Genomic DNA, 115,343 nt, shown 5'->3' on the forward strand with positions numbered 1-115,343 from the left:
CACTGCGTACCGAGCTTGAGTTAGAAACGTCTAGGATTAGGATTTCAAATATATTCTTCCCAGTGAGTGCTTCGAGTTGTGCTTTTGCTTCTCTTGCTTTTGTTAGACTTCTGCAGCCTAGAATGATCTTGTTTATGCCGTCTTGTTGAGCGAGTTGTCGAGCTGACTCAAAACCAATTCCGGCATTCGCGCCGGTAATCAATACCGTTTTAATTGTTTTCATGTCTTTCTCCAATGGTGTGATTGTTGACATGGGATTAAGTTAGCATGATTGAAAAATGGCCTGTATACGGGTAAAAGTGGACATGGTGTTTCAAAAGTGAACCATAAAGATGCAAGCATGAGAACAGTCAGACTTGGCGTTAAGCATGTATAAACGCTACGTAGGGTTCGGTAATAGAAAGGTGGAGTGAAGACGTGATAAGTAATGAAAGTTATGCGTTTAACTGGGATGATCTGAAGTATTTTCTAGCGGTTGTTCGTGCTGGGACACTGCGTGGTGGAGCAGAGAGTATCGACGTGAACCACACCACTCTGACACGTCGAATCTCTGTCATGGAGGAGAAAGTCGGCAGCCGATTGTTCGACCGTTCAAAGCAGGGATTGGTTCTGACCCAAATAGGTGAAGAACTACTGCCTTATGCAGAGAGGGTTGAAGATGAAATGATATCGGCGTCGAGAATGATCATTGGCCGGGATGCCGATCCTGTTGGTATGGTGTATGTCTCGTTACCGCATGGGATGGCGATGACGTCTTTGATGGATGACTTTGCTCTGTTTGCTGAGCGTTACCCAGACATCACTTTGAACCTGCAGTTTGGTAATGAAATTGCTAACTTGAACCGTCGTGAAGCCGACGTATCGATTCGTGTGGCCAATGAAGTGTATGACGACGCGGTAGGGCGTCGACTAGTACAAATGTCGCAAGCGGCGTATTGCACTCGCGAATACGCAGAAAAAGTAAAAGATAACGCAGGAGAGGGGCTCAACTTTATTGGCTGGCATGAACCAGAAGGCGATGTATCAGCAAAATGGTTGAAAGAGAGCTTTTATCCTAAAGCGACGCTAAAGCATCGAGTGTCCGAATTAGTGCCACTGATTTCGCTGGCAGCCTCAGGTTTGGGTATGGCATATCTTGCTTGTAACTTAGGAGACAGACACCCGAATTTGGTTCGAGCGCCATTTCAAAAGCCGTTGCCTTATCGAAGCATTTGGTTGCTGCTGCATCGAGATCTACGTCGTACGGCTAGGATTCGTTGCTTTGTCGACTTTTTAGCAGAGCAAGTTCAGTCGAGAGAGAATGAGTTCTGGGTGGCCGGGACGGTTAAAGATACGTCACGTGTCTAGAGCACAACCTTTTGAGCCAAACACGATACTGCCACCACACATGTTAGTTTAGAGTGCCTGCAGTAAGGCTAACTGAAAACCGCAACGCTTTGTCGGCTAATCGCGACAAGCTCGCCTGTGTCGTTCCAAATATCAGCCTCTAAGTGGGCGTAGCCATTCCCGGCTTGGCGCGTAATCGCTTTATAGGCAAACCATTCTTTAGGGTCAACCGGCTTATGAGGGTGAATGAACTCTAGGTTCCACATCATAGTGCTCGCTGGTGCTGGCCCTTTCATCATTTGCAGCACCGCTGGTGGCCAAGCGTCAATTAGGCAGATCAAGTGAGCATCTGAGATATGAGTTGGTGGCTCTTTGAAGCGCATCCATCCATGCACATGAGAGTCTGGCTGCCCAGTATAAGGCATTGCACCTTCTTCAATCGCTAAATCGATATTGCCGATAAAACTTGGTGTCACGGATGGGACAAAAGGCACCAGTGGTAGTGAATTTGGCTGACTAAGGTTATGTGATTCTGAGTTAGCGACTTCAATTTCAGAGAAACGATCGATACCAAAACTAGCTTGCTGCATTACCGCTACGTCGCCATTCTGAACCAGACGCGAAGTGAGTTGGGAAGCATTTTTCCCTTCACGCAGAACTTCCACTTCAAATGAAAAAGGTGTGTCGGAAAGCAGTGGGCCAACAAAGTTGGTCGTCAGCGAGCGTAGAGGGCGATCTGATGCCACTTTGACTTTCATTGCGGTGTAAAGCAATGCAGCGGAAATGCCACCAAATGCTGTTCTTCCTTGAGCCCAGCTTTGAGGGAAAGTCATGGTTGTGCCGTTGTTAACGCAATCTTCGGCTTGTTGGAGGAGTTGATCAATGTGCATAGTGAGACTTTGTTATCGGAATGTAAAAATGACATTAACTGGTCTAACCAGGTAATTCAATCCATACCTTTATCTCTAAGTTGAAACTGTTAACTCGGTGGCAGTGACCGAGTTAACAGTACCTAGCTAACAGTATCTAGTTATTCAGTAACTAGGTTAGTTCCTTGCTGGTGAGAGGAACGTGAATCGAGCTTTCCACTCAAACGAGTTAGGCATAATGCAAGAAGAACAATCATCGCACCAATCCAAGGCGTATGCATTAGGCCAACATTGGCAACGATGAGGCCACCTCCCCATGCTCCCAGTGCAATACCAACGTTAAATGCAGCGATATTGAGGCCGGAAGCGACATCGACTGCGTCTGGTGTGTATTGCTCTGCCAGCTTAACGACATAGACTTGAAGGCCGGGGACATTTCCAAATGCAAACGCCCCCCAAATCAAGATAGTCATCACGGCGGTGATTGGGTTTACAGCCGTAAAATTAAACACCACCAAAATCGCGGCCAAGCCAGAGAAAATAACAGTTAGTGCTTTAATTGGCCCCATTTTATCGGCCATCTTTCCGCCCCAAATATTGCCAACGGCAACGGACACTCCGTAGACCAGCATGATCAAGCTGATGGCATTGGCATCAAAGCCTGAAATATTCTCTAGGATAGGTGCTAGGAAAGTGAATGCTGTAAATGTGCCGCCATACCCAAGTGCAGTGATGGCATAAACCAACAATAACCTTGGCTGAGTGAGTACTTTGATTTGTGCCGACAGCTTTGCAGCTGGTGGCTGTTTCAAGTTACTAGGGACCAGTAATGCGCTGCCAATTAATGCGATGAGCCCCAAAATAGCGACGATTAAAAAGGTCGATTGCCAGCCAAATGTCTGTCCAATATAAGTACCGAGCGGTACACCAGTGACAAGAGCGACGGTTAAACCAGTAAACATAATAGCGATGGCGCTGGCTGCTTTATCTTTAGCGACTAATCCCGTAGCAATGGTCGCTCCTATAGAAAAGAACACACCATGAGCAAGGCCTGTCAATATTCTTGCGGTTACTAGTGTCGTGTAGCCCGGTGCTTGCCACGCTAGAATGTTACCTGCAACGAAGAGCGACATTACGGCAAGTAAAACATGTTTACGATTCCATTTTCCAGTGAGTGCCGTGAGTACAGGCGCTCCGACTGCAACACCTAGTGCATATAGGCTGACAAGCAATCCTGCTGAAGGAATGGATACGTTCAAATCGGTTGCCATAGTAGGAATTAATCCAACTATGACGAACTCTGTGGTTCCAATGGCAAAGGCGCTGAGCGTCAATGCTAGAAGTGCTAAAGGCATAATTTCTCTCTTTTTATCTTCATCGCGAGCGACCCAAATTTGAGCTCACGTGCGTGAACGCGATATGTGCTGAACTTGGCGAGCATTATGCGCAGTTAGGTGGTTGCTAAAAATGGTGGTTTTAACAAATGACTTTTGTAGAAATTGCAATAAAATAAGTTAAGTACTTTATACGATACCGAGAGAGCTGATGAGAACACGTTCCGATGATCTGGAGATATTACTGACCGTGGTGGACAGTGGAGGGTTTTCTGCGGCGGCAGAGGTTCTAGATATCCAAGTTGCTCGTGTTTCGAGAGCGGTGAGTAAAGTAGAGAAGCAGCTTGGGGTTTCATTGCTCAACCGTACAACTCGACGTGTAGAAATGACAGATGAAGGTCGGCAGTTTGTTGAAGCCGTTAGAGAAGGCTTAGTTAAGATCCAGCAAGCCGAGGAAGAAGTGGTTTCGCGAGGCGAGTTACCTAAAGGGCGGTTAAGGGTCGATGCGGCTAGTCCATTTGTGTTCCATCAGTTGGTACCTTTGGTTCAGTCGTTTAATCAAGCGTACCCAGACATTCAGCTTGAACTGACGTCGAATGAAGGCTTTGTTGACTTGATAGAGAAAAAAACCGACCTCGCCATTCGCATTGGCAAGCTAGAGGATTCGACATTACATGCTCGTCCACTGGGAAAAAGCTTACTCTATTTAGTAGCATCGCCGGATTACTTAGCCCGCCGTGGTATTCCTAAATATGTGGCAGAGCTGAATGCTCACGATACGATAGGGTTTTCATCGCCCAAAACCCTAAATCACTGGCCGCTAAAAGGATTTGAAACCTTGAGTCCAAGGTTCACCTCCAGTAATGGAGAGACAGTGAGAATGCTCGCGCTGGCTGGAAATGGTATCGCTTGCTTATCGGGGTTTATGGTCAAAAAGGACATTGAGGAAGGGCGTTTAGTGCCGATATTAGAAACCGAAAAGCTTTCCAATACCGACAGAGAGCAGGTGAATGCGGTGTACTACAAGTCTTCTTCTGTCGCGAAACGAATTTCCGCATTTATCGACTTCATTCAGCCAAAGCTCATTCTTTGAGCAAATGTGCTCAATGATTAAGTTTGTGTTGTATGGCCAGTACTACTTCACTCCCCAATCTTGCTGTTTGAGCTGTTCGATAAACCATTGGCAGGCTTTGCCATCACTGTCTTTGTGCCAAGCAATATAGAGATCTTGTGCCGGACGTGGAATAGCACACTCCTTTACAATGAGTTGCCCGCTGTCCAAAAATGGTTCAGCGATGTGATGTGGTAAAAATCCGATTCCTAAGCCTTGTAACTGTGCTTCCAGCTTGGAAGAGATTGAATTAACACGAATCACTTGTTTGCTCTTAAATAATCCACTATCACGCACTGGCAACAATTGTGAGGTGTCGGAGACAACAATAGACGGATATTCTGCCAACTGCTCTGCGGTGATCACACTGTCTAGCGAGGCTAAAGGGTGGTGGCTGGCAACCGCAAAAGTGAAAGACACAGAGCCGATATGATGGGTTTCAAACAGTCCTTTGGGTAATTCGCCTGTTGCACCGATGACAATATCCGTTCTGCGGCTGTGAAGGGCATCCCAGCCACCCCCTAGTACTTCGACACTAAGGCTAATATCAACATTTTGTTCGAGCTTATTGAATTCATTAATGAGTGTGAAGATAGGAGAATGGGGAATGATGGAGTCACGCGCGATACGCAGCTCACTTTCCCAGCCAGACTCCAGCTGTTGAACGGATGCGGCTAAACGATGCGTAGCGAGCAGAATTTCTCGCCCGTGTTCTAGAACTAATTGGCCCGCGGGCGTAAGCGATGCGCGTTGTTTCGAACGATCAAATAAAGCGACACCCATATCATCTTCTAGTTTCTTTATTGTATAAGTTAGCGCCGATGGAACCTTATAAAGTGATTCTGCAGCGGCAGCAAAACTTCCTTTTTTGTCGATGGCATCGAGCGCTCTCAGTGCGTCGATAGTGATTGCATGATGCATGGAATTTCCCTATTCAAATATTTTGAACTAACTCTTCAAATCATTCCGATTTTTTCTTCAATCTAACACAACTAAACTTTGATTCAACGCTTGAGAAGACGGCTTCTCCTGGAAATTAAAAGATATTTAAAAAGATTGAGGAAATGATTATGAAAACACTTATAGCGAAAATTGCAGCATCGAACGCTGGTTACGCCGCGTTGGCATTACGTATTCCTGTCGGCATCATTTTCATGGCGCATGGTGCTCAGAAGTTATTTGGTTGGTTCGGTGGGTATGGCCTTGCAGGGACGGGGCAGTGGATGGATTCAATTGGTCTTGGCCCAGGTGTTGTAATGGCATTTCTAGCCGGTAGCGCAGAGTTTTTCGGTGGGTTAGCTCTACTACTGGGATTATTGACTCGACCAGCAGCCGTGCTTACCGCATTTACTATGGTTATTGCTATCTTTGCAGTGCATTTTGAAAACGGTTTGTTCATGTCAAATAATGGTTATGAATTTGGGTTAGCACTATTAGCAGCCAGTGTTTCGTTGGCTTTTTCAGGCGCGGGTAACTGGGGCGTTGATAAAACGATTGCTAACAAATTCGCGTCATAGCTGAACACTAAGAAACTGGAGGTACAATTATGATTACGGTAAGACACTCTCAAGATCGTGGTCGAGCTAACTTTGGCTGGTTGGATAGTAAGCACACCTTTTCGTTTGGTAGCTACTACGACGCTAAGCATATGGGGTTCTCTGAGTTGCGAGTGATTAACGATGATGTCGTGCAGCCTGGAGCAGGGTTTGATACTCATGGTCATCGCGATATGGAGATCATCAGCTATGTACTTAACGGCTCTATTGAGCACAAAGACAGCGAAGGTAATGTGCAAACGTTGCCTGCTGGAGAGTTCCAGCTTATGTCGGCAGGTAAGGGTATCTATCATAGCGAGTACAATGCGTCTAATTCTGAACCGCTGCGTTTCTTACAAATTTGGATACAGCCAAATAGCTTTGGTAACACGCCGGGCTACCAACAAAAAAACTTTGGTAAAGAAGCGGGTTTAACGTCCATAGCGACACCAACAGGTGACAATGGAACGCTGAAGATCATGCAAGATGCATCGTTACACCAGCTTATTTTGAAACCAAACACCGAACTGGCTTTTCCAATCGTAGATGGTCGCAATGTGTATGTTCATCAAGTAGAAGGATCACTCTGCGTTGATAATACAACGATTCATCCGGGGGATGGTGCAAAGGTAGAGCAACAGTCTAAAGTGGTCTTTTCCAACTCGACGGCGGAGTCTGTCACTGCGATTGTGTTCGACCTTCCATAACCTTGTCCTTAAAGGGCTGCGCAATGTGACGCAGCCCTTTGTGTTTTAGAATATTAACGTTTCACCATCTAGTGGGATCAGCACTTTTTCAGACAGGCCTTGTGCCTCTAATGAGCGTGTGAGTGTTTTTCGGTCAACCGGGCAATGATTAAGCGCTTCCATATGATTGGCGATGACTTTACCCGGTGACAAGCGAATGAACTCAAGCACTTCATTGGTTGGCATCAGCAAAGGTTGGCCAACATCCATTTGTGCTTGGCCTGCTGCAACTACGGTTATGTCTGGCTTTAGTTCAGTTAGCGCACGCTTGACGTTTTCGGTTAGTACCGTATCACCACTAATGTAAATGCTTGGTTCATTAGGAAGAGTTAAGAAGAAACCGCTACCGTTAGCCATGACTTTGTGAATCCAACCGTGCCCATGTTGAGCTGGTACTGCAGTAATCATCCCACCTAGGAACTCAGTAGCTTGCCAATCTTCTAATCCATGCGAAACAGTAATGCCATATTTCTCTAAATAGCGCTTGTCTTTGCTTGGCGTCGCTACCGGAATACTTCTTTCCGTAAGAAAGTTTTCGCCTGCTGCGTCGAGATGATCGCTGTGTTGCAAAGGCTTAAAGCCAAACGTTTGGCTGTGAGTTATTAAAGTATGTGTCACTTTCTCTAGTAACTCATTGGCGATATTGGGCAAACCGACAGTCGGGTTACGCTCGAGTTTGAATCGCACCATTGAAAAAGGAGGAAGCGACCCTTTCTCGCCGAGCATAGGATCGATCAAAATGAAATGTTCGTTGGTTTCGATGATAAAAGTTGCGCTGCGTAGATGGTGAATTTTCATGCTAGTGCCTTCGTGATTCGAGTGGGTAGGGGTAGTATGCAAGATGTAAAATGTGTGCAAAACTGTCCTAAAGGGCATCTAACGCTCAAATCGGGTCAAAATGGATACACCTAAAACTTATAAAGTTGCTCTGGTGGCATTTGAAGGCATCAGCGCTTTTCATTTGTCAGTACCTTGTTTAGTTTTTCAAGACGTTTTCATCGATCGTCGAGCGCTGTTCGAGCTGGAAATTTGTAGCTTGAGCCAATACGATATTTCAAGCGCTTCGGGGTTTGATATTGTTGTGAAACATGACATCCAGATTATAGACAACTCGGATATCATCATTATCCCAAGTTGGCCTAACGCCTTACCTGATGTGCCGGCCAACTTAATCGAAAAGTTGCTTGCCGCGCATCAACGAGGGGCGACAATCGTTGGGCTGTGTCTGGGCGCTTTTGTACTGGCACACACTGGTTTATTAAATGGTAAAACGGCCACAACCCATTGGGCGTTTTCAAAGCAGTTCGAACAACGTTTCCCAAATGTAATCTTTGATAATCAGCCTTTGTTTATCGACCATGGCCGACTGATTACTTCTGCAGGAACGGCTGCTGCGCTGGATTGCTGCTTACATATCGTGAGAAAGCTATGTGGTAGTGAGGTCGCGAGTGAGTTAGCTAGAGTGATGGTCACAGCGCCATTTAGAGCGGGCGGGCAGCAACAATATATCCCTACACCAATAAGTCCAAGGCCTGAAAATCCAACAAGCTTTACTCAAGTGATCGAACAAGTCGAAAGCAAAATAAATCAACAGCACAATATTGATACGCTAGCAGAGCGCTGTGCGATGAGCCGCAGAACATTTACTCGCCAGTTCAAAGCCAACTATGGCTGCACGTTTGGTCAGTGGCTAATGAATCAGAGGCTTCAATTGAGTCAACGACTGCTGGAAAGTAGCCAATACCCCATCTCCCAAGTCGCCGAGCTATCGGGTTTTGGCTCGGAAAGCGTTTATCGCAAGCACTTCAAAACAGCATTTCAACTTTCCCCCTCCCAATGGCGTGCCAATTTTAGTGGGTAGCGAACCACTTTAGGCTTCATTTTTCGTTCCATCGTTGTTGATTTATTAAGTTAATACAATTAAGTTATGAGAATTAACTTAATGGCGTTAACTAATCTAAGGCGACTAACAGTGAAATCGAACAAAGGGCGACCTGCACAAATTTCAAAAGAAGATGTAGTGAATGGGGCCCTGAGCATTGGTCTTTCAAGTGTCACAATGAACTCACTGGGTAAGCAGCTTGGTGTGAGTGCAACTGCTTTGTATCGGCATGTTAGTTCCAAACACGCGCTTATCTTGATGTGTAGCGACATGGTATTAGGCAAAGTCGCATTGCCAGAAGAGAGTGATTGGGAAGGCTACTTATACACATTCGCGGAACGATTTCGTCAAGCGCTACTATCGATGCCAGGTTCTGTCGAGTTTGTTCGTCATACGCAAGAATTTACACCTGCAACAAACGTGCTAGCTAACGACGTATTAAGAGTACTTGGTGATGCCGGCTTTGAACCTGAAATCGGGTTTATGGCCTTTGTGAGTGTATATACCCGAGTGACAGATCTTGTAGAGCACCAAGAAAGATCATCTATGGTGAAGGCTAATGAAACAAGTTCATCAAAAAACTCAGAAATGCTTTCTCAACTTGATGAACTCCCATATCTGGCGAAGCTGCTGAGTAACACTCAGTCATTGGATTACGACCAGTATTTTAAAGACGGAATTAAGATAACCATTGAGGGTTTAAAAGCAGTGTACTGCTGATCTCTCAAATTTCTCCGGAGGCAATGATGTCACTATTTATTGATAACGCGATTGGAGGATGGATTCGCAACGCGGAAAAAACAGGGGAGTTGAAGAACAATGCATATAACGGCAAAGAGCTGGATTTAGAAGATTACTTCAAAACACCGGCAGAGCATCGTATGGGGATGAAAATCCTTAAAGATGCTAACTGCTTACCGCCGGCTGTAGAACTAATGAAGCAGATTGAGAAGAAGAAAGCACAACTAAGTAACGAAAGCGACCTTCAGGCACAAGAGCAGCTGCGAAAAGAGATAACTGCACTAGAATTGAAAAAATCGCTATTGTTAGAGAACAACTAATTCATCCGACGACAGGTAGCTGAAATGAATCATGACGAGTTCAACCAATTTTGTAGTGCTTTCACTGCCACAACGCACGTGGTGCAGTGGGGCAATTCGGAGGTGTGGAAAGTTGGGGGTAAGGTATTTGCGATTGGTTTTCAGCTATCGGATGGAAAACCTGCCTACACATTTAAAGTCTCACCCATGAATTATGATTTCCTCAAAGAATACGATGGATACCGTCCAGCGCCATACTTCGCCAATCGAGGAATGAAGTGGATTCAACAGACAGATACCTCCGGTAAGCTGGACGATGACTTAAAATATTACCTTTCTGAGTCTTACCGAATCGTCGCCAGTGGATTAAGTAAGCGCAAGCGAGAAGAGCTAGGAGTGTCCATTTAAACTGAGCCAGATGACTTGGTGCGTTATTCGCGGTAATCGAGGTTCATTTAGTAACACCACTAAATGATAATAGTATTCAATTGCAGTTCACAATATCACAGTGTTCGAATATGATAGCGCCCTCCAAGCTCAGACGGCCCTGAAATCGATGCACCTCCTGACCCATAAAGACTATTTAAAAATTGCGTTTCCTTTCATTATTTCAACGGTGACCCAGCCACTACTGGGCGCGGTAGATACAGCGGTTATCGGCAAGCTAGGAGTGGCAGAGTTAATTGGTGGGGTTGCGATTGGCACAGTCGTTATGAATACCCTCTATTGGCTTTTCGGCTTTTTCCGAGTGAGTACTACTGGTCAAAGTGCGATCGCACTGGGTAAGAATAATCATGCCGATCAGGCCAGCAGCTTATTTAGACCATTTGTGCTTGCGCTGTGTGTCGGGTTAGCTTTTATCGCTTTGCAATCCGTGATTTGGAAAGCGGCAGCGTGGGTCATCTCACCTGATGCCGTTGTCGGACAAAACGCTAAGATTTACTTTGACATCATGATCTTCGGTGCGCCATTTGTTTTGCTGAACTACACCATTATTGGTTGGTTAATGGGGCAGGCTAAGGCTAAGGAGACCTTGTTCACTCAAGTATTTGGTAATGTACTGAATATTGTGTTGGATCTGGTGTTCGTTCTTTATTTGGATATGGGTATTGCTGGCGTAGCCATAGCGACTCTCATCGCCCAAATCACTACATTCGCAATAGGCGTGGCTTTTGTTCTGAAGACTTGCCAGTTCTCGCTTTTTGAACATATTCGAACCGCGAAAATGTCACGAAAAGACCTTACGGTCATAGTCTCTTCGAACATCGATTTGCTGCTACGGACGGTATGCATTTTAGTGTTTTTCAATATGATGGCACGCGTGGGCTCTCAACTTGGGCCTGACGTACTTGCCGCATATGCTATCCTAATGCAGGTAACGTTTCTTGTTAGCTATATGTTCGACGGTGTGGCGAATGCGTCGAGTGTATTTGCAGGTAAAGCCGTAGGGCAGAAGAATCCGACATTACTCGATAACGTGATTAAGTTGAACACGCAGTGGACAACGGGATTTGTTGTTGTTCTTACGCTACTGACTTTCCTATTCAATCAGTCAATTGTGACGCTGTTTACTACCTTACCTGAACTCGTAGATCTGTATTTGGACATGAGTGCTTGGTTGTTGGTGTTCCCGTTAGTCGCGGGTTATGGCTTAACCTTCTATGGAATATTTACAGGAACAGGTACCACTCGCCCAGTACGCAACTCGAGTTTTATCACGCTATTAGTGTTCTTAATCACGCAGTTTATAGCGGTTCAGCACTGGGGAAATCATGGTTTGTGGTTGGCGTTTACCTTGTTCTATGTTGGACGTTTTGCTTTCTTGTATCCATACATCGATCAAGTTAAGCAAAAGTGTGGTTAGTTTATACTCAAATTGTTTGTTCCATTACTCCGCCGCCTAGGGCGGAGTAACTCGCCTTCGAGGCTAAATTAAAGGGAACGGCGTTTAAATAACCCCTCCGAGTGGTTTTATTGCGCTAGCTCACATGCTACTATTTGTGATGTTATACCATTACATTTAGCTTGTTGTTGTGACTTCCTTGCCAATACTCTCTGTTAATCATCTCAGCCTTACAGACTCAGAACGTACACTTTTCAAAGACATTTCTTTTGAGCTGTTTCAAGGTGAAATTCTTGCAATTATGGGGCCTTCCGGCATTGGTAAATCCATGTTGTCGAAAGCCGTCGCAGGTTTTTTGCCGTCTGATGTTTGGGTGGGCGGAAGTATTCAGATCAACGGTAGTGAAGTGGCACAAACTGCCATGCTGCAGCGCAGTCAGTCGCAGCGACCTGCGGTCATTTTCCAAGATGCACTTAAAGCGCTGAACCCATTGGCGTCTGTCGAACAGCAACTGTGTTTGGCGTTGACAGGCAACAAAACACGTTTGTCTTCAGCAAACCTAGAAACGGTGACTGCCTTGTTGTCTCAGCTCGGATTTGCGGATCCAAGAGCTGCATTGGCACAGCACCCAAGTCAGCTATCTGGTGGTCAGCGTCAGCGTATTTGTATTGCGATTGCGTTGCTTGGTAGTGCCAACTTGATCATCGCTGATGAGCCCACTAGTGCGCTCGATCCAATCACCGAAGCGGAAATTCTTGAGTTGTTTCGCAGTAGTGTTCAGCAACGCAACATCAGTGGTTTGTTGATTACGCACGATCTATCTGCAGCTTTAGCGTGCGACAAAATCTTGGTAATTGCTGATAACACCATGGTGGCGTATGGATCACCATGGCAAGCCATTCATCAAAGTTCACATCCTTTTTGCCAACAACTTGCGCAGCTACTGCCTTAACCTCATCTCTGGAGCCTATTTTGACTAAGCACAATTTGAGTCAGCCTAAATCGGCGGAAGTTCGCTTTGAGCAAGCCTGTGTTCACTATTACACCAAACCCAGTTGGTTAGGGGGTAAACCATTTAAAGCGCTTGAGCAATTGGATCTGGCAATCGATACACAAAACATTGCGATTGTCGGGCCTTCTGGAGCGGGTAAGTCAACTTTGATTGAGCTGCTATTTGGCCTTCGCAAATCCACATCAGGAGAAGTCTATGTGTGTGGGTATCCGTTATCGCGTAGCTCGGCTAAACAACGTAAAGAGTTGTGTCAGCACATTCAATTGATTCCGCAAGAGCCTCAATCGAGCTTGAATCCGTATTACACCGTTCGCCAGATCTTACTGGAACCGCTAAGCAATATTGGTTTAACGGAAGGGCTAAACGATAAGGTGGAAAAAGTATTGGCGGATGTCGGTTTGGATCTCACCTTGTTGGACCGTAACCCACAGCAGTTGTCGGTGGGGCAAGCTCAACGTGTTGCTATCGCCAGAGCTTTGATTGTCGAACCTTGCGTGTTGGTTGCCGATGAGCCAACCAGCAGCCTAGACCCAGTCAGCCGTAAACAGATTCTCGACCTGTTGGCAGGCATTCAAAAGAGTCGTCAAATGCGCCTGATTTTGGTGACACACGACCTCGACGCTGCACAAACCCTATGCGATGAAATCCTAGTGTTAGACAAAGGGCGAGTCGTGGAGCACGGCACAGCACAAAGCGTGGTAAATAACCCATCGCACTTGATTACGAGAGCTTTGATGAGCGCTCAACATAAAAGTAATGAATTCACAAAAACCATTGGAGAGGTTTCTTATGCACCTTAGTACTCCCAAGTTAGCTTTGTCGCTGGCTTTAAGCGCACTGCTGACGGGTTGTTTTGACTCTGGCGAAAGTGAGCCAGAAGCGGAAAAAGCAGCAGCACCACAAGCCACGGATATTCGCGTTGCAATGATGCAACCACCACGCACAGGTTTGTCACCACTTTCAGATGACGCGTTCAAACTGTCACGTTGGAGCACAGCAGAAACGCTAGTGAACCTAAACGATCAGTCGGTAGCAGAGCCTATGCTGGCAACAGAGTGGGAACAAGTTGACCCGATGACGTGGCAATTTACGGTACGTAAGGGCGTGAAATTCCACGATGGTTCTGACCTTGATGCCAACGCGGTTGTGAACTCTCTACAAAAAGCATTAGATGCTGCACCAAAGCCACGCATTTTGGATGGTATCGAATGGCAAGTTCGCGCATTGGACGACTTCACTATTGAAATCAAAACGACCTTTAACGATCCATTGTTGCCAAGCCGTCTATCTAGCCCACAGCTAGCGATCCTTTCTGGTGCTGCATATCAAGAAAACGGTCGCGTTGTGCCAATCAATGCGGGTACCGGTCCATTTGTTCTGACAGAAATCAACGGTACAACCAGCGCGAAACTGAAGCGTTTTGACGGTTACTGGGGTGAAAAAGCGAAAGTAGATAGCATTTTTGCGGAATACGTACCAAACGGTTTTGCTCGTGCTGCAGCGCTGCGTACCGGTGAGGCGGATGTAGTTGAAGCGGTTCCTGTTTCGCAAATCGCGATGATGGAATCTTCACAGCTGCACGAAGTTGCAATGCCACGTACCAACACGCTTTACCTAAACAACAAATCAGATGTGTTTAGCCAGTTCGGTTTGCGTAAAGCAGCGGCTCAAGCGGTTAACCGTGAGCAAATCATCAAAACGGTTTACGAGAACCACGCCGATTCAGCGAAAGGTCTGTTAGGTCCAGCATTGGCATGGGCTCAACCAATTCGTGATGCAAACCCGCGTATGGAAACCATGGAGATGCGTTATGCAGATGGTGAGAAAATTACCATTGGTACTTTTACCGACCGCGCAGAATTACCAGAAGTAGCGGTTTTATTGAAACAACAACTTGAAGCGGCTGGTGTTGTGGTCGAGCTTGACGTTCGTGAATACGCACAAATTGAAAACGATGCGCTAGCGGGTAAGTTTGATGCCTTCTTGCTATCACGTGCAACAGTACTGGACTCTGGTGACCCAGTGGCGTACATGCAAAGTGACTTTAGCTGTAAAGGTTCTTACAACCTCGGTCAGTTCTGCTCTGAAGAAGTGGACGCAGCATTGAAACACGCTGATCGTCAGCCGTTGGGTGAGAAACGCCAACAAGCGATCATCGAAGCAGAAAGCAAAATCCTTGAGCAATACGCTGTGATTCCACTGCTTCACGAGCGTGTAATCCAAGGTGAGAGTGACCGCGTGAAGAACGCACAACGTGACCCACGTGAGCGTCGCCTGATCGACCAGTTTACTGAGGTGAACTAACTCGATGTCGTCTGTTGCCAACATGCGCTCTCGTTGGAGCGCTTGTATGCCTGAATGGTTTACGCGTTTTTTGTCGCGCTTTCTGTCACTCGGGGTAGTGGTTGTGCTGGTGGGTTTGATGCCGGATATTGCCGGTATCGACCCAAGCCAATCAATCCTCCGTGCCCGTGCGGGTGCTCAGCAATTACTGACGGCAGAAGCTCTGCAAGCGATTCGAGAAGATCTTCAACTCGACCGCAGCGCTGCTGAGCGGCTGTGGGATTGGCTGACGCTTGCCATGCAAGGTGACTTAGGTGTCTCTTGGGTAAGTGGTGCATCTGTGATGGAGAGCGTTCAGCAAACCGCAAAAACGTCGTTGTTACTTATGGTAACAGCGCTAGGCATGGCATCTGTAATGTGCATGATAGGTGTGCTTTATACAGTGCGTCGTTGGCAACAGAATCGTCTAGCTACTGAAGGTTTGGGGCATCATGACACGTTTAGCTCTGTGTTGGTCTCACTGCCTGAGTATGTAATTGCTTCATTGCTTATTATGGTGTTCTCCATCTGGCTAGGATGGCTCCCGCCATATGGTTGGCAAGGTACGCAGAACCTTTGGTTACCAAGTTTGGCAATGGCATTGCCTGCTGCTGGTTTATTTGGTCGTTTACTCAATGACAGTTTGAAGCGTGTACTGGACGAGCCGTGGGTCATCACTTGGCTATCGGCAAACGTGAGTAAGTTCCAGATATTACGTTTCGCATTATGGCGTGCTGTCAGTAACTTGATTCCACAAATTGCTATGACGGTAATTGGTCTGACTGGCGGTGCAGTTGCTGTGGAACAAGTGTTCTCCATTCCGGGTATCGGAAGATTGATCTTAGGGGCTGCAAAGTCACAAGATTTGCCAATGCTGCAAGGCGGTTTATTGGTGCTATTAGTGTTCTCAATGTTGATCAGTAGCGTGAGTATCCTATTGCAACGTTGGTTATTGGGGCACAGTGTCACGAGCGGCAAGCTTATCAGCAGTCATAGCACGTTTCGTTTCACGCAAAGCACTACCAAACGTATCATCAGCGCAACTATTTTTGCCTTGTTAATTGGTTGTGCCGGTTGGGCATTAATGCGAGATCCTTATACCATCCAATTTACTCGCCTTGAGTCGCCGAGTTTAGCTGCGCCCTTTGGTGCTGACGCGGTTGGGCGAGATCTACTAGCTCGAGTTGGCGGCGGTATGATGTCGACGATTAAGATGGGCGTTATTGCAACCTTCTTAAGTTTAGTGGTTGGTTTGCTTTTGGGTTTTGTAACTCGCTTTAGCCAAGGGCTAATCGAGATCACCAAAGGCGTACCATACATCGTCGCGGGCCTTCTAATCGCGGGTCTTACAGGGATGAATCCGAACAGTGCTCTTATTGCGATTGTTCTCGTTTCTTGGGCGCCGCTTGCAGCGCACTGCGCAAGTTTGTTAATGGAAGCCAAGGCGCAGCCGTACACGCATCTAGCGCCAATTTGGGGAACCAGTCAGTGGCGAGTACTGCGTTATTATTTGTTGCCTTATGTGCTGCCGCCGCTGTTGCGTCATGCATTCCTACGTCTTCCGTACATTACACTAAGCCTAACTTCTTTGAGCTTTATTGGGCTTGGTGTGAAGCCACCAGAACCGGAGTGGGGTTTATTGATTGCTGAGAACTTGCCTTATATCGAACGCTCACCGATAGGGGTGTTAATGCCTATTCTCGGTTTGGTCATGCTATCTATCGCAGTGAACCTGATGTTTGACGACTAGGAGCTCAGAACTCTTTAAAGCTTGCCTATATTATCAGTCGTCACTTTATGCTTACTCTCGTACTCGTGATTAAGTGAATCACACCGTATAGGTATACGATTGCTATTCCGACGCTGACAAGTCGCAGTTGAAAGCTGTCCAAAATACTAAAGCCAACATTGTCTGATTGAATGAGCAATATCGCATAGGGAGAAAGCATAAATTTGCCGAGAGGCTTCCAATTAGAGCAGTAGATAATGACGCCCAGTATCAAGGTAAACATGAATGTTAAACACAGCTCGATGGCTACGCTAGGACCGAACTTAAGGCTAATCAAGGCATATGAGTAATAACCTAGCACAGCAAGCCCACCACCAATCAGGTTGGCATATACATAACGTAAGCTGTCTTGCCTAATTATTGCTAAATTTGGTGTCAGCGTTAGAACACAAATTGCAATTAATACGACATAGTAATGCGATAGATCAAACAGAATAAAAGCGAAGGCTGCGGGCAAAAATATCGCAATTGCTTGCCATTCATTGGAGAAAAGTTGAGGAGTGGAACTCACTTGGGTGTTTGAAGTGTATTGCGCTTTATTGGATGTGAGCCGCAGCATTACGTAGGAAAGTGCTTTGTCTAACGCGAAGCATAATGACATCGCAAACAATAAGTTAGTGAATAGGTAATAGCTAAAGTCCGCAACTATCAAATGATTTGCAAAAGTCACTGCACAAACAAGAGCAAAGCTAAGCACTCCTAATGCAGTATGAAGTTGGTTATGGCTATATCGTTCCCACCAATACAGTAAAAACAATACTAACGCAGTGGCGAGCACAAATAGTAACGTGGAAGTGGAATAGAGCGTGCTGATTGCAAGGCCTAATGCAATACCGCCTACGGCAACCACGAATAACGATGCGTACTGCTTGACTGAAAGTTCAGTTAACTCGTTATATCGGATGTGCAGACACAACAGCGGAAAGAAAAACGCGTAGGGCCATGTGTAGAGATAAAGGACTCCAACTGCAATAGTAAAAGTCACGGCTAAGTGAATGGTGTTAACTAGGCTTTGCTGTTTTATCACATTCTATCCAATAATCTCGCCAATATGGCAACCTAGAGCCAGTACTGACTCTAGGTTAAACAGCGGCCGACTAACGCAGGTATCTGTTTTTTAGGTGTGTTTGGAAATACTCGACATTGAGGGTTTCACCAGTTGCGCCTTTCACCAGTTCATCCGTCGTGAATAAACTCCCTTTACTCCAAATATTATCAGACAACCAAGTGAAGATTGGGCTAAGGTCGCCGCTTTGGATTGCCCCATCAACATCAACGGTTTTCTGCATAGCTGCCATAAACTGAGCTGCGTACATTGCACCAAGCGTATAGCTTGGGAAGTAACCAAATGCGCCATCTGTCCAGTGAATATCCTGCATACAACCGTTTTTGAAGTTGCCTTCGGTGCTTAGCCCCAAGTACTGCTGCATTTTTTGGTTCCAAAGCTCTGGTACATCGGTATGTTTGATCGCTCCGTTCATCAGATCGCGTTCGATTTCGTATCGAAGGATGACGTGGGCAGGGTAGGTGAGTTCGTCAGCGTCCACTCGGATGAAATCTTTCTTCACTCGGGTATAGAGTTTTTGGAAGTTCTGCTGCGAGAATAGTTCGGTATTGTGACCATTAAAGTGCTGGCCCGCTAAACGAGCAAGATGTTCGATAAACGCGTCACTACGTCCCACTTGCATCTCAAAAAAGAGCGATTGTGATTCATGGATACCCATCGAACGTGCTTCACCCGACGGTAAGCCTGAAAGGCTCTTTGGTAGGCCTTGCTCGTAACGAGCATGACCCGTTTCATGTACAATACCCATTAACGACTGAACAAACTCGCTTTGATCATAGCGAGTAGTGATTCGTACATCACTTGGCACACCACCACAGAATGGGTGAACACTTTCGTCTAAGCGCCCGTGCTCAAAATCAAACTGAAGCAGTTTCATGACATCGAGGCCAAGCGCCTTTTGTTGCTCGGTCGCCAAAGTGCCTTGAGGTTGAATAAACTGCTCACTCGCCTGCTTATCAATCGCCTGGTCGATAAGGTCTGGCAGCCAGCTTTTTACATCGTTGAACAGGGTATCTAGAGACTGTGAGCTAGTCCCAGGTTCATAGATATCAAGCATGGCATCGTATGGCGACAACCCGGTTGCTTCCGCGCGAATCTGCGCTTCTTCTTGAGAAAGCTTAACGACTTCAGCCCAATTTTTTTCAAAACCTTTCCAATCGTTATCACCACGTTGTGTTCGCCAAGCATGTTCACACTTTGATCCCGCAAGTGATTTTGCTTGAACCAAAGATTCTGGTAGTACATTGGCTTGTAGCCATTGGCGCTTAAGTTCGCGAAGTGTGGCGCTATCTTGTGTTGAAAGCGCTTCGCTTTCTGCTTGTGCAAACCAATCGCTGAGCTGAGGTTGAGTCAATAGTCCATGGATATGAACAGAGAGCTCGGCCATTGCTTCAGAACGAGCTTGGTTACCACCTGCAGGCATAACCGCTGCTTGGTCCCAGCCACAAATAGCAGCTAAGTGATTAAAATGAGAGATTTTTTTAGAATGTTGTACTAGTTTGTCGAATGCACTCATAAGAAGCCTTCCGTGACGTATAAAGGTTCAATGAGTGTATCAATATCATTGGGCGGAAAGCTATAGCCAAATAGCGGCTAACGTGTTGTTAAGTCAGAACTTGGTAGAGCAGGGCAGACAGCCCTGAACAGCGTCTAAATTGATTACCTAGACCATCGATGATGGTTTGGCAGTCGTTAAATCCAAACAGCAGCGCCAGTGCAGTCACTATGATGAAAGCGATGAAGATCAATTTTAACACAGGGATTTCCTAAGGTTTCGTGCCGCTAAACGAGTTATGGGATTACTTGATGACTGAGCGGGTAAAAAGGAGCCACACCACGAGAATTCAAAGAAACCGGAAATAGGATGTCGTGAAGTGGAGTGTGGCTCAATAGAGGGCGGTAGTGCCGCGAAACTTAGTTTAGTGCTACGTACTTTTTATCGACCATACAGTTACGAAGTACGGTTTTGTATGATTCTAGGTTTTGCTGCTCGGCCGCTTGTGCGCCACGGTTACCTTTGACGCGTCCGCCAACAACACCAATTGCTGCACCTGTTTTCGCTGCATCAGAACCGGAACCGCCGCTGATAGCACCGATTGCTGCGCCAGCCGCGGCTGCTTTAGCTGCACCACGTACGCCGCTACCTTTACTGCTTTCTACAGGTTGCTGAGTGCTCTGTGCGAGAGTTTGACACTCTTGAAGCTCGGCTTGTGCTTGTTCTTGAGTAATGTTGTCGTAATCGAAGATCAAGTTAGTAGTCGGGTCAGTCACCGCGCCACCTTGGGCAAAAGCCAATTGACTTACTAGTGCGAGTGATAGGCAAGTTAGGGTTTTCTTCATCGGAAGTACCTTAGTGTGACGCTAAATTTAGTAGGCGGTATTCAAACAAATAGATGAGCTCAGTTTTGATAATGCTTATTATCAGCGTTGAGTTTTAGGCGCTAATCACCAAGACGCTGGTAATTTTATAATGATGGCGTTACCTTGAAGGTTACGCCTAGTGGGCGGTCTACTGCCTAGAGTTGGCAGTGAAATGATTTAGGGACGAACATGCTTATTCAAAACTTCGAAGCGTTTATTATCGCAATCACTATTCTTACGCTCACCCCAGGGTTAGATACCGCACTGGTTATTCGCAATACCTCGCGGGGCGGTTTTGTTGATGGTGCCGTCACCAGTGTTGGCATTTGTAGTGGCTTGTTTGTTCATGCTCTGTTCTCAGCCATTGGTATTTCTGCGATTTTGGCTCAATCAGCCGAGCTGTTTAATGTCATCAAGTGGATTGGTGCGGCGTATTTGATTTGGTTAGGGCTATCTAGTTTGCGTACAACACTCAAGTCTTCGAGTGGCCTTACCATCCAAGAAGGTTCACAACACACATTTAGTGGTAGAAGATCGATGCGTGAAGGGTTTCTATCTAATGTATTAAACCCTAAAACAGCGGTGTTTTATCTCGCGTTCTTGCCTCAGTTTATTGATCCAGCAGGTTCTGCGCTGATGCAGTCGATGTTTATGGCGGGGCTTCATTTTGTTATTGCGATGCTTTGGCAGTGTGGCCTTGCGGGCGCTCTAAACAAAGCGAAATCGCTGTTGAACAACGGCAGTTTTATGCGTTGGATGGAAGGGACTACGGGCGCCGTACTCGTGTTGCTGGGCGTTAAGTTGATGACGGAGGACAACCCAGTTTAGTTCGGCTGTTATCTCGCACTTATTATCTGAAATCGGGTCTTTACAAATAGAACATCAGCTAGTCAAAGCATGAAAGGGCAGTTGGCTAGCTGGTGGCATACTTCTCATTGATACCCAACGCCACATCAAGGTTATCCAATAAAGTGTCGACGATGTGGGCGTCTAAGTGATTGCCGCGCGATTCTTTCAATACTTTAATCACATCTTCAATTGGCCAAGCAGGTTTGTAGCATCGTTCGTGAGTGAGCGCATCAAACACATCGGCAACAGCGATAATCCGCGCTTCGATACTGATCTCGTCGCCTTTTAGCCCTAAAGGGTAGCCACTACCATCGACTTTTTCGTGGTGTTGATGAGCAATAGTAGCTGCGGTTTGTAAAATCTTACGCTTAGAGCCCGCCAGAATGTTATGCCCGATCTCGGAGTGGGTTTTCATCACTTCCCATTCTTCGGCATCGAGTTTTCCCGGCTTGAGTAGCACGGAATCAGGAATCGCAATTTTACCGATGTCGTGCATGGGTGCAGCTTGACGAAGCAAGTTTGCACGCTCTTCTGAATAGCCAAGCAGCAAGCACAACTCGTAACTGAGTTCCGACATTCGGCGCACATGATTACCCGCTTCCTCTGAGCGGGATTCAACCACATCACCAAGCCGATAGATAAGCTCACCTTGAGTATCGATGATTTCTTGGCTAAGAGAGATGTTTTCAAAGGCGAGGCTAACACTGTAAGAAAAAATAGTAAGGAGTTGGCTTTCTAACTCGGTGATCTTTCGCGCCCCTTTTAAATACAGCAGGCTAACCGCGCCAGAACTGGTGGCGAAGTAACCAACAAAAATATCACCATCGATAATACTTTGTTTCTTGGCGATCGCTTGATCGAGATAATCACGCACAGCAGGGTCAACAGTGCCTTCTTGGTCTTGACCTATATGAGCGAGTACTCGGTAGCCTTCATGGGGCTGTTGAATCGTAGTAAGCCCTTTTACACTGACCAGCATACTTTGATCATTCATCCTTAATAGAGAAAGAACCTGCTGCAATATCCCATTTGAGAAAGTGTTTAGAGTGTGTTGTTGGAATATGACGGAAGTAGACTGAATGACACGTTCTAGTCCAAGGCGATAATTCGTTTCTAAGTCTCTCGCGTGCTCAATCTGCATTATGTCTCGATAAGAACGAATTGCTGTTAATACAGTGGTGAAGAGCTTTTGGCTAGTGAGTTCGGTTTTCTCTTTATAGTCATTGATGTCGTAATCGGTCACAACAGATTGCTCAGGAGCTTGCCCGGGCTGCCCGGTGCGAAGAACGATTCGGGTTTTGTGGTTACCGAGATCTTGTCGTGTCCAACGCGCCACTTCCAAACCTGCATCATCGGTTTCCATTACGACATCGAGAAAAATCAGCGCGATATCATCGTGCGTAGAAAGCTTTTCTTTCGCTTCTATACCGGAATAGGCGTGTAAAAACTCGAGTGGTCTATCATCCAACTTGAAGCGTTTTAGTACCAGCACGGTAACCTGATGAATGTCGGCATCATCGTCAACAATCAGCACTTTCCATGGTGGTTGACTCGGTTCATCAAGCTCTCTAAGCAGCTTAAGTGGCATAGTCCTCTCCCGTTGTTCACTCCAAAGCAGGACAAAGATCCGAATTTTGTCCCTCAATAGTTAGTGTATAGGCAAGGTTTAGGCGATTTACAAGTTACTCAATAGTCAAGCTTCGTTAATGATTTTTGGGAAATTAATGGTGTACGACAACCCCTCCCCAGGGGCGGTTTTAATCTGGATATTGCCTCTCATTTTACGGGTTATCAGTGTATGGATAAGATGCGTCCCTAGGCCACTGCCACCTTGATTGCGTTTGGTGGTAAAGAAAGGATCGAACAGACGTTTTGCGTCTCCTTCCTCTAGGCCTTTTCCATCGTCTTGGAATTGAATTTCCACTTCGTCAGTGCGGTTTTCAATCCGTATATTGATATTGCCTTTTTGTTCGGGGTGAAAGGCGTGAATAATGCTATTCATAATCAAGTTGGTAAAAATCTGTGAGAGTGTCCCCGCGTAGGACGAGCAATGCACCTCTTGCGGGCAGTCTACCGTAATGGTATGCGGCACTTTTTTGAGCTGAGGGCGAAGCGAGAGCATGATTTCTTCAAGGTAATGTTTGAGTTCAAACTGACGCAGTTCATCGGAAGATTGGTCGACCGCAATGCGTTTGAAGCTGCTGATTAACTCAGACGCTCGTTCGTTGTTTTTATGAATGATCAGCGCCGATTCATCACACAGTTCGAGGAAATCTAATAGGTCTTGTTCACTCAGTTGTTCACTACTGTAGGCTTTTTTCAGCGCTTTCACTTCTTCTTGCAAATTGGATGACGCCGTAACACAAACCCCAATGGGTGTATTGATTTCGTGCGCAACCCCAGCGACTAGGCCACCCAATGACGCTTGCTTTTCTTTCTCTACCAGTTGACTTTGAGTTTGCTGCAATTTGCACATGGCGTCTTGCAGCTCATTGGTTCGTTGATCGACTAGGGTTTCCAGCTGCTCGTTGTATTCTTGTGCGAGCAGTTCTTTCTCTTTGGCGTAATTGAGCTGTTGCCTTAAATGGAGAGGGTTTATTTTGAGCTGGGTAAGCAGTTGGCTGTAAGTTTGTTCGAGTTCATTCACCTCTTCTTCAGTAAAGAGCAGAGAATCTCGAATCAATACGTGTGCCATCGCTGCGCCAGTTGCACCGCTTAAATGACGCTCGGCTGCTTTCTCCAAGTTGGCCAGCTCTAAGGTTGTAATTTGGCTAGCGTCGCCGAGTTTTGCATCGGTAAGGCTATATTCCAACTTCTGCGCGGCTTCGGTTTGAGGGAAGTAGCGTTCGAACAACTCGGTGAGAATTGCTGTTTTTGGTGCTAGCTCAATACTTTTTGGTAAGTCTAACGCGACCACATCTTCTTCTGACTGATTTTGCGTCATGGTGTCGATGAACTCGGCGTTGTAGCGTGTCTCTTGTTTGCTTTCTTTACAAAACAAACTGCCGAGCACGACACCGGAAATATTCGCCAGCATCGACCAAAACGCCCCGTGAGTCACACGACTCATACTGCTACCAAATAGGTGCTCTGGATGCAGCCACATGATTTCGAAAGGCCCAGCTTGGAGCAGACTATCGTCTATCCAGCCACTTTTCATCAGGGACGGAATGAACAAGCAGTATGCCCACACAAGGAAACCCGCAGACAGACCGATGACTGCTCCTTTCGAGTTGACGTCTTTCCAGTACAGACCTGTGAGCATCAAGGGTAAAAATTGAAGCGCAGCACAAAAGGAGATCATTCCCATATTGGCCAGCAGATACGACTCTCCAAGAAAAAGATAGAACGCTTGTCCTGCACCAAGCACTAAGAACACAGCAAACCAACGTATTTGTAGCAAGTATTGGCCAAAGTTACGTTGTGGCGAATAACGTCTCAAAAGGGGCAGGGCAAGGTGGTTACAAAACATGGTGGAGAGCGTCATACCCGATACCATTAGCATCGCCATTGAAGCGGAAAATCCACCGATGAATACCAGTAAAGTCAGTGCGAATTGTCGCTCGGACATTGGCAACGCCAACATATACGTATCAGGGCTATCCGGCCCGAGTAGCAAAATGCCCGCTGCGGATATCGGCATCACGAACATGGTCATCAAAATGAGATAGATGGGCAGCTTCCACTGAGCTTGGCGAATGTACTTAATTTTTGGGTTCTCGATGACCATCACGTGGAACTGGCGAGGTAACAAGAAGAAAGCTGAACCTGCCAGTAATAGGTAACTTATCCAGGTCATGAAATCGGGAGTTTGTGCCATGGCTTTGGCTGCTTCGGGCTGCTGCATTTCCAACATGCGAAAGATCTGGCTTGGGGAATCAAATAGTACAAAGCATACAAACAGCCCAACAGCGAGCATTGCTAACAATTTCACTATGCCTTCAACCGCAAGCGCAAGCATCATCCCAGGGTGGCGCTCAGTGGGGTCGATATGGCGAATACCAAATATGATCGTAAACAGCGCGACGCCAAACCATATCACCCAAGTGATCGCAGCACCCGTAGTTTCGGTGCCCATTACGACCATTATGGTGTTGTTGATCGACTTGAGCTGCAATGCGAGGTAAGGGACGATACCTATCATAGCAACGATTGACGTTACCCCGGCTAAGTACAAACTACGATTAAAGCGAGCAGATAAAAAGTCAGCGATACTATTTACGTGGTAGGTCTGTTTGATGAGCAGAATACGCCGCATTAACGGCCACAGCATTATCATGAGCAGCGTTGGGCCGAGATAGATGGTGTAGACAATAATCCCGCTTCGCGATGCTAAGCCCACACTGCCATAGAATGTCCAACTGGTGCAGTAAACAGCAATGGAAAGAATATAAACCGTGGCGCTTGAAGACCAACGTTTTGCCAATGGGCTAGAAGACTCAGCCCAGTTTGCAATGGCGTAGAGCACCCCAATGTAGCCCACAATGATAACGATCAGCGTTGTGGTGCTGAACATGGCTTAACTACCGTGACAACCCGATAAGCGTTGCCACCAAAACCAACCAAATGCCTAGAACCGTAGCGGTGATGGAAGCGACAGTAAATGACGAGCTGATCACCACCTGCCAAGATACCAGAACAAGAGCGAGCGTCAGCAGTAACAAGCGAAGAGATAATTGGTTCTGAATCGGTGCTTGCATATAGAATCCTTACGTCTTTGGATTAGTACTAGCATAGGACATACTACAAAAGTTTAGACATGGATTATTTTGTCATTGCTCATCGAGCGACGAGGAATAAAAAAGCAGCACCGTTATGGACTGCTCTTTCAAGTGTTTAGCTAGGCGTTAAATGACATCAACAACCTTGTTAGTATGGGGTTATGACGTCATCTAACAGCGATTAAGCTCGACTTAGTGTCATTTTGTCTGCGGCTACTTGGCTGAAGTAGCGCTTGGTTTCTTCAATCACAACTTGGCGTAAGGCGATTAAACCAATCAAATTTGGAATTGCCATAAGCCCGTTCACGATGTCGGCGATAATCCAAATTAAGTCCAAATGCAGGAATGCGCCAGATGCCACTAGAGCAACGAATACCACTTTATATGGCAGTACCGCTTTGGTACCAAACAAATACACCACGCAGCGTTCGCCGTAATAGTTCCAACCCAAAATGGTCGTGAATGCGAAAAACATCAAACCAATAGACACAGCCATAGGGCCAAGTGTGTCGGAGTTTAACCCTTGTGCGAACGCGTAGGTTGTCATAGCGGCGCCCGAGAAGTCGCTTTGCCATGCTCCGGTTAGAATCAGTGCTAGACCGGTCATGGTACAGATGATGATGGTATCGAAGAAGGTGCCTGTCATCGAGATAAGGCCTTGCTTCACGCAAGAATCAGTTTTTGCCGCAGCCGCAGCCATTGGGGCGCTACCTAGGCCTGACTCATTGGAGAACACACCGCGCGCAATACCAGATTGAATCGCTAACATGATGCTCGCACCTAAGAAGCCACCTGTTGCAGCCGTTGATGTGAACGCTGAAACAATAACGAGTTCAAAGGCGTCCATGAGTTTGTCGGCGTTTAAGATGATCACGCTGGCACATGCCACAACATAGAACACAGCCATTGCTGGCACGACTTTTCCTGCAACATTTGCAATCGACTTGATACCACCTAAGGTGACGAAAGCAACTAACAAAGTCAGAACGGGTGCAGAGAATTCACGAGAAATACCAAATGAAATTTCGCTAGCATCCAGAATAGCGTTAACTTGTGGAAAGGTGCCGATACCAAAACAGGCAACGCCTAAGGCAAATACAGCAAACATAACGGCAAGGGCTTTAGAGCCTACACCGTATTGAAGGTAGTACATTGGACCACCGATCATTTGGCCTTTGTCATCTACCTTACGGTATTTTACTGCCAGTAAACATTCGGCGTATTTGGTCGCCATGCCAAACAGGGCGGCCAACCACATCCAAAACAGCGCTCCTGGCCCGCCGAGTTTGATTGCAGTCGCAACACCAACAATATTACCGGTACCGATAGTGGCAGATAGCGCAGTACATAGCGCTGCAAAGCTAGAAACATCCCCGTGAGTGGATGATGATTTATTTTTACTAAACACCAACTTCAACGCAGTTGGCAGGTGTCTAAATTGAAGTAAGCCTAAGCGAAAAGTGAAGTAAACACCGGTTCCCACGAGCAAAATGAGTAGTGGTGGGCCCCAGACAAAGCTGTCGATGGTTTGTAGCAAAGATTGAAGGTTATTCATGGTTTCGGTTTCCCCTTAATAAAACCAATTCCATCAACTATTTGTCCCAGTTTATTTGATCAAAATGCTTTTGAGCAGACGGTTTACTTTGAGCAAACTGTCGGACTGAACAACCTGTCGATCTGAATTAACTTAGGAGCACATAATTAATAGCGTTGGTATAAACAACATATAAGGAGAAGAGGGAAAGGGTTCGCACTGCCTAAAAGCAGCACAATGGCCAATGGTACTCGCAGTAAGAATCTGCCAGAACACGATCATATTGATTTGTAGCCTTTCACTCCTCTGTCCTTTTGCCTGAGAGTTTCACTTTACATAGCGTAAAGCTTGCTCCTTCGGCGACCGATTTCTACAACGAGGTAGTACGGTTCTCTCCAGAGGTTCCTCCAACTACAGTCCTTACTTTTCCGTACGGAATAAAGCACCTGAAATAGTTAATTCTTCGGCGGGTAATGCTAACCAAAATGTTAAAATTTGGTTAAATACCACTCTCCTGTAGCCTTCATTGGAACAATTACCTATTTATATAGGTAATCTGTAACGCGGATATTAGCGGAAAAAAGAATGTGATGTCACCCTCAAAAAGACTGTTTGCGCAAATAAACGCCAAAGGGATTCAAAAAGACAGTTTTTCTGACTCATTAGAAATGAATTAATGATATAAAATGAAACAATATCTGCAGCATTAACCCGTTCATTTGGTTCATAATGTATGTAATACCAACGCGTATTGCATGGTGTACAACAAAGGAGTGGTTATGACGAGATTAGTCGCGATTGTGTTTTTAAGCGCACTGGCTTTTTTATTGATCCGCTATCGAGCGAATGAAAAAGTGCAAAAAGGTGTGGTATTGACCTTGGTCGGAGGCTTTCTAGTCTATGTTGCGACATTAATGATCGCTGAATTGACTCGCTAAAGTTGTCACTGGGAGCAAAAACGTTGAATAAGCAAACTGAAATCGAAGAGCACGACGACGATGTTGTTGTTATCGAGGAACGAGATAAACGCACGCATATTTACATTGCTCTTGCGGGAGTGTTGGGGCTAGCGTTGGGCGGCCTTGGCGGCTCTATGATGACAGCAAATAAGTGGGAGACCACGTACAACAAGCTTGAAGAAAAATACCAAACTGTTCAGCAGGATAAAAAGCAGTTAGTGGTTGAAGTCGAAGAGAAAGTTGCGAAAGTAGATCACCAACTTGAGCTTAAACTTCAAAAAGCGCTGGAAGAGAAAGACGAAGAATACCAAGAGAACTTGGCCAAAATGGAAGCTCAGGTCAAAGAGCTAGAAACAGCGAAAAGTAATCTAGAAGCGCAGATTACGGAGCAGAAAGATCAATTAGCGCAGGAGTCTGCGCAAAACAGTAGGCTTAATCGTCAAGCCGATATGCAAGCAACGATGCTAGAGCGCTCGCGTGAACTGTTTCAGCGAGAGTTGAAGATCAAACAAGAATTAGCGTCGCTAGAAAAAGAGCGAGAAGACTTGCTACCGAAAATAGAAGCACTAAAGAAGCAGTGTGATGTCTATCTAGAAGGGACATCTTGGGATGCCAAGTCTGATTCATGTGACAAGCAAGATGAAGCCAACTCGCGCATTAGCCAAATCGACCAAATGATTCAGGTGCATAGAATGGACTTGAAACAGATCGAATCATTATCTGAAGATATCGGCCTGTAACGTAAATCTTTCGAAAAGCCTCGCCAATGCGAGGCTTTTTTATTTCTGCATACCAGCCCGCAGGTGTTGGATAGTCAGTGTTAGGGTTTAGTTGAGATGGTCAATTTAACTTTTTGTAGTCAAAAGGACTTTATTTTTAATGTTGTCAAAAAGACTCTATTTTAGGTTTGATTTATTTAAAATTTAGTTAAAACAATAGGATGAGAACTTGGCACGTATCCTGATTATAAGTAAGAAAAACAATCATACTTATAAGAGGTGCATTATGCCTGCTCAACAAATTCGATTCTTCAAACGCCTTCTTTCAGTCTCTAATGGAGCATTATTGCTCACCACACTAGTGCTTGTTGCGAGCATCATTATTTCTTATCCACTGGCGGATCATTTTACGCTAAATCAGCAGATAGCGGCTCATATCTCGACCATTATTATCGCCGCGTTTCTCAAAATCAGTTATGTAACACGTTGTTTAGCCCAATATAATCTAGGATTAGAAGTACGTTAGTGAGCTAGTCAGTAGTGAGAGGAGGGCGTATGGAGCAAGTTCCTCGCGACTTGGTATTAGGCCAAGTCGTCGATAAGGTCGACTGGAAGCCAGGGTTGTTTAGCCTATTTGTTAAAGCGGATATTGGCAGTTACCAAGCTGGCCAGTTTACGAAGCTCGCTTTGCAGGAAGAAGATGGTCACTGGTTAAAACGTGCCTATTCGATGGTATCCAGCTTCAAATCGTCTGGGCATGAATTGGAATTTCTCATTGTAACCGATCCAACAGGTCGGTTATCTCCGATGCTTGAAGCACTTAATGTGGGCGACGATCTCTATGTAGGACAAACCGTATCGGGCTTCATGACCGCCGATGAATTACCCGACTATGCGAAAGAGCTATGGTTACTTTCGACCGGTACAGCAGTAGGCGCTTTTTTGTCGCTACTTCGAGAGCCTGAGAAATTGAACCATTTGGATAGAATCGTTTTGGTGCATGCCGTTCGCTACGAAGGAGATTTAGTCTATCAAGATTTGATCAAATCGATGGCGGAGCACTATGGAGAGAAGTTCGCTTATGTACCTATCGTGAGCAGAGAATCGATAAATGGGGCGCTCCAAGGCCGTATCCCAACGCTATTATTGGATGGGCAGTTGCAGCAAAGAGTGGGGCTTCAAGTAGATCCAAACCGAAGCTTCGTCTATTTGTGCGGTAACCCTAATATGATTCATGACGCATCCGACGCTTTAAAGGAGCTCGGTCTCACCAAACATTTGCGTAGAAAGCCGGGTCACTTTGCTAGCGAAAACTATTGGTAGTGCCTAGGGTCTGTTGATCTTTCGTGGTCAAATTTTGTTCGAGATAAAATCGTTTTAGGCGAGACGAAGACTGCGCAGCCTAGCATTCTAAGCAAATAGTCTTCAACGAAGCATAAAACGATTTTAACCGAACCCTTCGGGCAGCCTTCGTGGTTCATTTCTACTGCGTTATCGGCTTCTCATGTAGGCTAGCTACACATCAAAGCCTCTGCCTTGTATAAATTTCCCACAAAGTGCTGCAAAAATCATCTCGAAAGATCAACAGACCCTAGGGATTAGCCCAATATTTATAGCAAATAAAAAAGCCGCTTACTGAGCCTGAGTAAGCGGCTTTTCCTTTATCAGGAGTGGGGGGATTAGCGAACGATTAGGCCAAGTAGGATACCTACTGCACCGAAGTCTGCGTCACTAAAGGTTGTGTTAGCAAAGCCTAGGTCGCCAAGAACCGGCATTAGGAATACTGGTAGGAACGTAATCAGCAAGCCTTGAGCAAATGCACCTAAGATTGCACCGCGACGTCCACCTGTAGCGTTACCAAATACACCTGCTGCAGCGCCCACGAAGAAGTGAGGAACAACACCTGGGATGATGACAGTTAAGCCCATGATGTAAAGTAGGAACATACCGATAAGACCTGCGGCAAAGCTCGATAGAAAGCCGACTAGCACTGCATTTGGTGCGTATGGGAATACCACTGGACAGTCGAGAGCTGGCTTCGCGTTTGGTACGAGTTTGTCTGAGATGCCTTTAAATGCCGGTACGATTTCCGCGATAACCATGCGCACACCTTGCAGGATAATGTACACACCACCAGCGAACGTGATTGATTGCATTAGTGCGAACATAAACCAGTGCTTACCACCGCTCACTTCACGAACGAAATCACCGCCAGCGAAGATACAGGTCACCATGAAAATGATACCCATAGTGAACGAGATAGCGACAGGTGTATCACGCAAGAACAGTAAGCTCTTTGGTACATTCATCTCTTCAGTAGAATGCTCTTTGTTACCAAACTTGCTACCGATGAAGCCTGCTAGTACGTAAGAAAGCGTAGAGAAGTGACCAATTGCTACGTCGTCTGAGCCTGTTACTTGCTTCATGTATTTATGAGCAATCGCAGGGAAGAACACCATAACTGAACCAACAACTACAGAGCCTAGCGCAATCAGTGGTACACCGCTCATGCCGCTTGAAGACAAGATTGCTGCAACCATCATCGACATAAACAGGGTGTGGTGGCCGGTTAGGAAAATGAACTTCCAAGGTGTTAAGCGTGCAATTAGAATGTTCACCAGCATCGCGAAGAACATGATCATCGCCATCTCTTTACCAAACGCTTCTTGCGCGATAGAGACAATGGCTTCGTTGTTTGGAACTACGCCCGTGATGCCGAATGCTTCTTGGAAGATCGTTGCAAAGTCACCTAGTGAACTGACAACAAGACCAGCACCAGTACCAAGAATGATGAAACCAAGGATGGTTTTTACCGTGCCTTTAATGCACTCGGTGACCGGTTTCTTTTGGGCAATCAGGCCGATAAGAGCGATCAAACCTACCAGAACCGCCGGTTCGGATAGGACGTCGTTCATTAAGAAATTGAAAAATTCCATCACGCTCCCCTTATAGTGCGCCTAGCTCTTTTAGAGCGACAGACAAGCGTTCTTTCATTGCAGCTTTGTCTACCATGTTGTCTAGGCTAACGATCTTAGGTTCTACACCTAATGACTTTAGCTGATCCGTGATGTCGTTGGTGCCGATAAAGATATCGCAGTCTGTACCTTTAGCAGAGCCAAGGTCGATATGATCAACATTCGCATTGATTTCCAGTTCTTTGACAATGCTCTTGATGCTCATTTCCATCATTAGGCTAGTACCAAGACCGTGACCGCAAACAACCATAATTTTCATAATTCGTACCTTTTTGTTTCTAAATTGAGTTCTTGTTTTAGTAGTGTTTGATGACGTTCATGACATCATCGACATTTTGTGCGTTGCAGATCTGTTCAACGTGTTCGTCGTTCATAAACAGCTCTGCCAGTTTAGATATTGCACCAACATGGCTATCGCTATCTGTTGCGGCAAGCGTCACCAGCATTTTCACTGGGTCATTACCGTCAGAGTCGAAGTTCACCCCTTGCTGAATCACCGTGATGCCAATAGACAAACGGTTTACACCATCTTCTGGGCGAGCGTGTGGCATTGCCATACCCGGCCCAACGACATAGTAGGGGCCTAGCTCTTCATGAGATTTGAAAATCGCGTCGACATAGCGAGGTTCGATCGCTTTGGAATCGATAAGCGCTTGGCAAGATTTGCTGACCGCATCTTTCCAATCGTCCGCTGTAGCATGGACACGAATAACTTCTGGAGTAATCAGTTCACTTAACATTGTATTGATCTGCGTTATTGGTTGATGGCGCTACTTTACTGATCAAATTGTCAGAAAAACCGGACTATGATCACAAATGGTAGCGCTATCTGATAGCGCTATCATAAATTGTGATAGCGCTACCATTTTCGTATTTCAAACAGTTTCATACCGATGCCGTTAACAAGTTATGCGCTAATATGGAAAAACCTACTCAGTGCTGTGCTAAGATGGCGCCGCAAATAAATGGATAGTATTTAAGAACTAATGAGCGAACCGCGTAAACGCAGAAGTACCGGGAAAGTCACCATCGCTGATGTCGCAAAGAAAGCGGGCGTGGGGACAATGACCGTTTCGCGTGCATTAAGAACACCGGATTTGGTGTCAGAAAAGCTAAGAGAAAAGATCCAATTAGTGGTCGATGAACTCGGCTACATTCCCAATAAAGCAGCAGGAGCTTTAGCCTCTGCACAAAGCTACTCTATTGCCTTGATTCTTCCGTCGCTGGTGGAAAAATCGTGTGCTCATTTCTTACCAAGCTTTCAGCAAGCGCTTAACAAGGCAGGCTATCAATTGTTGCTTGGTTACAGCGATTACTCGCTCGATCAGGAAGAGAAGTTGCTGTCGACTTTCCTAGAAAGCCGACCTGCTGCGATGGTTCTGTTCGGTAGCGAACATAGCGAGCGCAGCCATCATTTGTTGCAAGCATCCAACCTGCCAATAATGGAAATCGCTGAGCTTACTGGAGAGAGCCACTATCTCAATATTGGTATCGATCATTTTGAAGTCGGCAAGTCTTGCACTAAGCATCTTGTCGATGCGGGTTACAGCAATATCGGCTTCATTGGGGCGCGCGGAAATCATTCGGTATTACAGCGGAAACTTCACGGCTGGCAAAGTGCGATGATCGAAAACTATTTAACGCCCGATCACTTCCTAACAACGCATGAAGCGCCGTCTTCGCAATTGGGCGCAGAGGGGTTAGCCAAGCTGTTACTGCGTGACTCGACATTGGATGCTTTGGTGTGCAGCCATGAAGAGGTGGCAATTGGTGCGTTGTTTGAGTGCCATCGACGCTTGATCAAAGTGCCGACCGATATGGCCATCATCTGTTTAGATGGAACCGCAATGTGTGAACACGCATTTCCAAGTTTGTCTTCTGCTCAAGTCGATTACGAAAACATGGGCGCTCAAGCGGCTGAAAAACTGCTTCGCAGTATTAAGCAGGAAGAGGTTGAACCTTCTACTGACATCGGTTTCTCTCTGTCTTCTCGCGCTAGTACGGTTAAACGTTAATTGATGAACAACGAGCCTTTGACCATTGCACTGCCTTCACTGATACACCGTATCGGTGGGGATGTGGTTAAGCGAGCTAAAATATCCGCTGCTGAGCACGGCTGCGAGCTTAAGCGAATTCGCCGCTCGCGAAACTGGCAAGCAATAGGCCAAGCAACCGATATAAAGTGTTGGTGTCAGTGGCTCGCCCGCGAAGAGCCAGAAATGACGCGCTTTTTGACAACTAAATTAGAAACCGCTTTGGCCGCCAATCCAACTATGCTCGAAACCATTGAAGAAAAGCTGATCAAGCTTGTTCTGGCCGATCCTAATATCACCTTAGCGAACCTTATGGAGCAAACCAACTGCACTCTGGCGCAAGCTAGAACCGCACGCTTTGATGTAGAAGTGCGTTAGCGGATGTAGGAAACATCCTACTCCAGTGCCGTGGTTTTTAGGTGAATATCACAACAGATTGTAAATCAAGGTAAAGCGACTCCTTCCACTAATCTAAATAGCTGATAATCCTGTTGAACGACATAAAAACAATAAACTGGAGTAGATTATGAAAAAGGTGGCGTTAGTCATATTGGCGGTGCTTGGCTTAACGGCTGGAACTGCCTATGCGTTTGGTGGTTGGAATGGCCATTTTGGTTGGCATAACCATGGAAGTACATCGGATTTTAATTTGTTCGATGATACTCATGGAAAACATGGCGAAAATTGCCTTAGTTGCTCACATCATTAGAGGGCGCTGTTAACGACTATAAATAAAAGCCGCTACTGAAAAGTAGCGGCTTTTATTTATAGATATGGTTATGTTCTTTAAGTGATTATAGTGTTTTAAGAACGGTGCTGAGTCGAGAGATTGCTTCGACTAACTCGTTTGGTTCGGCGTTGGTGAAGTTTAACCTTAGAGCCGGAGTAGCCAGAGATTCGTCTGGGTAGAAAACTGGGCTAGGGACAACGGCAACGCCGTTCGCCAGCAGTTGTTTCGCTAGTGCAAAGGTGTCGCATTCAGGCAACGTCACCCAAACGAACATCCCGCCATCAACATCTTTTACCTCACAGCTTTCTGGCAGCTGTTTCTTCAGCTCAGAGTTCAACACTTGGTAGCGCTCGTGGTAAAGCGCCTGAATTTTTGACATGTGCAGCTCAAAGTTGTCGTGTTTTAACAGGCCATGAAGCAATGCTTGCATTGGTACGCTGGAGTGCAGGTCGGCACCTTGTTTTACTTTCACCAATGGCTCTAGGTAGCTTACTTTACCCGTCACGGCACCAATGCGTAGGCCCGGTGAGGCAATTTTAGAGAAAGAGCGCAATACGATAGAGTGTTGCGGGCAGAAATCTGACACCATTGGTAGCGCTTCGCCACTGAATCTCAGCTCGCGGTAAGGTGCGTCTTCAATGAAGGCTACATTGTATTGCTCACAAAGTTTGGCAACCGCTTTACGTGTATCTAAAGACCAGCACACCCCTGTTGGGTTATGAAAATCGGGTACGGCGTAAAACATTTTTGGTGCTTCTGCTTTGAATGCCGACTCGAGCGCTTCTAAGTCTGGCCCGAACTCAGTTTGTGGCACTGTCACCATATTCGCCTGCACCAAGCCGAAGACTTGCATTGCACCCAGATAACTCGGCGCTTCCATAATGACGGTGTCACCTGGGTTAATGTAAGCACGAGCGATAAGGTCTAGGCCTTGCTGCGAGCCTGTCGTGGCAATAACCATGTGGCTGTCAGGTAGCTTGAACGTGTGTGTAAGGTGCTCTAACAGTGGGCCGTAGCCTGCAGTTGCACCGTATTGGAATACTTCAACCATATCTGGCATCGCCTCAAGCGTTGGGCGCATTAAGTCGATTGGAAACGTTTTTTCATCCGGCAATCCGCCTGCTAATGAAATGACATTTTTGTCTGTGGCAGCGGCTAAAATCTCTCGAATATAAGAAGACTGAATCTGTTGCAGTGAGTGTGCGATTTCCATGTGTATTCCTGTTGAGTTTTTTATTTTGTTTTTATATCCCCAGCAGCACTAAATGCGGACAAAGTAATTTAATGAGCAAAAGGGCAATACAAATACTAACGTTGGTTGAGTTTAGTTGTTTGTCCATTTATGCTTATAGATATGTCCATTTATGCTATTTAGAGCGATGAACCAGCATCACATATCAAGAATCAATGATGTGTTATTTCATATTCATCAAGACATTAGTAAAGAGTTACCAGCGAAAGAGTTGGCAAAGGTCGCTGCGTATTCGGAGCAGCATTTTCACCGTATCTTTAAACAGGTGGTGGGGGAGTCGATCCATCAGTATATTCGCCGAACCAGAATGGAATATGCTGCAAATCAGTTAATGTTTGATACCAAAGCTTCAGTGTTAGAGATAGCCAATAATTGTGGCTTCAATTCATTGTCATCTTTTAGCCGAGCGTTTAAATCAACTTTTGACATGTCGCCCGGCGAGTGGCGTAAGCATGATTTGCAGATTTCTCACAAACCTTATCTGTACGATGAAGAGATCGCTCGGGGTTATGAAAGAGCGGCGAAAAAGACATTACCTCAACCTAAGATTGTTGAAGTGCCAAAGCGGATGGCTGCGTATGTTCGACACACGGGTTACAACCGTTCGATACGTAATGCTTGGTTGATCTTAAAAGCTTGGGCAAACAGTGAGAATCGAGACTTTTCGACTCAGTTCGGCTTGCACCACTCTAATCCTGCTTGGGTCGCGCTGGATAAGTGCCGATACGTGGCATGTATCGAGATTGATCGCCCGCTTAAACTGCGTGGGGTGGTGAATCAAATGGTGATACCCGGAGGGTTGCACGCGGTTTTTCGCTTACAAGGAGTTTACGGAGAGCTGCTTCCTCAAATCAGCCAAGTGCTGGAAAAGTGGTTACCTGAGTCCGGTTTCAAATTGCGCTCAACGCCTGCCTATGTGCACTATCACGACAACCATTTCGTCAACGATACCGAAGTGTTTGATTTGGACTTCTACTTGCCGATTGGTTTCTTCTAAATTACCTATCAAATAAAATCGCCAGCATTAAGCTGACGATTTGAATCAAAGTTACTGAGCAAGCCCGCCTTTTGTTAGCTTGCTTGGATCGAGAAGTTGTTCAAGCTGCTCACGACTTAAGTCGGTTTCTTCTTCAGCAACATCGACAATAGCTCGACTTTGCTTATAGGCTTTCTTAGCGATGTCAGCCGCTTTCAAGTAGCCTATCACTGGGTTAAGTGCCGTGACCAAAATTGGGTTCTTAGCTAACGCGACATCGAGGTTATCTTCCCGCACGCTAAACGTTGCGATGGCTTTATCAGCAATAGCAGTGGCACTGTTAGTCAGTAGCTCGATACTCTCTAACACATTGTGTGCGATAACAGGCAGCATAACGTTCAACTGGAAGTTACCGGATTGCCCTGCAACGGTAATTGTGGCGTCATTACCAATAACTTGAGCGGATGCCATGGCAACGGCTTCCGGGATCACGGGGTTTACCTTGCCAGGCATTATAGAAGAACCCGGCTGTAAGCCTTGCAGTTCAATTTCCCCCAGTCCTGCAAGAGGGCCTGAATTCATCCAACGCAGGTCATTGGCGATTTTCATGAGTGCGACAGCTGTGGTTTTTAGCTGACCGGAGAGAGCAACAATGGCGTCTTGACTGCTGAGGTTAAAGAAGAAATCTTCACTCGGTGTGAATTCAGTTCGAGTGACTTGCGACAAGTTATCTGCAAAGGCTTTTGCAAACCTTGGATCGGCGTTTATCCCGGTACCAACCGCGGTTCCTCCTTGTGCCAGTGCTTTCACTGCCGACAAACTGGATTCAATTCCGCGAATCGCGTGCTCAATTTGAGACTGCCAACCGCCTAGCTCTTGGTTAAACGTAATTGGCATCGCGTCCATAAGATGGGTTCGGCCAGTTTTGACGAAGTGTCCCACTTCATCTCGTTTGTGGTTAAGTGCTTCGTTGAGGTGTGACAGGGCGGGCAGAAGTTTCTGTTCAACGCTCAATGCTGAGCTCACTTGAATTGCCGTTGGAATCACATCATTACTGCTTTGCCCCATGTTCACGTGATCGTTTGGGCTAACGTCATCCCCAAGTTTTTGGCTTGCTAGCGTTGCAATCACTTCGTTCGCATTCATGTTTGAACTGGTCCCAGAACCGGTTTGGAATACGTCGACCGGAAACTGGCCTAGGTGATGTCCCTCGATGATTTCATCAGCGGCTTGTTCAATTGCATTGGCAATATCCCCCTCAATGAGCCCGAGTTGAGCGTTGGTTTGCGCTGCGGTTTGCTTTATGTATGCCAATGCCTGAATGAAACTTACTGGCATGGTGTGTGAGCTGAAATGGAAGTTGTCGACCGCACGTTGGGTCTGAGCTTGGTAAAGGGCATCTTTTGGGACGTGCACCTCTCCCATGCTGTCTTTTTCGATTCTAAATTGTTGAGTCATGAGGTCATCCTCTTGGGCTTATGCTTATTTTAATAGGGCGCTTTGATGCGCTGTAATTGTAGTTGTAGGGGTAAAAATTTGGCGTCACCATCCTCTTGCTGGTAATAGTGGCGCTTTAAACACATCAATGGAGTATGCACGGAATCAAGGCAGACACGTCGAAAGGTGTGGCTTCGCTTAGGATCTTGAATCGCGTCGAGAAGGTGAAAATACACCTGCCTCAGGTACAGCTCACACAGTAAAGGACTTTCGTGTTCCGCACCTGTTTCATACAGCGACGACAACATCATTCCACTGTGTATGTAATCGTAGATCACATCAGGTTCAAAACCTCTTTCTAGGTACTGGTAGAGAAAGCGATCCTGAGCTTTGAAATACAAGTTGTAGAGTTGCTGTTGGCAGTCCATAAATGAAACCTAGATGCATTTAATATGTAATGATAATTATTATCATTTAATTGTCAGCAACACAATACGTTCGAGCGGTAAGAGCGAGAAAATTGGTAAATCTGTTCAATCTAAAGCGATTTCTGTAGCGGAATGGATAAATCTTGTCGAATTGTGGAATTTTGTGGCAGAGCGACCACACTTATTAACAAAACGCGCAATAGATAATTGCACGCCTTGTAATCAAAGCACTCAATTTATTGAGGCAACGTTCATAACAAGGATGACACGATGAGAAACTTAGGATTCAGGAAACTATTGCTGATCGCCATCATAGGTTTGGTGGTGGCATCAGTATCGGTGTCGGGTTACGTCGCTTACATCAAAGAAAAAGAAACTATGGTCGAGTTAATCACTAAGGCCAATCAAGATTATGTGAAAAACAAAGCCGAGCAAATCGCGAGCCAGCTCAATGAGAAAGTCCAAGGGTTAGATAAGCTCGGTGGGCAGTTCGACAATAAACCCATGACGGGTACTGAAGACGACTTCATTGAGTGGACGCATATCTTTTCTAAAGCGATGAACTTAAACAGTTCAGTCGTCGCCTTCACCAATGGGGACGCCTACTGGAACCAGACCGCGAAGACTTGGCCGAACCACAAATACAATGGTGATGTGACGACTCGGAGTTGGTACCAATTAGGTCGACAAAGCCCATCTGCTGCAATGACCGAACCGTATCTGTCTAGCGATGGGGATGTCTATTGGGTTTCTATTGTGCGTAAAACCATGAGCGGCATGATTTCTGTCGACATGCAGTTAGATTTCCTCAATGAAGTAGTGAAGAGCGCCAATGAGATCCCGGGTGCTGTCGCGATCATCTTGAATCACGACAAAACGGTATTGGCCTATTCCGATGAAGGTGTAAAAGCAGGGGAGAAAACGGATAGCTACCCTTGGTTAAATGACGTAGCAAACAACGCATTAGGTGATGTCGATGTTGTGTTTGACGGGTATCTTGGTGATAAAGAAAAACTGTATTTCTCCCACCAAATCAGTGTAGGTAGCAAGAAATGGTATGTGGTTATTGGTTTAGAGAAAGAAGTTGTGTTTGCTGCGTTAAGTTCTGCCAAACAAGCTGCTATTACGACCGCTCTTATCGCGACCATCATCAGTAGTATCCTTGCCGTTGCGATTCTTAATGTGCTGTATCGACCAATTCTAGTATTGAAAGACACTATTTCGGGTCTAAGCCAAGGCGATGGCGATTTAACGCAGCGTATAGAAGTAAAAACCAAGGATGATTTAGGTGATATTTCAGAAGGGGTGAATGCGTTTATTGCCAACCTTCAAGCAATGATGCTGGAAATTCGTGAAGTGACGGATCATCTCAATGAAAACGTCTATCGGATGAAAGACCAAAGCCAGAGAAACAGCGATATTTTACAAAACCATGTGCAAGAAACCGAGCAAGTCGTTACGGCGATAGAGGAAATGAACTCGACCGCAGAATCAATGGCAACGGATGCGGCAAATACTGCAGATTTAACCCATCAAGCGAATGAGGCAAGTGCTACCTCTAAGCACACTGTGACTCAAGCGCAAAACAATGTTCAAGAGCTGGTGAACGATGTGAGTACGGCTTCGGACAACGTGAATAATATGGCGTCTGAGACTGAGGGCATCAATACCATTTTGAGTGTGATTGGCGATATCGCAGAGCAAACTAATCTATTGGCACTTAATGCCGCGATAGAAGCTGCACGTGCTGGCGAGCAGGGGCGTGGTTTTGCGGTGGTGGCTGATGAGGTTCGTAACTTAGCAAGTCGCACCAAAACCAGCACCGAAGAGATTGAACAAGCACTGCAGAGCTTACTACGTGGAAGCCAATCTGTGGTGGATTCAATGGATTCGACCAAACAGAAATGTGCGCAAACTGCGGACGGCGCTGGTGAAGTAGCCACTAGCTTGGATGTTATGACGCAGTTCGTGACTGAAATTAACGATCTCAGCACTCAAATAGCGACAGCGGCAGAAGAGCAAAGCAGTGTCACACAAGAGCTCAGCCGGAACATGACGGCGATAAACGACATTGTCGGAGAGTTAGACAGTAACGGCCAACAGGCCTTGGAAGAAGCGAATAATATTTCAGAAATGAACCAGAAACTGACCAGTATAGTAGGGCGGTTTAAACTGTCTTAAACAGTAAAATACCAAAAAGCCCTCAAGCTACGTTAGCTTGAGGGCTTTTAAATTGGGTAAGGTTTATAGGGTATTTTTGAAAATCTTACCGTCTTTCATGATGAGATCCATTTCAGTTAGGTGAGAACCGTCTGGTTTGGCATCATTGGTTAGCCATGTCTCACGACCACCGACTAGTGTGATGTCTTCTAGCGGGTTACCGTCAATCAGAAGGATATCGGCGTACGCGCCAACCTCTATTACACCAATCTTGCCGTCTGAGTACGGGTTGATCCAATCTTCCATCAGCTCTGCGGAAATACGACCGCCAGTCGACGTCATGGCGCGAAGTGCTGAGAAGTTGCCGAAGAATTTCGCATTTAAATAGATTTCATGAGAAATCTGCTTGGCACACATATCGGCGTAACCCACACAATCGGTGTTAAATGCACGGTAGTCTGGGTCGAGCTTTTGAACATTTTCGACGTAACTTCCAAATGCGGCTTGTGCTGACTCTAGCTTCTTCTGAATATTAGGGTCTTGAACCACTGGGATTTTTGCGAGCTCAGGAGAAAACGCCGTTAAGTTTGTCACTAGGAAAGCGCCATTTTCTTTAAACTTCTTATGGTGGTTCTCGTTGAACATGAAACCATGCTCAATAGACTTCACTCCGGTATCTAGAGCTTGGTGAAGTGCTTTATCAGAATAGGCGTGCGTAGCAACATAAGAGCCGTACGTCTCAGCAATGTCGACCGCTGCTTTCAACTCTTCATCAAGTAAGGATTGGTACTGCCATGGGTCAAATTTAGACGACACACCACCAGACTGAAACACTTTGGTAAATTGCCCACCTTGGCGATAGTTGTAACGAGCTTGCTCATGAATTTCTGCAACGCCAGCAGGGGTCGACATAATGTTGAGTAGCTCTAGGTTTTGAGGGGAATCGCTCAAACGGCGAGACTGTAGACCCACATCTGAGTGTCCGCCTACAGGAGCGATAGGTGCGCCTGATACGTATGTGCGAGGGAAATCAATTTTGCCTTGTTTCTCTAATTCAGTCCAAACACCGTCTGCACCACCAACGTCGCGAATAGTACCGAAGCCAAGGTCCAGATACATTTCGCCAAAACCTTGGGCGTGAACCGCAATTTCAGACCAGCGCATATCGTTAGTGCCTAACAAGCCTTTAGGTAGAGTTAAGTGCATGTGTGCTTCCACCAAGGCAGGCATTAGGGTACGGCCTTCACCATCAATCACCTTTGCGTCTTTCGGTACGTCGGATACTCCTTTACTAATTGCGGTTATTTTGTTTCCTGTTACGACGACAGAATGATTTTGATACAGCTTATTCTCAGTTCCGTTGAAAATATTCACATTCTTAAACACGATAACTTGTGGCGCTTCAATAGCAGTAGGTGCTGCCTCTTGAACAGGTGCTGGTGCGGCAAACGCGCAAGCAGCAGTGAACGCTAAAGATGTGGCAATCAGTGTTTTCTTGAACATAAAGTACTCTCTTAGTTAGTAGTGGTGTTCTGAAATCTGGTGCCATAGTAGCCATTTAGATAATCAGTTAATTGCCATTTGGTGACATTTAGTTTGCAAAGTGTGCTTGCTACAGCTGCTGCTATGAGTAGCCACTAGAATGAAATGTTTTAATATGGTCACTATGCTTATCTATGTGTTCCAGTTGCTCGGATATCACATGAGAGTTCTTTTTTACTTGTTAGCATTGGCATTTCCCTTGACTAGTTTTTCGTCAGACCAGGTGATACCTGTGACCATTTATTCGGATGATGGCTATCCACCGTTCAGCTACAGTGTTCAGGGAAAAGCGGCAGGTATCTATCCAGATATCGTGCGTGAAGTGGCCTCCGCCATACCGGAGTTTGAGGTGACTATTAAGCCGATTCCTTGGCGTCGAGGTTTAATGTTGCTCGAGAACGGGCAGGGCTTTGCTTTGCTGCCACCTTATTCTTTCCCTAAGAAGAGGCCTTATATCGCTCCGTATTCTCAGCCGATTCTTGCCGAAGCTGTAGTGGTGTACTGTCACCAACAAGTTTCGGAAAAACTGAGTAAGCCACTTGATTGGCCAAGTAGTTTCGAAGGACTAAGAATAGGAATTAACAGTGGTTACGGTTTGGGGGGAAAGGCATTCTGGAAGATGGTACAAGACGGCAAAATAAAAATCAGAGAAGCAAAAGACACCAAAGCCAATTTATTAATGCTCGAAGCTAGGCGCAACGACTGCTACCTACATGTGGATCTATCCGTGAAATGGGTGATGAAGCAGATCATCGCTCAAGGTGAATTGAACAATGCGAGTTGGTTAGTCGCTGCCATGGAAGTGGATTCGCAGCAAGGGTATTTGGGTTACACCGCGATAGCGGAGAATTACCCGTACAAACAGGCATTCATTGAAAGGTTTAACCAAGTTCTTCTTGAGCAGCAACAAAATGGCGTGGTAGAAAAAATAGTTGGTACTTATTTGAATTAGTCATTAGAACTCATAAAGAAAGTTGCTGAGTTCTAATGACGGATATTAATTGACTATTGTACTTTATAGCGATTCAGTTTTAGTTGAAATCAAGTCAATAAATAACCCTGAGACTTATTTACTTAACCAATCCGATACTGGGCAACTAAGTACAGGGTATTTATCTAGGTAAAGGTGCGTTTGTTGCCACCCTTGTTTCTTAATCAGTTTTAATCCCCTAGATGTACTCGCAATACTAAATATGGTTTCAATATTCAGACCTTTTTCCTTAATTAGCGTGCTCAACTGTTGCTTTGCGGTGCGAATGACTTGATCGGCTCCATAAGGTATACAACTGTATATTGAAGCGAAGTAGGCTACATCAGATTCTGAAGGCCTCTCTATCGGTACTAAGTCCTCTTCTGTTATTTGCCCAGCCATTAACCGTTGATAAGAGTTATGGCTAATAATAATCACACTACCATACGCTGAGATTGAATCTTCTCTGCTTGGGCCTGCTTTTATAAAAATCAAAGAGTAGGGTGATTTAAACCATTCAATAATATTCTCAATTGCATAGTCGAAATCAACACCAAACAGCTTCTTCTCTAACTTCAAAAAGTCGCTGTAATAATTTTCTAAATGAGCTTTATCTGTAATCATATGTTTTCCGTTGAGTTAAAAATATCCATTTTGTTTTTTATTAACAATCAGTGTGGTAAATAATTACTGATTATTTATTTGGGTTGCAGAGAGCTAGGGTGAGTTATACCTTTTCTTAAGGTATATAATGTATTTATTGTTGTTTTTTAAAGCCTAAGAATTTCGACGTTATAAGCTGATCTCAGCAATTTTGTATCCGAAGTGTTCGAGTGAAATATCTTCAATCTAGTATCGGTTAGTGGCGGATGCTAAGGGCTAAGTGGTTGATAGTAAAGTTGAAAATATATTCCAAATATTAACGAGTTGATACCTGATTATTTAACTCTGTTCTTTGGACGTTTTTAATGCCTATATTTTGGGTGAGACATAATTTTATAAGACTGGCAAAGCGTAACTTTTACAGAGCAGGTACTACTACGATCATTTACCTAAATGAACTATTGAAGGGCTGCGTTAGCAACACAATGGACATGGGTGATCTAACGGCGAATACGCTACGTAATTAAGTGTGGTGCGGGTTTATGTTTCAGTGGGCTAGGGCGCGAAAATCCCAAGGCACTTATGCCTGCTAATTCGAGTCTATACTGTTAGACACTGATGACTCTGTTGGAGAAAGCATGAAATCAACAAGTTTACCGAGTTTCGCGCTGTTGCTGCTTGCCCTTATTTCTCCCCATAGCCACTCGAAGTCGATTACGATCGGGATAGAAAATATCAACTATTACCCTCTGTACGCATACGATGAAACTGCGGATGCGTTTACCGGCTATGTGCCAGAGCTATTCGATACTTTTGGCCAAGCTTACGGTTATCGCGTGACATACATAGCCTTGCCAATAAACCGGTTATACAAAATGTTTTACGGCGGAGAAATTGATGCAAAGTTTCCCGATAGTGACCTGTGGAACGTCGATTCACGAAAGGGCTACAGCATCAGTTATTCTTCCTCGATTATAGAGTTACAAGAAGTCATGTTTGTGCAACAAAAAGACAAGGAGCTCAGGCTGTCGGATTTTAATAGGCTAGGCATTGTGAGAGGAATGACCCCTTGGAAGTTGTTTCCGGTCATTGAGAGCGGGCAGGTGAGCGTTTTAGAAGCGAATAGTCCGGAATCCCTGTTGGAAATGGTTTTTAAAGGCAGAGTTCAGGGTGTTGTTATGGACAGAAACGTAGGTCAGTTTTTGTTATTGCAAATGGATAGAACCATCAGTTTAAACATCAATACCAAGCTATTAGAATCGGAAGGTGGGAGCTATCATCTTTCAAGTATCAACGATCCGGATTTGATTGCCGACTTCAACGAATATCTCATCACTCACGCACACCATGTACTTAAACTTCAAGCAAGGTATGGTATTAATGCCTCAAACTGACACTGCATGACTTTAAACCAGAGCCTCTGGCTTTTGTCGCTTCCCCTCTTTTGCAACAGATAAACTTTGAGAAAATGGTCAACACATCGAGTTTGGGTTCATCAGTAACGGCCCACTGTGCCTGTTTCGCATCACCTTTTAGCAGACTCTCCAAGAGCGCAATATCAATAATATGGTTGAGATCAGTAGTATCAATACCATCAAAAAATGTGTCGAGAGCAATATCGGCATATCTTACCTACCGAGGTTTACCGTAGAAAAAGAGCTCGCAGAAGTAACGTTGCAAGAGCTACCTTTTACCGATGCACCACAAATGGTCGAGCCGCTTTGTGGCAGGAATGGTGTGTATTGGCGTTTTTATATGTGACCGATATTCAAGTCGAACGGTGATACAACGAATGTATCACGATACTTTGTACTTAGTTTATTCATGAGTTTTATAGTGGCGGCGAAAGCGAAAGCTCGTATCCTAATAAAATATATAAAGGTCAAAAATGAAAAGCCAAGTTCTACTTTGTTCTACTCTGGTAGCCCTTTCTTCTATGCCTACTTTTGCCGGTGAAACCAAACTAGATGTACGTTTTGGTCACAACACGGCATCGGATATCCGTGATAGCCGAGTGAAGTTTATGCATACATTCGATTCTGGTTTTTACTTTAGCGCGGAAGCTGCGCAAATCCATAACGATGGTTATTTTGCAGGTAATGACTCAAACGATGAAGACACTAATGGCCTCAAAGCAGCGGCACAAGAATTTGAAGCAACATACAAGTTCCAAATTAATGAGCAGTGGTATTGGGCTCCAGGTCTTGTCACGGTAACAGCGCCAGATTGGACGGAATACCGACCTTACCTGAAGCTAGGAACAAGTTTTGAAAACGGCATCTCCTTAACGGGTCGTTATCGTTATAACTGGTCAAATGATGCCAACGGCAAAAACTACTTAGATGGTAGTGGGACTACGCGTGGTGCCTCCAACCAGTTTGATATTTGGGTATCGAAAAACTTTGGTGATGTGGGCTTAATGTATAACCCTCGATACCGTTACCAAGATGGCGTTGACCAAGGTACAGGTCGCGATGATTACTGGGAGCACACGGTTATGGTTAACTACAAGATCGACGAAACTTGGACACCATACATGGAGCTAGTGTCTGTCGATGAGACCTACGTAGATTCTAATGGCAACCGAGAAAACGATTATGCGGTACGCCTAGGGTTTGTTATGAACCTTTAATGACTTGAGTCCACTGCATATTACTTGTCCAAATATTGTAGAAAACAAAAGAGCAGCATTGTCGCTGCTCTTTTTTGCATTTGTTGAACTGGGATAGGGAAATTAGAAGGTCAGCAGTTCTTTTCCTATTTGGTCGACGATTTGCAAAGTGTGAATCTGAGACTCCCTACCATAAAGAGAGATGCCATCGACTTGTTCTTCTAACGCTACGTTTTGGTGGCATACCTGATCGAGTGTTGAGCCTTGGTGGCTTATTGCTACCACTTTAAGCCCCTTACGCTTCGCATTTTGCGCCATTTCAACGACTGCGGTGGTTTCACCAGACTTACTGATCAGAAGTAGAGTGCCGAGCTCGGCACGAGTGAGTTGGTGAATATCAGTAATAACTAAGTGAGGCACATTGGCTAAAGACAGAAAACGAGACAAATAATTCACGCTAACTATGGATGCGCCGCGTGAGTATAGGTATACAACAGGAGACAGCTTTAACGTACTAGCAACCCCAGCAATTTGTTGTTGGTTCATGTGACTTGCAGGTGTCGATACATTTTTTTTGAGCTCATTAGCTAGCTTGTATCTTAACTCCGTATAACTTGCATAGCCCATCTTTTTGCAGACGCGGTTTACCGATGTGGTTGTTGTTAAAGCCTTATTTGCAATGGTCTTAGCGGAAATATCATGTAGCTCACTCGCGTGTCCAATCAAGTATTCGTAAATTGCTCGCTCTATGCCTTGAAATGTGTTCATTGCTCTCAGCTATTATTGAAGAAACTATCAATATTACGCGCGAAAATGAGGCAAATTACCATGACCTCAATCACAGATGTACCGTGATACGTAAGTTGTACGATGAAACTGTGTCGGCACACATTCACGCTCCATATACTAGCCGTAGTTGATAATAACAAGGTACCAAACCATGAGTAAGAAAAAACTGGTTGCAGTGACCGCCTGCCCTACAGGCATTGCGCACACCTTCATGGCTGCTAAAAAAATTCAAAGTTGGGCTGAAAAGCAAGGCTATGAAGTTAAGGTTGAAACACAAGGTAGTGATGGTGTTAAGAACAAGCTTACGGCGCATGATATTGCCACCGCAGACGGCGTAGTATTGGCCGTTGATGTCCCAATCATGGACATGGAACGTTTTGATAACGCAAATCCACTGCAAGTTCGTACCCAAGAGCTAATTAAACGAGTGGATGATTTACTTCCGACGGTTTTCCTACGTGGTAAGGAGAAGTCTGACTCTGATGTTGAAGTGCATGATGAAAAACGCTCTGCTTACCAAGTTGCAATAGGCCATATCATGACGGGTATCAGCTATATGCTGCCTGTCGTCGTACTTGGTGGCTTGCTGATGGCGGTGGCGAAAATCACTGGTGAGTTCGTTGATATTTCGGGCACGCCGATTGAAACCCTCGATAAACTTGGTTTCATGACTATCAAGTTCATGTATCCAATTTTTGCCGGATACCTTGCTTATTCTATTGCTGGCAAACCAGCTCTTATTCCTGCCTTTATCGGCGGTTTGATGACAGACGAGCCGTATAAAAGGTTTTTTGATTTAGAAGGGTGGGCACCCTCTGGATTCTTTGGTGCTATCGCGATTGGTTTCCTCGTGGGTTACTTGGTTCGTTACCTAAACGACGTGATCCGAGTAAGAACCGATCTAACCACTCTCAAAACCATGTTGTTGGTACCAGCCGTAACGGGTGTAGTGATGGTGCTAACCATGGAATACGTGGTTAACCCGTTTTTTGGCGCAGTAAACCTTGCGATGATCACCTTATTTACAGAGGCAGGCGACGCAGGCAGAGGCATTTATTCGATGGTAATTGCTGCGGGTACTGCTTTTGACTTGGGTGGTCCAATTAATAAAGCAGCAGGTTCAGTTGCATTAGGCCTGAATGGTATGAGCGAAGGCTTTGATCTTATCGCTCGTGAATTAGGCATTGTTATTCCACCAATTGGTGTCGGCTTGGCTGCGATGCTAGATGGTAAGTTCCGCAAACGAGTCTTCACTCCAGAAGAGCAAGCGGTGGGTAAAACCTCTTTTATGCTTGGCATGATTGGTATCTCAGAAGGCGCAATACCGTTCATTCTAAAGAACCCTAAGATGATCCCAATTATGATCCTTGGCTCAATCATTGGTACTCAACTTGCGGTTGTCCTAAACGTTTTCCAAAGCTTACCACTACCTGCTGTGTGGGGGTGGTTCCTTTCATCAGACCCAATTAGCTACACCTTATCTGTGTTTGTTGGCTCAGGGTTTATCGCAGTTGCATTACTGCTGTGTACGAAACCTCAACCTACTAATGCCTAACTAGGTTAACTCTTTAATCAACAATTATAGGGGGAAGTGCTCGCTTCCCTTTAATCAAAAAAATAAGACAAGTCGAGATAGATCAATGGCTAAAATTCATGTAATTCCACATACGCATTGGGATCGTGAGTGGTATTTTACCCAACAAGACAGTGACGTCTTAGCGACGTATAACTTCACTAAAGTGATCGAAACGTTGGAAACTCAGCCAGCGTATAGCTGCTATCACCTTGATGGGCAATCATCTATTGTTGAGGATTATCTCAAAGTCCTACCGCATATGCGCGAACGTCTGGCGGCGTTGGTTTCTGATAAGAAGCTGTTTATTGGTCCTTGGTACACCCAAACGGATACTTACAATGTGGCGGGCGAGTCGATCATCCGAAACCTTAAATACGGAATGCACATCGCCGAAGGCTTAGGTCATAGCATGAAGGTGGGTTATTTGCCTGACACCTTTGGTCACAATGCACAAATGCCGACTTTGTTTAAAGGCATGGGGATCGACAACATCATCTTTTGGCGCGGGATTGATTACGACCAACAGGTAGAACGCTCTAACTTCAATTGGTGCTCTGCAGGCGGAGATGAAATTTGCGCTTATAACCTTGTCCATGGCTACGGCGCTGCAAAAAATATGGTGGCGACAGCGGAACATTTGGACAAAAAAATCTTCCCAATGGTAGAGAAGATTAAGGCGCTTTCTGGCTTAGATGAAGTGCTTATTCCATCAGGTGGCGATCAAGTCAATATTGATCCTGAGCTGCCAAACACACTTCAAACCGCGACGCAGCGTTCACCAGAACAAGACGTGTATGCCATTTCATCAATGGAAGCGTTTGTGGATGTGTTGCGAGATAACTGCGATAGTTTTGAAACTTATCATGGTGAGTTTAAGGCGCCGCGCTATGCCCGAATTCATAAGACGATTGGTTCAGTTCGATACGACATAAAAAAACTCAACTTCGATGTGGAGCAGTTCTTAATCAAGAAGCTTGAAGTCGTGATAGCGATTGCGAAAGCGCAAGGCATTACTGTACACACCGAACTTATCGATATCGCTTGGAAGAAGATCCTTGAATGCCATGCTCACGATAGCATTGGTGGTTGTAATAGTGATGCCACCAATGCCGACATCATGCACCGCCTAAAGCAGGCTCAAGAAATCTGTCACGGTTTGTATAACCTAGTGATCAAAGAAATCGCGAGTAGCTGTCATGACGACGAACTGATGCTGTTCAACGGTCAACTTCAACCATACACAGGCCTAGTAAAGGCTGTGGTGTTCAGTTCACATGAAAACATCGCAATCTCAGATGGCAATGGACACTGTGCTATCGAAGTACTTAAACGTGAGACGTTAGATGGCGGTAAAGTCATTGAAGTCACGAAAGACGGTGAGAAAGAAGTGGCGGTTCCACCATACTACCGTTTTGAATTGAACATTTCAGTGAATGATTTACCTGCAATGGGTTATCAGGTATTTGAAGTTCAGCCAAGCGATGTGAGCAACCGTCAAGTGGAGGTCCGTAAGCAAACTGCGATTGAAAACGAATCGCTTATGTTGACGTGCGAAGGCGGCCAGCTTCAGTTAATCGATAAAAAGACTAGCCGTATTATTCCTCAACTTCTTACGTTTGAAGAGCAGGCGGATGATGGCGACTCGTATGATTTCTCACCGTTACAAGGTGACACTCCATTATTTAACCAATCCATCGAGCTTGTTGAAACGCAGATTGGTGAAACAGAGCAGGTGATGACGGTATGCGCGACACTCGACATTCCTGTCGATCTCAACGCACGTACTGCAAACCAGAACGATCATCAAGCGGTATTTGAGGTAAGCCTAACGCTTAGCCAAGGTCGTGAGCAGCTAGTAGTGAACATCACAACACTCAACCAAGCGAAAGATCACCGAGTTCGTGTGTTGGTTAACTCTGACGTGCAGTCCAATACCTCTATTAGTACTCAGCCATTCGCATTGATGGAGCGCCCAATTGAACCGTCAATTGAAGGTTGGCAGCAGAAGTTCCGTGAATGTCCAATCGATATCGAAACTACAGAAGGGGCTGTAGCGTTAGCAGAACAAGATAAAGCACTAGTGATTAACGGCAGCGGGCTTAAAGAGTTCCAGATCGTCAAAGGAGAAAGCTCAGATAAGGTTGCACTAACTCTATTCAAGTCGACCGGAGTACTGGGTAAAGATGACTTAGAGTGGCGACCAGGCCGAGCTTCGGGCATCAACAATACCGTGGTCCACACTCCGGATGCGCAGCTGCAAAAGTCTATGCAATTTAGCTTTGCTTTGGCTTTAACTGAAGATGCTAACCACGACACGATTCGTCAGCTAGAGCGAGAATACCTCGACGTGCCATTCAGTTACCAAAAGCAAACACTAAATAGTTTTGAAAACCGATTAGAACGCTTCCAAGTTCGATTTGACTCACGCAAGCGTTTGGAGTCATTCAGCCTATTTTCATTAGAGCAACCTTTGGAGTTATCGAGCATTGGCCACTCGTTCTACAACAAAGACGCAGTGATCATTCGATTATTTAACCCGACGTCTTCAGCTATCGAACTGGATCTGACTGCGTTCAATCAATTTGCTCACGTCGAGTTGGTGGATTACCGAGAACAACCAAAATTATACGTAGACGCTACAAATGACGAGCGCACACTTAACGCTGTGGTTAAGTCAAACAACAGCATCGATTTACGTGTAACGTTTTCCGTTACCCAATAAGGACAGAGACATGATTGAACAAACAATCTTCAATAAAGTTGCTGACATTTATGGCGAAGAGGATGCTCATTCGATTACTCAAGAAATCTTAGTCTTGATTGAGAAATGGAAACCAAGTGCGCCAAAGTATTCACAGTGGGTTGATGAAACCACCTCATACCTGATTACTTACGGCGACAGCTTTTCTCGTGGCGGTGAAAAAACGTTAAGCAGTATGAAGTCGTTTGCTGATAAGTACTTGAAGGACTCAATCAGCAATATTCATATTTTGCCAATGTTCCCATATACCTCTGATGACGGTTTCAGCGTGGTTGATTACCGAAAAATCGATGAAAGGCTAGGTGATTGGGAGCACCTTAACGCTTTATCTGAAAATTTCGATTTGATGTACGACTGCGTTATCAATCACATCTCTAAAAGCAGTGATTGGTTTCAAGCGTATTTAGCTGGTGATGAGCAATATCAAGATTACTTTGTTGAGTCTGACCCAAGCCTAGACTACTCGAGTGTTACGCGCCCCCGCGCATTACCGCTCCTGACACCGTTTAGTAAGGCTTCGGGTGAGACCACTTATGTATGGACAACCTTCTCGGATGACCAAATTGATATCAATTTCCGCAGCCCTAAAGTGTTGTTAGAAAGTATTGATATTCTGCTGATGTATGCCGCCAACGGTGGCCGCTCAATTCGTTTGGATGCGATTGGCTTTATTTGGAAAGTGCTTAACAGTACTTGTATCCATCTTCCTGAAGCGCATCAAATCATCCAACTATGGAGAATCATCTTTGATGAAGCGATCCCTGGGGCACTGCTAATCACCGAAACGAACGTACCGCACAAAGAAAATATTTCGTACTTTGGGCAGGGAAACGAAGCGCACATGGTGTATCAGTTCCCGCTGCCACCTTTAACTCTGCATGCGTTTATGAGTCAAAACAGCTCAATACTAACTGAATGGGCGAAAGGCTTAACCGACGAAGCCATGGCGTCATTAAAGCAAGGTCGAAAGACGACTTATTTTAACTTCCTTGCTAGCCACGATGGAGTGGGGGTTCGTCCAACAGAAGGTATTCTGAGTAACGAAGATCGCCTTTTAATGTGTGAGCAGGTCGAGCGAAAAGGTGGACGTGTAAATTACAAGAATAATGGTGACGGCACGCAATCGCCTTACGAATTGAATATCAATTACTTAAGTGCTTTAACTGATGCAGAAGACAGCGATGATTTTAAAGCGAAGAAGTTCTTAGCCGCACAATCTATTTTGCTTTCGTTTATCGGTGTGCCAGCGATTTATTATCACAGCTTATTGGGCAGTGAAAACGATATTCAAGGTATGTTGGACTCAGGTATCAACCGCAGAATCAACCGCGAGAAGTTCGATCTAGATGAGTTGGAGGTTGAGCTCGCCGAGATGGGTTCGTTACGCCAGCAAGTCTATAGCCAGATGAATGAATTGGTGCAGCTTCGTAAGACTCAATCAGCGTTTTCGCCACTGTCTAGCCAGACGATCTTAGAGATTGGCGATAAGGTATTTGCACTCCAGCGCGGCGAAGGCACAGAGTCAATTCGATTTGCTGTGAACTTGAGTGAATCTTCGCAAATCGTGTGTCTCGAAGAGGGCGGACATGATCTGATCAGTGACGAGTCATTAGAGAACGTCTTTACATTAAAACCGTATCAATTTGTTTGGCTGAAACAACAAGCTTGTTCTGCTCAAGTGCAAAGTCATATCGCTAAAGCGCAATAAGGAATCACACATGAAATTATCTAACTTAACGTCTGAAAGCTTAATCCTGTTAGATGCAGTGTTCGACGACCGATTTGTAGCAATTAATGCACTGACAGATAAGATAGACCAAGCAGGAAAATTAACCAATAAGCAGCAGTTCTTAGATGCCGTATTGCTACGTGAGGAAGAGGGTCCGACTGCTTTAGGAGAATATTTAGCGGTACCACATGGTAAATCACCTGCGGTTATTGAGCCTGTGTTTGCTTGTGCTTTTGTGAAAAACGAACTGATGTGGCAAGGCATCGATGGTGATGAGCCAGTCAACATGATCTTCTTGATAGCGATCCCGCCTGCGGAAGCTGGCTCCACGCATATGGAAGTGTTGACGACACTAACCTCGTCACTTGTTGATGATGATTTCCGTGATGAGCTATTAGCAGCCAACTCGACTCAACAAATTATGAAATTGTTTGGTGCGGAGGACGACAGCTCTCAAGAGGAAAATACTCAGCAATTCGAGACTGATGAAAGTAGCCAATTGGAAAGTGAAGTGACTTCAGATGCGAAACAGCAGCAAGAAGAACCAGAAATGACAAAAGACATTAGCCAAATTGCTTATCCAATCGTTCTTGGAGTAGGCCTACTAATTTCAGCGTTCTTGTTCTTACTTCTATAGAGAGAGTGCGTTCAATGAAAATAGTGATTGCTCCCGATTCATTTAAAGAGTCACTGACAGCCAAGCAGGTTTGTGAGTGCATTGAGCAAGGTTTTTCCCAAGTTTTTCCGACTGCCGAATACGTACATCTTCCTCTCGCCGATGGAGGCGAGGGGACAGTTGACGTACTGATGCAAGGGTTAGTTGGTGAAATGCGAATCTCGTCCGTTACTGGCCCTTTAGAAACTCATGTTGATTCGAAGGTTAGTGCACAGTGGGCGCTGCTCGACAACGGGAACACCGCTCTGATTGAAGTGGCGGCGGCATCTGGCTTGGATTTGCTTGATGTTAGCGAACGTGATCCTGCAGTAACGACCACTTATGGCACCGGTGAGCTTATCCGAGAAGCGTTGGATCTGGGGGTAAGCAAAATTATGTTGGGCTTAGGCGGCAGTGCTACCAACGATGGCGGAGCAGGTATTGTACAAGCCTTAGGCGGACGTTTGTTGGACCGAGATGGTAATGAGTTACCAATAGGTGGAGCTGCGCTTGTTTCTCTAGAGCGTATCGATTTGTCCCATATTCACCCGCGTTGTACTCAAGTGGAGTTCATTGTGGCGTGCGATGTTGCTAACCCTTTGATTGGTGAAAACGGAGCAAGTGCAATTTTTGGCCCGCAAAAAGGCGCATCAATAAGCTTGGTTAACCAGCTAGACCGCTGTTTGACTCACTTTGCCAAGGTAGCGTCTTGTACCACTGGTATCGACCGCAGTGAAAATATTGGTTTTGGCGCGGCGGGCGGTACACCATTGGGGTTATCGCTGCTATTTGATGTTCAAATCAAGCCGGGCATTGAGATGATTTTAGATGCGTTAGACGCCGATAAGGTTATCGAGCGAGCGGATTTGGTGATCACAGGTGAAGGTCAAATGGACAATCAAACCTTGCAAGGCAAAACACCATTTGGCATTGCAAAACGTGCCAAGGCTAAGTCGATTCCAGTCATTGGTATAGCGGGCTCGTTAGGGACGGAAGTTGAAGAGATGTACAACACAATTGATAGCACTTTTGCCACTGTTCGCTCCCCACAAAGCATTGAACAAGTGCTGAACGAAGCCAATAGCAACGTGATTCGTACCGCTAGAAATATCGCCGCGACCCTTAAGTTGGGTGCCATCATTAATACCAAGTAGCTGACTTCTTCGGTGATCACCGCGTTTAGTTACTTGTCAGTAATGCAAAGAAATATTATGTCGTTATTTAAATTAGATAATGTTATCCAACATTACCCGTGGGGTAGTAAGCAGTCTATTTCTGAACTGTTTGGTATTCAAAACCCTAATGCGCAACCTCAAGCCGAAATTTGGATGGGGGCGCACCCTAGAGGCTGCTCAAGAGTAGCAGAAACAGGCCAGTTGCTTTCGGACGTATTGAGCCAAAATAGCAAAGGAATGTTTGGTGAGTACACACAAGCAAGGTTTGGTGAGCTGCCGTATTTATTTAAAGTGCTAGCAGCAGAAACACCACTATCGATACAGGTCCACCCTAGCAAGAAAAAGGCTCAACTTGGCTTCGAGCGAGAAAACCAATTAGGTATTAGCCTTGATGCGTCTAATCGTAACTACAAGGATCCAAACCATAAGCCAGAGCTTGTTTACGCTTTGACCTTTTACAAAGCAATGAATGGTTTCCGTCCTACCTCACAGATCGTGGCGCTGTTTAGAGAAGCTGAAATTAGCGTGCTCGATACTGAAATTCTGGCATTGGAAAATAACCCTAGTAGCGACGGCTTGAAAGCGTTTTTTACCGCAGTGATGACACTTAAAGGTGAACGTAAACTGTTCGCCCTTGGGCAGTTGTATTCTGCTTATGAGCGTCGACCGAAGACCGTTATGGGACGAGAAGCGTTGCAGTACAGCAAAGGCTTTAAACAGCACTATGCTGATGATATCGGCTTGTTTTCACCACTGATGTTAAACACAGTTGAGCTCGCTCCGGGAGAAGCGATGTTTTTGCATGCCGAAACGCCCCATGCCTACATCGAGGGAACGGGATTAGAAATTATGGCGAATTCGGATAACGTGTTACGCGCTGGCCTGACTCCCAAATTTATCGATGTTCCTGAATTGATTGATAATACTCGTTTTGAGACTACGGAAATTGAAGGCATTAAACTCAAGCCCATTGTGAAAGAAGACAAACTAAGCTTCCCGATCCCTGTGGACGACTTCGGCTTTGATATCTTGTCTGTGGATGAAGTGAGCAACCAGCAATACTTACGCAGTGCTGAAATCTTGTTCTGTGTTGATGGAGAGGTCACTATCTCTACCAATGAGAATCAACTAGTGCTGAGAACTGGTGAGTCGGTATTCATCAGCAATGATGCCGGCAAGTATCAGTATCAGGGTACAGGTGTGCTTGCTAGGGCTTACAATTAGTAGAGATTTTGACAGCGGAATTGAAGAGCTCTTTATTTGGAACAGTTCGCCGGGCTGGTACAGTTGGAACTAGAAGCACAATAGAGCCAGCTCGATGGCTGGCTCTATTGTTCACTCTGGATTATTTGTTCTGTTCGATGAACTTCATCATAATACCGTACTCTTTGGTGTATCCCTGTGCACTGAACTTGTTGCCATCGATGTAGACGGCAGGCTTCTGGATGAGGTCCTTGTGAAGGTCTTCTTCTGTGTATGGGCTTCCTTCTTGGAACACTAGACGTTGGTATCCTTCCTCACACACCGCTATCAGATCGGTAGGTACGTCGTTAATGGCGACGTTTGGTTTGTAGCCTTCCATTGCTGACGAACATGCTGAGTTATTGAATTCAAGATAAGCGCGCTTGCTCTCGCCCTCAACGACAATGTACATATGACCACCTTGAACTGTGGATACCTCGGATAGAATGCGGTCAGGGTTTGATTGATGCACCCAGCCAGCCGATGCCGTGAATGATGCTGAGAGCAGTACCGTAGCGATGAGCGTCTTTTTCATGGTAGAGGGGTCCTGTTGTCGATGTCTGTTAGGTGTTTCTTATGGTGTATTTCAGTTACCAAATGCCAACGTCTAATGGTTGGAACTTGTTCTGGAGCGCATTGTAAGAAAGAGGAGCGTGAATGTAGGACCACTTTGTGCCAATCGGTAATTAAATTTTACGGATACAAGTTTATAGTTTGAACCTCTTACTAGATTTGCGTGGCCTGTTGAACAGACGCCCACAAGTAGAGCACCAAGTATTTTGAAATACCATACATCGATATTCATAACAATATCAAAAGTCCATTTCTATAAACGTTACGCATAGGTGCTAAAAAAGGGTTATACCTAATCTTATGTTGTTCAACGCTTTGCAAACCCAATGACGCTGAGAGAAATCCTTCACGTTCCAAATGTGCGCTACTTTTTGATGTTTCGTAGCAGCTATTTTGCACGCTTTTACTATCCAGTTTTTACATTGTTGTATTTGGACTACGGGTTAACACTTTCCCAGTTCGCTATGCTCAATGTGGTTTGGGCGGCCACTATTGTGTTGGCCGAAGTGCCTTCTGGCGCCTTTGCCGACACTCTGGGGCGCAAGAAGTTAGTCGTCCTGTCTTCGATTGTGATGTTTATTGAAATTGCGATGATTGCATTTGTACCAATTGGAAATCCGACGCTGGTATTCGTGGTGTTTTTGGTTAATCGGGTATTAAGTGGCTTGGCAATGGCACTTGCAAGTGGTGCGGATGAAGCATTGGCATACGATACGCTCAAAGAGCAAGGGCAAGAGGAAGTCTGGCCGCGCGTGTTACAAATTCAGCTACGTATTTCATCGACGGTAGGCATCTTTGTAACGCTGATTGGTGCGGCGATGTACGACGTAAACTTCATGGCGCACGTGTATCAGTTTCTCGGGTTAGCGGCTCCAGAAAGTACTCAGGACATTATGCGTATTCCCGTTTATGCCACCTTGTTTGTCGCGCTGATTGCTATGTACGCGGCTTTCAATATGAGGGAGGAGAAAAAGATACTGCCTAGCGATAGCGGCAAGCTGGCGACGACGATTGCAAGCCTTAAGTTGACGCTAAACACGGGGAAGTGGGTGCTTTCTACGCCTTATGTTCTGTTTATATTGTTGTATTACAGCCTGTTCGAGCACACCTCACGAATGTTTCTTACGATGAACAGCCAGTACTATCGCGCCATCGATATTCCGATCATTTACTTTGGGTTTATTGGAGCGGGGATCAGCTTGTTGCAAATCGTTCTAGCGGGTCAAAGCCGCAGGCTAGCGGAAAGCATGGCACCAAAAAGTTTTATCTTAGTCATGGGGTTAGCCACCATGGCGACGTATTTTTGGATAAGTTTAGGTTGGTCGATTTACGGCGTGATACCCGCATTGATATTGATTTTTATCATCATGACGATGAACATTTTCATTAGCTATCACCTGAACAAGAATACTGAATCACACAACCGAGCAACAGTGCTGAGCTTTAAAGGGCTAATGTTCAACCTTGGCTATGGACTGATTGGTGTTTTGTACGCCTATTACTACAAGTTGGTGTCACAGCGCTATACAGAAGAGCAGATTGAGCAACATGTTGATTTTATTGACTCACTGTCATCATTTTTCTATTACTTTACGTTTCTGTTCGTTGCCATCAGTATCCTGTTTTATGTCAAAGATCGGAAAGCGCCGATCTTATAAAGGTGCAGAGTCTATTTGTTCATAGGTAAACGAAAAGAGGCATCAATGATGCCTCTTTTTTAATAGGGTTAACTGTTTGTAATCACAATTTGTTGGAGTTACAAAGTCATCGATTTCGTCATCCCAGCTTCAGCGTGACCAGGAATATTGCAAGCGAACTCAACGTTATTATCACCGTGGAAGTGCCAAAGGAGCTGTTTTGCTTTACCTGGCTTAACCGTCACTGTTGAACCGCTGTCGTGAGCGTGGGTGGGCATTTTCTTCATCATTTCACGATGTTCAAGCTGTTCTGTTGCTGAGCCAATCGAAAACTCGTGGTCGATTTTGCCTGTATTCATCACCACAAATTGCACTACATCGTTAGGTTTGATGCTGACATCATTTTTGAAGCTAATACTCATATCATCGGCAAGGATGACGTGAACGACTTTGTCTGGTTTCGCCCCCTTGGCTGGCATACCGACCTCAGACATGCCTTCCATATTCATCATATTGGAGTGGTCCATTTTGCTCATGTCCATCTCACTCATATCCATTTGACCATGGTCCATCTTGCTATGGTCCATCTTGCTATGGTCCATTGTACTGTGATCCATTTGTGCAAAAGCTAATGGAGTTGAAAGAGTAAGAGCCAGTGCGATAATTGTTTTTTTCATGGTATATCCTTGTATATGTAATCGGGTAAATTACCTCTTAACGCCGTGATAAACGGCACTAAGAGGCTGTAAAGTAAGGTTAAAGTTCTCGTTTTTTCCAAAGCTTAAACACGGCAGGAAGTACAAGCAGGGTGAGAAGCAGGGCAGACGCCATACCGCCAATCATTGGCGCTGCAATCCGCTGCATCACTTCCGATCCCGTTCCTTCGCCGTACATGATTGGTATTAAGCCGATGATGACCGTCAGTACCGTCATCATCACTGGTCTAACACGTAAGCCAGCGCCTTCTTGGATTGCTTGGGTCAGATCGTTTGCGTTGATGGACTGGTTGTTTTCCTCGGCATCGACTTTCTTGTAGTGCCATGCTTGGTTGAGATACACCAACATGATCACACCAATTTCGACGGCAACCCCTGCTAGTGCAATAAAGCCAACACCCACGGCGATAGAGAAGTTGTAGCCCAAGTAGTGCATTAGCCATAATCCACCAACCATCGCGAGTGGCAGGGTAGCCATAATGACCAGCACTTCACCAATGCGGCGAAAACTGAAGTAGAGCAGCAACATAATGATCATCAGGGTGATGGGTACAACTAAACTCAAACGCTCTTTGGCGCGTTCCATGTACTCGTACTGACCAGACCAACCCAGTGAGTAACCCGCAGGTAGCAGCAGTTGCTCGGCAACGACTTGCTGGGCTTCTTGTACATAAGAGCCTAAATCTCGGCCTTCGATATCGACAAAGACCCAGCCATTCGGGCGTGCGTTTTCTGTCTTAATCATTGGAGGGCCATCTTCGTAACGAATGTCGGCTACATCCGCTAGCGCGATACGCGCGCCATTAGGCGTCACCAGTGGTAGGTTTTGCAGTTTGACGACAGAGTCACGGTAGTCTTGAGGGTAACGAACGTTAATAGGGTAGCGCTCGAGACCTTCGACAGTTTCACCAACATTCATACCGCCCACGGCAGTGGATATCACCTGTTGAACATCTTTAATGCTTAAACCGTAACGGGCTGCTTGCCTGCGCTTAATATCGATGGTGACATACCGGCCACCGGCAACGCGTTCCGCGTAGACAGAAGCAGTACCATCAAGCCCGTTTAGAATTGGTTCAAGCTCAGCGCCAATTTCTTCGATGACCTTGAAATCGGCCCCCGCGATTTTGATACCAATTGGCGTTTTGATACCGGTTGCGAGCATATCGATACGGGTTTTGATTGGCATCACCCAAGCATTAGTTAATCCCGGGAACTGAATCAGTTCATCAAACTCTTTACGCAATGACTCACTAGTGACGCCGTCACGCCATGTGCTTTTCGGTTTCAACTGAATCACGGTTTCAATCATAGTCAATGGCGCAGGATCTGTGGCGGTTTCAGCACGGCCGATTTTGCCCCAAACAGTTTCGACTTCCGGTACGGTTTTGATCAGTTTGTTGGTTTGCTGCAGTAGTTCACGGGCTTTACCAATCGAGATACCCGGATAGGTCGTCGGCATATACATCAGATCGCCTTCATCCAGTGGCGGGATGAACTCGCTACCCAGTTTGTTGAGTGGGTAGTAGGCCGATGCCATTAATGCCAGTGCGATAACAATCATAGACTTTGGGTATTTCAAACTCAGGTTGAGTAGTGGGCGATAGAGCGCCACCAATCCCTTGTTCACTGGGTTTTTGTGCTCAGGTAGAATTTTACCGCGAATGAAGTAACCCATAAGCACTGGAACCAGTGTGATGGCTAATCCAGCCGACGCCGCCATTGCATAGGTTTTGGTAAAGGCGAGTGGTGAGAACATCTTGCCTTCTTGCCCTTGCAACGCAAACACAGGAACAAAACTTAACGTAATGATCAACAGGGAGAAGAACAGCGGTGCGCCGACTTCTTCCGCTGCTTTACCTATCACTTGCCAGCGGTTTTTGTCAGTAAGCGGAGTACGCTCTATGTGCTTATGCACGTTCTCTATCATCACAATTGCACCATCGACCATGGCACCAATGGCGATGGCGATACCGCCCAAAGACATAATGTTGGCGTTGATCCCTTGCCAATGCATCACGACAAAAGCCGACAAAATACCCACGGGCAAACTTAGTGCGATGACTAAAGACGAGCGGATATGGAACAGGAAGAGTGCACATACCAAGGCAACAACAATGAACTCCTCGGCCAGTTTCTTCCAAAGGTTGTCGACAGCCGAATCAATCAGGGTTGAGCGGTCGTAAGTCGGTACGATTTCCACACCATCGGGCAGGCCACGCTCTAGCTCCGCCAGCTTCGCTTTGATATTGGTAATGACCTCACTGGCATTTTCACCAAAGCGCATGACGACGACACCGCCAACCGCTTCGCCTTCACCGTTTAACTCAGAAATACCACGACGCATCTGTGGACCCAAGTTGATATCGGCTATGTCGCCCAACAACAAAGGTGTGCCTTTGTCGGTAACGCGTAGAGGCAGAGATTTGATGTCTTCGACATTGGTTAAGTAACCAGTCGTTCTCACCATGTGCTCGGCTTCAGCGACTTCAATTACGGACGCGCCCGTTTCTTGGTTACCGTTTTTAATCGCTTGATTCACTTGTTGCAGGGTTAAGTCGTAAGCGCGGAGCTTTGCTGGGTCAATTTGTACTTGGTACTGTTTAACCATGCCGCCCACGGTGGCGACTTCTGACACACCATCCACGGTTTGCAATTCGTACTTTAGGAACCAGTCTTGAAGGCTACGCAGCTCTGCTAAATCGTGCTGACCTGTTTTGTCCTGCAATACGTAACTGTATATCCAGCCTACACCAGTTGCATCTGGGCCCAGTGTTGGTTTCGCACTGGCTGGCAGATTGGGTGCAACTTGGCTGAGGTACTCTAATACTCGAGAGCGAGCCCAATACATGTCAGTATCATCGTTAAAAATGATGTAGACATACGAGTCACCAAAAAATGAATAACCACGTACGGTTTCTGCACCAGGGACGGCAAGCATAGCGGTGGTAAGCGGGTAGGTAACTTGATCTTCCACTACCTGCGGAGCCTGTCCTGGATAACTGGTTTTGATGATGACCTGAACATCGGATAAGTCAGGTAACGCATCCACTGGCGTGTTTTTAACGCTGTAGAGACCCGCTAGGGTGAGAAATACTGTTGCGACCAACACTAAAAAGCGATTGTTGATCGACCAGCGTATAATGGCGGCAATCATTGATGACCTCCATGCTGCTCTGCGTCAGCGGGCTCGATTTTTTTCAAGGTCTCGGTTTGCTTCAAGGTCTCAATTTTTTTCAAGGTATAGTCTGAACCGTCTTTCGCGACTAGAAACCGGACTTGTTGGCCTTCTTTCACTTCTGACAGTGATACATCGTCGCTGGTGGAGAAGTTCATCTCACCTGCATCCCAGCTCCACTGTGCAACGGGCAAATGTTTCACCGTGACCATGCCAAAGTCAGCCATCAGCATAGTGATTTCGCCTTCAACCCATACTTCGCTTGGAATGACGGTGTTATCGGCTTTGAAATCAACAATTTCATATTGGCCGGATGGGGATTTTTGCATTTCGAATTGTATTGATTTCCCCTTAGTCAGGGTTTCCCACTGCTTGTCGGAAATATCAACGGATTCCGCGAACGTAAAGTTCATCACCATCCCCGGCCAGTCCCATTCAGGAACAGGTTGGTGGTTAATCGTCAGCATGCGGTGGCCTTGCATAACGTCGGTAATTTCGCCCGTTGCCCAAGCGGTTTCCGCAGCGGTCATTTCACTGCCATTGATACGGCTTAAATCAGCGGTTTGGCTGGACTCTGAATCGAGCATGAAGTGCGCAGACGTAACGACGGTGTCTTCTTCCGTTAGCCCTTCAAGCACTTCCACCTTGTTGTTGGCTTCGCGACCAGTGAGTATTCGCGCAGAACGATATTTTCCATTGCCTTCAGACAATACCACTCGGCTGATACCTCCAGAGCGAATCACGGAAGAGGCTGGGACGGTGTAAACCATGTCTTCGGAGGTAGGCTGTAGCGTGATGTTAGCGAACATGTTGGGTTTCAGCTTGCCATCAGCGTTGGTGAATTTGAGCCTCATTCTTAGAGTTCGAGTACTTGGATCAAGGATCGGGTAAACGTAATCGACACTGCCTTGCCACTCTTTGCCGGGAACTGCATCAAGGCTCATCACGGCATCACTACCTGAAGTAATCCAGTGCGCTTGGCGCTCAAACACTTCAGCATCGACCCAAACTTCGTCGAGTGGGCCTGCACTAATCACCGCTTGAGCCGGTGAAAGGTAGCCACCTTCACGAATGTTTAAACTCGCGATAACGCCATTGGCGGGCGCTTTAACCTTGATTGTTTGCTGCGCCTTGCCTTTTTTACGTATTTGAGTGATTTGGTTTCTATCTACTCCCAGAGAAACAAGGCGCTCAGTTGCGGCTTTAACCAGTGAGTTACGGCCTGTGCGATACGCATTCAGTAGTTCTTCTTGGGCTTTCACCAATTCAGGTGAGTAAAGTGTGAATAGAACGTCGTCTTTCTTTACGACTTCGCCAACGGCATTGATGTAGAGTTTTTCAACCCAACCGCTGACGCGAATATTGGTTTGCCACAGTTTGCTCTCATCGAAGGCGATATAGCCCACTGTATCAATGTTCGGCGACAACTGCTCTTTGGTGACTGGCGCTGTTTTAACGCCGAGGTTGTTTTCTACCGCTGCGTTGATAGTCACAGTGCCCGCCGGATCTTTTTCTCCAGCTAAATCATCAGCATAGACAGGAATTAAGTCCATCCCCATCGGTGACTTGCCGGGTTTATCACGTTGGTAATTCGGGTCCATTGGTGCAACCCAGTACAGCGGCTCGTCACTACTTGAGCCGGCAGATTCACTTGCCATTGCTGACATGTCGTGACTAAACAAGTATTGATTGGCTGCAAAACCTAATGCGGCACCCACTAGCAAAGTAAGGCTCGCGACTTGGAATGTTTTCATGTGTTCTCCTATTACTCGCTAGTGTCTGAGTTTTGGTTGCTGGAAGGTTGGTGATTTACAGGCGTAGCAGCCTGATTCAGATTGAACTCGGGAGTATCCACCTGATAATCAAAGCCATTGAGCAGGTAAGCTAAATTGCTGTAGGCAATATTGAGATCGGTTTGAATACGGGCCTGTTCTAGCTGTAACGCCAGCTCGTCACTTGCCGCGGTGATAACGTCATTGAACTGGGCTGTATTGTTTTGGTATCCACGTTCAACTGCTTGAGTTCTTGCGCTGGCTTGAGTGAGTAGGGTGGTTTGGTAGCGCGCTAACCGCTGCGCCAAATTGGTTTTGTCGACCAGTAGTGTATTCACTTTGGCGTTCATTTGCGCTAGTAGCTGATCTTTTTGAAGCTTAGCCGCCCCGACTTGATATTCCGCAGCCGTGTAGCTTCTGTCTTGGCGATTGCCCGTAAACAGAGGAATGTCCATGGTGACGTACGCACTGACGAGATCCGATGCAGGTTCGCCCATCATGTTGTTGGCTTGTCGGTACGCGTACATGACTTCGACACCGAACTGAGGGTTATAGGCCTCTTGGGCGATGTCGACTTGGGTTTGGCTTGCCGCAATTGAAGCATCGGAAATACGAACCATAGGGTGAGTGGATAAGTATTCATAATGCTGAGTTAAGCTCTCTGAACCGCCCAACATAGCTTGTAAAGAGCTCCAATCGAGCTGATTGCTCGCTTGAGTGGTTTGAGCGTGAGTATTGAGCCACTGATCGCCTAGCCATTCTGAAAGTTGAGAGTAGACTCGGTTTTGCTGCTGTTGGTTAGCTTGTAGCTTTTCCTCTAGCTTGCTGACTTGTAGCTGAGCTTGCAGTAAGTCTTGAGCTTCGCTTTTACCGATTGCGTAATTAGTTTCGATAAAGCTGACCATTTCTTCCATCAGCTGCTTGTTCTGAACCAGTACGTCGCGTGCAATTTGCAAGTAGCCTAGTTCCAGCCAGAGCTGAGTCATGGCATTGGCGACTTCTAACTCGCGGTTTTCAACTTGCAGTGCAATCGCATCGGCCTGCTGGTTGGATTTTTGTTGTTGCAGCTTGAGCGTAGAGCCTCGTTCGAACTGCTGCATTAATCCAACTGAAATATTGGTCATTGGGTCTTCGTCGAACTTGAAGCTATCGACAGGCAGTCCACCAAAGCCTACTTTCAGCTTAGGATCCATCAGTGTTGCGCTTGCCACTCCTGTTTCACGCAGTGATTGAGATTGCGCATAGTACTGTTTGCGGCTTGCATCGTTTTGCAAAGCCAACTCAATGAGGTGAGTTAGCGAAGCACTTGTCGTCGAATTTTGTGAGTGGATGTTTTCCTCCAGTGGCGTGCTTGAATCAGCAATGGCTGGAATGGAAAACATGCTCACGGCACTTATAGAAAGTGCTAGCAAAGATTGTTTAATTTTCACGGGTGTTTCCAATCTAGATCGCATGGACAAAGCCATAAAGGCGAGATCCATAGCGTTAAAATCAGTCACGAAGCTGATGCACAAGCTTTGGCCAATTTAATTTGAAGCAATAGCCGAGCGAGTCGAAACGGCGCAACAAATAGCGGTGAAGATTGACAGCAACGTGGGTAATTTAGAGTTGGAAACTAGGCGATGGGAGGCCGAAATAGTGAGCGGGTAACGTTAACAGCGTTAACATGCGGCTCTAAGGGGATGAGTGCTAATTTGTAGGTGAGTGCAAATGACGAAAGGGTTTGTTTTGGGAATGCCAAAACATTGATACATGCAGCTAAGCAGCAGTGATGCATCGTTGAGTCCATCTCCGAACCACAAGAAGTAGGGCTGGATTCACTGACTTTCATGTCGTGATGCATCATCGGACTCTTCATTCCGCTGTGGCAACTCATTGTCGTCATGCTCGAACTGGATTCGGCCGAGAGCATTTGGAATGTCATCAACGGTTCACTGGATGCGACAGTCGATAACAGTAACGCGAGTCCTGATAGAGCTGAGATCCAAATTGTACGAAGTCGAGATAGACGCATCGTAATTCCGTTGATGGGGTGAACAGAGCAAATATAAACCTTACCCCTAGGGGAGGGTCAATGGATATCACGCGATTTTTCAATCTCAGCGTTGGTTTGAGGAGAAAATCACCAATCCCTGTCGCTATCTCAAAGCCTGTTTCTGCTTGTTCCTTTAACGTCTTTACATGGTTTCGGTTTCTTCGATCTTCTCATTGCCCAAGTCGGTGAGGTATTTGTTCAAGGTTTCAAACAAACGATGCGGTGTGACGGGCTTAGATAGGAAGTCATTCATTCCCACATCAAAGCAGAGTTGTTTGTCTTCACTGACTACGTTAGCGGTGAGGGCGACAATAGGTACATCTTTGGCCCAAGGGCATTGCTTACGAATTTGTATTGTGGCTTCGTAACCATCCATAACAGGCATATGGCAGTCCATCAAAATGGCGTCGTATTGGTTGTTTTTACACATATCCAATGCAATTTTCCCATGTTCGGCGATTTCGACTTTTAGCCCCAGCTTACCAAGCATGATTTTAACCACTTGCTGATTGATTCGAGTGTCTTCGACCACTAGAACCGTGTATTTGGAGGTGATAGAGAGGGTTTCTTCGATTCGCTCCATAGAGGTATGGCGAGGGAAGTCGCACACATTTGGCTTGTTTGATGATTCTGGCAACGTGTACTTAGTGCCATCTTCAGGCGGTTGCTTGGAAATCGGTAGTTGGATATTAAAGAAGAAGTTACTACCTAAGCCGATAGAGCTGACAACCTCTAGCTCACCACCCATAAGTTGGACTATCTGCTTGCTGATCGCGAGGCCAAGTCCTGTGCCGCCGTATTTACGTGTGGTGCTACCATCCGCTTGCTGGAACTTTTCAAAGACATCTTGCAGTTTGTCTTTATCGATACCAATACCTGTATCTCTTACCGAGAATAAGAGTGAGACATGCTCGGAATGCATGGCAGACATTCTCACATCAAACGTAATGGCACCTTGAGAAGTGAACTTAATGGCATTGCTGAGTAAGTTGATTAATACTTGGCGCAGCCTTACGGAATCCCCAATAAGCATTTTAGGGATGTGTTCGTCGACAGAGCATTCAAACAGCAGGTTTTTCTCTTTGGCGCGTACATTGAAAATGTCAGATTGTTGTTGAATAAGCTCATGCAAATCAAAAGCGGCATGTTCGAGTTCGAAATGTCCGGCTTCGATTTTCGAGAAATCGAGAATGTCGTTAATGATGTCTAGTAAGGTATTGGATGAAGTAGTAAGGAATTGTAAGTATTCTTTTTGAGTCTCGGTCGCATCTTCGTCATCGAGCAACGACGCAACGCCTACGATGCCATTCATCGGAGTACGGATCTCGTGACTCATGTTGGCAAGAAATTCACTCTTCTTCTGGTTAGCCACTTCGGCGCGAAGTTTTTCAGCCATTAAGGCGTTGTAGTTAGATTCTAAGTGATCTAAGCATTCGTTGTACTTTTGAGTCAGCATGGTGATTTCATCGTTAAACGTACGCTTGGGATCTGGCATGCGGCTAGGAATTGGACCGTCACCAAATTCGGCCATTGCAGTCGAGAGCGTGGTGATTGGCTTAACGACAAGTTTCATGGTGATGTACAGCAAGCACGCTACAATCATAAAGGTTTCAACGGCCTGCATGAGTAATATGATCAAAAAGCTATTCCATAGCTTCGCATAAACGGGCGCGAGATCACTTTGAATCGTGAGAGTCGCGAGGGAATAGATTTTTCCACCCATTAGATGCTCCAGTTCCCAGTTACGTTCGAAACTTTCCCCTTTGACTGGTACTCCTAATTCGACGATGGTGCCTAAATCGTCCTCAATTTTCAGATAGCTGATCTTGGGGGTTTTCATTACCCCTTCAGAAAGAGTCAGCAGCTGCTCACGATCTTCTACCCATAAACTGGCGCTAAAACTGGAGATATTACTTTCTTCCAGTTGAGTTAATTCAGTGTCGAGTTGAGCCCACTCTTCTTGGTAATCGAGATAGAAATTTAATGAGGCATTTATCAATGCAAAGACGATGCTGACAAGAACCGTCAATCCTACTAATTGCTTATCGATACCGAGTTGACGTTGTGTTCTATTTTTTTGATTCATATGCAATCGTGTTTTTATATTTGCTGCTACTTTTAAAGATAGCCGCTATTGAGAAATAGTAAACACGTTGTTGAAACATGGAGGTTTTATGAGATTTAAGCAGTTAAGTTTGGTGGCTTTGGGTGGATTGGCATTGAGTGCTGGGCTTAAAGCTGAAACCATTAACTACTATGTTATATCGCAGCAAGCGCAGCCATTTCAGATAGAAGAGCAAGGCTCCAACCATTCAGGAATCGTAACCGATATCGTCAAAGCTGTATTCGATGGCAGTGACTATGAACTGGCTTATCACACCTATCCATTTAATAGAATGATTACGGTATTGGAAGCCGGTGGGGAAGATAACTGGGTCACCTATGGCAGCCCTAACTGGGGCAGTGTTCAGGCTGAAAATCTGTCCGATAAACCGATTTACACCGTAAGGCATACTTTAGTTACGAGTACCAAGTCTCCATTTAAGTTCGCTGATATGAGCTCACTCAACGGTAAAGGTGTTGTGTTGTTACACGGTTTTGATTACCCAGAGCTGATCCCTTATATCGAGAAAGGGGATGTTGCGGAGATTCGTGTTAAGAACTATCAATCGGCTTTTCGTGTAATCCAAAGAACAGCAGGGGAAGCCGCGTTTGTCGAAATGTCTTCGCGAGTGAGTTACAACCTAGATAAATTACAGCTTGATAGAGACTTGTATCGATTGGAACCATTTAGTTTGGTTATCCCTGATTACTATATCCATTTGGCGTTTTCGAAACAGATGAAGCCAGAAATTCAAGATTTTATTAATGATCGTTTAGAGGAAATGCGCACTTCGGGTGAACTGGACGACATTATTGGCAACTACATATAAAACGCGACATAAGCTAGGGCCTTTGCCTTAGCTTTTGACCTATTCACAATTCAAAAGAAAGCGCCAGCAATGCTGGCGCTTTTGGTTGTACCGCTTTGGATGGACTTCAGCGTTACGATCATTATTTGATGAACGAAGCATCAAACATATGACCAAGTTTGGCGGCTTTAGTTTGTAAGTAGTGTTGATTATGTGGGTTGTTTCCCTCTTGTAATGCTACGCGCTCAACAATATTAATGTTGGCTTTTTGCAGGGCTTTCACTTTGCGCGGGTTGTTAGTCATTAGGCGAACCTGTTCTATTCCAAGGTAACCCAACATGCCTTGGCAGAAAGTGTAATCGCGCATGTCGGCTGCGAAACCAAGTTGCTCGTTGGCTTGAACGGTATCTGCGCCATGGTCTTGGAGGTTATAGGCACGTACTTTGTTGACTAAGCCAATACCGCGACCTTCTTGGCGCAAATACAACAGCACACCAGCTCCTTCGGAGACGATGTTTTGTAATGCGCGAGAAAGCTGGAACCCGCAATCACAACGTGCGCTGAATAGTGCATCACCGGTTAAGCATTCGGAGTGGAGACGAATAAGAGGCGCGGATTCTTGCGAGATGTCACCGTACACAAGAGCAAGGTGCTCCTTATTAGTTTTGTGCTCGATGAACGCGCACATTCTGAACTCGCCCCATTGTGTGGGTAGCTTGGCTGATTCGATAAAAGTGACCAAATTATAGGGAGACTGCTGTTGTAGTTCCTGACGCACTTGCATCAGGATCTTGCCAAGAATGTTCTGTCCTTTTCCATCACCGCCATCGCCCCAGAAAGCATCTTTGTGTGAATGCTCTTTTAAATCTCTATCACCGGTATTAACTAGATAGTGAGCAAGTTGAGGGTTTTGGTAAAACTTCTCCTTCACGATTTTTTCCATGACTTGCACTCGAATATCGTACCAATCGGCACGAGTATCTAGCTCGTATTTGCGGCTGAGTTCGAATGCAATATCTGGGGTCTCTGCTGAGAGGATTTCTTGTTGTAGTTCGGCAGAGATGAATTTTTGCGCTTGATAATAGTGTTCGCTAGTTGGCCAACTGACGTCGTCGATTTTTATTTTTGAAGGGTAGAAGTTGGAAAGAAATCCATTTGAATCAAACGGTTCGTAGAATAGGATTGAATTGTCCATGATGATCTCCTGACGTCCTGTAGAATATGCAGCACATTTATATGCGCCTACATCAATAATGCTAGTTTGCATGCATATTGCCGTCAAACTGAGACAAGGATCTCATCAGCGTTTTTCATCCCAACTAAAAAGCCCGTAAGAACGGCATTTAATTTAAGTGATTGTTTAATCAAATCCATCAGGTCATCACACCTTCTATCTGAAGGTGAAAATTAATTGATAAATTTGTTAGGGTCTGTTGATCTTTCGCGGTTAAATTTTGTTCGGATGGGGACGCCTAGTCAAAATCGTTTTAGGCGAGGCGAAGACTGTGTAGCCTAGTCATTCTAAGCCAATAGTCTTTAACGAAGCATAAAACGATTTTAACGGGGGCGCCTAGCTCGAACCCTTCGGGCAGCCTTTGTGGTTCATTTCTACTGCGTTATCAGCTTCTCATGTAGGCTAGCTACACATCAAAGCCTCTGCCTTGTAGAAATTTCCCACAAAGTGCTGCAAAAATCAGCTCGAAAGATCAACAGACCCTAGTCACATGGCCGTGAGGTGGCAAAACTTGAGCTTTGCGCACGGTATGTAGAGGTCGTGTATCAGTATTGTTTCCGCTCATTGATTGAAAGGTGCGGTTATGAACAAGGAACAGTTAAGACAGCAATCCCAATTGGAGTTCAGCGAAAGCGGGATAGACATCGTTGTTGGCAGCATAGATGGCCTGGGTATTGATGTGGAAGCGCTCAAGGCAATATCACGTGACTCTAGTTATGTAGAGCAGGTGTTTGATAGTGGACTCACCGCCGTTGTCTACAAACTCCGGCTAGCGGGCAAAGCGTGGACGCTCAAGTTAAAACGACCAACCAGTTTAGTTAAAAATATTGATGGCCAAACGTCGTTTCTTAATGAGGTGCAGCGCCGCAGAGACTTACAGCGTTTGAAATCAGGCAACCCAAGCGCATTTCGCCACATTGTCGATACACAATACGCCTCGTTTTTAGATGGAATTATCCTTTCTCCTTGGATAGAGGGGCAGCCTATTGAAAAACTCGATAACAATTTGTTTGAGCAAATCTTTTTTACGCTTTGTGAGTTAGAGAAAGCTGGCCTGTTTGAGTGGGATCTTTGCCCTGGTAATTTACTTTTGAACGATGAAGGGGAGCTGAAACTGTTCGACTTTGGCTATATGTATACCTTTGATCCTTTAACCGAGTTCAATAGTAATGGTATGGCCACGCCACTGTTTCATGGCGTCGAACGTTTTGAAACGCGCTTTCTATTTACCTCATTGCTCAGTCAGCAGGACCTCAGTGAAGATGAACAGTTTGAGTTGTACACGAAAATGAAAAAGGTTGCCGTGACGGCGTATCAACACAAACGGCAGGTTCTAGCTCAAAAGGGCGCTTCAAATGAAGTGCTACAGTGGTTAGATAATATAGTGGGAGAGTGGCGACAGGGCCTCTCGAGCGAAGGTGGGTTGCGCAAGCTGTATGGAAAAGAGCGTTTTCGCTCTACCTTGCTGGATCTGCTTGATGATGTGCACGGAAAATCCTGTAATTCCGTTACGCTTAGCAAAGCGGACTACGTAATTGACGCTATAGAACGGCAGTACGATACACTGTTGGCACAAGGTGGATTGTTCTTTGGTGATGAAAAGCTGAGCCAAGAAGGCTTAGTCGCCAAATACCAAAAAATTAGAGCTGATGCAGTTCGCTATCAGCTCTAATTGATTTTCAATGCATGGTTAAGCGCTGAACAGTTATACCGTTAGATAGTGCTTAACGAACTCTGTCACTTTCACCATATCATCAATGGCGATGTACTCTTCTGTGGTATGCACCTTCGCCATGCCAGTAGAGATGTTAACCGTTGTTAGGCCTTTCGCATTAAAGTTGTTAGCATCGCTACCACCGCCGGTTCCTTTCGTGAAAGGTTCCGCGCCGATGGCTTCAAAGGATGCTTTCACTTCTTGGATATGCGGATGATCGTCGGCAATCACGAATGCGTTGTATGCTCGAGTCGACTCTATTTCCACTTCTGCACCATGCTTCGTCGCCGCTGCTTGGAAAGTTTCAATCATGTGGTCAACTTGTTTGGTGAGCTTGTCGTCGTTTAGAGAACGAGCTTCAGCAACAATCTTCAGTTCTGGCATAACGATATTGGTTGCCTGACCACCTTCAACCACACCAATATTTGCCGTGGTTTCTTCGTCGATGCGAAGCAGGTTCATTTGCGTAATGGCATCTGCTGCAACGCTAATTGCGCTGATGCCTTCTTCTGGTGCTAAGCCAGCGTGCGCTGGGCGGCCTTTGATCGTTGCAACGATTTTTTGCTGGCCAGGTGCGGCATTTACGATAGTGCCAATTGGGCCACCGGTATCAAGAACAATGGCTTTGTTTGCTTGAATGTAAGACATATCGAAGTGCTCAGAGCCGAACAGGCCACCTTCTTCGTGCACGGTGAACGCAAGCTCGATGGTTTTATGATCGAGGTTTTCAGCTTGAATACAACGAACCGCTTCCATAATTGCAGCGATGCCCGATTTGTCGTCGCCACCTAAAATGGTGTTGCCTTTTGAACGAATGATACCGTCTTCGATAACCGGCTCAATGCCGTTGCCTGGAGTCACGGTATCCATATGGCAGCTTAGTACGATGCTGTCATCCAATTTACCGTCTAAGCGCGCGTAGACATTGAAGCCGTTAGAAACCTCTTCAGGTACAGGGAGTTTATGAACGGTAAAGCCCATCTCACCAAGTTGTTCAGCCAGCGTTTCTGCAATTTGTTTTTCGTAGCGAGATTCGCTGTCAATTTGAATTAATTGAAAGAAGTGGTCGACGAGTCGTTGTTGGTTTATTTGTGTCATTGTAATACCTCTTAGGGAACAGAGGCAGTTACCATAGCGCTTGTTACACGGGAGATTCCCTGAGTTAAATCAAGAAACCTCCCGATAGGTATCTATGCTAGTTGGGATATTTGGTTGAATATTCTCTACTCGATATTAATAGGGTTGGTGGTATCGAGCGAAAATTCATCGTCAGATTTGGGTTTAATTAGCGGCAGCACATGACGAAGTGTCATCGGTTTAAAATGATAGTAGCCTTGTTGGTAGGGCACACCTTTCGCGACGAGATAACTGTGTTGCTCAGAGGTCTCAACACCTTCAGCGATGGTTTTTACATCAAGGTTATTAGCGAGTTCAATGATCGAATTGAGTACCGGGGCATTAACTGACGTGACGCCAATCGTATCTATGAAGCATTTATCAATTTTAAGATAATCAAACCTGATGTTCTGCAGTACTGAAAGGCTTGTGGTACCTGTACCAAAGTCGTCGATGAGAATATCGATTCCAAGTGAATGCAGATCGGCGACGGCAAGTTGTCCTTGCTCATTGAGTAACTGCCTTTCGGTAATTTCCACACCCAGCTTGATGTTCAACGCAAGTAACTGGCTCTTAAAAACCTGCAGCCTTTTTAGGTTTTCTTCATCCGCAAGGTAACTTGGTGGAACGTTGATTCCAAGGTGCAGCAGCTTGTTCAAGTTAGTGTGTTTGAAGTCTGTCAACGCGCGCTCCAACACATAGTCAGTAACCGTGTTGATTAAGCTGCTTTCTTCGGCGATAGGAATAAAGATATCGGGCCGTACATACCCAAAAACAGGGTGCTTCCATCTCAGTAGGGCTTCGACACCACATACTTCATTCGTTTCGCTGGTAATGATGGGTTGGTAGACCAGAAACAGTTCTCTTTTTTTGAGCCCTTTTTCTAAGTGAGTTGCCATGGAACGATTGCGTTTTAACCATACTGCGATTAGACAGTAAGTTAGAGAAATAGTGACTGATATTGGCAGTGAGCCGAGAATAAATATTCCTAGAATTCGCCAAATGTAACTGGAGTTCGCTTCTACCGAAATTGAGTAATTGTATCGCTGAGAACTCGCTTTAAATATCGTTGGTGACCATTCTTGTCGCTCGGTAGGGAGTTGTGAGTATCGATGCAAATGGAAGCTGAACTTCTTAACGCGAAGATCACTTGAATACCCTAATAGCGCGCGGAAATAGTAGCGGTCGACTGTAGACATCGCGCTCCATTCCGGATTGGTAGGGTTTGTATCTAATACAATGTAGTTTTGAATATGGTATTCGTCAGGAATGTTGAATGTGTATATACCAGATTCTAAACCTGCACGAGGACGGTACGCGGAGACTCGCTGACTGATTTCTCCTTCAAATGAAGAGCAGGTGATTCGGTCTTTGTTTACCAGAATAAGCTCTTCAATGGTGCTGGAGTAGCGCAGCGATTTCTGTATTTGCTCACAATTTCCAATGTTGTTGAGCGCCATTTTATTTTCCCGATGCATGTTGGTGACAATGACATCGATATGCGCGACATACCGCTCTATTAGAGCTCGGTATTCAGATCCAATATACAAGACAGAAACGATGCCACTTAGAAGTATCATCAGCGGGATAGGGAATATTAACCAGAATAGGCTGAACTGATTCGGTAATGCTCTATGGTTTTTCTTCATTGAATATTGATAGTGAATCCACTTCTTAATAATTCTATCAATGTCTCTTTCCTGAGACTTACCACCTTACGCCAATTTTGAGAGGCAAACGCGAATTCAGGTTCGTTGGTTTGTTACTGATGAAAATTTGCACTAAATCTGTGAGCTGTAAACATAATGTTACTGTTTGAGGCGGATTTTACAGATGTAAAAGTTCTTTGAAATACAGTGCTGTAAACGCTTTTCTCTATTCTACGGCCTTGGTGATGGTTAAATGTAATGAAAATGTTACTAAAATATAGATTAAGAGTAACGTTCTGAAGTTCTTCGATTCTATTTCTTTTTTGAACGAGATATTTCAAGTTAATAAAACGACGTGACGCACAGTGTTTATCGAAAAAGTGTCGTTGCTGGAAACAACGTTAATGCGAAAAGAATATGAAGCACTCAAGGAGTAGAGCATGACTGTATCGTACAACCCACTAGGTACTGATGGATTTGAATTTGTTGAATACACAGCGGCAAATGAAAAGGGGATTCAGGATCTAAAATCGCTATTTAGTTCGTTAGGTTTTGCCGAAGTGGCCAAGCATCGTTCTAAGGAAGCATGGCTTTATCGCCAGGGAGACATCAGTTTCATTGTGAATGCTCAGCCGCACAGCCAAGCCGAGGAATTTGCTAAGGTGCATGGGCCTTCTGTTTGCGGTATGGCCTTTCGTGTTCATGATGCGGCTGTGGCAATGGAGCAAGCATTGGCAAATGGTGGCGAAGAGTACAAGACCGAAATTGGCCCTATGGAGTTGAGCATTCCTGCTATTTACGGAATTGGTGAGAGCCTGCTCTATTTCGTTGACCGCTACGGTAGCAATTCAATCTATGATGTGGATTTCAAATTTTACGAAGACGCCAAAGAGCGCCTTACTGCTAAAGATGTCGGCCTTTACGAGATTGACCATCTCACTCATAACGTAAAACAGGGCAATATGGATGTATGGTCGGGTTTTTATGAGCGCATTGGTAACTTTAGAGAAATCCGCTACTTCGATATCGAAGGCAAATTAACAGGCTTAGTCAGCCGAGCGATGACAGCTCCTTGTGGCAAAATCCGCATCCCAATCAATGAATCTTCGGATGATAAATCGCAGATCGAAGAATTCATTCGCGAATACAACGGTGAAGGTATTCAGCATATCGCATTAACCACAGACGACATCTACGAAACAGTGAAAACGCTGCGTGATCGTGGCATGGACTTTATGCCAACGCCAGACACCTACTACGAGAAAGTCAATTCACGAGTTGAGGGCCATTCTGAGGACGTAGATAAACTTAAAGACCTACGTATCCTTATTGATGGTGCACCAATGAAAGACGGCATTTTGCTGCAAATCTTCACCCAAACGGTGATTGGCCCAGTGTTCTTTGAAATCATTCAACGCAAAGGGAACGAGGGCTTTGGTGAAGGTAACTTTAAAGCGCTGTTTGAATCTATCGAGGAAGATCAAATTCGACGCGGGGTGTTAAACGATGCATAAGTGGATTGCATTTCCTCATAAGGAAGGGGTGTGCTCTAAGCAAGCACACGCCGATTTTCCTGAAGAGGCTATTTATGAGCGCGAAGCGGGCAGGGAGGGCTTTTTTGGTCCTGCTGCTCACTTTCATCATCAACATGCGCCAACTGGCTGGAGTGAATGGGAAGGTGAACTCCGCCCTCGAGCATTCAATTTTAACCTAGTTGAGAAAGCGGTTCAGGTTTCACCATGGATTGTGCCAAATCTATTGCACAATGCCGATTGCAAGATTCGTGTTTGGCGCATGGACCAAGCGATGGACTTTTTGGTACGAAATGCCGATGGCGATGAGCTACTGTTCATCCACCAAGGGCAGGCCGACCTTTACTGCGACTATGGCCACCTTGAAGTCAAAGAAGGGGATTATGTAATGATCCCTCGTTCGACTAACTGGCGTATCGAACCAAAAGAACCGATGTTCATTTTGATGGTTGAAAACACAGGTTCTGCTTATTCATTACCTGAAAAAGGGCTGGTGGGTAATCATGCGGTGTTTGATCCAGCAGTACTGGAAGTCCCGTCTATTAACGACAAATTTAAAGCGCAGTATTCTGAGCAAACGACACAAGTGCAAATGAAGCGCCATGAGCAGGTTAACGTAATCACTTATCCATTTAACCCTCTAGATGCGATTGGCTGGCATGGCGATTTGTCGGTCGTAAAACTGAACTGGCGTGATATCCGCCCATTGATGTCGCACCGCTACCACCTACCTCCATCCGCACATACTACTTTCGTTGGTAAAGGTTTCGTGGTGTGTACGTTTGTCCCTAGGCCAATAGAAAGCGATCCGGGGGCGTTGAAAGTGCCGTTCTACCACAACAATGACGATTACGATGAGGTGCTGTTCTACCACGCAGGGGATTTCTTCAGCCGAGACAACATCGAAGCGGGTATGGTGACATTCCACCCGGCGGGCTTTACCCATGGGCCACACCCGAAAGCATTTCAAGCTGGGCGTGAGTACAAGAAGAAGTTCACTGATGAAGTGGCAGTAATGATTGATACTCGCAATGCGCTTAACTTCGCTGACGAAGCTCAGCAAGTGGAAAATAAAGAATACGTTTACAGTTGGAAGCAGCCTTAGCCCTTAGCGCAGGTCCAGACAGTCGTTTAATACGGCAGATTAGAACAACAGATTGAGCAAGGAAGTAATATGAAGTTAGCCACATTGAAAAATGGTACCCGTGATGGTGTGCTCATTGTAGTCAGTAAGGATCTGTCTAAGTGCGTTGCTGTTGCCGAGATTGCAGGCACGATGCAGCAAGCTTTAGACAATTGGCAGCAGACTAAGCCGTTACTCGAAGAAGTGTACTTGGGTTTGAATGAAGGTATCTTGCTACAAGAGATGCCATTCGACCAAGCTAAATGTGAGTCCCCGTTACCGAGAGCCTATCAGTGGGCTGATGGCTCTGCGTACGTTAATCACGTTGAGTTAGTGAGGAAGGCGCGCGGTGCTGAAATGCCACCAAGTTTTTGGACTGATCCGCTGATGTATCAAGGCGGTTCAGATGCGTTCATTGGTCCACGAGATGATATTCCACTGGGCAGTGAAGACTGGGGCATCGATTTTGAAGGTGAAGTTGCTGTGGTAACGGGGGATGTGCCGATGGGGTGTGCCTACGACACGGCGGCAGATTCAATCAAACTTCTTATGTTGGTTAATGACGTTTCACTGCGAGGGTTGATTCCAGCCGAACTCGGTAAAGGGTTTGGCTTCTTCCAATCAAAACCCTCCTCAGTGTTTTCGCCTGTCGCAGTGACGCCTGATGAGCTTGGTGAGTCTTGGGCTGACAACAAAGTGCATTTACCGCTGCTTTCCACCTACAACAACAAACCATTTGGCTGTCCAAATGCGGGCGTAGACATGACGTTTGATTTTGCTCAATTGGTCGCACACGCCGCTAAAACGCGTCCACTTTCAGCGGGGGCTATCATCGGCTCAGGCACGGTGTCGAATAAACAAGGTACAGACTTCGGCACGGCGATATCAGAAGGTGGTGTTGGCTACTCTTGCATCGCGGAAGTACGCATGATTGAAACCATCCGAGACGGTAAGCCAAGCACTCAATTTATGCGCTTTGGCGATACGATTAAGATGGAAATGCAAGATCAACATGGCCACAGTATTTTTGGTAGCATCGACCAAACGGTCGTGAAATATTCATAGGGCTGTTTGTAACAGGGAGATTAGATGGCTAACTTGACTCTTTATGGGTACTGGCGGTCTTCGGCCGCCTATCGAGTGCGCATTGCGCTAAATTTAAAGCAGCTCGATTATACCTCGGTCCCCGTTCATCTGGTGAAAGACGGTGGACAGCAGCACGCCACAAGTTATAGCAGTATGAATGCCAGTGAACTGGTCCCTGTCTTGGTCGATGGGGATCTACAACTAAACCAGTCCTTGTCGATTATTGACTACCTCGATGAAAACTACGCAGGGCCACTTTTAACACCAGAGAGCGGTGACCGACGTTATTTGGTTAAGTCACTGGCGCAAGATATTGCTATAGATGTTCACCCCATTAATAACCTCAGAGTGATGCAGTACCTTTCAAAGGAAGTTAATGCAGACGATAACCAAAAGCTTAACTGGACAAGACACTGGATTGAACTGGGTTTTCACGCGTTAGAAAAGAAACTGGCTTCCGCGAGTGGCACCTATTGTGTTGGCGATGAGATTTCGTTGGTCGATGTATGTTTAGTGCCGCAAGTTTACAACGCAGAACGTTTCGGCGTAGACATGAGTGCTTTCCCTATTATTCAGCGTATAGTGGAAGTACTGCGAGTGCATCCTGCTTTTGTTAAAGCGGCGCCTGAGAATCAACCCGATGCGGACTACTAGGCAGTATTAAAGGAAATAAAAAGGCCCTTATCTCGCAAGAGGTGAGGGCCTTTTTTCATGTTGTATATATTGAGTAATCTAGCTGTGGGGCACAGCCTGAACGTTCAAGTCTGCTGGTAGTTGAGCTTTATTGGTGTAAATACGCTCAAAATCAGCCAAAGGAGCGACTTTGATGGCGGTGGTTCTTTCCCATTTGGTTGCATCGGCGACCAGCCAAGTTTGGCGGCTGTTTCGCATGATAGATTGAGACAAGTCAGATTCTAACTGTTCGTGTTCCATCGCATAGTGGCTGCTGGTGACAGACGCACAGCCACAGATGCCCACATCGGCTTCAAAGCCTGCAAAGAAGTTGACCGCGCTGCTGCCGACAAGATCTTGGTGCTCTCGGCGAAATAGTCCGCCTGCAAGATACACTTCGATGTTCTGATTAGCCTCAAGAATTTTCGCAACTTGCAGGTTATTGGTCACCACACGTAATGTCGATTTTCCCAGCAGAAACTGGGCAATTCTTGTTACCGTTGTGCCGATACCAATCATCACGGTTGCACCATCTGGTATCGCTTCGGCGACGGCGAGAGCAATGTCGTCTTTGGTTGTCGACTCCACTTCAGAACGGAAACGGTAACTGGTGTTAGTAAGGGTGGCAGGTAAACTGACCCCGCCATGAACTCTTCGCGCTAGCCCTTGTTCGCATAAGTTGTTCACATCGCGACGAATGGTTTGAGTGGTCACAGAAAACAGTTCGGCCAATTGGTCGATCTGAACATCTTGATCCACTTTTAGGGTGGCGAGGATTTGTTTTTGGCGTTGGTTCAGTTCCATAGTCACTACTAAAATTCGTTTGGTTTGTCCGTGATGATGTAGTCAACACCTAAGTCATAGAAAGCTTGTGCTTTCTCTGGCATATTAAGAGTCCAGATTTTAAGCACGAGTCCCGCTTCTTTGATGGACTTCGCTATGTCGGCATTCAGGATTTGGTGGTCGATATGAACACTGAATAAATCCAATTCATTCAGTGATTCTAAGCTGAAATCATTCCAAACTTCGCAAATGAATCCGCGTCTTACCTGAGGTAAATGAGCTTGGCAAATAGCTAAGGCGTCTTTGCTAAAACTGGAGAGTAGCAGCTTGTCTAGAGGGTAATTCTTCTGCTTTACCACACTGACAACCTGTTTAACCAACGTATCGATGGTTTTGTCGTCGTAGGTTTTCAGTTCTAGATTCAATGTCAGATCGAGTTCGACACATTTATCCAGCGCTTCTTCTAATGTCGGTACTTGAGTCCCTTCAAACTGATTGCCAAACCATTTGCCCGCATCGAGGGTCTTAAGCGTCTCAAGGTCGAGTTCGGACACTTTACCTTCGCCGTCGGTGCAACGGTTTACCGTTTTGTCGTGAATAATGACAGGAATGTTATCCGCACTCAGTTGAGTGTCGATCTCTACCCAAGTCGCGCCCGACTTAGCTGCTTGCTCAATGCTTACCAGTGTATTTTCTGGTGCTAGCGAAGCGGCACCGCGATGGCCTGTAATCATAGTGTACTCTCAATGTTCATTTGAAAACCAAAGTGACAATAGCTTGGTTTTATTACAGTTTTATTATTGGTGGTTTGTTGTGCATTAATCTAGCTGAATTTCTGGGCTAGTGGCAACGTTTAATTGTCAAAAAACAATAGTGAGATCTTATTCAAACTATGTTCATCTTAATGATACAAATGTTCATATGAATGTAATAATTCACTCGCATACTCTACAAAAATTAAATATCACTCTCTACTTAAGTAAAAACAGCCATTAATAAGGTACTGAAAATGAAAAAGCTATTAGGGACAGTAATTACATCCGCTGCACTGCTACTTGCAGGTTGTGGGGAATCCGATAAACCTGAAGCTGCGGCGACGGCCGATCCGATTAACATTAATATGAGCCTTGTGTTCTCGCAAAACGAACTGCTAACGCAAGAGCTGATTAAAGTGACCGATAAAATTCGTGAACGCAGTGAAGGTTCAGTAAACATCAAAGTATTCCCAGGTGGTCAGTTGCCTGTTTATAAAGACAACCTAGAGCAAGTTGTAAACGGCGCAAACTGGATTGCTGTTGAAGACCTAACTTACCTAGGCGACTACGTGCCAGATTTTGCAGCACTTGCTGGCCCTATGCTTTACAACACTTACGATGAATACCTAGCAATGATGGACACCGAGTTTGTTGCTGGGCTAAAAGAGAAAGCAGAAGAGAAGGGCATTAAAGTTCTAAACGCGGACTACATGTTCGGCTTCCGCCACATGATCACTAACAAAGAGATCGTGAACTCTGAAGACATGAAAGGCATGCGTATCCGCGTACCACAAAGTCAGCTGTTCATTAGCACGCTATCAGCGATGGGTGCTGCTCCAGCTTCACTTCCATTCCCAGAAACCTACGCGGGCGTTCAGCAAGGCGTAGTGGATGGTCTTGAAGGTTCTATCCTGACTATGTACTCAACTAAGATCTATGAAGTTGCGAAAAACATGTCTTTGACTAAGCACTTCCTAGGTACTGTGGGTATCTACATTTCACCTAAGCTTTGGGACAAGTTCACTCCAGAGCAACAGCAAATCATCAACGAAGAGCTAGAAACGGGTGCACTTTCAAACACATCTGAGCTAGTTAAACTGGACGTTGAGTACACGCAAAAGCTAGAAGAGCTAGGCGTAACGTTTAACGAAGTTAACTCAGAAGAATTCAACCAGTTAACAGCAGATGTTTACAACCAGTTCCCTGCATGGAGTGAAGGTATTCACGCAACCATCATGCAAGAGCTAGAAACGATTCGCGCTGCTCAGTAATTCCACAAACAGTGACTAACCCAAATACGGCCTGAATTATTTCAGGCCGTATTGTTCCTAAATTATCTATTGTTTATGTAGATAATTTATTGGAGAAGATTTTTGTTTTTATTAAGAAATATTGAAGAGATCCTCGCTTCCATCGCTATTTCAATCACGGTACTGGTCGTGATTGTGAATGTGGTTTTACGTTATGGTTTCGGCTTTGTCGTGCCTTGGAGTGAAGAACTCTCTGTGATCTGCTTTATCTGGGCAGTGTATTTAGGTATCAGCTCTTGCTATAAACATAAACTGCATATGGGCGTAGATGTGATAGTGGCTATGCTGCCAACTAAGGCAAAACCTGCGTTCAAGTTATGTGTTTCAGTGTTCTTACTGGCACTGAATATTTTGATGGCAGTGTTGAGTTATCAATATCTGATGCTTTCCAACAAAGTGACGCCTGTTATGGGCTTATCGTACTTCGCCATTAATGGCGTGCTACTGCTTTGTTTTGTTCTTATGGCTATTCACACAGTGAAGTTCATTGTGGATGACGTCGCGTGTCTTAAACGTTCACATAACAAGCGTTCACATAAATAGGTTCTGTCGATGGAAAGCTATCTGCCGATAATCATTCTTTTTGTTCTCTTTCTACTGAATATTCCCATCGCGTTTTCGTTGATCGCGTCGTCGATGGTGTACTTCTTATTCATCAACGATTCGATTCCTGTCAGTTTGGTCATGCAGCGTTTTATCAGTTCTGCTGAATCATTCCCGCTGTTGGCTATCCCGTTCTTTATTATGGTTGGTTCGGTAATGAACTATGCTGGGATCAGCCGCAGTTTACTGGCGTTTGCAGATTCAATAATTGGCCACAAAACGGGTGGCTTAGCGCAAGTGAACGTTGCACTCAGTACGTTAATGGGTGGTATCTCTGGTTCGGCCAATGCCGATGCGGCGATGCAATCAAAAATCCTCGCGCCAGAAATGACTAAACGAGGTTATGATCTTCCGTTTACTGCTGCTGTAACTGCAGCTTCTTCGAGCATTAGCCCGGTTATCCCGCCAGGGATCAACCTGATCATTTTCGCGTTACTTGCGAACGTTTCAGTACACCAGATGTTCATCGCGGGTTATGTCCCTGCATTTTTGATGGCTGCATCTCTGATGGTGACCATTGCATTTATCTCGCGTAAGCGTAAGTACAAGCCGTCTCGCTCCGAGCCAGCCACCGCCAAAGAGCGTTTTCATTACTTCCTAAAAGCAGTACCTGCGTTACTGATTCCATTTGGCATCATTTTGGGTATGCGTTTTGGCCTGTTTACGCCAACGGAAGCTGGGGCGATTGCGGTTCTGCTATGTATCATCATCGGTGCGTTTGTGTACCGAGAGTTAGGCTTTAAACACATTCCACTGATTTTGCGTGAAACGGTCCAAGGGACGAGTAGCGTAATGTTCATCATTATCGGGGCGATGGTGTTTGGCTATTACATGACGCTTGAGCAAATCCCACATAACGTTGCATCAGCATTGATTGAACTGACTGACAATAAGTTGATGCTGCTACTGCTCATCAACGTGCTTCTGTTGGTCGTGGGGATGTTTATCGAGGGTGGCGCTGCGATGATCATTTTGACGCCATTACTGCTTCCTGCTGTGTTGAATTTGGGGGTTAACCCAGTTCACTTCGGCATTATTGTCATTGTAAACATCATGATTGGTGGTGTTACGCCGCCATTCGGCTCAATGATGTTCACTGTATGCTCCATTTTGAAGGTGCGTATGGTTGATTTTGTAAAAGAAGTAGCTCCGCTGTTACTAGCGCTGCTTACGGTGTTGATGTTACTGACTTTCTCGGAAAGCTTAGTAATGTTTTTACCGAATTTGCTTTAACACTTTGTTTTTAAAGAATTAGCTTTAAAAAATTTGTTTTTAAGAGATTTTGAGGTGTAGGAATGAATTCGGTAACGAATGAATTAAACCAAGATTGGAAACACGTTGACTGGGTTCTGACGGATGTAGACGACACACTCACGTGGGAAGGCCGTTTGCCACCAGAAACATTGATCGCACTACAGAAACTACGAGATTCCGGTAAGAAAGTGGTTGCGGTAACGGGGGCATGTGCTGGTTGGTGTGATCACATCGCTCAGTTGTGGCCTGTAGATGCCGTGCTTGGTGAAAATGGTGCATTTATTATGGAGAAGAAAGGTGGCTACCTTACGTTACGCTCCGATGTGCCACTTGAAACGATTCGTCAGAATCAGCAACAGTTAAAGGGGCAAGTTGAAGAAATCCTACAGGATTACCCTGAGCTTGGGTTAACGCTAGATCAGTCTTATCGTTTGTGTGAAGTAGCGATTGATATTGGCCAAAACCGCCCACGAGTTGATGACGCTGTGATCGAAGAGATTGTTGCCAAAATCCATGCGTTGGGTGCTCACGCAACTGCAAGCTCAATCCACATTAATGCATGGTATGGAGAGCATTCCAAAAAGGCGACAGCGACGGCGTTTCTGGCAGAGAAAGGGTTGTCTCGCGAAGAGATGACCACCCGCGCATGCTATGTTGGTGACTCAATGAACGACCAATACATGTTTGAGATACTGCCAAACAGTGTTGGTGTGGCGAATATCAAGCATTATTGGGACCGCTTGGCATTTCATCCTTCGGTTGTAATGGATCAGCCAGGCGGTTACGGTTTTGCTGAGTTTACCGAAAAGCTGCTAGCAGCCGAGTAAGCGCTAAGTGACAAATTTTATATAGAAAAAGCCCCAGCAACACGTGTTGTTGGGGCTTTTTATCTTCAGTAGTCGCACGAATTCGTTGGATTATCGACCGCGACAGATAACCAGTTCGGTATCATGAACTTGGCACAGTTGGTTAATGGCACTGTTTGGTTCATCGACAAACAGTCGCTTAATTTCACTCAACTGGCCGCTCACCACCGGCGCATATCGGCCAAGTTTAGTGGTGTCTGCCACTAACCAACACTGTTGGCTTTGTTGGATGATCGCTCGGTTGAGGTTGGCTTCATCGGGGGTAAAATCCAACAACTGGCCATGTTCACCTAATCCGCCGACCCCAAAGATGCCAATTTTGATATTGAATTGGCGATAAAACTGCGTAGTCGATTCGCCAACAGTATCTTCATCGGACGAACGGACCGCACCTCCCGCTAAATGAACCGAAAGGTTAGGGTTTCGGCTTAATATAAGGGCTGCATTGATATTGTTCGTCACCACAGTCAGCCCTGGATGGTCGAGCAGAGCGTGGGCGACATTTTTGGGTGTGGTGCCAATTCCCAAAAATATACTGGTGCCTTCAGGTAGTGCTTTCGCAACTTGCTTAGCGATGCATTGCTTTGCCGAAAGGTTCAACATGTCGCGATTGCTGAATGATAGGTTGTCGTTTGCACTGGGCAGGCATATCCCGCCATGAACTCGGCGTACCATTCCTTTGTCGCTCAAATCATTCATATCCTTGCGAATGGTTTGAACGGAAACAGAGAATTGATGAGATAAAATGGCGCTTGAGAGCACGCCATTTGATCGCTCTAGATAGGTCAGTATCTCTTTTTGTCTGGAAGATAGACTCACATTTTGTCCTTTATCTCGATGTCTCGTTGCTCATCGTAATGTCTGCTATCTCGCTTAAGCGATGGCTTGCTGAGCATTCACAACAGGGCATAGTCGCTGACCATTCGAGTCGAATAGGTGCAAATTGTCCTGACTTACATACAGCGAAAGTGGCTGACTGATGTCGAACGAAACTTCTGCAGTGACTGCGATAAAAGGTTGTTTAGCAACAGAGCCGTGAACCAATTGATTTGGCCCGAGTGGTTCAATGACATTTATTGCCATTTCTAGAGCTAAGGCATTATCAATATGAGAGGTACTTGCATGCTCTGGACGAACGCCAACCATCACATCTTGGCTGACCACATTACGGTATTGGGCAAGGTAGAGCTGTTTGTCACCAAACTCTAAGTATCCCTCGTCGAGCGTCGCAGGGATGAAGTTCATGGCCGGGCTGCCCATAAAGCTTGCAACAAACTGGCTTGCTGGCTGGTGATAGACTTGGCTTGGTGTACCCACTTGTTCAATTTTGCCTTGATTCAGTACCACGATACGGTCTGCCAATGTCATTGCTTCGACTTGGTCGTGGGTGACATAGACGCTGGTTACTCCTAACTCTCTCTGCAGCTTTTTTATTTCTAGGCGCATGTGCGCGCGTAGCGCTGCATCTAAGTTCGATAAGGGTTCATCAAACAAAAACAGTTGTGGGTCGCGCACGATTGCTCGCCCCATTGCAACACGCTGTCTTTGGCCGCCTGAGAGCTTCGCCGGCTTTCGGTCTAGGTATTCTTCGATTTTAAGCGTCTTTGCTACTTTGGTGATTTTGGTCGCGATGGTTGCTTTATCAACCCCTCGGTTCTTTAAGCCGTAGGCTAGGTTGTCGTAGACACTCATGTGAGGGTAGAGGGCGTAGTTTTGGAATACCATCGCGATGTCGCGCAAGGCGGGTTTTACGGTATCGACACGTTTGCCCCCAAGGTGGATTTCTCCACCAGTAATCTCTTCTAAGCCTGCAATCGAACGTAAGATAGAAGATTTACCACAGCCGGATGGCCCCACAAGGACAATGAACTCACCACGCTTGATATCGAGTGATACTCCTTTAACTGCCTTGTGGCCATTTTCATAGGTCTTAACCAGTTGGTTGAGCTCCAACATGCTGAACTCCTGCTGTGCTTGATTCACTGAAATAGATTGGATGTTTTGGTTATTTTTCACTTTCGACTAATCCTTTTACAAACCAACGTTGAAATACCACGACCACAATGACTGGAGGAAGCATGGCAAGAATGACCATGGCAAATGCGTAGTCGTAACGAGGCGTACTGGTTTCGTTTATGCTGTTGAGTACTTGTTTTATGCCCATCACGATGGTGTTGTAACTTTCATCGGTGGTCATCATGATTGGCCACAAGTACTGGTTCCAACCCACCACGAACATGATGATGAAAATAGCCGCCATCATGGTTTTAGATAGGGGAAGTAAAATATCGATGAAGAATCGAATTGGCCCTGCGTTGTCTAACTGAGCCGCTTCCATGAGTTCGTCGGGTATGGTTTTAAAAAACTGACGGAAGAAAAAGGTCGCGGTGGCAGAAGCAATCAACGGCAGTATCAGTCCCGTATAGCTATTGAGCATGCCAAGCTTTGATACCACTTCGTAAGACGGAATAATGCGAACTTCCAGTGGAAGCAACAGGGTGATGAAGATTAGCCAGAACCACGCCGATGAGTAAGGTAGCCGGAAGTAGACTAGAGCATAAGCGGCGAGCAGAGCGATAAGGATCTTACCAATTGAAAACCCAAGGCCCATGATGAGTGAATTTATGATCATGGTTCGAGCGGTAACATCGCCTGCAAAGCCTAAGCTACGGTTCCAAGCCTCGTGATAAACCGCGGAAAAATTGTCGCCGATCCACCACTGTAAACCTTCGCTGATAATGGTGTTAGGTTGATGCGTTGAGCTGGCAAATATCAACCAAATGGGTACCACCATAAACAGCGCGCCAGCAATCAGAATTAGGTGGTCGGAAAGTTTGTTACTTTTCATGGTTTTTCCTTAGTAGTGAACGCGTTTTTCGACGAAACGGAATTGGATGAAGGTGAGGCTGAGAACAAGCAACAGCAGCACAACAGACTGAGCGGAGCTTCCACCTAAGTCGGCACCTACAAATCCATCGCGGTAAACTTTGTAAACCAGTGAAGTTGTGTTACCACCAGGTCCTCCTGAAGTCATGGTGTCGATCACACCAAACGTTTCGAAAAATGCGTAGGTCAGGTTGATAACCAACAGGAAAAAACCAGTCGGTGCCAGTAGTGGGAAAGTGATGGTCCAAAAGCGTTTTGAGTCGCTGACGCAATCGAGCATTGCTGCTTCTCTTACTGCGAGAGAAATCGATTGAAGCCCTGCCAAGAAGTACACAAAGTTGACGGAAACCTGCTTCCAAACAGAGACTAAAATCAGTGCCAAAGTGGCATCAACTGGGTCAGTTTGGAAGCTAAACTCCCAACCGATGTAGCTGAAGAAGTCGCTCAGCACACCAATATGAGGGTTAAACAAAAAGGCGCCAATAATGCCCGCTACTGCAGGAGCAACGGCGTATACCCAAGTTAACGTGACCTTGTAAGGTCCTTGGCCGAGGATGATGTTATTGGCTTTGACTGCCAGTAACAGAGCAATCGCGAGCGAGAAAAATGACACGACAACCGCGAAGAGTAACGTAAAGCCAATTGAAGCGATGTAGTCGCTAGATTCGAACAAAATTTGATAGTTTTCGAACCAGACGAATGTAGACGAAAGCCCCCACGGGTCTTCTAGCATAAAAGAGAGATAGACAGCTTGCGCTGCGGGGTAGATAAAAAACACCGCAATGATGACAATTTGAGGCGCTAGAAAGAGATAAGGCAGCGCAGAGTGATGAAATTGTTGACGACGTTCCACAACAGTATCCAAATGATGATGAAAGTAGAGCCCTTGAGTTTCCCCAAGGGCTGGGAGAGGGGATTATTGAACCGTGCGAGCAAAGCGTTTCAGAAGCTGGGTACTTTCTGCTTCAACTTTGTCTAGGCTATTTTCCACGCTAGAGCGTCCCGCGAAGATGTTGTCGAACTCGCGGTGCATCACTTCTCGGATCTGCGTGTAGTAACCTAAACGGTAGCCTTTCGTCCATTCACCAGATGTGAGGCTCAACTGCTTAATGCCAACTTCAGCATCTGGTTGTTCTTTGTAGTAACCCGATTGCTTGGTTAACTCATAAGCTGCGTTAGTGACTGGTACGTAGCCTGTTGTTTTATGCCAGTACATTTGTGTGTCTGGTTGAGTGAGGTACTCAAAGAAGGCCGCCACGGCTTTGTCTTCGTTAGATTTGTGGCCGTTCAGAGCGAACAGCGCTGCGCCACCAATGAAGGTATGGCCTGCATTCGGGTTAACCGATTCCCAGTAAGGCAGGTAAGTGGTACCCAACTCGAATTTTACTCGGTTTCTTAAACCACCAAATGAACCTGATGAACCCATCCACATTGCGACTTCTTGGCGTTCGAAAGGTGTTTGGTTTGCGTCCCAGTCACTGCCGTAATACTTGTAGTAACCTTTGTCTGACCACTCTTTTAGCTTCTTGACGTGCATCAGCATGTCTTCAGTATTGAACATGATTTTGGTTGGCAAACCATCGTAACCGTTTTGTTTGTCTGCCAGCGGAAGGTTATGACGCGATTTAAAGTTCTCGAACATGATCCATGGCGTCAGCGATTGTGAAAAGCTTGCATAACCTTTGTCTTTTAGCTTCTGCGCTACCTGCTCAAGTTGTTCGTAGGTTTTTGGCGCTTCAACGCCGACTTTAGCTAGGATGTCTTTGTTGTAGTAAAGAACAGGCGTAGAGCTGTTAAATGGCATACCGATCATTTTGCCATTGTTATCGGCGTAGAAGTTTCTCACGCCAGCAAGGTAATCCTTCGACTGAAATGGGTAGCCAGACTCTACCATGATGTCTTGTACAGGCTTAGCAACGCCCGGAGCTGTCATGATGGTTGCAGCGCCAGCATCGAAGACTTGTAGAATGTTAGGTGCTTGTCCTGCACGAAAAGCAGCAATGCCTGCAGTGAGTGTTTCGGTGTAAGAGCCTTTATAAACTGGTGTGATTTTGTAGTCGTCTTGTGAAGCATTAAAGTCAGTAGCGATTTGGTTTACGGTATCGCCTAACTGGCCTCCCATCGCATGCCACCAAGTAATTTCAGTTGCAGCAAATGTTGTCCCAGAAACAGTTGCTGTCAGTAAACCAGCCAACCATTTATTTCTAAAAGACAGTGACTTAAACCCGAATGTTTTAGCACCTGGTTTTTTAGAACATAGCTTTTTCATGTCAGTTTCCTTGTGAGTTTCGAACGAGACATTCTGTGTTTCGTTTGACGCTATGTTGGTGGAGTTTTATTGCAGATTCGTGAGTGTAAAATTTCATCTGTATGAAAGATTTATGGATCGCGTTACATAGGTCACGTTAATAGGTTTTATTAGTGACGGATTTCACAGTGATTATTTCGGATGATGGCAAATGGAAACAATGCGACATTATCAATGAATGAGTGCGAAGTTTGTCGCAACTATTGTGCAAATTTGGCATGATGCATCAGTGGTTTCTGACTGCAAAGATTGTGATATTCCCGCTCTCTATCCTATTGAGCGTACAACTTCCCGAGCGTAGACATTGAATACTGAACGTAAAGCTGCACTTATCTTAGTGGCCACGACTCTGTTGGCTGCATTTGGTTGGATTTTCTCGAAAGAGGCCATTCAAGGATTGCCTCCTTTTGGTTTTATCGGCTTACGTTTTCTGATCGCTTCTTTGTGTTTACTGCCATTATGTTTTAAGGATCTGTTGCGAGCTAAATGGAAGGATATTGGTGCAGCGGCGCTAGTTGGCTGTCTCTTAGCTGGTTCTCTGATGAACTGGATACACGCCATTTCGATCAGCGATACCTTGGGCGAGGGCGCTTTTATCATCAGTCTTTCCATGCTGATAGTACCTATTGTCGCTTGGGCACTGTTTCGTGAAAAACCAAAACGTATTTTTTGGTTTTCAATGCCTATCGCGATGGCTGGATTAGCGTTTTTGTCGCTCTCTGGTGGCTGGCAACAATCGAGCAGCCAATTTTGGTTTATGGGATGTGCGGCGATGCTGGCGCTTCATTTCAACGTTAATAGTAAGTTCTCTCAGAAGCTGCCGGTCCTTTTGCTTACATGTATTCAGTTGTTTGTGACAGGCTGCCTTACCTTAACGTTGTCGTATTTTACCGAGCAGTTCCCAGAAACAGTGTCTGCGTCGATATGGGGGTGGTTTGCGCTAAGCACTTTACTTGCAACCAGCCTTCGTTACGTGATGCAAACGATGGGGCAAAAAGGGCTTACTCCAGGCAATGCGGCCTTGATTATGTTACTAGAGCCTCTTTGGACGGTGATCTTGAGTATTCTGTGGTATGGCGAAGTGCTGTCGACCAGTAAAGTGGTGGGCTGCAGTTTGATCTTACTGTCTTTGATCCTATATCGAACTGATGGACGTTTACTACCAAGAAAACGTTTGACTTGATACTTGGAGCGCTAGGGCATCCTATTCCCAGTTAATTGAGTTGTACTTTCTTTATTTACTAGCTCTAAATGCCAGTAAAGCCCTCTAATGCAAAATTAAATTAGAGTAATTGGCAGATTTGTTAGTAAACTATTATCTTTGAAAGGTGATATTGCCTTCTTTAGCAGCGTGTTTGCTGCGTTTAAAGAGACTCAAGGATAGAAGATGAAAATTGGTGTAATCGGCGCGGGAGCCGTTGGTGTAGGGATCTGCAATTACTTACTGACTTTAGGTAGTGTGAGTGAGTTGGTTTTATTGGATCAGAACCTTGAAAGAGCAGAAGGAGAGGTATTTGATTTTCGTCATACTGCCGCCCTCACGTTTTCGAAGAACACCCATATAGTACCGACCGATGACTATTTAACCCTAATTGGTGCCGACATTGTCGTCATTACCGCTGGTGCGCAGATTAAACAGGGTCAAACTCGTATGGACCTTGCTGAAATCAATGCCAAGATTGGTGTTGATATTGCGAAGCAAGTAGAACGTGTTGCAGCCAATGCGACACTCATCGTTGTATCTAACCCATGTGACATTGTTACCCATTTTATTGCTAAGAATACCCAATTCCCAGCCTCTAAAGTGATCAGCAGTGGTTGTGTTATTGATACTGCTCGCCTTATGTCGATAGTGGCTAATCGAGTCAATCTGGACCCTAAAAATGTGTTTGGCTATGTACTAGGCGAGCACGGAGCCAACTGTTTTACTCCTAAGAGTTTAATCAGCATTGCTGGGCAGCCTGCTGATTACTACTGCGATACCAATCATATCGAGCGTATCTGCGCGGATGAATTGCTTGAATCCGTTAAACAAGCAGGTTATGAGATTTTTAAGCGTAAACAGAACACTACCCATGGGATTGCTGCAAGCGTGTTTCGCATCATTCAAGCGATTAAAATTGATGAGCGCTCAGTATTGCCAGTCGCTACACTATTGAATGGTGATTACGGCTTGAAAGATGTTGTATTGAGCTTACCAACAGGGTGGGGGCTCATGGAGCGGAATCGATTCTGCATCACCCGTTTAGTGAAGACGAGTTAGTGACACTCAATGCTATCGCCGCCAACGTGGCTAAAGATGTGGAAGCGGTGGCGACAGCGACGGGTTTAGCCAAGTAGCCAAATGATGTCTGCGCACAACGAAGTGCAGGCTAATGTTAGAGTACAGGCTAATAGTAGAAAGGGGCGTGTTATCGCCCCTTGTTGATTTGAAAACAGAACACTACTTCTTGTAGTAGTCAATCTCCCAGACGTTTTGGTGTAAAACCATACGCCGATAGTTGATGTTGCCTGAAGGGGACACATCAAATTTCAACAGTACGCCATAATCTTTGTTTTCAAGCTCGAAGTCGCTCAGTGGTGACAGTGCTATAGCAGGTTGCCCCGTCCATTGTGCTTTTAGTTGTTCTCCATCGATAAACAACTGAGTCTCGACACGCCACGTGTGCGAGTAAAATTGCCCAACAAACTTCTCTAGCTCATCTTTAGTCAGTTCAATAGTCGGCCTATCGTAGTTAGGGATCTCAACCTCTTTACCAACATACAGGCCAATGATGGTTTTCATGATTTCGCTGACTTTGGTGTTGAGCCCGTTGGCATTGAATGCGATCGCTATATCTAGGTGATCGATGTAAATCAATTGCGAATGAAACCCTTCTATTAGCCCGCTATGACCCCATGCATGGTGGTGAAAGTAGGGAATGCTCCAAATGCCTTTTGTCGATCCATATGGGCTGGTTAGTCCTTTCATAGCTTTCAGTGATTGCTGAGAAATCAGCTCTTCGTTAAACAGCGCGCGCATAAAGACAGTTAACTCACTGGGTGTAGAAATCATTGCACCAGCCGCGATGGATACGGTTGGAGACCAACGTGGTAATGCTTCCCACTGGCCAGCTAAGTAGCTATAAGAAACGGTTTGGTAGCCGCATTCAGAGTAATCAAGACACAGCATAGTGGATGTTAGCCCCAGCTTGTCAGTGATGTTGCGGCGTAAGTTTTCTTGATAACTTTTGCCCGTGACCTGCTCGATAATGAAGCCAAGCAAAATGTAATTAGTGTTGGAATATTCTTGATGAGTATTGGGTGGAAAGTGACTCGGGTTCTTCAGCAAGTGTTTAATGAGCTCTTGTTGCGACAGAGTTTGAGTGTAGTAAGAGTTGAAACTGGGGGAATCGGTGTAGTTAAACAAACCACTTCGATGCGATAGCATCATTTCGATGGTAATGTCATTCGCGTTTTCAAACTCAGGAAAATACTGACTAAGCGGCGTATCTAATGACAGCTTACCTTGTTCAATTAACTGAAAAACTAAGGTAGCAGTAAACATTTTGGTAATCGAACCAATTTGGTATTGGCTACTTTCGTTTGCTGCTATGGGTTCATCGCTAGAAAACCAATGCTTTTCTTCATAGATAAACCCAGATTGCGCCTGATATGTCACACGCCCTTTGTCGTTAATCACAAGGCTAAACATGGCTTTGTCATGTGACTTGATGCTTTCAACATACTGTTGGATGCTGTTGAGGTCTGGCACTTGTTTGCTGGCTGGGGCGTGTTGAGCAAAAGATGTTGCCGAGGCGATCCAGCTAGCCACTATCAAGAGAAACGGAGCGATGCGTGGGTGGTAATAACAAAATAACGTATTGTTTTTCATCGGTTTACCTATGCTATGTATCTAATCTCTATACTAGTCGTTCTTTATTAAACGTATAGATGGTATTTATAGTTCTTTTTGGCCATTTGTTGCTATTTTTGACCTGTGTCGAGATTAATATGGTGTCGTTGACGTGTCACAGAGTTGTGATAGAGATTTTGTTGAACGAGGAAAACAGTGCTAACTTGAACTGGTCTGATGAGAGGTTCGCAAGGAAGCGCAGTGCAAGTTCATACGATCAAAGGTTACATTCAAACGATTTATTTGGTGGAGTATCCCGATAAGCTCATGTTGCTCGACGGGGCAAGCCGAGCCGATATCCCCTATCTAAAGCAGTTCATTGAAGAGACTTTACAGCGTCCATTTACAGACTTAAAAGTGGTGGTGGTGACGCATATGCACCCAGACCATGCTGGTGGGGCTCACCTATTGCGTAAGAAAACGGGATGCAAATTAGTTTCAGCAGATAAAGACAAAGATTGGTACTCAGGTTTTGATGGCTTTCTGATGCACCTTACCGATCTTGCTCTCGCGAAATGGATGGCTAATCGAATGGGCGCCAGACGTACCTCATTGTGGTACCCACGTAAGCTGAATCCGGATTATAAAGTGACCGATGGTGATGCGATTCCTGGGTTCGAAGATTGGCGTATTATAGAAACGCCCGGCCACACAGACCGGGATCTATCACTCCATTGTCCATCACAGGGGATGGTTTATATTGGCGACCTAATGGTGATGGTGAAACGAAAGTTAATTGCGCCTTTTCCTATCTTTCATCCCAAAAAGTATCGTCAGTCTTTACAGCGGATCTACGACCTGAATTCGCCTAAAGTTCTTGCGGCACACGGAGGAGAAGTTTCGTTCGATCATGAAGCTTTGACTCATCTTCTCGATACTGCACCCCGAAGGCCAATCACTCATTGGCGAGTTACCAAAATCAAAGCGAAGCGTTTAGTTCGTTCGGTATGGCTGCTCGGTTTCCTCAAACGGAAACACTAGTTGCTCCGACTTAAAACCAGCTTGCTCGGCTATTCTCAGGTATTTATTCATTTTGTAGTCGGGCAGGTGGCTGGTACGGGACAATAGCCAGAATTGATCATTGTCTCCTGTCACTAAGGCGGTAGAGTAATCGGGCTCTAAATAAAACACGACATATCGGCCGTAAAATGGGCCAGAGAACGATACGTGCAGCTGTCCGACGGTTTGATCTTCCCCCAATCTTACCTTGCCAATGGCTTCTTTCCATTGCTGACTTTCATCACTCCAACCGCTGTTTATTACTCTAATATCGCCATCTTGATCGACGACGAATTGGGTTCGGGTGTGAGTTAAACCTTGAGCGTAGCGGCTATCTGATCTGGCAACTTCATACCAAGTGCCCATATAAGCGGCAATGTCGAACTTTTCTACCGGCATCAGGTATTGAGAAATACTGCTACAACCCAGGGCTAATGCACTTAAAAAACAAGCGACTAGAAACTGATTTAGTTGTCTCATCACAATCTCCTTAATGTATTGGGCAGGGAGGCAAAGTAAACGTAAGGATTTGAGATGCATTTTTAGCGCCAGATTGAGTAATAAACAAACAGTGTTGCGACATGCTTCACCGTAAGCGGTTTATCAGCATTAATGAAAGATTGTGAAGATTAAATTTAAAAACTTTCTTTCCGATATGTAATAAAAGCACATAAAACGTATGTGTATTTCTAGTTGGAAAAAGCGCATTGATAACCATTACCATCAATATTTGTTGAATTCGTGTTATTTAGTACACCTTTTGAGCTATCCATCTACCCCTTTGGGGTAGTTCAGGTTCGTAATTGATTTACATCATGTATTCATTTTCTTTCACATTTGAAAATGGCGTCAGTTAAGCAACGTTTCCTTACGGAAACGGTTGCTAAGAAAAATAACCGTCAGGAATTCCTATGAGCAATTTGAAGCTAGTCGTTATTGGTAATGGTATGGTAGGCCATCGCTATATCGAAGATTTAGTCGAAAAAGCCGATGTATCTAATATGGATATCACGGTCTTTTGTGAAGAACCTCGAGTCGCGTACGATCGTGTCCATCTTTCTTCTTACTTCTCTCATCATACTGCTGATGAACTGTCTCTAGTTAAAGAAGGTTTCTACGAGAAACACGGTATTAATATTCTAATCGGTGAACGTGCGATTAATATTAACCGTGAGAAACAGACTGTTTACTCGAGCACAGGTCGTGAAATCCAATACGACAAGCTAATCCTTGCCACTGGTTCTTACCCATTTGTCCCACCAATTAAAGGTAACGAAAGCAAAGACTGCTTTGTTTACCGTACCATCGAAGACCTAAAATCGATTGAAGCGACGGCGAAGAAAAGTAAAAGCGGTGTTGTTATCGGGGGTGGCTTGCTTGGTTTAGAAGCGGCGGGTGCGCTTAAAGCTCTAGGTGTGGAAACTCACGTTGTTGAGTTTGCGCCAAAGCTAATGGCAGAGCAGTTAGACCAAGCGGGTGGTGATCAACTTCGTCAGAAGATTGAGCGCATGGGTGTTAAGGTTCACACCAGCAAAAACACGCTAGAAATTGTTCCAGAAGGTGAAAGCGCTCGTAACGTAATGCGATTTGCTGACGGTACGGAACTAGAAACTGACTTTATCGTTTTCTCGGCGGGTATTCGCCCTCAAGATAAGCTAGCGCGCCAGATGGGCCTAGGTATTGCACCTCGTGGTGGCATCGAGATTAACGACTTCTGTCAAACTACCGATGAAAACATTTATGCAGTCGGTGAGTGTGCTTCTTGGAATCGTACGTTCTACGGCTTAGTCGCGCCAGGTTACAAAATGGCAACGGTTGCAGTTGATCATCTTGTTGGTAACGAGAGTAAGTTTGAAGGCGCTGATATGTCAGCGAAGCTAAAACTGCTGGGCGTTAAAGTTGGCTCAATTGGTGACGCAAACGGTCGTACACCTGGTTGTAAGAGCTACGTTTATCAAAACGAAGAGCAAGAAGTCTACAAGCGCTTGATTGTTTCTGAAGACAACAAGAAGCTTCTGGGCGCAGTAATGGTTGGCGATACGTCAGATTATGGCGATTTACTTCAGCTGATGCTCAATGAAATCGAATTGCCAGAACACCCAGACACATTGATCCTTCCTGCTCACGCTGGTGCAGAAAAGCCAACATTGGGCGCGGATTCACTGCCAGAATCAGCGGTTATCTGTTCATGCTTTGATGTAACGAAAGGCAAAATTGCTGAAGCGGTAGCTCAAGGTCACCACACTATTGGCGACATTAAAGCCGTAACAGGTGCGGGTACCGGTTGTGGTGGTTGTATCCCATTGGTGACATCAGTACTTAATGCCGAGCTTGCAAAAGCGGGTGTTGAAGTGAAAAACGATGTGTGTGAGCACTTTGCATACTCTCGCCAAGAACTGTTCCACTTGATTCGTATTGAAGAAATCAAAACATTCGAAGAGTTACTAGAGAAGCACGGTAAAGGTTATGGCTGTGAAGTCTGTAAACCACTTGCAGGTTCAATCTTAGCGTCTTGCTGGGGTGAGCACATTCTAAAACCTGAGTTGGTTAAGCTGCACGATACCAACGACAACTTCCTAGGTAACATGCAAAAAGACGGGACTTACTCTGTAATCCCTCGTATGGCGGGTGGTGAAGTGACTCCTCAAGCACTGAGCGTATTGGCTGATGTTGCGGCAGAATACAACCTTTACACGAAAGTGACGGGTGCTCAGCGTATTGGTTTATTCGGTGCTCAAAAAGACGACCTTCCAGAGATTTGGAAGAAGCTGATTGCTGCGGGTTATGAAACAGGCCAAGCGTACGCAAAAGCACTTCGTATGGCGAAGACATGTGTTGGCTCAACTTGGTGTCGCTACGGCGTTCAAGACTCAGTGGGTCTTGGTGTGATGATCGAAAACCGTTACAAAGGTATTCGTACTCCTCATAAGATGAAGTTTGGTGTATCTGGTTGTACTCGTGAATGTGCGGAAGCACAGGGTAAAGACTTGGGTATCATCGCTACCGACGCAGGCTGGAACATGTATGTGTGTGGTAATGGTGGTATGAAGCCGCGCCACGCTGACTTACTTGCGACTGACTTAGACCAAGAAACGCTGATCAAATACATTGACCGCTTTATGATGTTCTACATTCGTACGGCTGCGCCACTACAACGCACGTCAGTTTGGATGGAAAACCTAGAAGGTGATGTTGATTACCTACGCGAAGTCATTGTCGACAACAAGCTAGGTATCAACGAGCAGCTAGAAGCCGATGTAGCGAAGCTGGTTAAAGAGTACCGTTGTGAGTGGACTGACACTATCAACGACGAAGCACAGCTAAAACGTTTTGCTCACTTCGTTAACTCTGAAGAGCGTGATGACAATGTCGTGTTTGTTCAGGAGCGTGCTCAGCACCGTCCGGCAACATACATGGAAAAACATTCAGACGATATTGCTTTGAAAAACCAAGGCGCCATCATCCACGTAGAAACGGTTTAATAGGGAGTCGACATCATGGCATTTACCAAAGTATGCAAAATTGAAGACATCATCCCGGGTACTGGCGTGTGTGCGCTGGTGGACGGAGAGCAAGTTGCAGTGTTTCGTCCATCTCAAGCTGAAGAAGTGTTAGCGATCAGCAATACTGACCCATTCTTCCAATCAAACGTACTATCTCGTGGTTTGATTGTGGAACATCAAGGTGAGCAGTGGGTGGCAAGCCCGCTTAAAAAGCAACGTTTCAACTTGAGCACGGGTGTTTGTATGGAAGACGAACAATTTAGCGTTAAAGCCTACAAAGCACGCGTAAGCAAAGGCTCGGTAGAAATCGCTGCGTAATAAGATTTGATAGTTCAAGGGTTCTAGCTTCCTTAAAGCTAGAGCCTTTTCCTATCCGATTTTAACTTTTAATTTTTAAACTTTTAGTAAGGACGCATTTATGTCTGCTTTAAAACCTGTTGAATTTGTTCAAACCATGATTGATGTTGGTGAGGCCAAAACTAAAACCAGCACTCGTGATCTTATATTACGCGGCACAATGGCAGGTATCATCCTATCTCTAGCGGTTGTTGTAGCGATTACTACCATTGTTCAAACGGGTATCGGCATTGTTGGTGCTTTGGTATTCCCTGTTGGTTTCGTTATTCTGAGTTTGATGGGTTATGACCTAGTAACTGGTGTATTTGGTCTAGCGCCGCTGGCTAAATTTGAAAACCGCCCAGGTATCACGTGGGGCCGTATCTTCCGTTGTTGGGGACTTGTGGGCTTAGGTAACCTAATTGGTTCACTGATTGTGGCTTTCTTAGTCGCCGTTTCACTAACGGGTAACTTTTCTCTAGAACCAAGCGCAGTGGTGAACAAGTTCATCGCGGTTTCAACAGCACGTACAGTTGGTTTTGAAAACATGGGCATGGACGGTTGGATTACGTGTTTCGTTCGTGGCATTTTCTGTAACCTAATGGTGTGTCTAGGCGTTATCGGTAATATGACGGCTCGCACTGTATCAGGCAAAGTAGCGGCGATGTGGTTACCTATCTTTATCTTCTTCGCACTTGTGTTTGAGCACACTGTAGTAAACATGTTCCTATTCCCACTAGGCATGATTTTGGGTGCTGACTTCGGTATTGCAACTTGGTTGAACTTCAACCTAATCCCAACCATCCTAGGTAACATTGTTGGTGGTCTACTATTTACTTGTATCCCGCTTTACCTAACACACGCAAAAACAGCGCCTTCTATTGATAGTGAAGCGCTAAGCAACCAAGCTGAAGAAGCAAACGCAGAACCAGCTCTTGCAACCAAGTAAGGTTCATCTTACTTACCCAAGATAGATTAAGCCTCAAGTGACCACTTGGGGCTTTTTAGTTTGGATTCCACGCAGATAGATCGTTTTGTTATAAATATTTCTTTCTTAATCAGAATTAAGTGTGAAATCCTGATAATCTAAACCAGCAGTCAGGGCAGGGTTTCTTTGAAAGCCTTGCGCTAGAAATAATTAAAGATTCGGAAGGTATCGAATCGTATTCGGAGCATAGCATGTCAGAAGTGTCGCAATCGGACGTTCAAAGAGCGGAAAAAGGATTTGTATCTTTGGTTGGAGCGGGGCCGGGTGATCCGGATTTATTGACCGTAAAAGGTGCTCGCATTATTCAACAAGCTGATGTTGTTGTTTATGACCGCTTGGTCTCGAAAGATATCTTAGCGTTGGCAAATGAAAACGCTGAAATGATATACGTTGGTAAAAAGCTCGACTTTCACTTTGTCCCACAAGATAAGATCAACCAACTGCTAGTCGACAAAGCGAAAGAGGGCAAACATGTTGCACGCTTAAAAGGCGGTGACCCGTTTATATTTGGTCGTGGTGGAGAAGAGTTAGAAGAGCTCGCTGAAAATGGTGTTCGTTTTGAAGTCGTACCGGGCATTACAGCAGCAGCGGGTGCTACCGCATATGCAGGCATTCCACTGACTCATCGTTCCCATGCTCAGAGTGTCCAATTTATCACTGGGCATTTACAAAAAGATGGTCAGCAAATCGAGTGGCCGTCATTAGCTCAATCGAACAACACTCTGGTGTTTTATATGGGACTGAAGCAGTGCCCAGTGATCACTGAAAACTTGATGAAGCATGGCCTATCGCCAGATATCTCGTGTGCCATCATCGAGAAGGGCACTCGAGCTGAACAGCGCGTTTTTACCGGCACACTGAGTGAATTGCCGTCTCTAGCTGAGCAAGCAATCAGCCCAGCCTTGATTGTTGTGGGCAGTGTGACGTCTCTGCATGAGAAATTAGATTGGTTCAAACCAAAATAGGCGCTAGCTCGCTAGTGACTTGAACAGAAAAGAGGAGCTTAGTGCTCCTCTTTTTGATCCCGCTGGTGGTTAGCCTGGAATCGGCATCGGAATCAAGTTTGAAGATACGATAAGGTTCGCTTCGGTATGTGACTGAACGTCTTCAACAGAAAACTCAGGGGCAAGCTCTATAAGCTCCATCCCTAGTTCAGTGATTCTGAAGACCCCCATTTCAGTAACAATCAAGTTGACTTGCCCAGTTGCCGTGAGTGGCAGAGTGCAATGCTTTAGCAATTTCGCTTTCCCTTTCGCAGTGTGCTCCATTGCTACAATGACTTTCTTTGCCCCAACGACCAAATCCATGGCACCACCCATACCAGGCACCATTTTCCCGGGTATGATCCAGTTGGCAAGATTCCCCTGTTGGTCCACCTGCAGCGCTCCAAGTACAGTAGTGTCTACATGCCCACCGCGAATAATGACAAACGAGTCTGCACTATCAAAATAACAAGAGCCCTGTATTGCAGTAATACTTTGGCCGCCAGCGTTGACTAGATCAGTGTCTGAGTCTTCTTCACTAGCGAGCTTATCAATACCGAGCAAGCCGTTTTCAGCTTGCAGTAGTAGCTCAATATTTGAACCCACTTCATTTGCTACTAACGTCGGTAATCCAATGCCGAGATTAACAATGTCGCCATCTTTCATTTCTTTCGCAACACGCCAAGCGATCCTGCGACGAATCACGTCTTTATCGAGTTGTGCTGTCATTATTGGTTCTCCATAAAGATGTAATCTACATATAGGCTAGGGGTGTGTACAGCTTCAGGCGTGATGTCGCCAATCTCGACGATTTGTTCCGGTTCTACGATGACAGTGTCGGCTGCTGTGGCCATCAACGGGTTAAAATTTCGGGTGGTTTTGCTGTAGAAAACATTGCCTCGTTGGTCGACTTTAGAACCTCGAATTAACGCTAAATCGGCTTTTAGCGGTTCTTCAAGTAGGTAAGGTTTACCGCCTACTTCAACGACTCGCTTGTTCTCTGCGACTACCGTGCCCAATCCTGTTGGGGTTAACACGCCTCCTAATCCTGCACCAGCGCTACGAATACGTTCTGCGAGCGTACCTTGAGGAACCAGCTCGACGCTCAGTGTTCCTTCGTTCATCTGTTTACCGGTTTCAGGGTTAGTCCCAATATGCGAAGCATACAGCTTGGTTACTCGCTTTTCGGCAATAAGTCGGCTTGAACCACGCTCCGGAGAGCCGGTATCGGTTGTTATTAGGGTGATGTCTTTAATATCGTTTTTGATCAATAAATCGATCAGACGTTCGGGCGCTCCGTTAGCCATAAAGCCACCAATCATAATGGTCATTCCATCGTATAGTCGTGCTGCAATTTGTTCCGATGTCGCTGCTTTGTTCATGATTTAAACTCCCTGACAGCGTTTTAAAATTAAAGCGGTGCCCATACCGCCACCGATACACAGCGAAGCTAAGCCGTAATTTTTAGCTGTACGTCGCAGTTGATAAACTAAGGTTGCAACGACTCGGTTGCCCGAGGCGCCAATAGGGTGGCCAAGTGCAATTGCGCCGCCACTCAGGTTAGTTCGATTCAGTAACCAATCGGGGGCGACTTGGTGCTGTTCAGAGAGAGAATGAACGACACCCAACGCTTGCGCTGCAAAGGCTTCGTTCAGTTCGAACACTTCGATGTCTTTTAGAGATAGGTTTGCTTTAGTCAGTGTATTCTCGATAGCGGGGACTGGACCTAACCCCATGAGCTCTGGGGAAATAGCACCTTGACCGTATTCTACCACCTCAGCAAGAGGGGCTAGGTTGTAGCGCTTTACGGCGCTTTCTGATGCGAGCAATACCGCTGATGCACCATCGTTGATTCCGGATGAGTTACCTGCTGTCACACTACCTTGCTGATCAAATGCAGGCCGAAGTGCTTGCAGGCCTTCAAGGGAACAATCGGCTTTTGGGTACCCGTCTACCTTCACATCATACTGATGCTTTCTATCTACGACTGTTATAGGGGCAATTTCAGCATCAAAGTGACCATTTTCAATTGCAGCAATTGCCTTTTGCTGACTATTCAGTGCGAAGGTATCCTGGCTTTGGCGAGAGATTTGAAACTGTTTTGCGATGTTTTCGGCCGTAACCCCCATAGGGTAACCGTGGAAGGCGTCGGTTAAGCCGTCTTTGAGGATGCTATCTTCTTGAGTCTGATGACCTAGGCGGTAGCCACGACGAATGTCGCCACTCGAGACAAAAGCGGCATTCGACATACTTTCCATACCGCAGGTCATGATCACTTCTGCATCACCTGCACGGATATGGCTTGCTGCGTCCAAGATAGCTTTCATACCACTGCCACAAATCATGTTGAGGGTATACGCTGGCACAGACTCGGGGATACCTGCTTTCAGTGACGCTTGGCGACCGGGGCCCATTCCAGTGCCAGCGGTGAGCACACTGCCGACGATCACTTCGTTAATAATCTCAGGGTTTATATTGGCTTGATGCAATGTTGCCTTCATCGCGTGAGCGCCTAATTCAATGCTGGAGAGTGGGGCTAAAGAGCCATTGAATTTTCCAATCGGTGTGCGCTTAGCTGCGACAATGTAGATGCGTTCCATAACCTTGTTTACTCCGTAATCGTGGTACAAGGTTCAGTGTAAAAAGTGCAATGAAATTGTTATATAGCGAAGATTTCAAACCCGCTTTGCAAAAATGCAAAGCGGTGGTGAGAGAGCGTTCAGGGTAAAGTCTGTAAAGTAAGGTTCATGTAGATAAGAGGGTTTATCAGAGGAAGCTAGCCATGCAATAAAAACTCTTTGAACTTAATTGCGACTGGAGACGCTTTTTGAGGTGCGTGGTAATAAAGGTTCAAGCTCCAAAGGCTAGTTTCGTACTCGTTAAGCAGGGTGATGAGCTCACCTTTGGCAACGGCTTCTTCGACCACAAACTGGGGTAGGTAGGCAATTCCTGCGCCTTTTAGTGCGCCGCTTAAGAGAAGATCGCTGTCATTCACTTCGATGGTTTTAGGCACTTTCAAAATCAGGTTTTCTTCCGTTTGCCTGAATATCCAATCGTTGCTGCCCGTTAACGTTGTGGCCACGAGACAAGCATGGTTTTGTAGCTCTTCTGGCTTAGTTGGTGTGCCATGCTGGCTGAGATATTGAGGGCAAGCGACGACGGTAAATGGGCAATTCATCAGCTCACGTTTTACCAACATGAGATCTTTTTCGCGGTAACCTTGAAAATGCGCATTGGCACTGATCATTATGTCGCTGCTACTAGCATGGTCGAGAGCCCAAGGTGTGACATTAATATTGAAGGTGACTTTGGGATTGCGCTTGGAATACTCTGCCAACTTATCCATTAAGTAATGATTGGCGTACACAGGCGTGCAAGCAATGTTTATCTGACCCTTTTCGCTGTCTTGAAAGTCTTCCAACTGACGGCTGATACGCTCTGCGCTGTCGACTAATGGGGAGAACTCCTCATACAAGGTTTGTCCTGCCTGCGTCGCTTCGAGTAAGCGGTTGGAGCGATGACATAATGTTGTGCCGAAGTGCTGTTCCAGTTCTTGTAACCAGCGGCTACCTGCAGACACCGATACGTTGAACTTGCGTGCCGCGGAGGAGATAGAGCCATAACGGATTACATATACAAAGAAGGCCATCTTATCGAGCATGGGTTATCTCCGGAGTTAAAGGTCGTTTTCACTGCTGTAGAGAGCAATAAGTGCAAGGTCATTTTATACACTTCGCTTGAACTCAGTGCCAGCGAAGGCCTAGCAATATGAGAGGCTAGAACAAGTCGCAAAAAATTAGGGGAGCCCTTGTGGCTCCCCAAAACGTATCTCGCTTATCAGTAGTATGGGTTATGAAGCTTTATTGAGAATCTCAAGGCTTGAATCAAAATCAAACTCCTCCAGTGCATTGGTGAGCTGAACAAATTCGCCATTGTTTAACCCTATCACCGAACCTGACTTTAATTCGCCCAATATGGATAGTGCTTGAGTGTCATTTTGTTCAATGGCTTCTCTAAGCGCGGTAACAATCGAAAGGTCTATGCCTTGATCTGAGTTATCTTCCGTTTGCTCTGTAAGCGGGGTAATTGCATCGGCTATCCGCTTAGTGAGTGCTTCTAGTTGTTGAGTTACTGCAGCGATAAGTTTTTCGTCTGATGGGCTAGCCTCCAAGCTTACACACAACTCATGTAGCTCAGTTGCCCCAATGTTACCTGTCACGCCCTTGAGCGTATGCACGTAGCGTTTGGATTCCTCTAGGCTTACGTCGTCACTTGATTTTATATTCCGCACCACATTTTCACCGTCAGAGTAGGCGGCTACAAAACGATTAAGCAGTTTGAGATACAGCTGCGAGTTTTGGTTGGCTCGAGTTAATCCGAGTTTGATATCCAGACCTTCTACTTTAAGAGCGGCCTCGATGTTCGGGATATCATTGTGTCGGGTTTGTTGCTGGCTAACGGTTGAAACCGGGGCGGATGGTGTAATCCATTTTGCCAAGGTACTGAACATAGACCCCACATCGATTGGCTTGGCGATTATGTCGTTCATACCAGCTTCTTTGGCTTTGGTCTTATCTCGCTCCATTACATTAGCGGTCATCGCGATAATAGGGATTTTCTTATCATCAAGCTTGGTACGAATGAACTCGGTTGCTTCATAGCCATCCATAATCGGCATTTGGCAATCCATTAAAATGCCGTCAAAGTCTTGTGCTTTATACATATCAATGGCTTGTTGGCCGTTCTCAGCAATCGTTACTTTAATCTGTTGACCTTCGAGTAGCTCCGTTGCCAGCTCTTGGTTAATTTCATTGTCTTCAACTAATAGCAAATGAGAGCCAGCAAGTTGCTGAACGTTAGCTAGTTGCGTTTGTTCTTCGATATCACTTCGGCTAACACGGCCACTTTCGATGCCATAGAGGCTAACGATGGCATCAAATAAGTGTGACGATGTCACAGGCTTATCGAGAATACTCGTGGTCGGCAAGTTGCGCAGTGCCAGTGCTTCAGCCAATTCTTCGCGACCATACGCGGTAAGCATAAGGATGTTTGGCTGCTTGTCTGTGAACTCTGTCTGGATGGTTTCGACCAGATCGATACCGTCTTTACCCGGCATTTGCCAATCAGAAATGACCAGATCATAAGGTTCTGAATCCAATGCTTGCGTCAGTTCTTGCATTGCTTCATCAACACTTGGAACCGCATGGCATTGGAAGTTTAGTGATTCAAGAATGTCGTTGACGATGATACGGGCACTAGCGTTGTCATCCACCACAAGGATTTTAAGGTTCCCGAGTGAAGTCGGGACTTTAATGGTTTCTTGCGTCAGAGCTTGGCTCACTTGGAGTTGGGTAGTAAACGTAAACGTAGAGCCTTTTCCTTGCTCTGTTTCCACCGAAATGGTTCCACCCATCAGTTGACACAGCTCTTTACTGATAGCTAAGCCTAAGCCAGTCCCACCGTATTTGCGGGTGGTGGAGGTATCCGCCTGAGTGAACTTGCTAAACAGCTTAGCGGCTTGTTCTTGAGTCATCCCGATACCGCTGTCTGAAACTGCGAACTTCAGGGTGATGTTATCTCCGTCCCGTTGTTCTACAGCGATAGAGATTTTTACTTCGCCTTTCTCTGTGAATTTCACCGCGTTATTGGCGAGGTTAATTAAAATTTGACCTAAGCGAAGAGGGTCGCCGACGAGGGTAGTGGGCACATCGCGTTCAATGTGAATGAGTAATTCTAATCCGCGCTCCGAAGCACGCAGGCCGACTAAGTTAGAGATGTTGTCGAGAACGTTCTCTAAATGGAAATCTACCGCTTCTATATCAAGCTTACCGGCTTCAATCTTAGAAAAATCTAGGATGTCATTGATGAGGCCAAGCAGCGAATCAGCCGAGAGCTTAACTTTGTGAATATAGTTTCGTTGTGCGCGAGACAGATCCGTTTTCAACGCTAAGTAACTCATACCAATGATCGCGTTCATTGGTGTGCGAATTTCGTGGCTCATATTAGCCAAGAAGTCCGATTTAGCTCGGTTGGCAGAATCAGCTTCATCTCTAGCAATTTCGAGCTTATCGGCAAAACGTTCTAGCGCCGAATGGGATTTATTTGCCAGCAAGCCGAGTAATAGTAAGGTGGCTAAAAACGTAACACCGCCAATGGCTAGGTACGTGGTGATGCTGCCAGAAGATTCGACCACACTTAATTGTGTTTGGTAGGTAGGTAAAATGAGTGAATCTAACTGCTGATAAACACTGTCTAGCTTCGCCAATTGAGTATTGGTATCTTCGCGTTGGCTGATTAGGCTTTCAAATAGTGCTAGGTACTGTGATGTATTGTTTTCAATGTCTTGTAAAGTGGTCGCACCCACATCGTCGTGAGTTTGATTTCCCAAACTAGCGGTAAGTTTTAACACATAGTTTAGATAGCCGATCACTTCTTGAGAGTATTGGCGTTGGCTAGTCGCGGTTAGTGATAAGGAGTAATCTCGGTCGGCCTGTTGAGCGTCGCTGATGAGGGATTGAATCGACAATAGGTTGGCGCTAAATGCAAGCTGGTTACTGATCTCTACTTGTTTATCGGATACGTTGCGTTGGTATTGATCCAGTAGTTCATGTTGATATTCACGCAGTGCACTTGCTGAGCGGTTAAATTCTGCACCAGCTCTGTCGACATGGCCGAACATGGTCGCTTTCATTTTATCATCCATACTGCGAGTACCACGCAGCGACACTAACGATGTCAAATAGCGGTTTTTGGCGTTGGTTACTAGCGCCATTTTTTGTTGGCTAACAGGATCAGTGAGTAGTGGCTGTAGTTCTTCGACAAGTTGTTCTGCTTTGTGCAATTCGAACTGAATCTGACCGTAATCGTTCAAGTCGTTACTGAGCAAGAAAGCTTTCTCGTGATACTGTACGTTGGCGATTTGGCTAACCAGCTTTTGAGAGAGTAGGGTGTGCTCCGAGCTTTGAGTGACTTTACCGCGCAAGGTACTGACCTCAGCCATTTGTTGCTCAGTATGTGTTTCGTAATGCTGACGCATTTTTTCGATTGCGTCAGAAGCAAGTTCACCGTTAGCCGTTATCTCTAGGCGACTGTCTGCCTGCGCACGGTCTAACTCAATGTATTGAGAAAACTGCTGCTGGTATTGTTCGATTAGGTTAAGGATTTCTTCATCCATCCCTTGCTCTACTACTACACTAGCAGCTTGACGCGTTTTTTCTAATGTATCGAATGTCTGTTTCGCAATAGTTGGGTCTGGGAGTCGAACGTAACTTTGTTCATGGATCTTAACTTCATCGAGAGACGAAATTAGCTGCGCATTATTGGCATAATAATCTACAGCATCGAAGCGTTGGTTTAGGTTATACCAGCCTATGCTTCCAGCAATGACCAGCAGTACCGAGGCTAATATAAAGCCCGTTAAAATACGTTTCGAGTCCCACGCGTAATCTTGAGTCTGGTTCATTAAAAACCTCGATAGTTAAAACTTATCCTGGAAAGAGTCTCTTATTACCAATAGCTCATCGAGCTTATCGATGAAAATCGGCACTAAATTCGGATCAAAATGTTTTCCGGCTTCTTCTTGAATCAGCCCGATGGCTTTTTCAATAGGCCATGCTTTTTTGTAAGGACGTTCACTAGTCAGTGCATCGAAAACATCGGCAATGGCGACAATTCGAGCACTAAGTGGAATGGCTTCGCCTGAAAGGCCATGAGGGTAACCGCTACCGTCCCATTTTTCATGGTGATAGAGCGCGATTTCTTGTGCCATCTGAAGTAACAGAGAGTCGCTGTCACCGATGATGTCACCACCGATTTTTACGTGCTGTTGCATGACTTCCCACTCGTCGCCATCGAGTTTGCCGGGTTTACCGAGAATATTGTCGGGTATACCAATTTTCCCAATGTCATGCATCGGAGCAGCCTGATAGACCAGCTCTACCCAGCGTTTGCTGACATCGAGTTGTTGGGCAAGGATTTTGGCATAGTGACTCATGCGAATGACGTGCATGCCGGTTTCGTTATCTTTGTACTCGGCGGCGCGACCTAGGCGCTGGATGATTTCCAAACGGCTTTGTTCGAGCTGCTCAGTACGCTGTTGAACTTTGATAGACAGATCTAGGTTTTGGTCGTACAGCGCGATGTGTGTACGAACGCGCGCTTTCACAATCGGCGGACTAATGGGTTTAGTAATGTAATCCACTGCACCCATTTCAAAGCCTTTTTGCTCATCAACGACTTCTGCTTTAGCGGTGACGAAAATAATCGGTATATCCGCGGTGAAAGGGCTAGATTTCAATTGTTCACAGACTTCATAACCATCCATTTCAGGCATCATGATATCTAATAGAATGAGGTGAGGTTTTGGAGTGCTATTTGCAATTTTAAGTGCACGAGCACCACTGGTCGCGGCTTTAATGGTGAAATCATCAGACAATATGCCTGAAAGGGTGTGTATGTTGTCTGGAATATCATCCACGACTAGTACTATCGGCTTAGCTTGATTTTCGTTGTTCATCGACTGCTCAATCCTTTGAAGCAATAGCTTTGTTTTATAGAATAGTTAGCAATTATAGTAATTTGTGTTGAATGTTAACAAATATTTAATTGATGAGAGGTCTGTTTACTTAGTAGTGCGTGGATCTTGACAATAGAGCGTTCTAGGAAAGGATAAAACGAAGGCATTAAAAAACCAGCCTAGGGCTGGTTTTTCGTTATTTCTGCAGCGATTGGCAACTAAACTCCGCACGCCACAACAATGTTTGGCCATCCTGCATGGTACTGAGTAACTCTCGACCGGACATTTGTGGATAGGCTTGCATGACTTTCACATCTTCACTTTGCTCGATAGTCTCGTAAGCTCTGACGTGAGTAAAAGTCGTTGTAAGATTGCGCGACAGCATGGATTTAGAAAGGCAAATCCCAAAAGTATCCCTTTGCATGGTGTATCCCTCTAGCATTGTCGTTCCTCGATATGAGTGAACGTACTGGCGTTACCGACAACGTATTAGGTTTTGTTTTAGGTCGTTGTTCGTAGGTTGCTCCCTTTGGCTGATTAAATATTATACGCCGATATATAGAGGTTGTATAAAAAACAAACTAAATTTGATGTGATGAAGATCATATATGCAACTGTATTCTTTGCTGATGTTTCTTGATGATTTTGGTTGTGGATTAACCGCCTGCTTACGCTTTATCAATGCTATTCAGCAATATAGTGATTTCTTTAAATATTCTTCACAGATATCAGGTGCTGCTTTCGCATGAATACTGATTAAGTGTTAATTTTGTCAGAAGTAGTGTCCGCCACAACATTCACTGGAAGAATCACGGCGATGAAAGGAATCGATTAAAAGCAAATCAATGAAAGAACGTATGCAATGGAAAAACATCAGCTTTCGTAAACGGATGCTGATCATAATGACGCTTTCAGGCTTGATAGAACTGTTGCTTTTGGTCGCAGCAGGCTTTGTTTACATCAAGCATGCTCAAGAAGAAGAGATGGGGCTAAAAGCCTTAGGCGTCGCTACTTTCCTTGCCGATTCTCCTTATGTTCAGGAGTTGATAGAAGAGCGCAATATTGCACGCCAACAACGCTTTCGCAATGTGACGGAAATGATTGGCGCCGCTTTCATTGTTATTGGTGACAAGAATGGTATCCGTTTGGTTCACCCGCTAGATGAGCGGATTGGTAAGCCGATGAAAGGTGGAGACAACCAACGCGCCTTGGTGAAGGGTGAGTCTTATGTGTCTTTCGCCCAAGGCTCTTTAGGTTATTCCGTTCGTGGTAAGACTGCTGTTTTCAATGACAAAGGTGAGATCATTGGTGTTGTGTCGGTTGGCTATTTAGTTGAGCGCCTTCAAGACAAAGTCGAACCTTTCTTAGCCTTCTTATTATTTATGGCGCTACTGGTTGTAGCAGCCAATGCCATTATCTCTAGTTATGCTTCTCGTCGTTTTCAGAAAGCTATTCTTGGCTTTGAACCTGAAGAAATAGGCCGTTTGTACGTTGAGCTCGACGTAACCATGAGCACGTTAAAAGAAGGGATCTTGAGTATTGATGGCGAAGGACGACTGCGTTCTATAAACAAAAGTGCTTGCGACATACTTAATATTGACAAGAATTCAGCGCTAAACCAACCGCTGAGTAAAGTGATCCCAGAGAGCGATTTAGCGACAGTCTTAGTGACTGGCTCAACCGACCAAGACATCGACCTTTACCTAAACAAGCAGCGACTTATTGCCAACCGGAGCCCGATTATTGTAGAGGGTAAAATTGTCGGCGCCGTATCGAGTTTCCGCTTGAGAGATGAAATCAATGAGCTCACCGAGCAGCTTTCCCAAACCAAAGCCTATGCTGAAATGCTACGTTCGCAAACGCATGAGCACAGAAACAAGCTGAACACCATTAGCGGTATGGTTCAGATGGGCGAGCTGGAATCTGTCCAGCGACTCATTGGCCAAGAAACGGCACATTATCAATCACTGATTGAATTCTTACGTGAAACCGTAAAAGAGCCACTAATAGCGGGCATGTTGTTAGGGAAAACTGAACGTGCGCGAGAGCTGGGTTTAGAACTCATTGTTGAGGAAGGCTCGCGCTTGGAGGAACTTCCACAGCGAATTAACGCAGACGATGTAGTGACGATTCTAGGCAACTTAATCGATAACGCATTTGATGCCACGATGTCGGCAATTAAAGCAGAGCAACATTTTGCTTCGGAACGGCGCATGGTCGAAGTGTCGATTAGTGATTACGGCAACGAAGTGATTTTAGAAGTAAGCGATCAAGGGGTGGGGCTACCAGAGCAAATTGCCCCTGAACGATTAATTGAAAAAGGGATTTCGAGTAAAGCCGCCAACAATCGTGGCGTAGGGTTATATTTAATTAATCAGCTTGCAACTCGTTATCACGGCCAGTTAGAGATGACGGAAAATAAGGAATTTGGTACCAGAATGACGGTATACCTACCCAAGGAAGAACAAATATGAGTGCGATGACTCGAGTAATGATTATTGAAGATGATTTGGCTATCGCAGAGCTGCATCATCGCTATCTTACTCAGATGGGTGGTTTTGAAGTCATTGGCATTGCCACATCAAGAGCTGAAGCAGAGATGCAATTGGAGGTGTTAAAACCTCAATTGGTGTTACTAGACGTGTATTTGCCCGACGGGACAGGCCTAGACATTTTGCAAAAAGTACGTGGTAGTAATCAAGGCTGCGATGTGATTCTAATCACCGCTGCGCGTGATGTCGAAACCTTACAACAGGCTATGCGCGGAGGTGTTGTCGATTACCTGCTTAAGCCTGTGATGTTCCCTCGTCTAGAAGCTGCACTGAAGAAATATCAAGCACAGCAGCAGGAGCTTGATAACGTAGCGGATTTAGATCAAGGCCTAGTGGATAAAATGCTGCAAGCCTCTAATTCGCAAGACAACAGCGCCAAACGGTTACCAAAGGGCATCGATAGCGTAACACTGGATAAAATCCGAGCTCTATTTTGCGAGCCCGTGAGCCTGACAGCCGATGAAGCTGGAGAGAGTATCGGTGCGAGTAGAACAACAGCGCGCCGGTATTTGGAATATCTGATCAGCTCTGGTGAGCTGGAAGCAGACTTAAATTATGGAACTGTAGGTCGGCCTGAAAGAAGCTATAAAAAAATCAGTCGATAAACACGTATAGTAGGCGTATTCAAGCCCTTCAAACCGAACTAGGGCAAAGTTGAAAATCCCGCTGTGACTGGCTAGACGCCAGCCGTATCGCTACCTACCTTTAATGATAGATGTATAAATAGTCATTAGGGGGGTTCTATGCGTACGTCGTCTGTATTGATCATGCTTTTTGCGCTGCTTTTAAGTGGGCAAAGCATAGCTAAACAACTGAATGAACTTACATATTTAACAGAGGAGTACCCTCCGTATAATTTTACCGAGGGAGCTAAAGTAAAAGGGATTGCGGTCGACTTATTACTAGCGGCGTCAAAAGAAAGCGGTAACGCAATCAACATCGACGATATTCATGTGCAGCCATGGGCGCGAGCTTATCGTTCGACCTTAATCAAGCTAGACACAGTGCTGTTTTCAACCACTCGTACTCAACTGCGAGAGCATTTGTTTCAATGGGTTGGCCCGCTTAGTACCACCCGGATAGTGGTGATGGCGAAAAACAGTACGGGTATCACCATTGATGAACCACGTGATTTGATTAAGTACCGTATAGGTGTCATTCGTGACGATGTGGGTGAGCAACTGTTACTGGAGCTTGGTGTCCCGAGAGATTCCATGCAGGAAAGCTCCTATGCCAAGACGTTAGCAGAACAACTTCAAAAAGAGCGCATTGATTTGTGGGCTTATGAAGAGAACGTTGCAAAGTGGTGGATATCGCAAACAGGCTATAATCCAGACGAGTTTTCGCCTGTATTCGTTTTGCAGGAAGGTGAATTGTATTACGCTTTCAATAAAGATATCGACAGAGCACTCATAGATGAGTTGCAACAAGCTATAGATAAAGTAAAAATCACGGAAGATGATAACGGTGTAAGCCAATATCAAGCTATCGTAAACAAATATAAATAATACGAAGATGTATCAGCATGAGTCATTCTAGCAGCACAATTTTGACAGAGAGCGGCACTAACGAGCTCGAAATCATAGAGTTTCACCTGGTAAAACACTTACCAGACGGTAGTACCAAAACCTGTTACTACGGGATCAACGTTGCCAAAGTACGTGAAGTGATTCAAGTACCTGAAACGACGGATTACCCGAATGCACAACCTCACATGATTGGGGTTTTCTCGTCTCGAGATATTCTAACGCCATTGGTAGACCTAGGCGGTTGGTTGGGTGTACCAACAAGCAAAGAGTTAGACAGGAAGTTTGTCATCGTGACCGACTTCAACCGTATGACGAATGGCTTCTTGATCGATAGCATTAGCCGTATCCACCGTATTTCTTGGAATGACGTGGAATCACCAAGTCAATTTTTAGAGGCTGGCGAGCAAGATTGTGTCGTGGCTGTGGTACGTAAAGACGGCAACCTGATTATGATCCTCGACTTTGAGAAGATCATCGCCGACATCAACCCAGAACTGAGTATGGAAAAATACGATGTGAAAGGGGACAGAACCGTTGACTTGAACCAGCAAATGGTCACTAAGCGTAATGCGAAAACCATTATCGTTGTCGATGACTCTGCCTTTATCCGTAGTTTGATTCAAGACACTCTGACTTCAGCGGGTTACAACGTTATTGCCTGTAAAGATGGTGGAGAAGGGTATGACAAGCTGATGGAAATTGCAGAATATGCGAAAGCCGAAAGTTTGCCGGTGCACGAATTGGTGAATGCCGTAGTCACTGACGTTGAAATGCCGCGTATGGATGGCATGCACTTATTGAAGCGTTTACGTGAAAGCGATGCATATCAGACAACACCAATTGTTATGTTTTCGTCTCTGATGAGTGATGACAACAGGTCGAAAGCGTTAGCACTCGGTGCGAATGACACCATTACCAAACCAGAAATTGGTAAACTGGTTTCGATGATGGATAAATACGTATTCAACTAATACAAAGCCCCATAGCGAACAACGCCACCCACTTGGGTGGCGTTTTCGTTTCTAGCGCAAACCGAAACAACAACTATATTTTAAAATGGGATGGCTAAAACGGGAGCTACTATGAGGTGGCTGGTATTGTTCTTATGTTTGCTTGTAAGTGTCGCTTGGGCGAAGCCTGCGTCAATCACACTGACCTTAGCGTCACAACAAGACAATGGTCATATGTATTACCACGAATTGCTTAAAGAAGCGCTGGCTGCGAATGGGATTGAACTGATTATCGAAACACCAGCGGAGCACATCCCGCAGAAGCGCGTGGTAAAAATGGTTCAAAACAATCAATTGTCTCTGACTTGGTTGATTGAAACCAAGCAGCGTAATCGCCAGTTTATTCCAATTAATGTCACGTTAACCAATGGCCTGATTGGACAACGCGTTTTATTAATACCAGACGGTGCTCAAGAGCTATTTGATGAAATAGAAACATTAGAGCAACTAAAGGCCTCGGGTTTAGTCGCAGGGCTAGGCAAAGAGTGGTTCGATGTGGATGTGTGGCGTCATAACGGGTTAGGTGCTTACCTTCAAGATGGTGAGTGGCGTGAGCTGTACGCCAAATTGAGTGAGGATGGGGAAGTGAATTACTTCCCAAGAGGGTTTACAGAAATCTATTCAGAGGCACGTATTTACAGCCATTTAGAAATAGAA

The 115,343-nt window shown here is 45.5% G+C and carries 103 protein-coding genes, 1 pseudogene and 1 riboswitch (2 of these 105 running past the window's edge); of the genes and pseudogenes, 56 read left to right on the top strand and 48 right to left on the bottom strand.

The features are described from left to right. Positions 1–223, bottom strand: partial view of an SDR family NAD(P)-dependent oxidoreductase gene (locus ACXABW_RS06485; protein WP_457524633.1) — the beginning only. It extends 701 nt beyond the left edge of the window; the window shows 223 of its 924 coding nt (coding positions 1–223); it begins with the start codon at positions 221–223; its stop codon lies beyond the left edge, outside the window. A gap of 194 nt (positions 224–417) precedes the next feature. Between ACXABW_RS06485 and ACXABW_RS06490 the strand changes: the two genes are divergently transcribed. Then, a complete protein-coding gene (locus ACXABW_RS06490; protein WP_457524635.1) occupies positions 418–1,347 on the top strand; it encodes a LysR family transcriptional regulator in 930 nt (309 codons plus the stop codon). A 68-nt stretch (positions 1,348–1,415) separates the two neighbouring features. On the opposite strand, the gene ACXABW_RS06495 is transcribed toward ACXABW_RS06490, so the two are convergent. Next, positions 1,416–2,216 (bottom strand): acyl-CoA thioesterase, encoded by an 801-nt coding sequence (locus ACXABW_RS06495; RefSeq protein WP_457524636.1) that lies wholly within the window; start codon positions 2,214–2,216, stop codon positions 1,416–1,418. 140 nt (positions 2,217–2,356) lie between these two features. Then, on the bottom strand, positions 2,357–3,550 hold the full coding sequence (locus ACXABW_RS06500; RefSeq protein WP_457524638.1) for an MFS transporter: 1,194 nt from the start codon (positions 3,548–3,550) through the stop codon (positions 2,357–2,359). A gap of 190 nt (positions 3,551–3,740) precedes the next feature. Between ACXABW_RS06500 and ACXABW_RS06505 the strand changes: the two genes are divergently transcribed. Beyond that, on the top strand, positions 3,741–4,622 hold the full coding sequence (locus ACXABW_RS06505) for a LysR substrate-binding domain-containing protein (protein WP_457524640.1): 882 nt from the start codon (positions 3,741–3,743) through the stop codon (positions 4,620–4,622). Between the two features lie 42 nt (positions 4,623–4,664). Here ACXABW_RS06505 and ACXABW_RS06510 read toward each other — a convergent pair whose 3' ends face one another. Further along, positions 4,665–5,561 carry a LysR substrate-binding domain-containing protein gene (locus ACXABW_RS06510; RefSeq protein ID WP_457524641.1) on the bottom strand — a complete coding sequence of 299 codons (897 nt, stop codon included), beginning with the start codon at positions 5,559–5,561 and terminating at the stop codon, positions 4,665–4,667. Positions 5,562–5,710: 149 nt separating this feature from the next. Between ACXABW_RS06510 and ACXABW_RS06515 the strand changes: the two genes are divergently transcribed. Continuing rightward, positions 5,711–6,157: a DoxX family protein gene (locus ACXABW_RS06515; protein WP_457524643.1), complete on the top strand. Its 447-nt coding sequence runs from the start codon at positions 5,711–5,713 to the stop codon at positions 6,155–6,157. A 29-nt stretch (positions 6,158–6,186) separates the two neighbouring features. Then, positions 6,187–6,882 (top strand): pirin family protein, encoded by a 696-nt coding sequence (locus ACXABW_RS06520; RefSeq protein WP_457524645.1) that lies wholly within the window; start codon positions 6,187–6,189, stop codon positions 6,880–6,882. A gap of 45 nt (positions 6,883–6,927) precedes the next feature. Here the strand turns inward: ACXABW_RS06520 and ACXABW_RS06525 are convergent, their stop codons facing one another. After that, positions 6,928–7,719, bottom strand: coding sequence for an MBL fold metallo-hydrolase (locus ACXABW_RS06525; RefSeq protein ID WP_457524647.1), 792 nt, complete (start codon positions 7,717–7,719; stop codon positions 6,928–6,930). Between the two features lie 100 nt (positions 7,720–7,819). Here ACXABW_RS06525 and ACXABW_RS06530 point away from each other — a divergent pair, with 100 nt between their 5' ends. The 9 genes from ACXABW_RS06530 to ACXABW_RS06570 all read left to right on the top strand — a co-directional run bounded on the left by ACXABW_RS06530 (position 7,820) and on the right by ACXABW_RS06570 (position 16,770). Further along, on the top strand, positions 7,820–8,782 hold the full coding sequence (locus ACXABW_RS06530; protein ID WP_457524649.1) for a GlxA family transcriptional regulator: 963 nt from the start codon (positions 7,820–7,822) through the stop codon (positions 8,780–8,782). A 111-nt stretch (positions 8,783–8,893) separates the two neighbouring features. After that, on the top strand, positions 8,894–9,523 hold the full coding sequence (locus ACXABW_RS06535) for a TetR/AcrR family transcriptional regulator C-terminal domain-containing protein (protein ID WP_457524651.1): 630 nt from the start codon (positions 8,894–8,896) through the stop codon (positions 9,521–9,523). A 23-nt stretch (positions 9,524–9,546) separates the two neighbouring features. After that, positions 9,547–9,864 (top strand): DnaJ family domain-containing protein, encoded by a 318-nt coding sequence (locus tag ACXABW_RS06540; protein ID WP_457524653.1) that lies wholly within the window; start codon positions 9,547–9,549, stop codon positions 9,862–9,864. Positions 9,865–9,888: 24 nt separating this feature from the next. Continuing rightward, positions 9,889–10,251 carry an MmcQ/YjbR family DNA-binding protein gene (locus ACXABW_RS06545; protein WP_457524654.1) on the top strand — a complete coding sequence of 121 codons (363 nt, stop codon included), beginning with the start codon at positions 9,889–9,891 and terminating at the stop codon, positions 10,249–10,251. A gap of 148 nt (positions 10,252–10,399) precedes the next feature. Next, on the top strand, positions 10,400–11,707 hold the full coding sequence (locus ACXABW_RS06550; protein ID WP_457524656.1) for an MATE family efflux transporter: 1,308 nt from the start codon (positions 10,400–10,402) through the stop codon (positions 11,705–11,707). Between the two features lie 169 nt (positions 11,708–11,876). Further along, positions 11,877–12,638, top strand: coding sequence for an ATP-binding cassette domain-containing protein (locus tag ACXABW_RS06555; protein WP_252030570.1), 762 nt, complete (start codon positions 11,877–11,879; stop codon positions 12,636–12,638). A 20-nt stretch (positions 12,639–12,658) separates the two neighbouring features. Continuing rightward, a complete protein-coding gene (locus tag ACXABW_RS06560; RefSeq protein ID WP_457524658.1) occupies positions 12,659–13,498 on the top strand; it encodes an ABC transporter ATP-binding protein in 840 nt (279 codons plus the stop codon). Then, positions 13,488–15,002, top strand: a complete 1,515-nt coding sequence (locus tag ACXABW_RS06565; protein ID WP_457524659.1) for an ABC transporter substrate-binding protein — start codon at positions 13,488–13,490, stop codon at positions 15,000–15,002. Before ACXABW_RS06560 ends, ACXABW_RS06565 begins: the two co-directional genes overlap by 11 nt. A gap of 4 nt (positions 15,003–15,006) precedes the next feature. Next, positions 15,007–16,770, top strand: coding sequence for an ABC transporter permease subunit (locus ACXABW_RS06570; RefSeq protein ID WP_457524661.1), 1,764 nt, complete (start codon positions 15,007–15,009; stop codon positions 16,768–16,770). A 40-nt stretch (positions 16,771–16,810) separates the two neighbouring features. Here the strand turns inward: ACXABW_RS06570 and ACXABW_RS06575 are convergent, their stop codons facing one another. The 4 genes from ACXABW_RS06575 to ACXABW_RS06590 form a co-directional block, all read right to left on the bottom strand. Then, positions 16,811–17,836 (bottom strand): hypothetical protein, encoded by a 1,026-nt coding sequence (locus ACXABW_RS06575; RefSeq protein WP_457524663.1) that lies wholly within the window; start codon positions 17,834–17,836, stop codon positions 16,811–16,813. A 70-nt stretch (positions 17,837–17,906) separates the two neighbouring features. Continuing rightward, positions 17,907–19,391, bottom strand: coding sequence for a carboxypeptidase M32 (locus ACXABW_RS06580; RefSeq protein WP_457524664.1), 1,485 nt, complete (start codon positions 19,389–19,391; stop codon positions 17,907–17,909). Positions 19,392–19,479: 88 nt separating this feature from the next. Continuing rightward, the gene (locus ACXABW_RS06585; protein ID WP_265687473.1) at positions 19,480–19,632 is read right to left on the bottom strand and encodes a hypothetical protein; all 153 of its coding nucleotides are present in this window, start codon (positions 19,630–19,632) and stop codon (positions 19,480–19,482) included. Positions 19,633–19,789: 157 nt separating this feature from the next. After that, the gene (locus ACXABW_RS06590) at positions 19,790–20,215 is read right to left on the bottom strand and encodes a glycine zipper family protein (protein WP_457524665.1); all 426 of its coding nucleotides are present in this window, start codon (positions 20,213–20,215) and stop codon (positions 19,790–19,792) included. A 210-nt stretch (positions 20,216–20,425) separates the two neighbouring features. On the opposite strand from ACXABW_RS06590, the gene ACXABW_RS06595 reads away from it, so the two are divergent. Next, positions 20,426–21,064, top strand: coding sequence for a LysE family translocator (locus tag ACXABW_RS06595; RefSeq protein ID WP_252030579.1), 639 nt, complete (start codon positions 20,426–20,428; stop codon positions 21,062–21,064). A gap of 85 nt (positions 21,065–21,149) precedes the next feature. On the opposite strand, the gene ACXABW_RS06600 is transcribed toward ACXABW_RS06595, so the two are convergent. The 4 genes from ACXABW_RS06600 to ACXABW_RS06615 all read right to left on the bottom strand — a co-directional run bounded on the left by ACXABW_RS06600 (position 21,150) and on the right by ACXABW_RS06615 (position 27,361). Then, positions 21,150–22,673 (bottom strand): HD domain-containing phosphohydrolase, encoded by a 1,524-nt coding sequence (locus ACXABW_RS06600; protein WP_457524668.1) that lies wholly within the window; start codon positions 22,671–22,673, stop codon positions 21,150–21,152. A gap of 105 nt (positions 22,674–22,778) precedes the next feature. Beyond that, a complete protein-coding gene (locus ACXABW_RS06605; RefSeq protein WP_457524670.1) occupies positions 22,779–25,601 on the bottom strand; it encodes an ATP-binding protein in 2,823 nt (940 codons plus the stop codon). Between the two features lie 7 nt (positions 25,602–25,608). After that, positions 25,609–25,785, bottom strand: coding sequence for a hypothetical protein (locus ACXABW_RS06610; RefSeq protein WP_457524672.1), 177 nt, complete (start codon positions 25,783–25,785; stop codon positions 25,609–25,611). 202 nt (positions 25,786–25,987) lie between these two features. Then, the gene (locus tag ACXABW_RS06615) at positions 25,988–27,361 is read right to left on the bottom strand and encodes an alanine/glycine:cation symporter family protein (protein WP_457524673.1); all 1,374 of its coding nucleotides are present in this window, start codon (positions 27,359–27,361) and stop codon (positions 25,988–25,990) included. Positions 27,362–27,636: 275 nt separating this feature from the next. Beyond that, positions 27,637–27,749: riboswitch (glycine riboswitch) on the bottom strand. A 370-nt stretch (positions 27,750–28,119) separates the two neighbouring features. On the opposite strand from ACXABW_RS06615, the gene ACXABW_RS06620 reads away from it, so the two are divergent. The 4 genes from ACXABW_RS06620 to ACXABW_RS06635 all read left to right on the top strand — a co-directional run bounded on the left by ACXABW_RS06620 (position 28,120) and on the right by ACXABW_RS06635 (position 30,341). After that, a complete protein-coding gene (locus tag ACXABW_RS06620; protein WP_252030585.1) occupies positions 28,120–28,278 on the top strand; it encodes a hypothetical protein in 159 nt (52 codons plus the stop codon). A gap of 23 nt (positions 28,279–28,301) precedes the next feature. Then, complete coding sequence (locus ACXABW_RS06625) at positions 28,302–29,039, top strand: chromosome partitioning protein ParA (RefSeq protein ID WP_457524675.1); 738 nt, start codon at positions 28,302–28,304, stop codon at positions 29,037–29,039. Between the two features lie 265 nt (positions 29,040–29,304). After that, positions 29,305–29,544, top strand: a complete 240-nt coding sequence (locus ACXABW_RS06630) for a hypothetical protein (protein WP_265687466.1) — start codon at positions 29,305–29,307, stop codon at positions 29,542–29,544. Between the two features lie 29 nt (positions 29,545–29,573). Continuing rightward, positions 29,574–30,341: a ferredoxin--NADP reductase gene (locus ACXABW_RS06635; RefSeq protein ID WP_457524677.1), complete on the top strand. Its 768-nt coding sequence runs from the start codon at positions 29,574–29,576 to the stop codon at positions 30,339–30,341. 356 nt (positions 30,342–30,697) lie between these two features. On the opposite strand, the gene ACXABW_RS06640 is transcribed toward ACXABW_RS06635, so the two are convergent. The 3 genes from ACXABW_RS06640 to ACXABW_RS06650 are packed head-to-tail and all read right to left on the bottom strand — an operon-like array spanning position 30,698 to position 32,733. Continuing rightward, positions 30,698–31,954, bottom strand: coding sequence for a PTS ascorbate transporter subunit IIC (locus ACXABW_RS06640; RefSeq protein ID WP_457524679.1), 1,257 nt, complete (start codon positions 31,952–31,954; stop codon positions 30,698–30,700). Between the two features lie 10 nt (positions 31,955–31,964). Further along, positions 31,965–32,252 (bottom strand): PTS sugar transporter subunit IIB, encoded by a 288-nt coding sequence (locus tag ACXABW_RS06645; RefSeq protein ID WP_252030592.1) that lies wholly within the window; start codon positions 32,250–32,252, stop codon positions 31,965–31,967. A gap of 37 nt (positions 32,253–32,289) precedes the next feature. Further along, positions 32,290–32,733, bottom strand: a complete 444-nt coding sequence (locus ACXABW_RS06650) for a PTS sugar transporter subunit IIA (protein ID WP_457524681.1) — start codon at positions 32,731–32,733, stop codon at positions 32,290–32,292. Positions 32,734–32,979: 246 nt separating this feature from the next. On the opposite strand from ACXABW_RS06650, the gene ACXABW_RS06655 reads away from it, so the two are divergent. The 3 genes from ACXABW_RS06655 (at position 32,980) to ACXABW_RS06665 (ending at position 34,735) form a co-directional block, all read left to right on the top strand. After that, positions 32,980–34,008, top strand: a complete 1,029-nt coding sequence (locus tag ACXABW_RS06655; RefSeq protein ID WP_457524683.1) for a LacI family DNA-binding transcriptional regulator — start codon at positions 32,980–32,982, stop codon at positions 34,006–34,008. Positions 34,009–34,011: 3 nt separating this feature from the next. After that, positions 34,012–34,404: a ribosome recycling factor family protein gene (locus ACXABW_RS06660; protein WP_457524685.1), complete on the top strand. Its 393-nt coding sequence runs from the start codon at positions 34,012–34,014 to the stop codon at positions 34,402–34,404. A 148-nt stretch (positions 34,405–34,552) separates the two neighbouring features. Continuing rightward, complete coding sequence (locus tag ACXABW_RS06665) at positions 34,553–34,735, top strand: hypothetical protein (RefSeq protein ID WP_265687460.1); 183 nt, start codon at positions 34,553–34,555, stop codon at positions 34,733–34,735. Positions 34,736–34,820: 85 nt separating this feature from the next. Here ACXABW_RS06665 and ACXABW_RS06670 read toward each other — a convergent pair whose 3' ends face one another. Then, complete coding sequence (locus tag ACXABW_RS06670; protein WP_457524686.1) at positions 34,821–35,969, bottom strand: aminotransferase-like domain-containing protein; 1,149 nt, start codon at positions 35,967–35,969, stop codon at positions 34,821–34,823. 166 nt (positions 35,970–36,135) lie between these two features. Here ACXABW_RS06670 and ACXABW_RS06675 point away from each other — a divergent pair, with 166 nt between their 5' ends. Then, complete coding sequence (locus tag ACXABW_RS06675) at positions 36,136–37,005, top strand: AraC family transcriptional regulator (protein WP_265687488.1); 870 nt, start codon at positions 36,136–36,138, stop codon at positions 37,003–37,005. Between the two features lie 51 nt (positions 37,006–37,056). Here the strand turns inward: ACXABW_RS06675 and ACXABW_RS06680 are convergent, their stop codons facing one another. Continuing rightward, positions 37,057–38,442: a class II fumarate hydratase gene (locus ACXABW_RS06680; RefSeq protein WP_457524688.1), complete on the bottom strand. Its 1,386-nt coding sequence runs from the start codon at positions 38,440–38,442 to the stop codon at positions 37,057–37,059. 29 nt (positions 38,443–38,471) lie between these two features. Continuing rightward, on the bottom strand, positions 38,472–38,849 hold the full coding sequence (locus ACXABW_RS06685; protein ID WP_265687457.1) for a hypothetical protein: 378 nt from the start codon (positions 38,847–38,849) through the stop codon (positions 38,472–38,474). Positions 38,850–39,119: 270 nt separating this feature from the next. Here ACXABW_RS06685 and ACXABW_RS06690 point away from each other — a divergent pair, with 270 nt between their 5' ends. Then, positions 39,120–41,030: a methyl-accepting chemotaxis protein gene (locus tag ACXABW_RS06690; RefSeq protein ID WP_457524691.1), complete on the top strand. Its 1,911-nt coding sequence runs from the start codon at positions 39,120–39,122 to the stop codon at positions 41,028–41,030. A gap of 63 nt (positions 41,031–41,093) precedes the next feature. Here ACXABW_RS06690 and ACXABW_RS06695 read toward each other — a convergent pair whose 3' ends face one another. Continuing rightward, on the bottom strand, positions 41,094–42,512 hold the full coding sequence (locus ACXABW_RS06695) for an amidohydrolase family protein (RefSeq protein ID WP_457524693.1): 1,419 nt from the start codon (positions 42,510–42,512) through the stop codon (positions 41,094–41,096). A 271-nt stretch (positions 42,513–42,783) separates the two neighbouring features. Here ACXABW_RS06695 and ACXABW_RS06700 point away from each other — a divergent pair, with 271 nt between their 5' ends. Continuing rightward, entirely contained in the window at positions 42,784–43,503 is a 720-nt protein-coding gene (locus ACXABW_RS06700) for a substrate-binding periplasmic protein (protein ID WP_457524695.1), read from the top strand. A gap of 114 nt (positions 43,504–43,617) precedes the next feature. Here the strand turns inward: ACXABW_RS06700 and ACXABW_RS06705 are convergent, their stop codons facing one another. Then, on the bottom strand, positions 43,618–44,145 hold the full coding sequence (locus ACXABW_RS06705; protein ID WP_457524697.1) for a hypothetical protein: 528 nt from the start codon (positions 44,143–44,145) through the stop codon (positions 43,618–43,620). 617 nt (positions 44,146–44,762) lie between these two features. Here ACXABW_RS06705 and ACXABW_RS06710 point away from each other — a divergent pair. The 3 genes from ACXABW_RS06710 to ACXABW_RS06720 all read left to right on the top strand — a co-directional run bounded on the left by ACXABW_RS06710 (position 44,763) and on the right by ACXABW_RS06720 (position 46,756). Continuing rightward, on the top strand, positions 44,763–45,518 hold the full coding sequence (locus ACXABW_RS06710; protein ID WP_457524699.1) for a hypothetical protein: 756 nt from the start codon (positions 44,763–44,765) through the stop codon (positions 45,516–45,518). 172 nt (positions 45,519–45,690) lie between these two features. Beyond that, positions 45,691–45,885 (top strand): LysR substrate-binding domain-containing protein, encoded by a 195-nt coding sequence (locus ACXABW_RS06715; RefSeq protein ID WP_265687287.1) that lies wholly within the window; start codon positions 45,691–45,693, stop codon positions 45,883–45,885. 127 nt (positions 45,886–46,012) lie between these two features. Beyond that, a complete protein-coding gene (locus ACXABW_RS06720; protein ID WP_265687286.1) occupies positions 46,013–46,756 on the top strand; it encodes an oligogalacturonate-specific porin KdgM family protein in 744 nt (247 codons plus the stop codon). Between the two features lie 102 nt (positions 46,757–46,858). On the opposite strand, the gene ACXABW_RS06725 is transcribed toward ACXABW_RS06720, so the two are convergent. After that, entirely contained in the window at positions 46,859–47,503 is a 645-nt protein-coding gene (locus tag ACXABW_RS06725) for a MurR/RpiR family transcriptional regulator (RefSeq protein ID WP_457524701.1), read from the bottom strand. A 172-nt stretch (positions 47,504–47,675) separates the two neighbouring features. Here ACXABW_RS06725 and ACXABW_RS06730 point away from each other — a divergent pair, with 172 nt between their 5' ends. The 6 genes from ACXABW_RS06730 to manA all read left to right on the top strand — a co-directional run bounded on the left by ACXABW_RS06730 (position 47,676) and on the right by manA (position 56,644). Then, entirely contained in the window at positions 47,676–49,079 is a 1,404-nt protein-coding gene (locus tag ACXABW_RS06730; RefSeq protein WP_457524703.1) for a PTS fructose transporter subunit IIC, read from the top strand. 85 nt (positions 49,080–49,164) lie between these two features. Next, the gene (locus ACXABW_RS06735; protein ID WP_457524705.1) at positions 49,165–51,822 is read left to right on the top strand and encodes a glycoside hydrolase family 38 N-terminal domain-containing protein; all 2,658 of its coding nucleotides are present in this window, start codon (positions 49,165–49,167) and stop codon (positions 51,820–51,822) included. A gap of 10 nt (positions 51,823–51,832) precedes the next feature. After that, complete coding sequence (locus ACXABW_RS06740; RefSeq protein WP_457524707.1) at positions 51,833–53,569, top strand: sugar phosphorylase; 1,737 nt, start codon at positions 51,833–51,835, stop codon at positions 53,567–53,569. Positions 53,570–53,579: 10 nt separating this feature from the next. Next, positions 53,580–54,227: a fructose PTS transporter subunit IIA gene (locus tag ACXABW_RS06745; protein WP_457524708.1), complete on the top strand. Its 648-nt coding sequence runs from the start codon at positions 53,580–53,582 to the stop codon at positions 54,225–54,227. A 14-nt stretch (positions 54,228–54,241) separates the two neighbouring features. Continuing rightward, positions 54,242–55,399 (top strand): glycerate kinase, encoded by a 1,158-nt coding sequence (locus ACXABW_RS06750; RefSeq protein WP_457524710.1) that lies wholly within the window; start codon positions 54,242–54,244, stop codon positions 55,397–55,399. Between the two features lie 57 nt (positions 55,400–55,456). Further along, complete coding sequence (gene manA, locus ACXABW_RS06755; RefSeq protein WP_457524712.1) at positions 55,457–56,644, top strand: mannose-6-phosphate isomerase, class I; 1,188 nt, start codon at positions 55,457–55,459, stop codon at positions 56,642–56,644. A 121-nt stretch (positions 56,645–56,765) separates the two neighbouring features. Here the strand turns inward: manA and ACXABW_RS06760 are convergent, their stop codons facing one another. Continuing rightward, entirely contained in the window at positions 56,766–57,197 is a 432-nt protein-coding gene (locus ACXABW_RS06760; RefSeq protein ID WP_265687277.1) for a hypothetical protein, read from the bottom strand. A gap of 364 nt (positions 57,198–57,561) precedes the next feature. Between ACXABW_RS06760 and ACXABW_RS06765 the strand changes: the two genes are divergently transcribed. Then, entirely contained in the window at positions 57,562–58,893 is a 1,332-nt protein-coding gene (locus ACXABW_RS06765; RefSeq protein WP_457524714.1) for an MFS transporter, read from the top strand. 98 nt (positions 58,894–58,991) lie between these two features. Here the strand turns inward: ACXABW_RS06765 and copI are convergent, their stop codons facing one another. The 6 genes from copI to ACXABW_RS06795 all read right to left on the bottom strand — a co-directional run bounded on the left by copI (position 58,992) and on the right by ACXABW_RS06795 (position 68,659). After that, complete coding sequence (copI, locus tag ACXABW_RS06770) at positions 58,992–59,549, bottom strand: copper-resistant cuproprotein CopI (RefSeq protein WP_457524716.1); 558 nt, start codon at positions 59,547–59,549, stop codon at positions 58,992–58,994. 79 nt (positions 59,550–59,628) lie between these two features. Beyond that, positions 59,629–62,745, bottom strand: coding sequence for an efflux RND transporter permease subunit (locus tag ACXABW_RS06775; protein ID WP_457524718.1), 3,117 nt, complete (start codon positions 62,743–62,745; stop codon positions 59,629–59,631). Beyond that, positions 62,742–64,520, bottom strand: a complete 1,779-nt coding sequence (locus ACXABW_RS06780) for an efflux RND transporter periplasmic adaptor subunit (RefSeq protein ID WP_457524720.1) — start codon at positions 64,518–64,520, stop codon at positions 62,742–62,744. The genes ACXABW_RS06775 and ACXABW_RS06780 overlap by 4 nt, the downstream gene beginning before the upstream one ends. 11 nt (positions 64,521–64,531) lie before the next feature. After that, positions 64,532–65,992: a TolC family protein gene (locus ACXABW_RS06785; protein WP_457524721.1), complete on the bottom strand. Its 1,461-nt coding sequence runs from the start codon at positions 65,990–65,992 to the stop codon at positions 64,532–64,534. Between the two features lie 161 nt (positions 65,993–66,153). After that, entirely contained in the window at positions 66,154–66,552 is a 399-nt protein-coding gene (locus tag ACXABW_RS06790; protein WP_457524722.1) for a hypothetical protein, read from the bottom strand. A gap of 163 nt (positions 66,553–66,715) precedes the next feature. Then, positions 66,716–68,659 carry an ATP-binding protein gene (locus ACXABW_RS06795; RefSeq protein WP_457524724.1) on the bottom strand — a complete coding sequence of 648 codons (1,944 nt, stop codon included), beginning with the start codon at positions 68,657–68,659 and terminating at the stop codon, positions 66,716–66,718. Between the two features lie 88 nt (positions 68,660–68,747). Between ACXABW_RS06795 and ACXABW_RS06800 the strand changes: the two genes are divergently transcribed. Beyond that, positions 68,748–69,506 carry a substrate-binding periplasmic protein gene (locus ACXABW_RS06800; protein ID WP_457524725.1) on the top strand — a complete coding sequence of 253 codons (759 nt, stop codon included), beginning with the start codon at positions 68,748–68,750 and terminating at the stop codon, positions 69,504–69,506. 121 nt (positions 69,507–69,627) lie between these two features. Here the strand turns inward: ACXABW_RS06800 and ribA are convergent, their stop codons facing one another. Beyond that, complete coding sequence (gene ribA, locus ACXABW_RS06805) at positions 69,628–70,680, bottom strand: GTP cyclohydrolase II (RefSeq protein ID WP_457524727.1); 1,053 nt, start codon at positions 70,678–70,680, stop codon at positions 69,628–69,630. Between the two features lie 622 nt (positions 70,681–71,302). Between ribA and ACXABW_RS06810 the strand changes: the two genes are divergently transcribed. After that, on the top strand, positions 71,303–72,391 hold the full coding sequence (locus ACXABW_RS06810; RefSeq protein ID WP_457524729.1) for a hypothetical protein: 1,089 nt from the start codon (positions 71,303–71,305) through the stop codon (positions 72,389–72,391). 33 nt (positions 72,392–72,424) lie between these two features. Here ACXABW_RS06810 and ACXABW_RS06815 read toward each other — a convergent pair whose 3' ends face one another. Further along, entirely contained in the window at positions 72,425–73,531 is a 1,107-nt protein-coding gene (locus tag ACXABW_RS06815; RefSeq protein ID WP_252030618.1) for a M20/M25/M40 family metallo-hydrolase, read from the bottom strand. Between the two features lie 125 nt (positions 73,532–73,656). Next, positions 73,657–75,198: an EAL domain-containing protein gene (locus ACXABW_RS06820; protein WP_457524731.1), complete on the bottom strand. Its 1,542-nt coding sequence runs from the start codon at positions 75,196–75,198 to the stop codon at positions 73,657–73,659. A 440-nt stretch (positions 75,199–75,638) separates the two neighbouring features. Between ACXABW_RS06820 and hppD the strand changes: the two genes are divergently transcribed. The 4 genes from hppD to maiA all read left to right on the top strand — a co-directional run bounded on the left by hppD (position 75,639) and on the right by maiA (position 79,593). Next, complete coding sequence (hppD, locus tag ACXABW_RS06825) at positions 75,639–76,712, top strand: 4-hydroxyphenylpyruvate dioxygenase (RefSeq protein ID WP_457524733.1); 1,074 nt, start codon at positions 75,639–75,641, stop codon at positions 76,710–76,712. Next, positions 76,705–77,835 (top strand): homogentisate 1,2-dioxygenase, encoded by a 1,131-nt coding sequence (locus tag ACXABW_RS06830; protein WP_252030621.1) that lies wholly within the window; start codon positions 76,705–76,707, stop codon positions 77,833–77,835. The genes hppD and ACXABW_RS06830 overlap by 8 nt, the downstream gene beginning before the upstream one ends. Before the next feature lie 69 nt (positions 77,836–77,904). Beyond that, positions 77,905–78,918 carry a fumarylacetoacetate hydrolase family protein gene (locus ACXABW_RS06835; protein WP_457524734.1) on the top strand — a complete coding sequence of 338 codons (1,014 nt, stop codon included), beginning with the start codon at positions 77,905–77,907 and terminating at the stop codon, positions 78,916–78,918. Between the two features lie 24 nt (positions 78,919–78,942). After that, positions 78,943–79,593, top strand: a complete 651-nt coding sequence (gene maiA, locus ACXABW_RS06840; protein ID WP_457524736.1) for a maleylacetoacetate isomerase — start codon at positions 78,943–78,945, stop codon at positions 79,591–79,593. Between the two features lie 78 nt (positions 79,594–79,671). On the opposite strand, the gene ACXABW_RS06845 is transcribed toward maiA, so the two are convergent. Further along, on the bottom strand, positions 79,672–80,415 hold the full coding sequence (locus tag ACXABW_RS06845) for a DeoR/GlpR family DNA-binding transcription regulator (protein ID WP_252030625.1): 744 nt from the start codon (positions 80,413–80,415) through the stop codon (positions 79,672–79,674). Between the two features lie 8 nt (positions 80,416–80,423). Next, on the bottom strand, positions 80,424–81,128 hold the full coding sequence (locus ACXABW_RS06850) for a glycerophosphodiester phosphodiesterase family protein (protein WP_457524737.1): 705 nt from the start codon (positions 81,126–81,128) through the stop codon (positions 80,424–80,426). Positions 81,129–81,403: 275 nt separating this feature from the next. On the opposite strand from ACXABW_RS06850, the gene ACXABW_RS06855 reads away from it, so the two are divergent. From ACXABW_RS06855 to ACXABW_RS06870, 4 genes are all read left to right on the top strand, one after another. Next, positions 81,404–82,420: a C4-dicarboxylate TRAP transporter substrate-binding protein gene (locus ACXABW_RS06855; protein WP_457524738.1), complete on the top strand. Its 1,017-nt coding sequence runs from the start codon at positions 81,404–81,406 to the stop codon at positions 82,418–82,420. Positions 82,421–82,522: 102 nt separating this feature from the next. Continuing rightward, entirely contained in the window at positions 82,523–83,002 is a 480-nt protein-coding gene (locus ACXABW_RS06860) for a TRAP transporter small permease (RefSeq protein ID WP_457524739.1), read from the top strand. Between the two features lie 9 nt (positions 83,003–83,011). Further along, positions 83,012–84,295 (top strand): TRAP transporter large permease, encoded by a 1,284-nt coding sequence (locus tag ACXABW_RS06865; protein WP_252030629.1) that lies wholly within the window; start codon positions 83,012–83,014, stop codon positions 84,293–84,295. A gap of 62 nt (positions 84,296–84,357) precedes the next feature. Further along, positions 84,358–85,143, top strand: coding sequence for an HAD-IIB family hydrolase (locus ACXABW_RS06870; protein ID WP_457524740.1), 786 nt, complete (start codon positions 84,358–84,360; stop codon positions 85,141–85,143). A gap of 90 nt (positions 85,144–85,233) precedes the next feature. Here the strand turns inward: ACXABW_RS06870 and ACXABW_RS06875 are convergent, their stop codons facing one another. From ACXABW_RS06875 to ACXABW_RS06895, 5 genes are all read right to left on the bottom strand, one after another. Next, entirely contained in the window at positions 85,234–86,001 is a 768-nt protein-coding gene (locus ACXABW_RS06875) for a DeoR/GlpR family DNA-binding transcription regulator (protein ID WP_265686263.1), read from the bottom strand. A 54-nt stretch (positions 86,002–86,055) separates the two neighbouring features. Next, on the bottom strand, positions 86,056–87,198 hold the full coding sequence (gene ugpC / locus ACXABW_RS06880) for a sn-glycerol-3-phosphate ABC transporter ATP-binding protein UgpC (RefSeq protein ID WP_457524741.1): 1,143 nt from the start codon (positions 87,196–87,198) through the stop codon (positions 86,056–86,058). Continuing rightward, positions 87,188–88,030, bottom strand: a complete 843-nt coding sequence (ugpE, locus tag ACXABW_RS06885) for a sn-glycerol-3-phosphate ABC transporter permease UgpE (protein WP_457524743.1) — start codon at positions 88,028–88,030, stop codon at positions 87,188–87,190. Before ugpE ends, ugpC begins: the two co-directional genes overlap by 11 nt. Positions 88,031–88,039: 9 nt before the next feature. Then, a complete protein-coding gene (locus ACXABW_RS06890; RefSeq protein WP_265686264.1) occupies positions 88,040–88,921 on the bottom strand; it encodes an ABC transporter permease subunit in 882 nt (293 codons plus the stop codon). A 63-nt stretch (positions 88,922–88,984) separates the two neighbouring features. After that, on the bottom strand, positions 88,985–90,337 hold the full coding sequence (locus ACXABW_RS06895) for an extracellular solute-binding protein (RefSeq protein WP_457524745.1): 1,353 nt from the start codon (positions 90,335–90,337) through the stop codon (positions 88,985–88,987). A 343-nt stretch (positions 90,338–90,680) separates the two neighbouring features. Here ACXABW_RS06895 and ACXABW_RS06900 point away from each other — a divergent pair, with 343 nt between their 5' ends. Both ACXABW_RS06900 and ACXABW_RS06905 read left to right on the top strand, forming a co-directional pair. After that, complete coding sequence (locus ACXABW_RS06900) at positions 90,681–91,559, top strand: DMT family transporter (RefSeq protein ID WP_265686267.1); 879 nt, start codon at positions 90,681–90,683, stop codon at positions 91,557–91,559. 204 nt (positions 91,560–91,763) lie between these two features. Beyond that, positions 91,764–92,716: pseudogene (locus ACXABW_RS06905) on the top strand (lactate/malate family dehydrogenase). 103 nt (positions 92,717–92,819) lie between these two features. Here the strand turns inward: ACXABW_RS06905 and ACXABW_RS06910 are convergent. After that, positions 92,820–94,250, bottom strand: a complete 1,431-nt coding sequence (locus ACXABW_RS06910) for a serine hydrolase domain-containing protein (protein WP_457524747.1) — start codon at positions 94,248–94,250, stop codon at positions 92,820–92,822. Positions 94,251–94,472: 222 nt separating this feature from the next. On the opposite strand from ACXABW_RS06910, the gene ACXABW_RS06915 reads away from it, so the two are divergent. Next, positions 94,473–95,252, top strand: coding sequence for an MBL fold metallo-hydrolase (locus tag ACXABW_RS06915; RefSeq protein WP_457524749.1), 780 nt, complete (start codon positions 94,473–94,475; stop codon positions 95,250–95,252). Here the strand turns inward: ACXABW_RS06915 and ACXABW_RS06920 are convergent. After that, entirely contained in the window at positions 95,205–95,750 is a 546-nt protein-coding gene (locus ACXABW_RS06920) for a lipocalin family protein (RefSeq protein WP_457524751.1), read from the bottom strand. The two genes, ACXABW_RS06915 and ACXABW_RS06920, sit on opposite strands and share 48 nt — an antisense overlap. Positions 95,751–96,181: 431 nt before the next feature. Here ACXABW_RS06920 and nirB point away from each other — a divergent pair, with 431 nt between their 5' ends. From nirB to cobA, 4 genes are all read left to right on the top strand, one after another. Continuing rightward, complete coding sequence (gene nirB, locus ACXABW_RS06925; protein ID WP_457524753.1) at positions 96,182–98,752, top strand: nitrite reductase large subunit NirB; 2,571 nt, start codon at positions 96,182–96,184, stop codon at positions 98,750–98,752. 15 nt (positions 98,753–98,767) lie between these two features. Further along, the gene (gene nirD / locus ACXABW_RS06930) at positions 98,768–99,091 is read left to right on the top strand and encodes a nitrite reductase small subunit NirD (RefSeq protein ID WP_457524754.1); all 324 of its coding nucleotides are present in this window, start codon (positions 98,768–98,770) and stop codon (positions 99,089–99,091) included. A 100-nt stretch (positions 99,092–99,191) separates the two neighbouring features. Beyond that, the gene (locus tag ACXABW_RS06935; protein WP_457524756.1) at positions 99,192–100,058 is read left to right on the top strand and encodes a formate/nitrite transporter family protein; all 867 of its coding nucleotides are present in this window, start codon (positions 99,192–99,194) and stop codon (positions 100,056–100,058) included. 230 nt (positions 100,059–100,288) lie between these two features. After that, entirely contained in the window at positions 100,289–101,062 is a 774-nt protein-coding gene (gene cobA, locus ACXABW_RS06940) for a uroporphyrinogen-III C-methyltransferase (protein ID WP_457524758.1), read from the top strand. Positions 101,063–101,131: 69 nt separating this feature from the next. Here cobA and ACXABW_RS06945 read toward each other — a convergent pair whose 3' ends face one another. The 7 genes from ACXABW_RS06945 to ACXABW_RS06975 form a co-directional block, all read right to left on the bottom strand. Beyond that, positions 101,132–101,809, bottom strand: coding sequence for a 3-oxoacid CoA-transferase subunit B (locus ACXABW_RS06945; protein WP_457524759.1), 678 nt, complete (start codon positions 101,807–101,809; stop codon positions 101,132–101,134). Next, positions 101,809–102,462 carry a CoA transferase subunit A gene (locus tag ACXABW_RS06950; RefSeq protein ID WP_457524760.1) on the bottom strand — a complete coding sequence of 218 codons (654 nt, stop codon included), beginning with the start codon at positions 102,460–102,462 and terminating at the stop codon, positions 101,809–101,811. Before ACXABW_RS06950 ends, ACXABW_RS06945 begins: the two co-directional genes overlap by 1 nt. A gap of 3 nt (positions 102,463–102,465) precedes the next feature. Next, positions 102,466–103,680, bottom strand: coding sequence for an acetyl-CoA C-acetyltransferase (locus ACXABW_RS06955; protein ID WP_457524761.1), 1,215 nt, complete (start codon positions 103,678–103,680; stop codon positions 102,466–102,468). A gap of 176 nt (positions 103,681–103,856) precedes the next feature. Then, a complete protein-coding gene (locus tag ACXABW_RS06960) occupies positions 103,857–104,741 on the bottom strand; it encodes a LysR family transcriptional regulator (RefSeq protein WP_457524763.1) in 885 nt (294 codons plus the stop codon). Positions 104,742–104,930: 189 nt separating this feature from the next. Then, the gene (locus ACXABW_RS06965; protein ID WP_457524764.1) at positions 104,931–108,542 is read right to left on the bottom strand and encodes a response regulator; all 3,612 of its coding nucleotides are present in this window, start codon (positions 108,540–108,542) and stop codon (positions 104,931–104,933) included. Between the two features lie 15 nt (positions 108,543–108,557). Continuing rightward, positions 108,558–109,595 carry a response regulator gene (locus ACXABW_RS06970; RefSeq protein ID WP_252030652.1) on the bottom strand — a complete coding sequence of 346 codons (1,038 nt, stop codon included), beginning with the start codon at positions 109,593–109,595 and terminating at the stop codon, positions 108,558–108,560. 196 nt (positions 109,596–109,791) lie between these two features. Next, positions 109,792–110,019 carry a hypothetical protein gene (locus tag ACXABW_RS06975; protein ID WP_252030653.1) on the bottom strand — a complete coding sequence of 76 codons (228 nt, stop codon included), beginning with the start codon at positions 110,017–110,019 and terminating at the stop codon, positions 109,792–109,794. A gap of 433 nt (positions 110,020–110,452) precedes the next feature. Between ACXABW_RS06975 and ACXABW_RS06980 the strand changes: the two genes are divergently transcribed. The 5 genes from ACXABW_RS06980 to ACXABW_RS07000 form a co-directional block, all read left to right on the top strand. Continuing rightward, the gene (locus ACXABW_RS06980) at positions 110,453–112,069 is read left to right on the top strand and encodes an ATP-binding protein (RefSeq protein WP_457524962.1); all 1,617 of its coding nucleotides are present in this window, start codon (positions 110,453–110,455) and stop codon (positions 112,067–112,069) included. Then, entirely contained in the window at positions 112,066–112,752 is a 687-nt protein-coding gene (locus tag ACXABW_RS06985; RefSeq protein WP_252030654.1) for a response regulator, read from the top strand. Before ACXABW_RS06980 ends, ACXABW_RS06985 begins: the two co-directional genes overlap by 4 nt. 138 nt (positions 112,753–112,890) lie before the next feature. Beyond that, positions 112,891–113,655, top strand: a complete 765-nt coding sequence (locus tag ACXABW_RS06990) for a substrate-binding periplasmic protein (protein ID WP_457524767.1) — start codon at positions 112,891–112,893, stop codon at positions 113,653–113,655. 17 nt (positions 113,656–113,672) lie between these two features. Continuing rightward, entirely contained in the window at positions 113,673–114,647 is a 975-nt protein-coding gene (locus ACXABW_RS06995; protein WP_457524769.1) for a chemotaxis protein, read from the top strand. A 111-nt stretch (positions 114,648–114,758) separates the two neighbouring features. Continuing rightward, positions 114,759–115,343 carry the 5' portion of a hypothetical protein gene (locus ACXABW_RS07000; RefSeq protein ID WP_457524771.1) on the top strand. The gene runs 207 nt beyond the window's last position, so only the first 585 of its 792 coding nucleotides appear in the window; it begins with the start codon at positions 114,759–114,761; the stop codon falls past the right edge of the window.

The organism is Vibrio paucivorans, assembly GCF_054053395.1.

Coding starts and splice junctions, on each gene's coding strand:
- ACXABW_RS06525 (WP_457524647.1), bottom strand. CDS start 7,719: ATGAAAATTCACCATCTACGCAGCGCAACTTTTATCATCGAAACCAAC.
- ACXABW_RS06720 (WP_265687286.1), top strand. CDS start 46,013: ATGAAAAGCCAAGTTCTACTTTGTTCTACTCTGGTAGCCCTTTCTTCT.
- ACXABW_RS06815 (WP_252030618.1), bottom strand. CDS start 73,531: ATGACACAAATAAACCAACAACGACTCGTCGACCACTTCTTTCAATTA.
- ACXABW_RS06710 (WP_457524699.1), top strand. CDS start 44,763: ATGAAATCAACAAGTTTACCGAGTTTCGCGCTGTTGCTGCTTGCCCTT.
- ACXABW_RS06715 (WP_265687287.1), top strand. CDS start 45,691: ATGGTTGAGATCAGTAGTATCAATACCATCAAAAAATGTGTCGAGAGC.
- ACXABW_RS06505 (WP_457524640.1), top strand. CDS start 3,741: ATGAGAACACGTTCCGATGATCTGGAGATATTACTGACCGTGGTGGAC.
- ACXABW_RS06965 (WP_457524764.1), bottom strand. CDS start 108,542: ATGAACCAGACTCAAGATTACGCGTGGGACTCGAAACGTATTTTAACG.
- ACXABW_RS06785 (WP_457524721.1), bottom strand. CDS start 65,992: ATGCGATCTAGATTGGAAACACCCGTGAAAATTAAACAATCTTTGCTA.
- ACXABW_RS06765 (WP_457524714.1), top strand. CDS start 57,562: ATGACGCTGAGAGAAATCCTTCACGTTCCAAATGTGCGCTACTTTTTG.
- ACXABW_RS06610 (WP_457524672.1), bottom strand. CDS start 25,785: ATGCAAGCACCGATTCAGAACCAATTATCTCTTCGCTTGTTACTGCTG.
- ACXABW_RS06635 (WP_457524677.1), top strand. CDS start 29,574: ATGGAGCAAGTTCCTCGCGACTTGGTATTAGGCCAAGTCGTCGATAAG.
- ACXABW_RS06675 (WP_265687488.1), top strand. CDS start 36,136: ATGAACCAGCATCACATATCAAGAATCAATGATGTGTTATTTCATATT.
- ACXABW_RS06855 (WP_457524738.1), top strand. CDS start 81,404: ATGAAAAAGCTATTAGGGACAGTAATTACATCCGCTGCACTGCTACTT.
- nirD (WP_457524754.1), top strand. CDS start 98,768: ATGGCATTTACCAAAGTATGCAAAATTGAAGACATCATCCCGGGTACT.
- ACXABW_RS06810 (WP_457524729.1), top strand. CDS start 71,303: ATGAACAAGGAACAGTTAAGACAGCAATCCCAATTGGAGTTCAGCGAA.
- ACXABW_RS06570 (WP_457524661.1), top strand. CDS start 15,007: ATGTCGTCTGTTGCCAACATGCGCTCTCGTTGGAGCGCTTGTATGCCT.
- ACXABW_RS06730 (WP_457524703.1), top strand. CDS start 47,676: ATGAGTAAGAAAAAACTGGTTGCAGTGACCGCCTGCCCTACAGGCATT.
- ACXABW_RS06985 (WP_252030654.1), top strand. CDS start 112,066: ATGAGTGCGATGACTCGAGTAATGATTATTGAAGATGATTTGGCTATC.
- ACXABW_RS06515 (WP_457524643.1), top strand. CDS start 5,711: ATGAAAACACTTATAGCGAAAATTGCAGCATCGAACGCTGGTTACGCC.
- ACXABW_RS06950 (WP_457524760.1), bottom strand. CDS start 102,462: ATGAACAAAGCAGCGACATCGGAACAAATTGCAGCACGACTATACGAT.
- ACXABW_RS06510 (WP_457524641.1), bottom strand. CDS start 5,561: ATGCATCATGCAATCACTATCGACGCACTGAGAGCGCTCGATGCCATC.
- ACXABW_RS06615 (WP_457524673.1), bottom strand. CDS start 27,361: ATGAATAACCTTCAATCTTTGCTACAAACCATCGACAGCTTTGTCTGG.
- ACXABW_RS06530 (WP_457524649.1), top strand. CDS start 7,820: ATGGATACACCTAAAACTTATAAAGTTGCTCTGGTGGCATTTGAAGGC.
- ACXABW_RS06790 (WP_457524722.1), bottom strand. CDS start 66,552: ATGCGTCTATCTCGACTTCGTACAATTTGGATCTCAGCTCTATCAGGA.
- ACXABW_RS06670 (WP_457524686.1), bottom strand. CDS start 35,969: ATGGAAATCGCACACTCACTGCAACAGATTCAGTCTTCTTATATTCGA.
- ACXABW_RS06580 (WP_457524664.1), bottom strand. CDS start 19,391: ATGAGTGCATTCGACAAACTAGTACAACATTCTAAAAAAATCTCTCAT.
- ACXABW_RS06850 (WP_457524737.1), bottom strand. CDS start 81,128: ATGATTACAGGCCATCGCGGTGCCGCTTCGCTAGCACCAGAAAATACA.
- ACXABW_RS06970 (WP_252030652.1), bottom strand. CDS start 109,595: ATGAACAACGAAAATCAAGCTAAGCCGATAGTACTAGTCGTGGATGAT.
- ACXABW_RS06550 (WP_457524656.1), top strand. CDS start 10,400: ATGCACCTCCTGACCCATAAAGACTATTTAAAAATTGCGTTTCCTTTC.
- ACXABW_RS06750 (WP_457524710.1), top strand. CDS start 54,242: ATGAAAATAGTGATTGCTCCCGATTCATTTAAAGAGTCACTGACAGCC.
- ACXABW_RS06830 (WP_252030621.1), top strand. CDS start 76,705: ATGCATAAGTGGATTGCATTTCCTCATAAGGAAGGGGTGTGCTCTAAG.
- copI (WP_457524716.1), bottom strand. CDS start 59,549: ATGAAAAAAACAATTATCGCACTGGCTCTTACTCTTTCAACTCCATTA.
- ACXABW_RS06835 (WP_457524734.1), top strand. CDS start 77,905: ATGAAGTTAGCCACATTGAAAAATGGTACCCGTGATGGTGTGCTCATT.
- ACXABW_RS06680 (WP_457524688.1), bottom strand. CDS start 38,442: ATGACTCAACAATTTAGAATCGAAAAAGACAGCATGGGAGAGGTGCAC.
- maiA (WP_457524736.1), top strand. CDS start 78,943: ATGGCTAACTTGACTCTTTATGGGTACTGGCGGTCTTCGGCCGCCTAT.
- ACXABW_RS06695 (WP_457524693.1), bottom strand. CDS start 42,512: ATGTTCAAGAAAACACTGATTGCCACATCTTTAGCGTTCACTGCTGCT.
- ACXABW_RS06795 (WP_457524724.1), bottom strand. CDS start 68,659: ATGAATCAAAAAAATAGAACACAACGTCAACTCGGTATCGATAAGCAA.
- ACXABW_RS06705 (WP_457524697.1), bottom strand. CDS start 44,145: ATGATTACAGATAAAGCTCATTTAGAAAATTATTACAGCGACTTTTTG.
- ACXABW_RS06655 (WP_457524683.1), top strand. CDS start 32,980: ATGAGCGAACCGCGTAAACGCAGAAGTACCGGGAAAGTCACCATCGCT.
- ACXABW_RS06645 (WP_252030592.1), bottom strand. CDS start 32,252: ATGAAAATTATGGTTGTTTGCGGTCACGGTCTTGGTACTAGCCTAATG.
- ACXABW_RS06735 (WP_457524705.1), top strand. CDS start 49,165: ATGGCTAAAATTCATGTAATTCCACATACGCATTGGGATCGTGAGTGG.
- ACXABW_RS06520 (WP_457524645.1), top strand. CDS start 6,187: ATGATTACGGTAAGACACTCTCAAGATCGTGGTCGAGCTAACTTTGGC.
- ACXABW_RS06955 (WP_457524761.1), bottom strand. CDS start 103,680: ATGGAACGCATCTACATTGTCGCAGCTAAGCGCACACCGATTGGAAAA.
- hppD (WP_457524733.1), top strand. CDS start 75,639: ATGACTGTATCGTACAACCCACTAGGTACTGATGGATTTGAATTTGTT.
- ACXABW_RS06620 (WP_252030585.1), top strand. CDS start 28,120: ATGACGAGATTAGTCGCGATTGTGTTTTTAAGCGCACTGGCTTTTTTA.
- ACXABW_RS06745 (WP_457524708.1), top strand. CDS start 53,580: ATGAAATTATCTAACTTAACGTCTGAAAGCTTAATCCTGTTAGATGCA.
- ribA (WP_457524727.1), bottom strand. CDS start 70,680: ATGGACAATTCAATCCTATTCTACGAACCGTTTGATTCAAATGGATTT.
- ACXABW_RS06780 (WP_457524720.1), bottom strand. CDS start 64,520: ATGAAAACATTCCAAGTCGCGAGCCTTACTTTGCTAGTGGGTGCCGCA.
- ACXABW_RS06800 (WP_457524725.1), top strand. CDS start 68,748: ATGAGATTTAAGCAGTTAAGTTTGGTGGCTTTGGGTGGATTGGCATTG.
- manA (WP_457524712.1), top strand. CDS start 55,457: ATGTCGTTATTTAAATTAGATAATGTTATCCAACATTACCCGTGGGGT.
- ACXABW_RS06960 (WP_457524763.1), bottom strand. CDS start 104,741: ATGCTCGATAAGATGGCCTTCTTTGTATATGTAATCCGTTATGGCTCT.
- ACXABW_RS06910 (WP_457524747.1), bottom strand. CDS start 94,250: ATGAAAAACAATACGTTATTTTGTTATTACCACCCACGCATCGCTCCG.
- ACXABW_RS06500 (WP_457524638.1), bottom strand. CDS start 3,550: ATGCCTTTAGCACTTCTAGCATTGACGCTCAGCGCCTTTGCCATTGGA.
- ACXABW_RS06690 (WP_457524691.1), top strand. CDS start 39,120: ATGAGAAACTTAGGATTCAGGAAACTATTGCTGATCGCCATCATAGGT.
- ACXABW_RS06725 (WP_457524701.1), bottom strand. CDS start 47,503: ATGAACACATTTCAAGGCATAGAGCGAGCAATTTACGAATACTTGATT.
- nirB (WP_457524753.1), top strand. CDS start 96,182: ATGAGCAATTTGAAGCTAGTCGTTATTGGTAATGGTATGGTAGGCCAT.
- ACXABW_RS06865 (WP_252030629.1), top strand. CDS start 83,012: ATGGAAAGCTATCTGCCGATAATCATTCTTTTTGTTCTCTTTCTACTG.
- ACXABW_RS06995 (WP_457524769.1), top strand. CDS start 113,673: ATGAGTCATTCTAGCAGCACAATTTTGACAGAGAGCGGCACTAACGAG.
- ACXABW_RS06685 (WP_265687457.1), bottom strand. CDS start 38,849: ATGGACTGCCAACAGCAACTCTACAACTTGTATTTCAAAGCTCAGGAT.
- ACXABW_RS06640 (WP_457524679.1), bottom strand. CDS start 31,954: ATGGAATTTTTCAATTTCTTAATGAACGACGTCCTATCCGAACCGGCG.
- ACXABW_RS06565 (WP_457524659.1), top strand. CDS start 13,488: ATGCACCTTAGTACTCCCAAGTTAGCTTTGTCGCTGGCTTTAAGCGCA.
- ACXABW_RS06545 (WP_457524654.1), top strand. CDS start 9,889: ATGAATCATGACGAGTTCAACCAATTTTGTAGTGCTTTCACTGCCACA.
- ACXABW_RS06495 (WP_457524636.1), bottom strand. CDS start 2,216: ATGCACATTGATCAACTCCTCCAACAAGCCGAAGATTGCGTTAACAAC.
- ACXABW_RS06980 (WP_457524962.1), top strand. CDS start 110,453: ATGCAATGGAAAAACATCAGCTTTCGTAAACGGATGCTGATCATAATG.
- ACXABW_RS06945 (WP_457524759.1), bottom strand. CDS start 101,809: ATGACAGCACAACTCGATAAAGACGTGATTCGTCGCAGGATCGCTTGG.
- ACXABW_RS06760 (WP_265687277.1), bottom strand. CDS start 57,197: ATGAAAAAGACGCTCATCGCTACGGTACTGCTCTCAGCATCATTCACG.
- ACXABW_RS06595 (WP_252030579.1), top strand. CDS start 20,426: ATGCTTATTCAAAACTTCGAAGCGTTTATTATCGCAATCACTATTCTT.
- ACXABW_RS06630 (WP_265687466.1), top strand. CDS start 29,305: ATGCCTGCTCAACAAATTCGATTCTTCAAACGCCTTCTTTCAGTCTCT.
- ACXABW_RS06845 (WP_252030625.1), bottom strand. CDS start 80,415: ATGGAACTGAACCAACGCCAAAAACAAATCCTCGCCACCCTAAAAGTG.
- ACXABW_RS06605 (WP_457524670.1), bottom strand. CDS start 25,601: ATGTTCAGCACCACAACGCTGATCGTTATCATTGTGGGCTACATTGGG.
- ACXABW_RS06665 (WP_265687460.1), top strand. CDS start 34,553: ATGAAAAAGGTGGCGTTAGTCATATTGGCGGTGCTTGGCTTAACGGCT.
- ACXABW_RS06650 (WP_457524681.1), bottom strand. CDS start 32,733: ATGTTAAGTGAACTGATTACTCCAGAAGTTATTCGTGTCCATGCTACA.
- ACXABW_RS06975 (WP_252030653.1), bottom strand. CDS start 110,019: ATGCAAAGGGATACTTTTGGGATTTGCCTTTCTAAATCCATGCTGTCG.
- ACXABW_RS06600 (WP_457524668.1), bottom strand. CDS start 22,673: ATGCCACTTAAGCTGCTTAGAGAGCTTGATGAACCGAGTCAACCACCA.
- ACXABW_RS06590 (WP_457524665.1), bottom strand. CDS start 20,215: ATGAAGAAAACCCTAACTTGCCTATCACTCGCACTAGTAAGTCAATTG.
- ACXABW_RS06820 (WP_457524731.1), bottom strand. CDS start 75,198: ATGAAGAAAAACCATAGAGCATTACCGAATCAGTTCAGCCTATTCTGG.
- ACXABW_RS06935 (WP_457524756.1), top strand. CDS start 99,192: ATGTCTGCTTTAAAACCTGTTGAATTTGTTCAAACCATGATTGATGTT.
- ACXABW_RS06870 (WP_457524740.1), top strand. CDS start 84,358: ATGAATTCGGTAACGAATGAATTAAACCAAGATTGGAAACACGTTGAC.
- ACXABW_RS06990 (WP_457524767.1), top strand. CDS start 112,891: ATGCGTACGTCGTCTGTATTGATCATGCTTTTTGCGCTGCTTTTAAGT.
- ACXABW_RS06540 (WP_457524653.1), top strand. CDS start 9,547: ATGATGTCACTATTTATTGATAACGCGATTGGAGGATGGATTCGCAAC.
- ugpE (WP_457524743.1), bottom strand. CDS start 88,030: ATGAAAAGTAACAAACTTTCCGACCACCTAATTCTGATTGCTGGCGCG.
- cobA (WP_457524758.1), top strand. CDS start 100,289: ATGTCAGAAGTGTCGCAATCGGACGTTCAAAGAGCGGAAAAAGGATTT.
- ACXABW_RS06775 (WP_457524718.1), bottom strand. CDS start 62,745: ATGATTGCCGCCATTATACGCTGGTCGATCAACAATCGCTTTTTAGTG.
- ACXABW_RS06895 (WP_457524745.1), bottom strand. CDS start 90,337: ATGAAAAAGCTATGTTCTAAAAAACCAGGTGCTAAAACATTCGGGTTT.
- ACXABW_RS06660 (WP_457524685.1), top strand. CDS start 34,012: ATGAACAACGAGCCTTTGACCATTGCACTGCCTTCACTGATACACCGT.
- ACXABW_RS06740 (WP_457524707.1), top strand. CDS start 51,833: ATGATTGAACAAACAATCTTCAATAAAGTTGCTGACATTTATGGCGAA.
- ACXABW_RS06920 (WP_457524751.1), bottom strand. CDS start 95,750: ATGAGACAACTAAATCAGTTTCTAGTCGCTTGTTTTTTAAGTGCATTA.